This is a genomic window from Cellulomonas sp. (assembly GCF_015234515.1).
Classification (GTDB): Bacteria; Actinomycetota; Actinomycetes; order Actinomycetales; family Cellulomonadaceae; genus Cellulomonas.
Map to the genome: position 1 here is coordinate 1 of NZ_JADGMY010000026.1, position 112,722 is coordinate 112,722.

Annotated in this window: 111 protein-coding genes, 1 pseudogene and 1 riboswitch (1 of these 113 only partly in view); of the genes and pseudogenes, 58 read left to right on the forward strand and 54 right to left on the reverse strand. The window is 74.6% G+C overall.

What is annotated here, in order from left to right:
- From IR158_RS12955 to IR158_RS12965, 3 genes and pseudogenes are all read right to left on the reverse strand, one after another.
- Nucleotides 1–422: pseudogene (locus IR158_RS12955) on the reverse strand (thiolase family protein); the annotation flags it as partial.
- Nucleotides 419–2,122: an AMP-binding protein gene (locus tag IR158_RS12960; RefSeq protein ID WP_291813667.1), complete on the reverse strand. Its 1,704-nt coding sequence runs from the start codon at nt 2,120–2,122 to the stop codon at nt 419–421. The pseudogene IR158_RS12955 and the gene IR158_RS12960, both read right to left, overlap by 4 nt.
- A gap of 165 nt (nt 2,123–2,287) precedes the next feature.
- Nucleotides 2,288–3,151, reverse strand: a complete 864-nt coding sequence (locus IR158_RS12965; protein WP_291813669.1) for a PaaX family transcriptional regulator C-terminal domain-containing protein — start codon at nt 3,149–3,151, stop codon at nt 2,288–2,290.
- A 187-nt stretch (nt 3,152–3,338) separates the two neighbouring features.
- On the opposite strand from IR158_RS12965, the gene IR158_RS12970 reads away from it, so the two are divergent.
- From IR158_RS12970 to IR158_RS12985, 4 genes are read left to right on the forward strand one after another with little or no spacing between them, the layout of a single operon-like run.
- Nucleotides 3,339–4,331 carry an ABC transporter substrate-binding protein gene (locus IR158_RS12970; protein ID WP_291813671.1) on the forward strand — a complete coding sequence of 331 codons (993 nt, stop codon included), beginning with the start codon at nt 3,339–3,341 and terminating at the stop codon, nt 4,329–4,331.
- Nucleotides 4,331–5,209, forward strand: coding sequence for an ABC transporter permease (locus IR158_RS12975; RefSeq protein ID WP_291813673.1), 879 nt, complete (start codon nt 4,331–4,333; stop codon nt 5,207–5,209). Before IR158_RS12970 ends, IR158_RS12975 begins: the two co-directional genes overlap by 1 nt.
- A complete protein-coding gene (locus tag IR158_RS12980) occupies nt 5,209–6,039 on the forward strand; it encodes an ABC transporter permease (RefSeq protein ID WP_291813674.1) in 831 nt (276 codons plus the stop codon). Before IR158_RS12975 ends, IR158_RS12980 begins: the two co-directional genes overlap by 1 nt.
- Nucleotides 6,032–6,838 carry an ABC transporter ATP-binding protein gene (locus IR158_RS12985; RefSeq protein WP_291813676.1) on the forward strand — a complete coding sequence of 269 codons (807 nt, stop codon included), beginning with the start codon at nt 6,032–6,034 and terminating at the stop codon, nt 6,836–6,838. The genes IR158_RS12980 and IR158_RS12985 overlap by 8 nt, the downstream gene beginning before the upstream one ends.
- An 18-nt stretch (nt 6,839–6,856) precedes the next feature.
- Here the strand turns inward: IR158_RS12985 and IR158_RS12990 are convergent, their stop codons facing one another.
- The 7 genes from IR158_RS12990 to IR158_RS13020 all read right to left on the reverse strand — a co-directional run bounded on the left by IR158_RS12990 (nt 6,857) and on the right by IR158_RS13020 (nt 13,022).
- A complete protein-coding gene (locus IR158_RS12990; protein WP_291813678.1) occupies nt 6,857–7,639 on the reverse strand; it encodes a phosphatase PAP2 family protein in 783 nt (260 codons plus the stop codon).
- A gap of 56 nt (nt 7,640–7,695) precedes the next feature.
- Nucleotides 7,696–8,436, reverse strand: a complete 741-nt coding sequence (locus IR158_RS12995) for a methyltransferase domain-containing protein (protein ID WP_291813680.1) — start codon at nt 8,434–8,436, stop codon at nt 7,696–7,698.
- A 113-nt stretch (nt 8,437–8,549) separates the two neighbouring features.
- Nucleotides 8,550–8,996, reverse strand: a complete 447-nt coding sequence (locus IR158_RS13000) for a MarR family winged helix-turn-helix transcriptional regulator (RefSeq protein ID WP_291813682.1) — start codon at nt 8,994–8,996, stop codon at nt 8,550–8,552.
- A 171-nt stretch (nt 8,997–9,167) separates the two neighbouring features.
- Complete coding sequence (locus IR158_RS13005; RefSeq protein ID WP_291813683.1) at nt 9,168–9,908, reverse strand: maleylpyruvate isomerase family mycothiol-dependent enzyme; 741 nt, start codon at nt 9,906–9,908, stop codon at nt 9,168–9,170.
- A gap of 1 nt (nt 9,909) precedes the next feature.
- Nucleotides 9,910–10,764 carry a fumarylacetoacetate hydrolase family protein gene (locus IR158_RS13010; RefSeq protein WP_291813685.1) on the reverse strand — a complete coding sequence of 285 codons (855 nt, stop codon included), beginning with the start codon at nt 10,762–10,764 and terminating at the stop codon, nt 9,910–9,912.
- Nucleotides 10,761–11,843, reverse strand: a complete 1,083-nt coding sequence (locus IR158_RS13015) for a cupin domain-containing protein (protein ID WP_291813903.1) — start codon at nt 11,841–11,843, stop codon at nt 10,761–10,763. The genes IR158_RS13010 and IR158_RS13015 overlap by 4 nt, the downstream gene beginning before the upstream one ends.
- A 318-nt stretch (nt 11,844–12,161) precedes the next feature.
- Nucleotides 12,162–13,022, reverse strand: coding sequence for a carbon-nitrogen hydrolase family protein (locus tag IR158_RS13020; protein WP_291813686.1), 861 nt, complete (start codon nt 13,020–13,022; stop codon nt 12,162–12,164).
- Between the two features lie 116 nt (nt 13,023–13,138).
- Here IR158_RS13020 and IR158_RS13025 point away from each other — a divergent pair, with 116 nt between their 5' ends.
- From IR158_RS13025 to IR158_RS13050, 6 genes are all read left to right on the forward strand, one after another.
- Entirely contained in the window at nt 13,139–13,471 is a 333-nt protein-coding gene (locus IR158_RS13025; protein WP_291813688.1) for a hypothetical protein, read from the forward strand.
- Nucleotides 13,465–13,689 (forward strand): hypothetical protein, encoded by a 225-nt coding sequence (locus IR158_RS13030; RefSeq protein ID WP_291813690.1) that lies wholly within the window; start codon nt 13,465–13,467, stop codon nt 13,687–13,689. The genes IR158_RS13025 and IR158_RS13030 overlap by 7 nt, the downstream gene beginning before the upstream one ends.
- 83 nt (nt 13,690–13,772) lie before the next feature.
- Complete coding sequence (locus IR158_RS13035) at nt 13,773–15,194, forward strand: ATP-binding protein (protein ID WP_291813692.1); 1,422 nt, start codon at nt 13,773–13,775, stop codon at nt 15,192–15,194.
- Nucleotides 15,195–15,317: 123 nt separating this feature from the next.
- Complete coding sequence (locus IR158_RS13040) at nt 15,318–15,758, forward strand: DUF3237 domain-containing protein (protein ID WP_291813694.1); 441 nt, start codon at nt 15,318–15,320, stop codon at nt 15,756–15,758.
- 11 nt (nt 15,759–15,769) lie between these two features.
- Nucleotides 15,770–17,068 (forward strand): flavin-dependent oxidoreductase, encoded by a 1,299-nt coding sequence (locus IR158_RS13045; protein WP_291813696.1) that lies wholly within the window; start codon nt 15,770–15,772, stop codon nt 17,066–17,068.
- A 30-nt stretch (nt 17,069–17,098) separates the two neighbouring features.
- Nucleotides 17,099–17,677 (forward strand): pyridoxamine 5'-phosphate oxidase family protein, encoded by a 579-nt coding sequence (locus IR158_RS13050; protein ID WP_291813698.1) that lies wholly within the window; start codon nt 17,099–17,101, stop codon nt 17,675–17,677.
- Nucleotides 17,678–17,744: 67 nt separating this feature from the next.
- Here IR158_RS13050 and IR158_RS13055 read toward each other — a convergent pair whose 3' ends face one another.
- Nucleotides 17,745–19,631: an ABC transporter permease gene (locus IR158_RS13055; RefSeq protein WP_291813905.1), complete on the reverse strand. Its 1,887-nt coding sequence runs from the start codon at nt 19,629–19,631 to the stop codon at nt 17,745–17,747.
- 5 nt (nt 19,632–19,636) lie between these two features.
- A complete protein-coding gene (locus IR158_RS13060; protein ID WP_291813700.1) occupies nt 19,637–20,386 on the reverse strand; it encodes an ABC transporter ATP-binding protein in 750 nt (249 codons plus the stop codon).
- 371 nt (nt 20,387–20,757) lie between these two features.
- Between IR158_RS13060 and IR158_RS13065 the strand changes: the two genes are divergently transcribed.
- The 4 genes from IR158_RS13065 (at nt 20,758) to IR158_RS13080 (ending at nt 30,339) form a co-directional block, all read left to right on the forward strand.
- A complete protein-coding gene (locus IR158_RS13065; RefSeq protein WP_291813702.1) occupies nt 20,758–24,816 on the forward strand; it encodes an amino acid adenylation domain-containing protein in 4,059 nt (1,352 codons plus the stop codon).
- 17 nt (nt 24,817–24,833) lie between these two features.
- Entirely contained in the window at nt 24,834–27,092 is a 2,259-nt protein-coding gene (pabB, locus tag IR158_RS13070; RefSeq protein ID WP_291813704.1) for an aminodeoxychorismate synthase component I, read from the forward strand.
- Nucleotides 27,093–27,202: 110 nt separating this feature from the next.
- Complete coding sequence (locus tag IR158_RS13075) at nt 27,203–29,131, forward strand: heavy metal translocating P-type ATPase (RefSeq protein ID WP_291813705.1); 1,929 nt, start codon at nt 27,203–27,205, stop codon at nt 29,129–29,131.
- A gap of 215 nt (nt 29,132–29,346) precedes the next feature.
- A complete protein-coding gene (locus IR158_RS13080) occupies nt 29,347–30,339 on the forward strand; it encodes an SMP-30/gluconolactonase/LRE family protein (protein ID WP_291813707.1) in 993 nt (330 codons plus the stop codon).
- A 42-nt stretch (nt 30,340–30,381) separates the two neighbouring features.
- On the opposite strand, the gene IR158_RS13085 is transcribed toward IR158_RS13080, so the two are convergent.
- Nucleotides 30,382–31,926, reverse strand: a complete 1,545-nt coding sequence (locus IR158_RS13085) for a CYTH and CHAD domain-containing protein (RefSeq protein ID WP_291813709.1) — start codon at nt 31,924–31,926, stop codon at nt 30,382–30,384.
- Between the two features lie 256 nt (nt 31,927–32,182).
- Between IR158_RS13085 and IR158_RS13090 the strand changes: the two genes are divergently transcribed.
- Entirely contained in the window at nt 32,183–33,181 is a 999-nt protein-coding gene (locus IR158_RS13090; RefSeq protein ID WP_291813711.1) for a hypothetical protein, read from the forward strand.
- Nucleotides 33,182–33,230: 49 nt separating this feature from the next.
- Here the strand turns inward: IR158_RS13090 and IR158_RS13095 are convergent, their stop codons facing one another.
- Complete coding sequence (locus tag IR158_RS13095) at nt 33,231–33,920, reverse strand: response regulator transcription factor (protein WP_291813713.1); 690 nt, start codon at nt 33,918–33,920, stop codon at nt 33,231–33,233.
- Nucleotides 33,917–35,209: a histidine kinase gene (locus tag IR158_RS13100; RefSeq protein WP_291813715.1), complete on the reverse strand. Its 1,293-nt coding sequence runs from the start codon at nt 35,207–35,209 to the stop codon at nt 33,917–33,919. The genes IR158_RS13095 and IR158_RS13100 overlap by 4 nt, the downstream gene beginning before the upstream one ends.
- 333 nt (nt 35,210–35,542) lie before the next feature.
- On the opposite strand from IR158_RS13100, the gene IR158_RS13105 reads away from it, so the two are divergent.
- Nucleotides 35,543–36,691, forward strand: coding sequence for a glutathione-independent formaldehyde dehydrogenase (locus IR158_RS13105; protein ID WP_291813717.1), 1,149 nt, complete (start codon nt 35,543–35,545; stop codon nt 36,689–36,691).
- Nucleotides 36,692–36,801: 110 nt separating this feature from the next.
- On the opposite strand, the gene IR158_RS13110 is transcribed toward IR158_RS13105, so the two are convergent.
- The 4 genes from IR158_RS13110 to IR158_RS13125 all read right to left on the reverse strand — a co-directional run bounded on the left by IR158_RS13110 (nt 36,802) and on the right by IR158_RS13125 (nt 39,897).
- Nucleotides 36,802–37,764, reverse strand: coding sequence for a type II CAAX endopeptidase family protein (locus IR158_RS13110; protein ID WP_291813719.1), 963 nt, complete (start codon nt 37,762–37,764; stop codon nt 36,802–36,804).
- A 119-nt stretch (nt 37,765–37,883) separates the two neighbouring features.
- Nucleotides 37,884–38,831: a choloylglycine hydrolase gene (gene bsh / locus IR158_RS13115; RefSeq protein ID WP_291813721.1), complete on the reverse strand. Its 948-nt coding sequence runs from the start codon at nt 38,829–38,831 to the stop codon at nt 37,884–37,886.
- Between the two features lie 97 nt (nt 38,832–38,928).
- Nucleotides 38,929–39,375, reverse strand: coding sequence for a pyridoxamine 5'-phosphate oxidase family protein (locus tag IR158_RS13120; RefSeq protein ID WP_291813723.1), 447 nt, complete (start codon nt 39,373–39,375; stop codon nt 38,929–38,931).
- A gap of 81 nt (nt 39,376–39,456) precedes the next feature.
- Nucleotides 39,457–39,897, reverse strand: a complete 441-nt coding sequence (locus IR158_RS13125) for a hypothetical protein (RefSeq protein ID WP_291813725.1) — start codon at nt 39,895–39,897, stop codon at nt 39,457–39,459.
- A gap of 163 nt (nt 39,898–40,060) precedes the next feature.
- Here IR158_RS13125 and IR158_RS13130 point away from each other — a divergent pair, with 163 nt between their 5' ends.
- Nucleotides 40,061–40,468, forward strand: coding sequence for a DUF1905 domain-containing protein (locus tag IR158_RS13130; RefSeq protein ID WP_366928442.1), 408 nt, complete (start codon nt 40,061–40,063; stop codon nt 40,466–40,468).
- 19 nt (nt 40,469–40,487) lie between these two features.
- On the opposite strand, the gene IR158_RS13135 is transcribed toward IR158_RS13130, so the two are convergent.
- Both IR158_RS13135 and IR158_RS13140 read right to left on the reverse strand, forming a co-directional pair.
- On the reverse strand, nt 40,488–41,363 hold the full coding sequence (locus IR158_RS13135) for an alpha/beta hydrolase-fold protein (protein WP_291813727.1): 876 nt from the start codon (nt 41,361–41,363) through the stop codon (nt 40,488–40,490).
- On the reverse strand, nt 41,360–42,403 hold the full coding sequence (locus tag IR158_RS13140) for a S66 peptidase family protein (protein WP_291813729.1): 1,044 nt from the start codon (nt 42,401–42,403) through the stop codon (nt 41,360–41,362). Before IR158_RS13140 ends, IR158_RS13135 begins: the two co-directional genes overlap by 4 nt.
- A 520-nt stretch (nt 42,404–42,923) precedes the next feature.
- Here IR158_RS13140 and IR158_RS13145 point away from each other — a divergent pair.
- Nucleotides 42,924–43,487 (forward strand): GNAT family N-acetyltransferase, encoded by a 564-nt coding sequence (locus IR158_RS13145; protein ID WP_291813731.1) that lies wholly within the window; start codon nt 42,924–42,926, stop codon nt 43,485–43,487.
- 84 nt (nt 43,488–43,571) lie between these two features.
- Here IR158_RS13145 and IR158_RS13150 read toward each other — a convergent pair whose 3' ends face one another.
- The gene (locus tag IR158_RS13150) at nt 43,572–44,447 is read right to left on the reverse strand and encodes an alpha/beta hydrolase (RefSeq protein ID WP_291813733.1); all 876 of its coding nucleotides are present in this window, start codon (nt 44,445–44,447) and stop codon (nt 43,572–43,574) included.
- Nucleotides 44,448–44,593: 146 nt separating this feature from the next.
- Between IR158_RS13150 and IR158_RS13155 the strand changes: the two genes are divergently transcribed.
- Both IR158_RS13155 and IR158_RS13160 read left to right on the forward strand, forming a co-directional pair.
- Nucleotides 44,594–45,265, forward strand: coding sequence for a hypothetical protein (locus IR158_RS13155; RefSeq protein WP_291813735.1), 672 nt, complete (start codon nt 44,594–44,596; stop codon nt 45,263–45,265).
- 85 nt (nt 45,266–45,350) lie between these two features.
- On the forward strand, nt 45,351–45,932 hold the full coding sequence (locus IR158_RS13160; RefSeq protein ID WP_291813737.1) for a dihydrofolate reductase family protein: 582 nt from the start codon (nt 45,351–45,353) through the stop codon (nt 45,930–45,932).
- Nucleotides 45,933–45,951: 19 nt separating this feature from the next.
- Here the strand turns inward: IR158_RS13160 and IR158_RS13165 are convergent, their stop codons facing one another.
- A complete protein-coding gene (locus IR158_RS13165) occupies nt 45,952–46,563 on the reverse strand; it encodes an N-acetyltransferase (RefSeq protein ID WP_291813739.1) in 612 nt (203 codons plus the stop codon).
- A gap of 128 nt (nt 46,564–46,691) precedes the next feature.
- On the opposite strand from IR158_RS13165, the gene IR158_RS13170 reads away from it, so the two are divergent.
- Both IR158_RS13170 and IR158_RS13175 read left to right on the forward strand, forming a co-directional pair.
- Nucleotides 46,692–47,129, forward strand: a complete 438-nt coding sequence (locus IR158_RS13170; protein ID WP_291813741.1) for a hypothetical protein — start codon at nt 46,692–46,694, stop codon at nt 47,127–47,129.
- 148 nt (nt 47,130–47,277) lie between these two features.
- Nucleotides 47,278–48,801 (forward strand): SDR family NAD(P)-dependent oxidoreductase, encoded by a 1,524-nt coding sequence (locus IR158_RS13175; RefSeq protein ID WP_291813742.1) that lies wholly within the window; start codon nt 47,278–47,280, stop codon nt 48,799–48,801.
- Nucleotides 48,802–48,864: 63 nt separating this feature from the next.
- On the opposite strand, the gene IR158_RS13180 is transcribed toward IR158_RS13175, so the two are convergent.
- Entirely contained in the window at nt 48,865–49,545 is a 681-nt protein-coding gene (locus IR158_RS13180) for a GPP34 family phosphoprotein (RefSeq protein WP_291813744.1), read from the reverse strand.
- 36 nt (nt 49,546–49,581) lie between these two features.
- Between IR158_RS13180 and IR158_RS13185 the strand changes: the two genes are divergently transcribed.
- Both IR158_RS13185 and IR158_RS13190 read left to right on the forward strand, forming a co-directional pair.
- Nucleotides 49,582–50,286, forward strand: coding sequence for a DUF402 domain-containing protein (locus IR158_RS13185; protein WP_291813746.1), 705 nt, complete (start codon nt 49,582–49,584; stop codon nt 50,284–50,286).
- 194 nt (nt 50,287–50,480) lie between these two features.
- Nucleotides 50,481–51,236, forward strand: a complete 756-nt coding sequence (locus IR158_RS13190; RefSeq protein WP_291813748.1) for a GAF and ANTAR domain-containing protein — start codon at nt 50,481–50,483, stop codon at nt 51,234–51,236.
- Between the two features lie 99 nt (nt 51,237–51,335).
- Here IR158_RS13190 and IR158_RS13195 read toward each other — a convergent pair whose 3' ends face one another.
- Entirely contained in the window at nt 51,336–51,728 is a 393-nt protein-coding gene (locus tag IR158_RS13195) for a cupin domain-containing protein (protein WP_291813749.1), read from the reverse strand.
- A gap of 400 nt (nt 51,729–52,128) precedes the next feature.
- On the opposite strand from IR158_RS13195, the gene IR158_RS13200 reads away from it, so the two are divergent.
- The 5 genes from IR158_RS13200 (at nt 52,129) to IR158_RS13220 (ending at nt 56,827) form a co-directional block, all read left to right on the forward strand.
- The gene (locus IR158_RS13200; protein ID WP_291813750.1) at nt 52,129–53,022 is read left to right on the forward strand and encodes a fructosamine kinase family protein; all 894 of its coding nucleotides are present in this window, start codon (nt 52,129–52,131) and stop codon (nt 53,020–53,022) included.
- A gap of 195 nt (nt 53,023–53,217) precedes the next feature.
- Nucleotides 53,218–54,483 carry an MFS transporter gene (locus IR158_RS13205; RefSeq protein ID WP_291813751.1) on the forward strand — a complete coding sequence of 422 codons (1,266 nt, stop codon included), beginning with the start codon at nt 53,218–53,220 and terminating at the stop codon, nt 54,481–54,483.
- 77 nt (nt 54,484–54,560) lie between these two features.
- Nucleotides 54,561–55,364 (forward strand): alpha/beta hydrolase, encoded by an 804-nt coding sequence (locus IR158_RS13210; protein WP_291813753.1) that lies wholly within the window; start codon nt 54,561–54,563, stop codon nt 55,362–55,364.
- Between the two features lie 76 nt (nt 55,365–55,440).
- Nucleotides 55,441–56,268: a tryptophan-rich sensory protein gene (locus tag IR158_RS13215; RefSeq protein ID WP_291813755.1), complete on the forward strand. Its 828-nt coding sequence runs from the start codon at nt 55,441–55,443 to the stop codon at nt 56,266–56,268.
- 55 nt (nt 56,269–56,323) lie between these two features.
- A complete protein-coding gene (locus IR158_RS13220) occupies nt 56,324–56,827 on the forward strand; it encodes a hypothetical protein (protein ID WP_291813757.1) in 504 nt (167 codons plus the stop codon).
- A 15-nt stretch (nt 56,828–56,842) separates the two neighbouring features.
- Here the strand turns inward: IR158_RS13220 and yidD are convergent, their stop codons facing one another.
- Nucleotides 56,843–57,133: a membrane protein insertion efficiency factor YidD gene (gene yidD / locus IR158_RS13225; RefSeq protein WP_291813759.1), complete on the reverse strand. Its 291-nt coding sequence runs from the start codon at nt 57,131–57,133 to the stop codon at nt 56,843–56,845.
- A gap of 155 nt (nt 57,134–57,288) precedes the next feature.
- Between yidD and IR158_RS13230 the strand changes: the two genes are divergently transcribed.
- Entirely contained in the window at nt 57,289–58,695 is a 1,407-nt protein-coding gene (locus IR158_RS13230; RefSeq protein ID WP_291813760.1) for a calcium-binding protein, read from the forward strand.
- A gap of 124 nt (nt 58,696–58,819) precedes the next feature.
- On the opposite strand, the gene IR158_RS13235 is transcribed toward IR158_RS13230, so the two are convergent.
- On the reverse strand, nt 58,820–59,632 hold the full coding sequence (locus tag IR158_RS13235) for an alpha/beta hydrolase (protein WP_291813762.1): 813 nt from the start codon (nt 59,630–59,632) through the stop codon (nt 58,820–58,822).
- Nucleotides 59,633–59,763: 131 nt separating this feature from the next.
- Here IR158_RS13235 and IR158_RS13240 point away from each other — a divergent pair, with 131 nt between their 5' ends.
- The 5 genes from IR158_RS13240 (at nt 59,764) to IR158_RS13260 (ending at nt 63,153) form a co-directional block, all read left to right on the forward strand.
- Entirely contained in the window at nt 59,764–60,516 is a 753-nt protein-coding gene (locus IR158_RS13240; RefSeq protein ID WP_291813763.1) for a tyrosine-protein phosphatase, read from the forward strand.
- 202 nt (nt 60,517–60,718) lie between these two features.
- Nucleotides 60,719–61,708 carry a DUF2332 domain-containing protein gene (locus IR158_RS13245; RefSeq protein WP_291813765.1) on the forward strand — a complete coding sequence of 330 codons (990 nt, stop codon included), beginning with the start codon at nt 60,719–60,721 and terminating at the stop codon, nt 61,706–61,708.
- A 35-nt stretch (nt 61,709–61,743) separates the two neighbouring features.
- Nucleotides 61,744–62,241 (forward strand): DUF4274 domain-containing protein, encoded by a 498-nt coding sequence (locus tag IR158_RS13250; protein WP_291813766.1) that lies wholly within the window; start codon nt 61,744–61,746, stop codon nt 62,239–62,241.
- 5 nt (nt 62,242–62,246) lie between these two features.
- Nucleotides 62,247–62,645 (forward strand): VOC family protein, encoded by a 399-nt coding sequence (locus IR158_RS13255; RefSeq protein ID WP_291813768.1) that lies wholly within the window; start codon nt 62,247–62,249, stop codon nt 62,643–62,645.
- 40 nt (nt 62,646–62,685) lie between these two features.
- The gene (locus tag IR158_RS13260) at nt 62,686–63,153 is read left to right on the forward strand and encodes an SRPBCC family protein (RefSeq protein ID WP_291813770.1); all 468 of its coding nucleotides are present in this window, start codon (nt 62,686–62,688) and stop codon (nt 63,151–63,153) included.
- 93 nt (nt 63,154–63,246) lie between these two features.
- Here the strand turns inward: IR158_RS13260 and IR158_RS13265 are convergent, their stop codons facing one another.
- The gene (locus IR158_RS13265) at nt 63,247–63,939 is read right to left on the reverse strand and encodes a TetR/AcrR family transcriptional regulator (protein WP_291813771.1); all 693 of its coding nucleotides are present in this window, start codon (nt 63,937–63,939) and stop codon (nt 63,247–63,249) included.
- Between the two features lie 118 nt (nt 63,940–64,057).
- On the opposite strand from IR158_RS13265, the gene IR158_RS13270 reads away from it, so the two are divergent.
- Entirely contained in the window at nt 64,058–65,221 is a 1,164-nt protein-coding gene (locus tag IR158_RS13270) for a PQQ-dependent sugar dehydrogenase (RefSeq protein WP_291813773.1), read from the forward strand.
- Nucleotides 65,222–65,317: 96 nt separating this feature from the next.
- On the opposite strand, the gene IR158_RS13275 is transcribed toward IR158_RS13270, so the two are convergent.
- Nucleotides 65,318–66,151 (reverse strand): hypothetical protein, encoded by an 834-nt coding sequence (locus IR158_RS13275; protein ID WP_291813775.1) that lies wholly within the window; start codon nt 66,149–66,151, stop codon nt 65,318–65,320.
- A 381-nt stretch (nt 66,152–66,532) separates the two neighbouring features.
- Here IR158_RS13275 and IR158_RS13280 point away from each other — a divergent pair, with 381 nt between their 5' ends.
- The gene (locus tag IR158_RS13280) at nt 66,533–66,910 is read left to right on the forward strand and encodes a DUF2255 family protein (RefSeq protein ID WP_291813777.1); all 378 of its coding nucleotides are present in this window, start codon (nt 66,533–66,535) and stop codon (nt 66,908–66,910) included.
- A gap of 7 nt (nt 66,911–66,917) precedes the next feature.
- Here the strand turns inward: IR158_RS13280 and IR158_RS13285 are convergent, their stop codons facing one another.
- Entirely contained in the window at nt 66,918–67,289 is a 372-nt protein-coding gene (locus tag IR158_RS13285; RefSeq protein WP_291813780.1) for a metalloregulator ArsR/SmtB family transcription factor, read from the reverse strand.
- A 103-nt stretch (nt 67,290–67,392) separates the two neighbouring features.
- On the opposite strand from IR158_RS13285, the gene arsM reads away from it, so the two are divergent.
- A complete protein-coding gene (gene arsM / locus IR158_RS13290; RefSeq protein WP_291813781.1) occupies nt 67,393–68,151 on the forward strand; it encodes an arsenite methyltransferase in 759 nt (252 codons plus the stop codon).
- A gap of 47 nt (nt 68,152–68,198) precedes the next feature.
- Here arsM and IR158_RS13295 read toward each other — a convergent pair whose 3' ends face one another.
- Together IR158_RS13295 and IR158_RS13300 are read right to left on the reverse strand one after the other, a co-directional pair.
- Nucleotides 68,199–68,717, reverse strand: a complete 519-nt coding sequence (locus IR158_RS13295) for a CarD family transcriptional regulator (protein ID WP_291813783.1) — start codon at nt 68,715–68,717, stop codon at nt 68,199–68,201.
- A 210-nt stretch (nt 68,718–68,927) separates the two neighbouring features.
- Nucleotides 68,928–69,221 (reverse strand): sulfurtransferase TusA family protein, encoded by a 294-nt coding sequence (locus tag IR158_RS13300; RefSeq protein ID WP_291813784.1) that lies wholly within the window; start codon nt 69,219–69,221, stop codon nt 68,928–68,930.
- Between the two features lie 302 nt (nt 69,222–69,523).
- Between IR158_RS13300 and IR158_RS13305 the strand changes: the two genes are divergently transcribed.
- The 5 genes from IR158_RS13305 (at nt 69,524) to IR158_RS13325 (ending at nt 75,960) form a co-directional block, all read left to right on the forward strand.
- Complete coding sequence (locus tag IR158_RS13305) at nt 69,524–70,561, forward strand: glycoside hydrolase family 11 protein (RefSeq protein ID WP_291813786.1); 1,038 nt, start codon at nt 69,524–69,526, stop codon at nt 70,559–70,561.
- A gap of 341 nt (nt 70,562–70,902) precedes the next feature.
- Entirely contained in the window at nt 70,903–72,960 is a 2,058-nt protein-coding gene (locus IR158_RS13310; protein ID WP_291813788.1) for a glycoside hydrolase family 11 protein, read from the forward strand.
- A gap of 125 nt (nt 72,961–73,085) precedes the next feature.
- On the forward strand, nt 73,086–73,724 hold the full coding sequence (locus IR158_RS13315) for an FMN-binding negative transcriptional regulator (RefSeq protein WP_291813790.1): 639 nt from the start codon (nt 73,086–73,088) through the stop codon (nt 73,722–73,724).
- 128 nt (nt 73,725–73,852) lie between these two features.
- Nucleotides 73,853–74,449 (forward strand): bifunctional 2-polyprenyl-6-hydroxyphenol methylase/3-demethylubiquinol 3-O-methyltransferase UbiG, encoded by a 597-nt coding sequence (locus IR158_RS13320; protein ID WP_291813792.1) that lies wholly within the window; start codon nt 73,853–73,855, stop codon nt 74,447–74,449.
- Nucleotides 74,450–74,673: 224 nt separating this feature from the next.
- Nucleotides 74,674–75,960, forward strand: coding sequence for a cellulose binding domain-containing protein (locus tag IR158_RS13325; protein WP_291813793.1), 1,287 nt, complete (start codon nt 74,674–74,676; stop codon nt 75,958–75,960).
- Between the two features lie 199 nt (nt 75,961–76,159).
- Here the strand turns inward: IR158_RS13325 and IR158_RS13330 are convergent, their stop codons facing one another.
- The 3 genes from IR158_RS13330 to IR158_RS13340 are packed head-to-tail and all read right to left on the reverse strand — an operon-like array spanning nt 76,160 to nt 77,495.
- On the reverse strand, nt 76,160–76,519 hold the full coding sequence (locus tag IR158_RS13330; protein WP_291813794.1) for a CrcB family protein: 360 nt from the start codon (nt 76,517–76,519) through the stop codon (nt 76,160–76,162).
- Complete coding sequence (locus tag IR158_RS13335) at nt 76,516–76,968, reverse strand: CrcB family protein (RefSeq protein WP_291813796.1); 453 nt, start codon at nt 76,966–76,968, stop codon at nt 76,516–76,518. The genes IR158_RS13330 and IR158_RS13335 overlap by 4 nt, the downstream gene beginning before the upstream one ends.
- Complete coding sequence (locus IR158_RS13340) at nt 76,956–77,495, reverse strand: universal stress protein (RefSeq protein ID WP_291813798.1); 540 nt, start codon at nt 77,493–77,495, stop codon at nt 76,956–76,958. The genes IR158_RS13335 and IR158_RS13340 overlap by 13 nt, the downstream gene beginning before the upstream one ends.
- Nucleotides 77,496–77,692: 197 nt before the next feature.
- Between IR158_RS13340 and IR158_RS13345 the strand changes: the two genes are divergently transcribed.
- The 4 genes from IR158_RS13345 (at nt 77,693) to IR158_RS13360 (ending at nt 81,507) form a co-directional block, all read left to right on the forward strand.
- Nucleotides 77,693–78,550, forward strand: coding sequence for an SDR family oxidoreductase (locus tag IR158_RS13345; RefSeq protein ID WP_291813799.1), 858 nt, complete (start codon nt 77,693–77,695; stop codon nt 78,548–78,550).
- 112 nt (nt 78,551–78,662) lie between these two features.
- Complete coding sequence (locus IR158_RS13350) at nt 78,663–80,420, forward strand: bifunctional diguanylate cyclase/phosphodiesterase (protein WP_291813800.1); 1,758 nt, start codon at nt 78,663–78,665, stop codon at nt 80,418–80,420.
- A gap of 127 nt (nt 80,421–80,547) precedes the next feature.
- On the forward strand, nt 80,548–80,946 hold the full coding sequence (locus tag IR158_RS13355; RefSeq protein WP_291813802.1) for a PIN domain-containing protein: 399 nt from the start codon (nt 80,548–80,550) through the stop codon (nt 80,944–80,946).
- A gap of 69 nt (nt 80,947–81,015) precedes the next feature.
- Nucleotides 81,016–81,507 (forward strand): GNAT family N-acetyltransferase, encoded by a 492-nt coding sequence (locus IR158_RS13360; RefSeq protein WP_291813804.1) that lies wholly within the window; start codon nt 81,016–81,018, stop codon nt 81,505–81,507.
- 45 nt (nt 81,508–81,552) lie between these two features.
- Here IR158_RS13360 and IR158_RS13365 read toward each other — a convergent pair whose 3' ends face one another.
- The 3 genes from IR158_RS13365 to IR158_RS13375 all read right to left on the reverse strand — a co-directional run bounded on the left by IR158_RS13365 (nt 81,553) and on the right by IR158_RS13375 (nt 86,005).
- Complete coding sequence (locus tag IR158_RS13365; RefSeq protein ID WP_291813806.1) at nt 81,553–83,340, reverse strand: ABC transporter ATP-binding protein; 1,788 nt, start codon at nt 83,338–83,340, stop codon at nt 81,553–81,555.
- Nucleotides 83,337–85,052, reverse strand: coding sequence for an ABC transporter ATP-binding protein (locus IR158_RS13370; RefSeq protein ID WP_291813808.1), 1,716 nt, complete (start codon nt 85,050–85,052; stop codon nt 83,337–83,339). The genes IR158_RS13365 and IR158_RS13370 overlap by 4 nt, the downstream gene beginning before the upstream one ends.
- A 323-nt stretch (nt 85,053–85,375) precedes the next feature.
- Nucleotides 85,376–86,005, reverse strand: a complete 630-nt coding sequence (locus IR158_RS13375; RefSeq protein ID WP_291813809.1) for a maleylpyruvate isomerase N-terminal domain-containing protein — start codon at nt 86,003–86,005, stop codon at nt 85,376–85,378.
- A 76-nt stretch (nt 86,006–86,081) separates the two neighbouring features.
- Between IR158_RS13375 and IR158_RS13380 the strand changes: the two genes are divergently transcribed.
- Genes IR158_RS13380 through IR158_RS13395 form a run of 4 tightly spaced genes read left to right on the forward strand, consistent with a single transcriptional unit; the run spans nt 86,082 to nt 89,042 of the window.
- The gene (locus tag IR158_RS13380; protein WP_291813811.1) at nt 86,082–87,374 is read left to right on the forward strand and encodes an MFS transporter; all 1,293 of its coding nucleotides are present in this window, start codon (nt 86,082–86,084) and stop codon (nt 87,372–87,374) included.
- 31 nt (nt 87,375–87,405) lie between these two features.
- Entirely contained in the window at nt 87,406–87,975 is a 570-nt protein-coding gene (locus IR158_RS13385) for a DinB family protein (protein WP_291813813.1), read from the forward strand.
- 35 nt (nt 87,976–88,010) lie between these two features.
- A complete protein-coding gene (locus IR158_RS13390; protein ID WP_291813815.1) occupies nt 88,011–88,610 on the forward strand; it encodes a YdeI family protein in 600 nt (199 codons plus the stop codon).
- A gap of 54 nt (nt 88,611–88,664) precedes the next feature.
- Nucleotides 88,665–89,042, forward strand: a complete 378-nt coding sequence (locus tag IR158_RS13395; protein WP_291813817.1) for a hypothetical protein — start codon at nt 88,665–88,667, stop codon at nt 89,040–89,042.
- A gap of 39 nt (nt 89,043–89,081) precedes the next feature.
- Here the strand turns inward: IR158_RS13395 and IR158_RS13400 are convergent, their stop codons facing one another.
- From IR158_RS13400 to IR158_RS13410, 3 genes are all read right to left on the reverse strand, one after another.
- Entirely contained in the window at nt 89,082–89,711 is a 630-nt protein-coding gene (locus IR158_RS13400) for a hypothetical protein (RefSeq protein WP_291813819.1), read from the reverse strand.
- Between the two features lie 253 nt (nt 89,712–89,964).
- Nucleotides 89,965–90,465: an NUDIX domain-containing protein gene (locus IR158_RS13405; protein ID WP_291813821.1), complete on the reverse strand. Its 501-nt coding sequence runs from the start codon at nt 90,463–90,465 to the stop codon at nt 89,965–89,967.
- Nucleotides 90,466–90,611: 146 nt separating this feature from the next.
- On the reverse strand, nt 90,612–91,178 hold the full coding sequence (locus IR158_RS13410) for a DJ-1/PfpI/YhbO family deglycase/protease (RefSeq protein WP_291813823.1): 567 nt from the start codon (nt 91,176–91,178) through the stop codon (nt 90,612–90,614).
- 176 nt (nt 91,179–91,354) lie between these two features.
- On the opposite strand from IR158_RS13410, the gene IR158_RS13415 reads away from it, so the two are divergent.
- The 4 genes from IR158_RS13415 (at nt 91,355) to IR158_RS13430 (ending at nt 95,451) form a co-directional block, all read left to right on the forward strand.
- The gene (locus tag IR158_RS13415) at nt 91,355–92,968 is read left to right on the forward strand and encodes an MDR family MFS transporter (RefSeq protein ID WP_291813825.1); all 1,614 of its coding nucleotides are present in this window, start codon (nt 91,355–91,357) and stop codon (nt 92,966–92,968) included.
- Nucleotides 92,969–93,071: 103 nt separating this feature from the next.
- Nucleotides 93,072–93,851, forward strand: coding sequence for a YciI family protein (locus IR158_RS13420; protein WP_291813827.1), 780 nt, complete (start codon nt 93,072–93,074; stop codon nt 93,849–93,851).
- A complete protein-coding gene (locus IR158_RS13425) occupies nt 93,848–94,189 on the forward strand; it encodes a YciI family protein (RefSeq protein ID WP_291813829.1) in 342 nt (113 codons plus the stop codon). The genes IR158_RS13420 and IR158_RS13425 overlap by 4 nt, the downstream gene beginning before the upstream one ends.
- A 5-nt stretch (nt 94,190–94,194) precedes the next feature.
- A complete protein-coding gene (locus IR158_RS13430; protein ID WP_291813907.1) occupies nt 94,195–95,451 on the forward strand; it encodes a DUF6596 domain-containing protein in 1,257 nt (418 codons plus the stop codon).
- A gap of 21 nt (nt 95,452–95,472) precedes the next feature.
- Here the strand turns inward: IR158_RS13430 and IR158_RS13435 are convergent, their stop codons facing one another.
- The 6 genes from IR158_RS13435 to IR158_RS13460 form a co-directional block, all read right to left on the reverse strand.
- Nucleotides 95,473–96,054, reverse strand: coding sequence for a hypothetical protein (locus IR158_RS13435; RefSeq protein WP_291813830.1), 582 nt, complete (start codon nt 96,052–96,054; stop codon nt 95,473–95,475).
- Nucleotides 96,051–96,695, reverse strand: a complete 645-nt coding sequence (locus IR158_RS13440) for a DUF6286 domain-containing protein (protein ID WP_291813833.1) — start codon at nt 96,693–96,695, stop codon at nt 96,051–96,053. The genes IR158_RS13435 and IR158_RS13440 overlap by 4 nt, the downstream gene beginning before the upstream one ends.
- Complete coding sequence (locus IR158_RS13445; protein WP_291813835.1) at nt 96,692–97,054, reverse strand: Asp23/Gls24 family envelope stress response protein; 363 nt, start codon at nt 97,052–97,054, stop codon at nt 96,692–96,694. Before IR158_RS13445 ends, IR158_RS13440 begins: the two co-directional genes overlap by 4 nt.
- Nucleotides 97,047–97,226 carry a DUF2273 domain-containing protein gene (locus IR158_RS13450; protein WP_291813838.1) on the reverse strand — a complete coding sequence of 60 codons (180 nt, stop codon included), beginning with the start codon at nt 97,224–97,226 and terminating at the stop codon, nt 97,047–97,049. The genes IR158_RS13445 and IR158_RS13450 overlap by 8 nt, the downstream gene beginning before the upstream one ends.
- 87 nt (nt 97,227–97,313) lie before the next feature.
- The gene (locus IR158_RS13455) at nt 97,314–97,697 is read right to left on the reverse strand and encodes an Asp23/Gls24 family envelope stress response protein (protein WP_291813840.1); all 384 of its coding nucleotides are present in this window, start codon (nt 97,695–97,697) and stop codon (nt 97,314–97,316) included.
- Nucleotides 97,694–98,194: an Asp23/Gls24 family envelope stress response protein gene (locus IR158_RS13460; protein ID WP_291813842.1), complete on the reverse strand. Its 501-nt coding sequence runs from the start codon at nt 98,192–98,194 to the stop codon at nt 97,694–97,696. Before IR158_RS13460 ends, IR158_RS13455 begins: the two co-directional genes overlap by 4 nt.
- 178 nt (nt 98,195–98,372) lie before the next feature.
- On the opposite strand from IR158_RS13460, the gene IR158_RS13465 reads away from it, so the two are divergent.
- Entirely contained in the window at nt 98,373–98,948 is a 576-nt protein-coding gene (locus IR158_RS13465) for an RNA polymerase sigma factor (RefSeq protein ID WP_291813844.1), read from the forward strand.
- Nucleotides 98,939–99,391 (forward strand): hypothetical protein, encoded by a 453-nt coding sequence (locus tag IR158_RS13470; protein WP_291813846.1) that lies wholly within the window; start codon nt 98,939–98,941, stop codon nt 99,389–99,391. The genes IR158_RS13465 and IR158_RS13470 overlap by 10 nt, the downstream gene beginning before the upstream one ends.
- Before the next feature lie 3 nt (nt 99,392–99,394).
- Here the strand turns inward: IR158_RS13470 and IR158_RS13475 are convergent, their stop codons facing one another.
- Together IR158_RS13475 and IR158_RS13480 are read right to left on the reverse strand one after the other, a co-directional pair.
- A complete protein-coding gene (locus tag IR158_RS13475) occupies nt 99,395–100,615 on the reverse strand; it encodes an Nramp family divalent metal transporter (protein WP_291813848.1) in 1,221 nt (406 codons plus the stop codon).
- Between the two features lie 47 nt (nt 100,616–100,662).
- Nucleotides 100,663–101,301, reverse strand: coding sequence for a hypothetical protein (locus IR158_RS13480; RefSeq protein WP_291813850.1), 639 nt, complete (start codon nt 101,299–101,301; stop codon nt 100,663–100,665).
- Nucleotides 101,302–101,379: 78 nt separating this feature from the next.
- Here IR158_RS13480 and IR158_RS13485 point away from each other — a divergent pair, with 78 nt between their 5' ends.
- A complete protein-coding gene (locus IR158_RS13485) occupies nt 101,380–102,483 on the forward strand; it encodes a GNAT family N-acetyltransferase (RefSeq protein WP_291813852.1) in 1,104 nt (367 codons plus the stop codon).
- A 9-nt stretch (nt 102,484–102,492) separates the two neighbouring features.
- On the opposite strand, the gene IR158_RS13490 is transcribed toward IR158_RS13485, so the two are convergent.
- From IR158_RS13490 to IR158_RS13510, 5 genes are all read right to left on the reverse strand, one after another.
- Complete coding sequence (locus IR158_RS13490) at nt 102,493–103,254, reverse strand: hypothetical protein (RefSeq protein WP_291813854.1); 762 nt, start codon at nt 103,252–103,254, stop codon at nt 102,493–102,495.
- A gap of 55 nt (nt 103,255–103,309) precedes the next feature.
- A complete protein-coding gene (locus tag IR158_RS13495) occupies nt 103,310–104,386 on the reverse strand; it encodes an ABC transporter ATP-binding protein (RefSeq protein ID WP_291813856.1) in 1,077 nt (358 codons plus the stop codon).
- Complete coding sequence (locus tag IR158_RS13500) at nt 104,383–106,071, reverse strand: iron ABC transporter permease (RefSeq protein WP_291813909.1); 1,689 nt, start codon at nt 106,069–106,071, stop codon at nt 104,383–104,385. Before IR158_RS13500 ends, IR158_RS13495 begins: the two co-directional genes overlap by 4 nt.
- Nucleotides 106,072–106,127: 56 nt before the next feature.
- A complete protein-coding gene (locus tag IR158_RS13505) occupies nt 106,128–107,252 on the reverse strand; it encodes a thiamine ABC transporter substrate-binding protein (protein ID WP_291813858.1) in 1,125 nt (374 codons plus the stop codon).
- Between the two features lie 56 nt (nt 107,253–107,308).
- Nucleotides 107,309–107,432: riboswitch (TPP riboswitch) on the reverse strand.
- 24 nt (nt 107,433–107,456) lie between these two features.
- Nucleotides 107,457–112,722, reverse strand: partial view of a hypothetical protein gene (locus tag IR158_RS13510; protein ID WP_291813860.1) — the 3' portion only. It continues 4,160 nt past the right edge of the window; 5,266 of the gene's 9,426 nt are visible here — the last part of the coding sequence; the start codon falls outside the window, past its right edge; the stop codon is at nt 107,457–107,459.

Sequence of the window (112,722 nt, forward strand, 5' to 3'; positions counted from 1 at the left end):
CTGGTGGGCGCGCCACCGGGGCTCGCCCCGCTGCTCCAGAGCATGAGCGGGCCGTTGCTGGTGCGGTCGGTGACGACGCCGATCGTCGTCGTGTGCGCACCGAGCTGCACCTGCGTGGCGAGGTGCTCGATGACCGCCGCCGACGTCGCGCACGCCCGCGAGATCCACGGCCCGCCGTGCTCGCCGGCACCGAGGCGGCGTGACACGAGGGTGACGCCGTAGAAGGAGTGCTGCTGCGGGACCGTGCACCCCAGCGTCCACTCGGTGATCTCCTCGGGCGGCAGCCCGCGGTCGGCCAGGGCGCGGCCCGTGACGTCGACCGCGAGGTCCAGGCTGTTGACCTCCGCGAGCGGTCCCTGCCACTTGGCGAAGGGTGAGGTCCAGCTGAAGCCGAACGGGATGTGGGCGTCGGTGAACTTCATGGGGTCCTCTCGGCGGCGTCGGGTGCGGCGACCGGGTCCACGAGCGCGGGGACCTCGACCTCGGTGATGCGCCGACGCAGCCGGTGCATGTCGACCTTGCCGCTGGGGCTGCGCGCGAGCTCGTCGACCAGGTACAGGCGGCGCGGCTTCTTGTACCCGGCCAGGCGCCGGCCGACCTCGTCCTGGACCTGCTCGGGAGTGAGCGGCGCGCCGGGCGCGGTGACGACGACGGCCGTCACGACCTCGCCCCAGCGCGGGTCCGGCAGGCCCAGGACCACGGCGTCGAGGACGCCGGGCAGCGCGAGCAGCACCTTCTCGACCTCACCGGGGAAGACCTTCTCCCCGCCGGTGTTGACGACCCCGGACCCCCGGCCGAGCATCTCGACGTACCCGTCGCCCAGGACGCGCACCCAGTCGCCCGGCATGACGTGCCGCACCCCGTCGATCACGGGGTAGGTCTCGGCGGTGCGCGCCGGGTCGTCGTGGTAGCCCAGGGGCATCGCGCCGCGGTAGGCGAGCATCCCGGTCTCCCCGACCTCGTCGACCGGCGTGAGGTCCGGCGCGAGGACGACGGCACCGCGCGCGAGCCGCGGCCGGCACGGCAGGTCGTCCGGGCCGCGGACGACGCCGTAGGCGAACGGCCCGCCCTCGCTCGACCCGATGATGTCGATGAGGGTCGCGCCCGGCGCGTGGGCGATCAGCCGGGCCTTGAGGTCGTCGGACCACACCATGCCGGAGCTCAGGACCGTGTTGAGGCACGAGATGTCGCCGGCCCCCGCCTCCAGGGCGTCGACGAGCGGCCCGACGATCGCGTTGCCCGCCACGACGAGGCGCGTGACGCCGTGCTCCTCGACGGCCCGGACCGCCGCGCGGGGGTCGAACCGGGCGGTGGGCAGGAACACGACCGTGCCGCCGAGGACCATCGCGTTCATGACGTTGAACAGGGCCGTCGCGTGCATCATCGGCGGCAGCGGCAGGCACACCGTGCGCGGCAGGTCCTCGCGCGCGGCGACGCGCGTGACGTCGTCCAGCGACGTCGGGACGTCGACGGGCAGGGAGCCGTAGATCGAGAACAGCTGGCTGTCGAACAGGTTGCCGTGGGTCCACACGACCGCCTTGGGGCGGCCGGTCGTGCCCCCGGTGAACATGAAGATCCTTTGGTCCGGCCCGCGCGGGTGCGAGGGGAGCGGCGCGGCGTCGAGCGCGGACGCGAAGGGCACCCCGGGCGCCGGTGGCGCAGCGGCCGCCTGGTCGGCGTCGTCGTGCGCCGTGTCCGGGACGACGAGGACGAGGCCCGGCAGCGGCACGCGCTCGGCGGCGTCGACCACGGCGGCGGCGAGGCTGCTGGGGTAGACGAGCGCGGACGGCCGCGACATCTCCAGCAGCTCGGCGAGCTCGGCACCGTGGTAGCGGAAGTTGATGTTGACCGGGATCGCGCCGATCTTGTACGCGGCGTACAGCGTGGTCAGGTACTCGACGCGGTTGTACATGAAGATCGCGACGGTCGAGTCGGGGCCCAGGCCGTGCGCGACGAAGGTCGCGGCGAGGCGGGCGGCGAGCTCCTCGAAGGCGGTGTACGTGACGTCCGCACCGTCGGCGTGCACGGCGACGCGGTCCGGCACGGCGCGCGCCACGGCGTCCCAGATCGTCGCGTAGTTGGCGCGATCCAGGTCCCCGGACGACGGCGGGACGTCTGCCACTGCTCACATCCTCGTGGGCGGACCGCGCGCGGGTCGCGGCGGTGCGATGACGTGGCATCGTGCCCGTCCCGGGCGCCCGACGTCAACCGTTTCGGTGACGATCGTCAGAAGTCTGTCGAATGATGAGCCCGGCCGCAGGACGCGGCGCGGCGGTTCCGGGGCCCCTCAGGCCGTGAGCCGCCGGGCGAGGTCGGCCTGCGCCGGGCCCGCCAGAGCGGCGTGCAGGTGACGGAAGGTCGCCACCGAGCGCGCCGCCGGCCAGTCGGGCGAGAGGTGCTCGGCCGGGAGCCGCGGGACTGCCCGCAGCAGGTCCAGCCAGTCGGCGACCAGCGCCGTGACGTCGCGCAGCGCGTGGTCGACGTCGGGCGCGCGGTCCGCCCAGCGGTCCTGGAACTGCTCGTGCCGGGCCGCCATCGCCTCGAGCCGCCAGGCCGTCCGGACGCTGCGCGCAGCCGAGAACCCCGGCACCTCGTGGGCGCGGAACGCCAGCAGCTCCAGGTCGCCGTCGTCGGGGTCGACGCCGTCCGGCTCGTCGTCGTGGACGCCGCCGAGGGCCCGCGCGACGTCGACCTCCCCCGGCGCGATCCACAGCCCGTCGCGCAGCAGGCCGAATCCCGCCCACGCCAGCTGGGCGCGCACGCGGTGGCGCACGTCGCGCCGCCGTTCCGGCACGGAGAAGCTGACGAGCGTCCACCCGCTGCCGTGCGGCGCGAAGGGGTCGTCGTCGAAGACGCGTCCCCGCGCTTCCCCCAGCACCCGGACGCTCTCCGGAGTCAGCCCGTAGGAGACGGTGCGCCCGACGCGCACGGGGGCGAGCAGGTGGCGGGCCGCCATCCGGCTCAGCGCCGCCCGCGTCGCCGCCTCCCCGACCCCCAGCTCACCCAGCACGGCGATGAGCACGGACGCCGGCAGCGGACCGGCGCCGCCGGCCACCATGAGCTCGCCCATGAAGGCCAGCAGGAGCTGCTCCGGTCGCCGCCGGACCCCGGCGCGGTCCGGGTCGGGCGCATCCCCGGGCGGCGTCGACATGCGCGCGATTGTCGCACGCGGCCGCCTCACCGACCGGCGTCGGGCCGCTCCGGATCATTGACACATGTGACATTCGACTGCACGATTGCTGGACGAGTGTCATGCATGGTCCGAGCGCTGGTCGGTCTCGACGGCGCGCGGCGCTGACCGCCCGTCACCCGAGATTCAACGGAGAATTGAGGACCCCATGAACCGACGTCCCGCTCTCGTGGCGGCGCTCGTCGCGGCGCTGTCGCTCGGACTGGCCGCGTGCTCGTCGTCGGACCCCGCGCCCGGCGCCGAGCCCGAGGCGTCGGCCGCGCCGGACGCCGACAACCCCCGCGCCGTCACGATCGGGGCGCTCAGCATCAGCGAGACGGCCCCGCTGTGGGCCGCCGTGGAGGCCGGCATCTTCGCCGAGCACGGGCTCGACGTCACGGTCCAGCCGATCCAGGGCGGCGCGCAGGCCATGCCCGCTCTCGTCAACGGTGACATCGACTTCTCCGTCGGCCAGCCCTTCGGCGCGATGCGCGCGGGCCTGCAGGGCCTGGACGTCAAGATCGTCGCCAACTACGCGCAGAGCCTGACCGAGGGGGACGACATCAACTCGGTCGTCGTGGGCGCCGGCAGCGACATCACCTCGCCCGCCGACCTCGCGGGCAAGAAGGTCGCGGTGAACTCGCTCGGCGCGGCCGGTGACCTCACGATCATGGCGGCGGTCGAGGAGGACGGCGGCGACCCCGGCACCATCGAGTTCGTCGAGGTCGCGTTCCCCGACGCGCAGGCCCAGCTCGACGCGGGCAACATCGACGCCGCGTGGGTGCCCGAGCCGTTCGTGTCGATGATCGTCGGCGCGGGCGGCGCGCGGGTGGTCGACCCGTACCAGTCCGTGCTGCCCGGCCTGCCGACCCTCGTCCTGCAGACGACCGGCGCGACGGTCGCGGACGACCCCGCGCTGGTCGACGCCGTGCGCGAGGCCTTCACGGCGGCGTTCGCCTGGGCCGAGGACAACGACGAGGCCGTGCGGCAGTCGCTCGTCGACGAGATGTCGCTGCCCGAGCCCGCCGCGGCCAACCTCCGGCTCCCGCAGTTCTCCACCGAGCTCGACCGCGACGTGCTGCAGGGCCTGGCGGACCTCGCTGTCGAGCACGAGTTCTTCGACCAGGCCCCGGACCTCGACACGCTCATCGTCATCGACTGATGCAGCTGACCGACACGGTGACCGGTCCGGGCCCCGGGGACGTCGCCCCCGGGGCCCGGTCCGGGGCCGGCGCCCGCGCGGGTGGTCGGCGCGGCACCGCGGCGCGCGCCGGCGGCTCCGCCGTGCTCGGCACCCTCGGGGTCGCCGGCTTCGCGCTCACCTGGGAGCTCGTCGCCTGGGCCGAGGTCGTCAACCCGGCGTACCTGCCGCGGTTCTCGACGACGGCCGCGCGGCTGGTCACCGAGCTCGGCGAGCCCCGCTTCTGGTCGGCCCTCGGCGACACCGTGGTGACCTGGGCGCTCGGGCTCGGGATCGCGGTCGTCGCCGCGGTCGTCGCGGGCGCCGTCATCGGCCTCGTGCCGTTCCTGCGCCGGGCGACGCACAGCACCGTGGAGTTCCTGCGGCCCATCCCGTCGGTCGCGATCATCCCGCTCGCCGTCCTGGTGGCCGGGCTCTCGCGCGAGGCGGCGCTGGTGATCGTCGTCTACGCGCCGTTCTGGCAGGTGTTCATCCAGGTCCTGTACGGCGTCGGGGACGTCGACACCGTCGCCGACGACACCGCACGCAGCTTCGGCCTGGGACGGCTGCAGCGGCTGCGGCACGTCGTCCTGCCCACCGCGCTGCCCTACGTCATCACGGGGTTCCGGCTCGCCGCGTCCATCGCGCTCGTCCTGACCATCACGGCCGAGCTGGTGATCGGCAACCCCGGCATCGGCCGGCAGATCGACGTCTACCGCTCCGCGCCCGACGCACCGGGCCTGTACGCGCTGGTGCTGGTCACGGGCCTGCTCGGGCTGCTGGTCAACCTCGTCACGCGTCTCGTCGAGCGCCGCGTGCTGCACTGGCACCCGTCGGTGCGTCGGGAAGGCGTCGCCTGATGGCCGCCGGCCCGGCGCCCGCCCGCCCGACGTCCGCCCGCCCGATGTCCGCCGTGCGCCGCGCACTCGCGTCCCTCGGGTACGCCGTCGGCCTGCCCGTGCTCCTCGTCGTCGCCTGGGCGCTGGCGACCCGCGGGACGACGAACCTCTACTACCCGCCGCCGTCGCGCGTGCTCACGGCCTTCGTGAGCACGTGGCTGTCGCCCGACACGCTCGTGCGTGACGTGCTGCCGAGCCTCGGCCGGTTCGCCGTCGGGGTCCTGCTGTCGATCGTCATCGGCGTCGTCGTCGGCACCGCGATCGGCGCGACCCCGTGGCTGCGTGCGCTGCTCGAGCCGATGCTCGAGTTCTTCCGTGCCATCCCGCCCGTGGTCCTCGTGCCCGTCCTCATGCTGCTGCTCGGCATCGACGACACCATGAAGCTCGCGGTGATCGTGTCGGGCAGCGTGTGGCCCGTCCTGCTCAACACGATCGAGGGTGTCCGGGGGACCGACCCCGTGCTGGTCGACACCTCGCGGTCCTACCGCGTGCGCGGCCTGCTGGCGTACCGGTACGTCGTCCTGCCGGCGGCGAGCCCGCAGATCATGGCCGGCGTGCGGCTGGCCCTGTCGATCGGGCTCATCCTCATGGTGATCTCGGAGATGTTCGCCTCGTCGTCGGGGCTCGGCTACCAGATCGTCTACTTCCAGCGGCAGTACATGGTCGCCGAGATGTGGAGCGGCATCCTGCTGCTCGGCCTCGTCGGCGTGGCCGTCGCCGCCGTCTTCCAGCTCGTCGAACGCCGGGTCCTGCACTGGTACCACGGCTCGAGAGAGGTCGCCCGTGCCTGAGAACACGCCCCTGCTGTCCGTCCGGGACCTGAAGAAGACGTACCAGGGCTCCTCCGGGCCCGTCGAGGCCATCGGCAACATCACCTTCGACGTGCGCCCCGGTGAGCTGGTCTGCATCGTCGGTCCGTCCGGGTGCGGCAAGACGACGCTGCTCAAGTGCCTCGCCGGGCTGCTGCCCCCCACGGCCGGGTCGGTCACGCTCGACGGGGCCGCCGTCACCGCGCCGCCGAAGAAGATGGCGCTCGTCTTCCAGGAGTACGGGCGCTCCCTGTACCCGTGGCTCACCGTGCGCGACAACGTCGGCCTGCCGCTCAAGGCACGCGGCGTGCCGAAGGCGGAACGGCGGGCGGTGATCGAGCGGGCCGTCGAGGAGGTCGGGCTCGCGCACGCGCTCGACACGTACCCGTGGCAGCTCTCCGGCGGCATGCAGCAGCGCGTCGCGATCGCCCGCGCCGTGGCGTACTCACCGGAGATCCTCGTCATGGACGAGCCGTTCGCCGCCGTCGACGCCCAGACCCGCGCCGACCTGGAGGACCTGGTCCGGCGGGTGTGGCAGGACCTCGGGGTGACGGTCCTGTTCGTCACGCACGACATCGACGAGTCGGTGTACCTGGGCGAGCGGGTGCTGATGCTCTCGTCGTCGCCGACGTTCGTGCAGCAGGACCTCGCGATCGACCTGCCCGCCGAGCGCGACCAGCTCACGACCCGCGCGCTGCCCCGGTTCACCGAGCTGCGGACGCACGTGTACGAGCAGATCCAGCGGGCGAAGCGGGGGGAAGCGGTCCCGGCCGACGCGTGAGGGCCAGGTCGCCGTCCGTCAGCCGTCGTCCGTCAGGCGGCCGGCGGACTGCGTGAGCCCAGGTGGCGGCTGCGGGCTCCAGCCGGGCTCCGGCTCGCTCGGCGGCAGGCCGCGCATCACGTGGATCCGGTCCACGACGGTGACGACGCCCAGCACGACGACGGCCAGGCCGGCCGCCGCGACGACGTCCGTCAGGAAGTGGTAGCCGAGGTACAGGCGGCTCAGGGCGACCGCCGCGACACCGACGACACCGACGACCAGCCAGCCGACGACGACCCGGCGTGTGCGGTGCCGGCTCGCCACGAGGTACCCGGCGACCAGCAGGAAGGTCGCCGTCCCGATGGTGTGGCCGGACGGGAACGACCCGGTCGTCTCCGAGCCGGGGATGTACATCGTCTCCTCCGGCGGTCGGGGCCGGGCGACGAGGCCCTTGACCAGCAGCGAGAGCAGCGTGGAGGCGATCATGGCGCCGGCGAGCAGCAGCGGCCGCCACCACTCGCGCGCGCGCAGGCCCCAGGCCACGCACGCGACCAGGATGATGACCGGCAGCACGGTCGGACCGGTGACGAAGGTGAGCGCGGCGAGGACCGCGGTGAGGACGTCGCTGCGGGCGTCCACCAGGAACTCCAGGACCGGCCGGTCCCACAGGGAGAAGTCGTCGCGCTCCTGGACCGCGTCGAACATGCCCCCGAAGACGAGCAGGCCGAGCGCCACGAGCACGACGCCGGGCAGGACCGCCCGGAGCAGGGGCTGGTCGGCGTACCACGCGAGCAGACGGCGCGGCGGGTCTCCGGCTGGCATCCAGCCACGCTACCGGCGCTCGTCGCGGACGGCTCCCTGACCGCCCTCGGCTCCTTCTACAGGTCGAGCGTCACCAGACGGTAGCCGGCATCGAGCTCGTCGAGCGCCAGCAGGTCGGCGTACCGCTCGGCCCACGCGCCTGTCGCGATGTCGTTCTCGAGCCGCTCCAGACCGCGGTGGATCTCCGCGTCGCCGACCCGGCTCAGCACCGAGATCCCCGCCCGGACCACGGGGTCGAGGTAGGCGGCGGGCCGCCTCCACCAGGCGGCGGCGAATCCGTCGACGCAGTCGTGGGGCACGGGGACGGCCTCCACCGCGCACGGGCCGAGAGCCGCGACGAGGCGCTCCATCGGGACGGCGTGCGCCCGGTCGAGCTCGCGTGCGGCGGGCAGGTAATCGCGCAGCAGCCAGAAGTCACGGGTCACGGTCTCGTCGAACGTCAGCACCACCACGCGGCGACGTGCGACCCGCTTCATCTCAGCGATCCCGCGCTCCAGGTCGGTCCAGTGGTGCACCGTGAGGACGGCCATGGCCGCGTCCACGGCGTCGTCCTCCAGGGGGATCGACTCCGCGACCGCGCACAGGACCGGGGCGGCCCCGGCGGGGCGCTGGTCGATCATCGTCCTGCTCGGCTCGATGGCGACGACGGTGGTGGGCGGCTCGTAGGACCCGGTCCCGGCTCCGACGTTCACGACGGTCGACACGTCCCCGAGAGCCCTGACGACCTGAGCCGCGATGCGCGGGTCCGGCCGCCGGGTGGCCGCGTACGTCCGGCCGATGTCGTCGTAGGTGACCATGCGCCGACTCTGCCAGGCCGGGCTCCACCTCGTCGCCGCCTGGGCCGGGCGGCTACGACGTCTCCGCGCGCGTGCTCACCAGCGGGAACGTGCGCGGTCCTGGGCCGGCGCCGTCACGAGGGACGTTCCGCCTGACCCACCAGGATCTTCGTGAGCAGCCGCTGCAGCGTCTCGCGCTCCTGCCGGGTCAGGGCCGACGTCAGCACGTCGTCCACGCGCGCGGCCGCCGGGACCAGCTCCGCGAGCACCGCGAGCCCCTCGTCGGTGAGGCGCACGACGTTGCGTCGTCGGTCCGCCTCGGCCCGCACGCGCGCGACCAGCTCACGGGCCTCCAGCCGCGCGACGAGCCCGGCGATCGTCGACCTGTCCAGGTCGAGGTCGTCGCAGAGGTCGCGCTGGCTCGCCTCCCCGCGCGTGCGCAGGACGTTGAGCACGCCGAACTGCACGTTCGTCAGCCGCGGCCCGACCTCCTGCGCCCAGGCGGCGAGGTGCGCCTGCTGCGTCCGGCGGACGAGGTAGCCCGTGTGGTGCGCGAGGTCGATCGGCAGCGGGTCGGTCACGACGCCATCGTGGCAGCCACCGAGGGCCGGGCGGGTCAGGACGGCGCCGGTTCCGAGACGTGAGACGCCGCCGCCGCGACACCGGGCTGAGATGGCCCTGGCCGTCCGATGAGCCGACCAGGGCCGGTCTCGCGGCCCGGGCGTCTCATGGACCGGGCACGCGGCGCATGCTCAGAGCCAGGTGGGTGGTGGGGGGACCGGGGAGCCGTCGGACGTCGTCAGGAGACGCTCGCCGCCGCGGCCTGTCGCCCACCGCGCGAGGTCGGCCGCGCGGCCGCGCACGCGCACCGACCCGTCGTCCCCACCGGGCCCCACGGTCCGGTCGGTCGGCTCCAGCACGGGCACCACGACCTCGCCGCCGCGTGAGCGCCACATGCGCGTCACGTCCGCGAGCAGCGCGTCGACGAGCTCGGGCGGGAACTGCCGGTACGACGCACCGTTGTCGAGGTCGACGGCGTGCACCCAGACCTCGCGCGTGCGCATCCACACCGTCTCGCTCGCCGGCACCGTGCGCCCGAGCGCGGTGCGGACCGGGGCGGCCCAGGCCTCGGGCGCCAGGTCGCGCCACTCGACGTCGAGGTGCACCGCAGCGTGCGCGGACAGGTTGCGCAGCGCCCGGGCCGGCTGCGTCGCGCCGTACTCGATCTCGGCGTCCCGCTCCTCGCGCGACGCGTACATCGGGGTCTCGACGCCCGTCGCGGCCCACTCCGTCAGGCGCGTCAGGGCCCGCGCGTTGAGCCCGACGTGCGCGACGACGTGCCGCCGCGTCCACCCCGGCACGAGGGACGGTGCGTCGAGCTCGTCGTTGCCCAGCTCGTTGAGCTTGCGGGAGAAGTACGCCTGCCCGCGCCGGGCCAGCAGCAGGGCCGCCCGGAGCTGCGGATCCGTGGTGCGGTCGGTCCGCGCCGCCACGTCAGGCCTCCGCGACGACGTCGTTGCGGAGCTCGCCGAGCCCGGTGACCGACGTGCTCAGCACCTGCCCCGGCCGCAGGTACCGCGCGGGCGTGCGGGCGTGCCCGACGCCGCCGGGCGTGCCCGTCGCGATGACGTCGCCCGGGTGCAGCGTGAGGATCTGCGAGACGTACGCCACGAGCGCGGCGGGCCCGAAGACCATGTCGTCGACCGGCGTGTGCTGCACCTGCTCGTCGTCGACGACGGTCCGCAGGTCACCCGTCAGCGGCCCGGCCCCGGCCACCGTGAGCCAGGGGCCGAACGGCGTCGTGGCCTCGAACGTCTTGCCCTGCAGCCACTGCGCGGTGCGGTACTGGTAGTCGCGCATGGTGACGTCGTTGAGGACCGCGTACCCGGCGATCGCGGCGGCCGCGGCGGCCTCGTCGAGCCGCCGGGCGGTCGCGCCGACGACGACGGCGACCTCGCCCTCCCAGTCGACCGCGTCGGCGGCGTGCGCGGGCAGCACGATCGGGTCGTACGGGCCGACGAGCGCCTCGGGGTACTTGGCGAACAGCGTCGGGTACGTCGGCAGGTCGCGGCCCATCTCGAGGATGTGGTTGCGGTAGTTCAGCCCGACGCACACGATCTTCGACGGCCGCAGCACGGGCGGCGCCCAGGCCCGGGGCTCGAGGTCCGCGAGCGCGTGCCGTCGTCCGTCCGCCGCCGCGGCCCGCTCCCGCCAGTCGGCACCCGCCAGCAGCGCGCCGACGTCGGCCACCCCGGGCAGCTCGACGGCCTCGCGCTCGTCGACGCGCACGGCGACGGTCGCCATCGGCGCCTCGCCGGGGGCGGCGAGGCGCAGCGTGCCCAGCCTCACGCGAGGTCCTCGTTGCGCTGCCCCGGGACGTAGGTGCGCGTGAACTGCAGCCGGTCGATGATCGGCCCGTCCGTGAACCGGAACAGGTCGAACTGGCTGTCGGCGTGCAGCGACCAGGGCACCCAGCTGGGGACGGCGAACAGGTCGCCGGTCTCGACGCGCTGCTCGACACCACCGAGGACGACCGTGCCCTCACCCTCGAACACCTGCCACACCGACGACCCCACCTCGTGACGCGCGGGCGTCTCGGCCCCCGCGCGCAGGCGGTGGAACTCGCAGCGGATGGTCGGCATGACGTCGCCGCCGGTCGTGGGGTTGGTGTAGCGGATCGCGGCGTGCCCCTGCTCGACGGTCGCCGGGTGGCCCTCGTCCTCCAGCTTGAGCTGCTCGGTCAGCGCGCGGTCGGTGTGCTCCCAGCGGTACGCGGACAGCGGTGAGCTCGTCTGGTCCTGCAGCCCGGACAGCGGCCGCAGGCCGGGGTGCGCCCACAGCCGCTCGGAGCGCGAGACGTCCGGTGACGCCTCGTCGGTGACGCGCTCGGAGCCGTACTCGAAGAAGCCGACGTCGGCGTAGTGCGAGAACGGGACGTCGAGACCGTCGATCCAGGCCATGGGCTGGTCGGTGTCGTTGTGGTGGCCGTGGAAGTTCCAGCCGGGCGTCAGCAGCAGGTCGCCGCGGCGCATGGCGACCGGGTCGCCGTTGACGACGGTCCACACGCCCTCGCCCTCGACGACGAACCGGAAAGCGTTCTGGCTGTGCCGGTGCTCGGGGGCCGTCTCGTGGCCGCCGAGGTACTGGATCGCGCACCACAGCGTCGGGGTCGCGTACGCCGTGCCGGGCAGACCGGGGTTCGCCAGGCCCATCGCGCGACGCTCACCGCCGCGGCCGACGGGGACCAGACGGCCCGAGCGCTCGGCGATGTCGTAGAGCGACTTCCACCGCCAGACGTACGGGACGGCCTTCGGGGCCGGCGACATGGGCATGAGGTCGTCGCGCTGCGTCCACAGGGGGGCCAGGCTCTCGGCCGCGAAGTCCGCGTAGAGCTGCTGGAGCTCTGGGGTATCGGCGGTGCCGTCCATCTGGTGCACGGTGGCCTCCTCGGTGGCGTCGTCGCCAGTCGTTGGTGTGCCAACGATAGGCGCCGGGTGCGTCCGGAGGAAGGGGTCACACGGCGTCGTGCCACGCCGCCCGGACGACGGCGAGCGCGTCGGCAGCGGTGACCGCGTCTGGTGGCCGAGGGCGCGACGCCAGCCCACCTCGTCGGTCGGGGCTTTGACCTACGGTGGGACAGATCGGGTGAGGCGCTGCACCAACGGCAGGTCTCATTGGACCTGGCCCGGGAGACCGCTGTGACCCACAGTGGGGACAGGCTCGTTGCTGGTGGCGAGAGCGCCGCGTCAGAGTGCGGTCTTGACGCTGCTGCGAGGGTCGTCCACCAGGTACCCCCGGTAGAAGCTGCCGTCGTGAGCACTGCCTCGCCAGGGGCGAGCCAGGTCCAAGGCGATGTGGAACTGCGGGTCGTCGCGGTTCAGGTCGGCGAGGACGATCGCCTCGTCGCCGGCAGCCGCAGTCAGGGACGTGCCGTCGGGCCCGAACACCTCCGCGGGGACGAGCCGGCGCCTCTGTGCGACGGAGGAGACGGCGACCCAGTAGGTGTTGATGGCGGCCATTGCCTGCGCCTTGGTCCGGAAGATCGCATCGATCGGGTAGGCGGGGAGGAGCAGGCAGTCCACCCCGAGCGCGGCGTACTCGGTGAACACGTTCAGGAAGTTGATCTCCACGCACATCGCGATGCCGAAGCGGTACCCGTCCACCTCGAACATCGTCGGATCGGTGCCGGGGGTGTAGTGATGCAAGGTTTCGCGGGCGGAGCAGAAGCGCTTGTCGTAGCGGTCGATCACCCGACCGGTGTCGGAGATGACGTACACGCTGTTGTGGGGTCGGTGCGGTGGCGTCAACGGGTGGCTCGAGCCGAGGACCACCCACAGGCCGAGCTCGCCGGCGAGCTCGGCCACGGCCTCTGTCTCCTCGTGAACCACCGACCAGTCCACGTCGGCGAGGTCGCTGACCTGCTCCTTGGCGTAGCCGGAGAGGTGTCCTTCGGGGAAGAGCACCAGGCGCGCTCCCTGGGCGGCCGCGGTGCGCATCAGCTGGCGGGTCACCGCGCCGTTGCGGCGCGGGTCGGGGCTGGCGGTCGGCTGGGTGACAGCGACGCGGAGAGCGCTCATGGCGGTCAGCCTGTCGCGCGGGTCCGACATCGCCGGGGGCGCGTGGTGGCGAGAGGTCGCGCGAGGTGGTCACGTCGCACCTGCTCCACGGGAAGGCACGCAGAAAGCGGTCACACACTGCGGCGCCCGGGTGGCATCCTGCCGCGATGAGCAGCGACGACGTCGACCGTGCGCCGCCCGGCCGGGGCAGCGCCCCGACCACCCCGCCCGGCGCGACCTCCGAGCCGTGGCTGCGCATCGGCACGCCCGACCTGCACGAGCTGCGGCAGGCTCACGGCCGGAAGATCCCGCTCGACGCGGTCTCCGTCCAGCTGTACGTCGAGGCGGACCTCGCCCTCGGTGACGGCGACCGGGTCGTGTACGAGGAGCCCTCATTCGGCATCGCCGAGCTCGCAGGCCCTGCAGCGCTGGCGCCGGGACGGAGCCCGGCGAGGACTTCGCGCTGGACTCGATGGACTGGGCGGAGCTCGGCGTGGTGAGTGCGACCCGCACCCCGGACGGCTGGGCGTGGGGGTCGTGCCTCGTGGCAGGCGCGACGACCCCCGTGCCGTGGACGACCGCGCGCCGGGTGGTCGACACCTTCGTCGCCGAGGCTCGGGCGGTGACCGTCCGGATGGTGGTCGACGCCGGGTGGACGCCCGAGGAGGCGCGTGCCGCGTCCGCGAGGGTGCTGGGTGCGATGGGGCCGTCGGACTGACGCCGGCGACCGCCATTCGCCGCGACCCATACTATCGCCCATGATAGTGTCATTGCAGATACTGTCGCATCTGAGGAGTCAGGATGGCCGGTTTCGTCGGACGACGCAGGGAGCTCGACGAACTGCGAGCGCAGCTCGACGTGGTCGAGCACGGGTCCCGCGACGCCCGCGGGGTCGCGGTCCTCCTGCGCGGACGCCGCCGCGTCGGCAAGAGTCGCCTCGCGGAGGAGCTCGTCGCACGGGCGGACGTTCCGCACGTCACCTTCCAGGCCGCCCGGGGGGCACCGGTCGAGCACGAGCTCGTCGGGATCGCGCAGGCCGTCGCCGCGTCGGACCTGCCGAATGCCGGGGTCGCCGCCGACACCAGGCCCACGACGCTGACCGCCGCGCTGACGCTCCTCGCCGCTGCCGTACCCGACGAGCGACCGTCCGTCGTCGTCATCGACGAGGTGCCGTGGCTCCTGGAAGGCGTGCCCGGGGGCGCCGGCGAGCTGCAGCGGGTCTGGGACCGCGCGCTGTCCCGCAAGCCGGTGCTCCTGCTGCTGCTCGGCTCCGACCTCGCGATGATGGAGCAGCTCACTCGAGCTGACCAGCCGTTCCACGGACGCGCGGTCGAGATGGTCCTGCACGCGCTGTCGCCGCGGGACGTCGCACGCATGACCGGGACGAGCGGTGCCGAGGCGTTCGACGCCCACCTCGTGACCGGCGGACAGCCGCTGATCGCCCAGGAGTGGCGCCGCGGCGAGCAGCTCACCGAGTTCCTCGCGCGCTCGTTCACGTCCCCGCTGTCCGCCCTCGTCGCGACGGGGACGCGGGTGCTCGACAGCGAGTTCCCCGAGGGCGAGCTCACCCGCCGCGTCCTGACCGCCATCGGCGCCGGCGAGCGGACCTTCTCGCGGATCCGCGACGCCGCCGGCGGCCTGCAGCCCACATCGCTCACACGCGTGCTCGGCACCCTGACGACCAAACGGGTCGTCGCCGTCGACACCCCGCTGTCGACAGCCCCCTCCCGGGAGAGCCGCTACCGCATCGCCGACCCGGCCCTGCGGTTCTGGCTGCCGTTCGTCGCACCGGCGCTGCACGAGGTCGACCGGGACCGACCCGATCTGGCCATGGCGCGGGTCGAGCGCTCGTTCACGAGCTGGCGCGGCCGCGCCGTCGAACCGCTCGTCCGCGACGCGGTGTCACGAACCCTCCTCGACAGCCAGTGGCCGCAGGTCACCGACGTCGGCGGCTGGTGGCCGCGGACGAACACCCCGGAGATCGACCTCGTCGGGACGGACGGCCGCCCGGCCAGACATGTCGCGTTCGTCGGCACGACGAAGTGGCGCACGACCCGGCCGGTGACCCGCGCCGAGGTCGTGCGCCTGGCCACCGACGCACAGGTCGTGCCCGGCGTCGATCCCGGTACTCCGCTCGTCGCGGTGTGCCCGGCCGGGGTCGAGAAGGACGCACCCGTCGCCGCCTCCTGGACGGCGGACGACCTGCTCGCGACCTGGCCGTGACGTCGGCCGACGGTCGGCGTCGAACAGGGTCACCGACCCGCGCGCACCGGTTCCGCGCCGCGCCGGTAGGGTGCGTCCATTCGACGCCCGGGAGGACACTTGTTGGCACTGCAGCCACCCCAAGTGGAACCGTTCTGCACGCTCGAGGTCGAGCTGGCGCCGATCATGGACCTCGGCCTCGGCCGGTTCGGTCAGCGGCGCATCATCCCGATCGTCGGCGGGCGGGTCACCGGCAAGGTCAGCGGGACGATCCTGCACCTCGGCGCCGACTGGCAGTCGGTCACGCACGACGACGTGGCCGAGCTGCACGCGCGCTACGCGTTCGAGACACCCGACGGCGCGATCGTCGAGATCATCAACCAGGGGTACCGGCACGGCCCGCCCGACGTGATGCGGCAGCTCGCGTCCGGCGCACCGACACCGCCGGAGTCGTACTACATGCGCTCGACGGCACGGCTCGAGAGCGGGCACCCGGACTACCGGTGGCTCAACCGGATGGTGTTCGTCGGCACGGGCGCGCGCGACGCGAGCAGCGTGCAGATCGACCTCTACAGCGTGGGATGAGGACCTGGGACATGACGGAACCACGGGTGCTCGTCGCCGGTGGCGGGATCGGCGGGCTCGCCGTCGCGCTGACGCTCCACCAGATCGGCGTGCCGTTCACGGTGCTCGAGGGCGCGCGCGAGCTCGCGCCGCTCGGCGTGGGGATCAACCTGCAGCCCAACGCCGTGCGCGAGCTCGGCGACCTGGGCATCGGCCCCGACGTGCTCGACACGATCGGCGTGGCCGCGCGCGAGTGGGCGCTGGTCGGGCGCAACGGCAACGACATCTACAGCGAGCCGCGCGGGCTCGACGCCGGGTACCGCTGGCCGCAGTACGCGCTGCACCGCGGCCGGCTGCAGCTGCTGCTCGCGCAGACGCTCCAGGACCGCGCCGGCGCGGACGCGATCCGGCTCGGCCACCGCGTGACGGGCTACGAGACGCACGCCGACGGCACCGTCACGGCGACCGGGCAGCACCCCGACGGGACGCCCTGGCGCGAGGACGGCACCCTGCTGATCGGCGCCGACGGCATCCACTCGGCCGTCCGGGCGCAGATGCACCCCGACCAGCCGCCGATCCACTGGGGCGGCACCATGATGTGGCGCGGCACGACGCAGGCCGTGCCGGTCCGCACCGGCTCGTCGTTCGTCGGGCTCGGCTCCGCGCGGCACCGCGTCGTCGTCTACCCCATCTCCCCCGCCGACCCCGTCACCGGCCTGGCGACCGTCAACTGGATCGCCGAGCTCACGGTCGACGACACCGCCTGGCAGCGCAGCGGCTGGTTCCGGCAGGTCGGCGTCGAGGAGTTCGCGCACCACTTCGACGACTGGACGTACGACTGGCTGGACGTGCCGGACCTGCTGGCCCGCGCCGAGGTCGTCTACGAGAACCCGATGATCGACCGCGACCCGGTCCCCACCTGGCAGGACGGCCCGGTCCTGCTCGTCGGGGACGCGGCGCACGCGATGTACCCGACGGGCTCCAACGGCGCGAGTCAGGCGATCATGGACGCCCGCCACCTCGGTGCGGCGCTGCTGCGCCACGGCGTGAGCACCGACGCGCTCGCCGCGTTCGACGCGCAGCTCTGCGGGCCGATCTCGCAGCTGGTCCTGCGCAACCGGGGAGCCGGGCCGTTCGGTCTGCTCGACCTCGTCGACGAGCGGTGCGGCGGCGAGTTCGACGACATCGACGACGTCGTCCCGGAGCCCGAGCGGTCCGCGTTCATGGCCCGGTACAAGGCCGCCGCGGGCTTCGCGGTCGAGCAGCTGAACACCGCCGAGCCGACGATCCCCTCCGGAGCCCAGGTCCGCGCGCCCGTCACCGGCCGATGAGTCCGCGCCTCGGGCACGGTCCGTCTCGCCATGACGACGCCTGCCACGACACCCGCACCGACGCCCACCGAGCCCCCTGCCGAGCTGGATCCCCGGTACTCCTCCCCCGGCGCCGAGCCGCCTGCCTGGCCCACCGCGCGTGACCGGCTGCAGACGGCACCCACCCTGCTGCTGTGCACGGTGCGCCCGGACGGCCGGCCGCACGCGACGCCGCTGCTGAGCGTGTGGCTCGACGACGCGCTGTGGTTCTGCACCGGCCCGGACGAGCAGAAGGCCCGCAACCTCGCCCACGGCGCGGCCTGCCTGCTCACCGCGGCCGACTGCACGTCGGACCGGGCCCTCGACGTGGTCGTCGAGGGCGATGCCGAGCGTGTGCGGGACGACGCGCTGCTGCGCCGGGTCGCCGACGCGTACGTCGCGCGGCACGGCGAGGAGTGGCGCTTCGAGGTCCGCGACGGGGGTTTCCACCAGGGCGACCCCGACGCGACGCCGGCGCTCGTCTTCCGCGTCGCGCCCCGGACCGTCCGCGCCTTCGTGAAGGGCGAGCCCTACAGCCAGACGCGCTGGCGGTTCGCGGCGCCCGCGGCCGCGTCCGGCCAAGGCGGCTGAGACGTCGGCGCTGCAGGATGCCGGTCGTGGTCACGTCCGTGACCTCGACCGGCACCCTGCGGCCCTGCTACGCGACGGCTGTCGCCAGCCTCGTCGTGCGGCGGGCGGCCAGCGCGGTCGCGACGAGCGCGAACACGACCACGGCCCCACTGACGATGCCGTAGGACGGCAGGTCCACCACCGGGGGCCCGTCGAGCACACCGGCGCTGACGCCGATCACCGCCGGCACCACCGCCACGGTGCCGAGCACCCAGGCTGTGACCCCGGTGACCGCCGCCTCGACGGTGGTCATCCCCATGAGCTGACGGCGGGTGGTCCCGGTGCGGTGCAGCAGCGCGAGCTCGTCGCGACGCGCCACCGTGGTCATGGCCAGCGTGCTCGCCGCACCGACCGCCACGACGCCGAGCAGCAGCAGGAGCAGCGCGACCCCGATGTCGTTCTCGCCGCCGGCCGACTGCATGGCCGTGGCGATGTGGGTCTCGGGGTCGGCCGCGGTCGCACCCAGGGCGGTGAGGGCGGCGGTGGCACCCGCCGTGTCCGCGCCGTCGGCGAGGTCGACCAGCAGGGTGTCGGGCACCACGGGCAGGCCGTGGGCCTCGGCGGTCGCCGGGCCGGTGATGATCGCCCCGACGCCCATGCCCCGCGAGTACACCGCGACGACGGTCGCGTCGACGACGTCCTCGCCGAGGCGGAGCGTGAGCGTCTCGCCCACGCCGGCACCGGACGTGAACGCGGTGTCGCTGCTGACCGCCACGGTGTCCGGGGCGTCGATGCCGTCGAGCGAGCCCGTGACGACGTCGGGGTCGACCGCGGTGGTGCCGACGGGCAGGACGCGCAGCGCGGCCGCCTCCCAGGCCATGGCCCCGCCCTCGGCGTCGGTGCGGACCTCACCCGGGATGTACGCGAGCGGCACGGCCGACGCGACGCCGGGCACCGCGGCGACCTGCGCGGGCAGGTCCGGCGACGCACCCTCGGTGGGTGTCACGACGAGGTCCGCGTCGACCGCGGCGACGAACTCCTGCTGCGCGCCCTCCGAGATCGCCCGGTTGACGCTCGTCTGGACGGTCGCCGCGGCGACGACCAGGGCCAGCGGCACGACGACCGTGGTCAGCCGACGGGAGAAGCCGCGCACGTTGCGGACCGCGAGCATCGTGGCCGGACGGCCACCCGCCGGGTGCATCCGCGCCACCCGGTCGAAGATCCAGCCGACGAGCACGGGCCCGGCGAGCGCTGCCGCGCCCACCAGCATGAACGCCGACAGCGATGCCATCGCGGCCCCCATGGTGCCGGGGACGAACAGCGTCGAGAACGCCATGGCCAGACCACCGAGGGTCATCGCCAGGGCCGTCAGCCGGCGGCCGATCCCGACCTGCCGGGCCTCGACCGCGCTCTGCTGCAACGCCGCGGTGGGATCGGTGCGGGCGGCCTCCCGGGCCCCGAGCCGGCCCACGGGCACCGCGGTGACCACGATCAGCGCGACGGCGGCCAGGACCGGCAGCGGTGAGAGCGCCGACGTGAAGTCCGGTGCGACCATCCCGCTGCTCACGAGCACGGGGTCGAGCAGGCGGGCACCGAACAGGCCCGCGATCGCCCCGAGGGGAGCGGCGACGAGCGAGACCACGCCAACCTCGAGCGTGACGGTGCGCCGCACCTGCGACGGCGTCGCACCGACGGCGCGCAGCAGCGCGAACTCCCGCCGGCGGCTGCGCAGCGCGAGGCTCACGGTCGCCGCGACGACCATCACCACGACGACGATCAGCGTGCCGGCGTAGGAGGAGGCGAGGGAGACGAGCATGCTCCCGGAGGCCGGGTCACCGCCGGACTGCAGGCGCGTACCCGACTCGAAGAGGACACCGGTGATCGCGAGGACCGCCGCGGCGACGGCGAGGACGACGGCGGTGCCGGCGAAGTCACCGCGGTGGGCGCGGACGCCCGTGGACGCGAGCTGCCACATCGTGCTCACCGACCCTTCGTGAGGAGGCTGGCGGTGACCTGCTCGGCCGTGGGGCGCTCGAGCCGGTCGACGACCAGCCCGTCCGCGAGGACCACGACGCGCTCGGCGGCCGAGGCGACCTGCGCGTCGTGCGTCACGACGACGACCGTCTGCCGCAGCTCGCGGGCCGTGTCGCGCAGCACCTGGAGCACCGCGGCGCCGGTCTTGGAGTCCAGGGCGCCCGTCGGCTCGTCGGCGAAGACGACCGCGGGCCTCGTGATGAGGGCACGGGCGATCGCGACGCGCTGCGCCTGGCCGCCGGACAGCTCGCCCGGCAGCCGGTCCATGAGCTGCGGCACGCCGAGGAACTCCAGCAGCGCCGACTCCCACGCCGTGTCCACCTTCCGGCCCGCGAGCGCCAGCGGCAGCCGGACGTTCTCGCGCGCCGTCAGGTGCCCGATGAGGTTGTACGCCTGGAAGACGAAGCCCACGTGCTCGCGGCGGAACCGCGTGAGGTCGTCGGGCCGCAGCGTCGTGAGGTCGTGACCGCCGACGACGACCGAGCCACGGCTGGGCGTGTCGAGCCCCGCAGCGCAGTTCAGGAGCGTGGACTTGCCCGAGCCGGACTGACCGACGATCGCGGTCACGGACCCGGCGAGCAGGTCGAGGGACACCCCGCGCAGCGCGTGGACGGGCTCGCGTGCCGGGTAGGTCTTGTGGATGTCGACGAGGCGGACGGCTGTGCTCGTCGCCTCGGCCGTGGTCTGCGTGGTCATGATGTGCTCCGGAGGTCGAGTGGTCTTGTCGCTCTCGAACCTAGGAACCGGACGGGGTGCCCATCGAGCCTCCAAAGGACGGCCCGGCGGGGTTCCATCCTTCGATGGAGGGGTCGCCGGCGGCCGCACGGGCACGTCCCGAGGCCCCTCGTCCTGACCGCGTCGCGGACCTGGCCTATCGTCGACCAGTCCCGTGACACCGTCCGGTCCCCAACACGATCGGGGACGAATCGCCCCAAAGCGCTACAGTGACCGCCGCACCTCCGTGAACTGCGGGGTGTCACGCGCTCGCCGGCTCTGGCGGGCACCCAGGGGTGGGGGGGATCGCAGAGCGGCGCGGATCGCGCTACGGGGGTACAGGGGAGACACGCATGGCCGTTGACGAGAGCGTGCGCGCGGCGGTGTCGACGGCTGACGTCGAGGTGGTCCCCGGGCCGGGGGACAGCGGCAGTCCGCTGTCGTGGTTCCAGGAGCGCCTGTGGGTGCACCACCGGCGCAGCCCGCTCACCACCAGCTACAACCTGCCCCTGGTGCTGCTCGTGCGGGGCGACCTCGACGTGTCCGCGCTGGAGCGCAGCGTCGACGTCATCGTCGCGCGCCACGAGAGCCTGCGGACCACGTACGGCGAGACGGCCACGGGCGAGCCGCGGCAGCTGGTCACGCCGCCGGGACGCGTGCACCTGCCGGTCGTCGCCGTCGACCGCGCCGAGATGCTGAAGCACCTCGACGAGCTCCTCGAGCACCGCTTCGACCTCGAGCGCGGGCCGGTGCACATCGCGCGGCTGCTGCGGCTGGCGGACGACCGGCACCTGCTGCTGCTGAACGTGCATCACATCGCCGCGGACGCCTGGTCGCTCAAGGCGGTCCTGCTGGGTGAGCTCCAGAGCGCGTACGCGGCGTTCTGCCGCGGGCAGCAGCCGGACCTGCCGCCGCTGACGGTCCAGTACCAGGACTTCGCGCGTGAGCAGCGCACCGCCGACCTGACCGACGACGTCGAGTACTGGCGCGAGACGCTCGAGGGCTACGAGGACAGCCTGGAGCTGCCCACGGTGCACGCGCGGCAGCTGCGGTCCGGCACGACCAGCGGGACCTTCGTGCACCGCTACTCCCCGGAGCTGTCCCAGGCGCTCGAGCGCTTCTCGCGGACCCACGGCTGCACGATCTTCATGACCCTGCTCGCGGCGCTCGGCGTGACGCTCAGCCGCTACACGGACAAGGACGACCTGTGCGTCGGCACCACGACGTCCGACCGGCCGACCGTCGAGCTCGAGCCGCTGATCGGCTTCTTCGTCAACATCCTGCCGATGCGGCTGCGCATCGACGAGCAGAGCGCCGTCACCGCCCTGCTCGAGGCCGTACGGGCGCAGGTCCTGGGTGCGTTCGAGCACCCGGTGCCCTTCGAGCGGATCCTGCAGACGACCGACGTGGCGCGTCGCGGCAGCGAGAACCCGCTCGTCCCCATCGTCATGCGGCACCAGAACTTCCCCGAGACGTCGCTCGACACGCCCCTGCCCGGTGGCGTCACGTTCCGCCCGTTCCCCGAGCCGGACGAGACGGACGACGCCGTCCTGAGTCTGCTCGCGCAGGAGCACGTGCCCGCCCGCTGCGAGATCGAGCTGTCGTACACCGGCGGCGGGGACGGGCTCGCCGTCGAGGTGGTCTACGCCTCGGACCTCTACGACCGGGGTGCGGTCGAACGCCTCCTGGCCCACCACCAGTGCGTGCTGGAGGGCATGCTCGCCGACGCGGACCGCCGCGTCCTGGAGCTGCCGCTGCTGCGCGCCTCGGACGTGGCCGAGCTGCTGGCGCGCTCCGACCAGGCACCGGTGACCCCGGCGCCCGCCTGGACCTTCGTCGAGCGCTTCGACGCGCAGGCGGAGCGGACGCCGGACGCGGTGGCGTGCTGGGACGAGCACGGCGAGTGGAGCTACCGGGAGGTCGCCCGCCGCGCGGAGCGGGTGGCGCACGCGCTGGCCGCGCGCGGCACCGCGCCGGACGAGCTCGTGGCCGTGTGCCTGCCGCGCGGCGGCGACCTGGTCGGCACGCTGCTGGGCGTCTGGAAGGCGGGGGCGGCGTACGTGCCCCTGGACCCGGCGTACCCGGCGGCGTACCTGCAGCAGATCCTCGACGACGCGAGCCCGGGCGCCGTCGTGTGCGACACCGCACGCCAGGATCTGCTCGCGGTCGACGACGCCCGGTGCGTGCTGCTGGACCGGCTCGACGACGTCCCGCCGCACGTCCCGGGCACGTCGCCGGCCCGGCCCGTCCGGCCCGACGCGGTCGCCTACGTGATGTACACCTCGGGGTCCACCGGCACGCCCAAGGGCGTCCGCGTCCCGCACCGCCAGCTCGTCAACTGGCTGGGAGCGCTCGAGGCGAGCCTGCCGTTCGAGACCGGTGAGGTCGTGGGGCAGAAGACCACGTTCGCGTTCGCGGTCGGGGTCAAGGAGCTCTTCGCGGGCTTGCTCAACGGGTGCCCGCAGGTCGTGCTGCCCGACGCGACCGTCCGCGACACGGCCGCGTTCGTCGACGCGCTCGCGGAGCACCACGTCAGCCGCCTCAACATCGTCCCGTCGCACCTGGCGGCCGTGATCGAGCACCTGGTGTCCAGCGGCAAGCGGCTGCCGGCGCTCCGGGTCGTCGTCACCGCCGGTGAGCCGCTGCCCCGCGCGCAGGTGCTGGGCTTCCGTGAGGTCGTCCCCGGCGCGCGGCTGCTCAACAACTACGGGTGCACCGAGCTGAACGACGTGACGTACCACGACACGGCGGGCTTCGACGGGCAGTCCGAGTTCGTGCCCATCGGCACGCCGATCGCCAACACCAGGGTCTACGTGCTCGACCGGCACGGCCGCCTGGTGCCCGACGGCGTCCCCGGGGAGCTGCACGTCGCCACCGTCGGCCTGCCCGACGGCTACCACCGCCTCGACGCGCTGACCGCCGAGCGCTTCGTGCCGAACCCGTTCGGCACCGCGCCGAGCGACCGGCTCTACAACACCGGCGACGTCGTGCGGTACCTGCCCGACGGGACGCTGGACTTCATCGGCCGCTGGGACTTCCAGATCAAGGTCCGCGGCTCGCGCCTCGACGTCCGCCACGTCGAGGAGGTCATGAGCGGCTTCGACGGCATCCGGGCCCGTGCCGTGGTGGGCCGGGGCGACCGGCTGGTCGCGTTCTTCACGAGCCACCCGGGCCGTGCGGTGGACGTCGCGTCGCTGCGCGCGTACCTGCAGGACCGGCTCCCGGACTTCATGGTGCCCGACGCGTTCGTCCTGCTGGAGGCCATGCCGCAGCTGCCCAACGGCAAGCTGAACCGCCGCGCCCTGCGCGAGACGCAGGGCGAGCTGCAGCAGAGCGACGCGTACGAGGCCCCGGCCACGGCGACCGAGCGCACGCTGGCCGACATCTGGGGGCTCGTCGTCAACGTCCCGGCCGCACGCATCGGCCGGCGGACGCACTTCTTCGAGATCGGCGGGCACTCGCTCGCCGCGATGCGGGTCCTGGCCCGGACGAAGGACTCGTTCGGGGTCGCACTCGGGCTCTCCGAGCTCTTCGACGCGCCGCGCCTGGACTCCCTCGCGGCGGCGATCGACCGCGAGATCGCGCGCCTGCCCGCCGGTGAGCACGGGACGTCGTCCTCCCGCCGCGCCGCGCGCGCCCCGCAGCCCCGGGCGGAGGGGTCCGGCCTGCTCCACGACAAGGTGGTGCTGGTCACCGGCGGCAGCCGCGGCATCGGGCTCGCCACGGCCCTGCTGCTCGCCGAGCAGGGCGCGACCGTCGCCGTCAACTACCGGGACAGCGAGGCGCAGGCCCGGCACGTCAAGGACCTGATCGAGGCGGAGGGCGGCACGGCCGAGGTCTTCGGGGCGGACGTGACGCGCGCGGACGACGTCACCGAGATGGTCGCGGCCGTCCAGGAGCGCTTCGAGCGCATCGACGTCCTGGTGACGAACGCGCACATGCACTTCCGGCACGCGCCGTTCCTCGGGTACGACTGGGACGACCTCGAGCGGAAGGTCGGCGACGAGCTCAAGGCGGTGTTCCACCCGTGCCAGGCGGTGGCGCCCGAGATGATCCGGCGGGGCGAGGGCAGCATCATCGCCGTGTCCAGCACGCTGTCGAAGCGCAGCACCGAGGGGTTCCTCGCCCAGAGCACCGCCAAGGCCGCGGTCGACGCCTTCATCCGCTCGCTCGCCACCGAGCTCGGGCAGCACGGCGTCCGCGCGAACACGGTGGCGCCCGGGCTGACGCTGACGGACGCCGCCATGCCGATGGCACCGCACGTCAAGGAGTCGGTGGCCGCCCGGTCCCCGATGCGCCGCAACGGCCTGCCGGAGGACATGGCCGGTGCCGTCGTCTTCCTCGCGAGCGACCTGTCGCGCTTCATGACGGGCACGTACCTGCCCGTCGACGGCGGTTTCACCACCCTGTAGTGCCGAGGAGCGCGATCATGACTGCCGTGAGCGAACGCCCGCCGTCGACCCCGCTGCGGGGCGTGCGCACCGTGACGGACGTCCACCGCGAGCCGCTGCGGCTCGACGAGCCGTTCGAGGACGTCGTGCGGCGCTTCGCGCACCTGCCCGGCACCGTCGCGCTGCTCAGCGGCGGTGAGCAGGACAGCGCACGCCACCACGTCCTCGGCGTCGACCCGTGGCTGACGCTGCGCGGCCACCGCACCGGCACGACGATCACCGACGGTGACCGCGCCACCGAGCTGGCGGAGGACCCGTTCACCGCGCTGCAGCGCGTCCTCGAGCACGTGCGCGTCCCCGGCCACCCGGACCTGCCGCTGCCCGCCGGGCTGCTGGGGTACCTGGCCTACGACCTGAAGGACTGCCTCGAGGACCTGCCGCGGACCAGCGTCGACGACCTGGGGCTGCCGCTCCTGCACCTCGTCGCCCCGAGCGTCCTGGTCGTCCACGACCGCCATGCGGACGCCACGACGCTCCTCGTGACGGGCCTCGAGGGGGACGACGACGACGCGGTCGCACGCCGGGTCGCCCGGTTCACCGACACGCTGCGAGGCCCCGCCCGGCCGCCCGGCCCGGCCGGCACCAGCGGCCCGGCGACGTCCGGGCTGTCGCGCGCGGAGTACCTCGCCGCCGTCGAGGCGGTGCGGGCGTACATCGTCGAGGGCGACGTGTACCAGGTGAACATGTCGCAGCGCTTCGAGGCGCCGTTCACGGGCGACCCGTTCGAGACGTTCGCGACGATGTACCACGCCAACCCCGCGGCGTTCTTCGCCTACGTCGAGGCGGGCGACCACCAGGTGGTCTCGACGTCCCCCGAGCGCTTCCTGCGGCTGCGGGACGGGGTCGTGGAGACGCGGCCCATCAAGGGCACGCGACCGCGCGGCGCGACGCCCGCGCACGACGCCGACCTGCGCGCCGAGCTGCTGAGCAGCCCCAAGGAGGACGCCGAGCTGTCGATGATCGTCGACCTGCTCCGCAACGACATCAGCCGCGTGTGCCGCGCAGGGAGCGTGGACGTCACCGCGCACAAGCGGCTCGAGACGTACGCGAACGTCCACCACCTCGTGTCGAGGGTGCAGGGCGTGCTCGCCCCCGGCTGCGACGCGGTCGACCTGCTGCGGGCGACCTTCCCCGGCGGATCGGTCACCGGCTGCCCGAAGATCCGGGCGATGGGGGTCATCGACGAGCTCGAGCCGGTCCGCCGGCACGTGTACACGGGCAGCATCGGGTACCTCGGGTTCGACGGCTCGATGGACCTGTCGATCGCGATCCGGACCGCGACGTTCAGCGGCGGCCGGGCGGTGTTCTCGGTCGGCGGCGGCATCGTCATCGACTCCGACCCGGCGAGCGAGTTCGAGGAGACCCTGCACAAGGGCCTCACGCTCACGGCGGCGCTGCACACGTCCGACGCGCGGGCCGAGGTGCGCACGGTCTGGCAGGACGGCCGGTTCCTGCCCGCGACCGAGGCGTCCGTGCCGGTCGAGAGCGAGGGCCTGGGCTACGGGTACGGGTTCTTCGAGACGCTGCGCGTCGAGGCGGGACGACCGGTGCTGCTGCCGGCGCACGTCGCACGCTTCGAGCGGGCATGGCGCGAGCTGTTCGGCGGCACGCCCCCGGACGTGACGTGGGCGGACGTGATCGCCCGGCTCGTCGAGCGCAACGGGCTCACCGGCGTGACCGCCGTCGTCAAGATCGTCGCGGCCGCCCGCAACGCGCCCGGGACCCCGCTCGCCCCGACGCTGGTCGTCTCCGCGCGGCGGTACGTGCCGCGCACCGCGCTGAGCGCGCACGGCGGCCTGCGGCTGCGGACCTACCCGCACCCGCGGCACACGCCCCTCGCGGACCACAAGACGCTCAACCACCTCTACTACAAGCTCGCCGGTGACTGGGCGCGCCGGCAGGACGCCGACGAGGCGGTCGTCCTCAACACCGACGGCACGGTGTCGGAGACCAGCTCCGGGACGCTGTGCGTCGTCCGCGGCACGCGCGCGCTGTTCCCCACCTCGGACCACGCGCTGCCGGGCACGACCGCGGGCGCGGTGCGCCGGCTCCTGCTCGACCGCGGCCTGCGCGTCGAGGACCGCCGGACGACCGTCGACGACCTGCGCTCGGCGGACGAGGTGCTGGTGATGAACGCGCTGATGGGCGCCGTGCGGGCGGTCAGCCTCGACGGCGTGGCGCTCGGGGCGGACAGCGGACTGTCCGCCGCTCTCACCCGCGCGGTCCTCACCGGGTGAGACCCTGCGGCGGGCGTCAGCGCTCGCCGCGCCGCCACCAGCGCCGCGACGCCGGTCAGGCCTGCCTGTCCTTCGTGGCGGACCCTGTGCGAGGGGCGTACCACTGAGGTATGTCCGCTTTCCTTCGACGCCTGCTCGAGTACCCCGTCGTGCTCGCGACGCTCGGGGTGGCGACCGTGGGCGGCCTGCTCGAGGCGACCGGCAACGGCACGGCGGCCCGGTGGGTCGTCTCCCTGTACGCCGTCGGTGTCGCACTGCTCCAGGCCCGCGGCATGGTCGCGGACCTGCGGGCCGGGAACCACGGGATCGACCTGCTCGCGGTCACGGCGATCGCCTCGACCGTCGCGGTCGGCGAGTACTGGGCCGCGCTGGTCGTGTGCCTCATGCTGTCGGGCGGTGAGGCGCTGGAGGACTACGCGGCGGGCCGGGCCAAGCGCGAGCTGACCGGGCTGCTGCAGAACGCCCCTCGCACCGCGCACCGCCTGCGGCCGGACGGGCAGCCCGCCGACGTGCCGGTCGAGGACGTCGTGGTCGGGGACCGGGTGCTCGTGCGCCCGTTCGAGGTCGTCCCCGTCGACGGTGTGCTGGAGTCCACCGGCGCGACCCTCGACGAGTCGTCGCTGACCGGTGAGTCGCTGCCGGTCGAGCACGTGCGGGGCGACGGCCTGCTGTCCGGCGCGATCAACGGCGGCGACGTCATCGAGCTGCGGGCGACGGCCGCCGCGGCCGACTCGCAGTACCAGCGCATCATCGCGCTGGTGCGCGAGGCGCAGGACTCCAAGGCGCCCTTCGTTCGCCTGGCCGACCGGGTGGCGGTGCCCTTCACGCTCTTCGCGCTGGCGCTGGCCGTCACGGCCTGGCTCGTCTCCGGTGACCCGGTGCGCCTCGCCGAGGTGCTCGTCGTCGCCACGCCGTGCCCGCTGATCATCGCCGCCCCCGTGGCGTTCATGGCCGGCATGTCACGCTCCGCGCGCGCCGGGATCATCATCAAGGACAGCGGCACGCTCGAGCAGCTGGCCCGTGCCCGCACCGCCGCGTTCGACAAGACCGGCACGCTCACCTACGGGCAGCCGCAGGTCGCGCACGTCGAGGCCGAGGGCATGGCCCCCGAGGACCTGCTGCTGCTGGCCGCGGCTGTCGAGCAGTACTCGAGCCACCCGCTGGCCGCGGCCGTGGTCGCGCGCGCCCGCGACACCGGCCGGGCTCTGCCGCCCGCCGAGGACGTCGTCGAGACCCCCGCCCACGGGGTGCGCGGGACGGTCGACGGCCGGGTGGTCGTCGTCGGCAAGGCGGGCTACGTCGCGCAGGAGACGGGGGCCACGCCGGCGTCCACCGGTGACACCGGCATCCACGTCGCCGTCGACGGGCGGTTCGCCGGCAGCCTGACGCTCGCCGACGAGCTGCGCGCCGAGACGTCCGCGACCATGGCGGCGCTCCACCGTGCGGGGATCCGCACGACGATGATGCTCACGGGCGACGGCGAGCAGGTCGCCCGCCGGATCGCGACCGAGGCCGGGATCGACGACGTGCGCGCCGAGCTGCTGCCGCAGGACAAGGTCGACGCGGTCCGCTCCGCTCCCCAGCGCCCGGTGATGATGGTCGGCGACGGCGTGAACGACGCGCCCGTGCTGGCCGTGGCGGACGTCGGCATCGCGATGGGCGCCCGCGGCGCGAGCGCGGCCAGCGAGTCCGCGGACGTCGTCATCACGGTCGACGACCTGTCCCGCGCGGCGCGCGCCGTGCAGATCGGCCGGCGCACCGTGCGGGTCGCGTGGCAGTCGATCGGCATGGGAGTCGGCCTGTCCGTCGCGCTCATGCTCGTCGCCGCCACCGGCAGCCTGCCGGCGCTCGCCGGCGCATGGCTGCAGGAGGCGGTCGACCTCACCACGATCCTGTGGGCGCTGCTCGCGGTGCGCGCGAGCCGGGCCGAGCAGGCCGAGACGGCACGGATGACGGCCGACGTGGCGCGCTCGCGCGCCGACCTGGAGCGCGCGTCCTCGCACACGGGGCTGCCCGCCCCGGCCCCGCGGGGCGCCTGACCTCCGAGGGACGAGCCCCGGCGGGCGCCGGCGTGATGCACTCCCCCTCGCCGAGCGCCCGAGGCCCACGGGTCCACGAGGGTCTGGCACCCACGCCGAGGCGGTCCCTACAGTGGGCCGGGCGCCGGTTCGTCCCGATCGTCACGGTGCACCCAGGGGTGTCGGCGGGGGCCCGCGCCCGCTGGGACGGACGCCCCCGCCGAAGGGGTACACCCATGCGCCCAGTCCTCACCACCACACTTGCCACCGTCGTGGCCCTGACGCTCGTCACCGCCGGTCCGGCCGCCGCGCACGACGCACCGGCGCACGAGCGGCACCGTCCCGACCGGCCGACGACGTACCTGCTCGACCCCGTCGGCCCCGCCGCCGACGACATCTACCCCGAGGGCATCGCCACCCGGGGCGACGAGTTCTACGTCAGCAGCACGACCGACGGGACGATCTACCGCGGCGACCTCGACGAGCCGACCGCCACGCCGTTCCTGCCGGGCGGGCAGGACGGCCGCGTGGTGGCGGCCGGGCTGAAGGTCGACGGCCGGACGCTGTTCGTCGCGGGCGGCCCCACGGGGCTCGTCTGGGCGTACGACCTGCGGACGCGCGAGCTGACCGGGTCGTGGCAGGTCGTGCAGGACGGCACTCCGACGTTCGTCAACGACCTCGCCGTCAGCCCGCGCGGTGACGTGTACGTCACCGACTCCATGCGCCCGGTGCTCTACCGGATCGCCGCCCGCGAGCGCACGACGACGGGCACGGAGCTGCTGGAGCCGGTCGTGTCGTTCGAGGGCACCGACTTCACGTACGACCAGGACGTCAACGCCAACGGCCTCGTGGTCTCGCGCGACGGGCGGACCGCGGTCGTCGCGAAGACCCGCACCGGGCAGCTCTTCCGCGTCGGGCTGACCGACGGGAGCGTCGAGCTGATCGACCTGCGCGGCGGGTCCGTCGCCGGTGACGGGCTGCTGCTCGACGGCAACCGGCTGCTCGCGTCCGAGTGGACGGCCGACCCGCAGTCGGTCGTGACCGTGCGCCTCGACCGGGACCTGCGGTCCGGGACCGTCGTGTCGCGCACGACCGACCCGTCGTTCGACGACCCGACGACCATCGCCCGCGCCGGGCGCGACCTGCTCGTGGTGAACAGCCAGTTCGAGACGCGGTCGGCCGGCGGGACGCCGGAGCCGTTCACGGTGTCCCGCATCCCCGTCCCCTGAGCCGCGGGGCGGGCGGCCCGGGGCCGCCCGCCCGAGGGACGCTCAGCGCAGCCAGCGGCGCAGCCGCTTGCGGCTGGCCGCGGCCCAGACGGACGGCAACCGGCCCTCCGCCTCCCGCGCCCGGACCTCTTCCAGGGCGTGCAGCCGACCGTAGGTGAACGCGGCGGCCGGGTCGGTCGTCGCCTCGGCCCGCTCCCGCAGGTGGGCTCGCAGCACGACCGTGTCCTGGTACTCCCCCAGCGCCTCCTGCATGCTCTCCATCGCCGCGGCGAAGGCGACGGCCTCGGCACCGAGGACGTCCCCGGCGAGCTCGGCCGCGTACCGCGTGCGCTTCGCGGCCTTGCGGGCGTCGTGGAGCAGACGAGTGCGCTCCTGCGGCTCTGCCGTCGCCCTCGCGCGCTTCATGAGCCGACGCACGTCGGCGTACTCGGACGCGATCCCGCGCCGCAGCGCCTTGCCCGCCGGCCGGTGACCCCGCTCCGTCGTGGGTGGAGCGGCCACGAGCGCCCCGAGGGTGTCGAGCACGCGGTCGTACCGGTCGCCCTCGAGTGCCCCCAGCATCGCCGTCCGGGCTGCGGCATGGGCGGACCGCGCATCCGTCTCGGCCGGACCGGGCCCGATCGCGGTGTCCGCCGACCCCGCCACGAGGGCCTCGCTCACCCGGTCGCTCACGACCTCGGCATCGCGGACCTCGCCCAGGACCCCCGCCAGCCACCGCAGCTCGTCCCGCAACGGCTCGACGACGTCCGGGTCGAACCCCGCGCGGAACGTGGCCAGGGCGCTGCGCGACCTCCGGGTCGCCACGCGCATCCGGTGGACGCTCCCGGGCGCACCCAGCCGGACCAGGAGGTCCTGGGACCGGATCTGCTCGAGCTGGCCCGCCAGGTAGGCCACGACCACGTTGCTCGTCGAGGGCTTCCTGGCCGGGCTGCGGCGCGGGGGACGTCCGTCCTGCTCCGCGGGTGTCCCGAGATCCAGGACGCGGGCGAGCTCGGAGGTGGTCGACTCCTCGGTCGGACCACCCTCGCCCAGCGCACCGACGACGGCGGCCAGTCGCTCGTCAGCCCCGTCCGGCGCCCTGACCGTGACCTCGCGCCACGTCACCTCGGCGCCGGCGGCCTCACCGGAGCCGTCGACCGGCAGGATCCGACGGGCGCTGACGCGGTCGTCCACCAGCTCGAGGACCTCCCGGTCCGTCGGGTCGAACACCCGGTGGACGGTGCGTCCGGTCGTGACCCTGGCGACCGCGGCGAGTGGCCGGCCCCCGGTGCGGGCCCGCACCAGCCGCTGCATCTGGTCGGGCACGGCGCTCCCGGCCCGCCCGGGCGGCAGACGGACCTCGCCGGGCCCCGGCGCACCACCCGGGACCTGCAGGTACCAGCCGCCACCCTCTCCCCCGACGCGTCGACGCAGGGTGATCCCGTGCCGGGCGAGGACCAGGTCCGCCGTGTCGACGTACGTGGTGCGCAGCACGTGCTGCTCCGGCTCGCCGCTGATCAGCGGGAGGGAGTCGTCCGCAGACGCGGCGAGCACGGCGAGGCTCGGCAGGTCGTGGCCGTCATCGACGGAGAGCTTCACCTCGGGCACGTCCCCGTCATACCGGAGAACCGCCGCGGCGGCTCGGCGAACGCGCGCTCGACGCGGCATCGCCGGCGTGGTCCGACCGGCCGCACGGGCTGGGCGTCCCGCCTGATCGGCCCCTCGCCGAGCGGTGGCACGCGAACGGACGCCGTCCCTACAGTGGGCTCGGCGCCGATTCGTCCTGATCGTCACGGTGCACCCAGGGGTGTCGGCGGGGGCCCGCGCCCGCTGGGACGGACGCCCCCGCCGAAGGGGTACACCCATGCGCCCAGTCCTCACCACCACACTTGCCACCGTCGTGGCCCTGACGCTCGTCACCGCCGGTCCGGCCGCCGCGCACGACGCACCGGCGCACGAGCGGCACCGTCCCGACCGGCCGACGACGTACCTGCTCGACCCCGTCGGCCCCGCCGCCGACGACATCTACCCCGAGGGCATCGCCACCCGGGGCGACGAGTTCTACGTCAGCAGCACGACCGACGGGACGATCTACCGCGGCGACCTCGACGAGCCGACCGCCACGCCGTTCCTGCCGGGCGGGCAGGACGGCCGCGTGGTGGCGGCCGGGCTGAAGGTCGACGGCCGGACGCTGTTCGTCGCGGGCGGCCCCACGGGGCTCGTCTGGGCGTACGACCTGCGGACGCGCGAGCTGACCGGGTCGTGGCAGGTCGTGCAGGACGGCACCCCGGCCTTCCTCAACGACATCGCCGTCGGGCCCCGCGGCGACGTCTACGTCACCGACTCGTCGCGCCCGGTCCTCTACCGGATCGACGGCCGCGACCGCAGGACGACGGGCACCGAGCTGCTGGAGCCGGTCGTGTCGTTCGAGGGCACCGACTTCACCTACGACCAGGACATCAACGCCAACGGGATCGTCATCTCCCGCGACGGACGGTACGCCGTGGTCTCGAAGCCCCGGACGGGCGAGCTCTTCCGCGTCGGGCTGAAGGACGGCAGCGTCGTGCGGATCGACCTCGGCGGCGCGTCGGTGGCCGGCGACGGCCTGCTGCTGGACGGCCGCACGCTGCTCGCGGCCGAGTGGACCGCCGGGCCGCCGCAGTCCGTCGTCAAGGTGAGGCTGGACCGGGACCTCGCCTCCGGGACCGTCGTCTCCCGCACGACGGACCCCACCTTCGACGACCCGACGACGATCGCCCGCGCCGGGCGCAGCCTGCTCGCGGTCAACAGCCAGTTCGAGATCCGGTTCGGCGGTGGGGGGACGCCGGGGCCGTTCACGGTGACGCGGATCCCGGTCCCCTGAGCCGTCGGGCGGGCGGCTCACGGGCCGCCCGCCCGACGACGCGGCCGGGTCAGCCCCCGACCGTGTCCACGATCCCGTTCTGGTACGCCCACACCACGGCCTGCAGGCGCGACTTCACGCCGAGCTTCGGCATCGCGCGGGCCAGGTGCGACTTCACGGTCGACACCTCGAGGAACAGCTCGCGCGCGATGTCCTCGTTGGACATGCCCTGCGCGAGCAGCAGCAGGATGTCGAGCTCGCGCGGCGAGAGCAGCTCGCTGGCGCGGGCCGCGGTCACGGGCTGCGTCCGGCGGCGCGTGACGACCTCCCGCAGGACGCGCCGCGTCAGCTCGTTGGCGAGCATGCCGTGCCCGGCGGCGACGGTCCGCACGGCCTCCACGAGCGTCGCGGGCTCGGCGTCCTTCAGCAGGAACCCCGACGCACCGGCCTCGAGCGCACCGAACAGGTACTCGTCGACGTCGAAGGTCGTCAGCACCAGCACGGGGATCGGGTCCTCGACGTCCGGACCGCACAGCAGGCGCGTCGCGGTGATGCCGTCGGTGCCGGGCATGCGGATGTCCATGCACACCACGTCGGGCCGCAGCTCGCGGGCGAGCTCGACGGCGGTCGCGCCGTCCGCGGCCTGGCCGACGACCTCGATCCCGGGCTCCGTCGCGAGCATCGTGGACAGCCCCATGCGGACCAGCACCTGGTCGTCCGCGACGACCACCCGCAGGCTGCCACCGGTGTCCTGGCTCATCGGCCCTCCTCCTCGCTCGTCGTCGGCTCGTCGGGGAGGGCCTCGGGCACGGCCGTGGGGACCGCCAGCGTGACCTGCCACCCGCCCTCCAGGGTGGCCCCGTAGCGCAGCGTGGCACCCGTGAGCTCGGCACGCTCCTGCATCCCGACCAGACCGTAGCCCGGGTCGTGGTGCGCGGGCACGTGCCCTGCAGCGGGCCGGCCGTTGCGGACCACGACCTCGACGCGGCCCTCGTCGCTCGCGTCGAGCCGCACCTCGCACCGCGCCCCGGGCGCGTGGCGGGCGACGTTGGCGAGCGCCTCCTGCACGACGCGGTACGCCGCGAGCTGGGCCAGGGGACCGACCGCACCGGACGCGGCGAGCTCGCTGACGGGCCCCGTCGTCGTGAGCGACACCGGCAGGCCGGCCGCCTGCGCACCGGCGACGAGGTCGTCGATCCCCGCCAGGGTCTCCATCCGCACCGGACCCCCCGGCTCCACGGGTGCGTCGACGTCGCGCAGCAGCACGACCAGGTTGCGCAGGTCCCGCAGCATCGCGGTGCTCTGCTCGCGCACCTGCGCCACCGCGACCTTGGCGCCCTCCGGGTCCACGTCGATCTGCCGGCCGATCGCGCCCGTCATCACGGCGATCCCCGAGAGGTGGTGCGCCGCGATGTCGTGCAGCTCGCGCGCCATCGCCGTCCGCTCGCGCTCGACCGCCACCTGCACCAGGGCGTCCCGCTCGCGGTCCTGCGCGTCGGCCGTGGCGGCCAGGGCCGTCAGCGCGTCGTGCCTGGCGGCGACGACGCTGCCCAGGACGAACGGCAGGCCGACCGCCGCCACGCCCTGCAGCAGACCGGCGACGACCACGATCCAGCCCTCTCCCCCGCTGCGGACGGTGGCGGCGGCCACGCCTGCGGCGACCAGCGCCGCGGCGCCCAGCAGGGTCGGGAGCAGGCGCCGCGCCGGCCGGGCGAGCACCGCCCGGTACGTCGCGACCATCACCGTCACCAGCCCGACACCGATCGCGTCGCCGCCCACGACGAACATCGCGGGCACGCCGGCCGCGACGGCGAGGAGCGCGGCACGCGGGTGCCGGCCCAACCCCGCCAGCGCGACCGCCTGGAGCGAGAGCACGGCGGCCGCCCACCACCACACGGCGTCGCCGAGGCCGGGGACACCACGGGAGGTCTGGGGGTCGGCCTGGATGATGACCACGGAGGCCGCGAGCAGCGCGAGGGACAGCACCCAGCACACCACCGGCACCACGTCCGCCGGCCGGCGGCGGTGCGCAGCGGGAGCCTCGGTCACCGACGTCACGATAGACGCGCAGGCTCGGGCAGGGGGCCGAGATCGTGGACGGGCTGCCGCCGCGAGGGTGCCGGTGCGGCGACGTCACTCATCGGGCTCCTCCCCGTCGGAGTCGTGCTGGCATGACCCCAACCTAGGAACCGGAGGGGTGCGGTCGCGCCCGGCGCAGGGACGAACCGTCCGCGTTGCATCGAAGGATGCAGGCGGCGGGTCTCTCCCTCGAGGTGCGACCCCCGCGGCGGGTGCCCACCATGGACGGGCGCCCGCGACCCGGTGCGCGGTGGGAACAGCCGCCGCACGGGGCTGGCACGGGCCCGCACACCAGGGAGCACCATGCGAGCAGTCGTCTACCGAGGCCCCCACCAGGTCGAGGTCACCGAGGTGCCGGACGCGAGGATCCAGGAGCCGACGGACGCCGTCGTCCGCATCACCACCACCAACATCTGCGGGTCCGACCTGCACATGTACGAGGGCCGCACGAGCGTCGAGGAGGGCAAGGTCCTCGGCCACGAGAACATGGGCGTCGTCGAGGAGGTCGGCCCGGCAGTCACCCGCATCAGGGTCGGGGACCGGGTCAGCGTCCCCTTCAACATCGCCTGCGGCACGTGCCGCAACTGCCTGCAGGGCTGGACGTCGTACTGCACCCGCACCAATCCGACCGAGGGGATGGACGGTGCGGCGTACGGGTACGCGAACATGGGCCCGTACGACGGCGGCCAGGCGGAGTACCTGCGCGTGCCCTTCGCCGACGTGAACCTGCTCGAGCTCCCCCCGGGGACCGAGCACGAGAAGGACTTCACGATGCTGAGCGACATCTTCCCGACCGGCTGGCACGGCACCGTGCTCGCGGGCCTGCAGCCCGGGGACGACGTCGCCGTGTACGGCGCGGGACCGGTCGGCCTCATGGCGGCGCACAGCGCGCTCATCCGCGGGGCGGCGCGCGTCTTCGTCGTCGACAAGGAGCCCGACCGGCTCGCGCTCGCCGGCAAGATCGGGGCCGTGGGCGTCGACCTGGCGGCGGGCGACCCCGTCGAGCAGGTCCTCGACGCGACGCAGGGCAGGGGCACCGACTGCGGCGTCGAGGCCGTCGGCTACCAGGCGCACGACCCGTCGGGCGAGGAGCACCCCGAGCTCGTGCTCGACAACCTCGTCAAGACGGTCCGCTCGACGGGCGGCATCGGCGTCGTCGGGGTCTACGTGCCCCAGGACCCGGGCGCGCAGGACGAGGGCGCCCGCGAGGGCCGCATCGGGTTCGACTACGGCACGTTCTTCACCAAGGGCCAGCACATGGGCACCGGCCAGGCGCCCGTGATGCGCTACAACCGCCAGCTGCGCGACCTGATCGTCGCCGGGCGCGCGACGCCGTCGTTCATCGTCTCGCACGAGCTCGGGCTCGACGAGGCCGTGCGCGGCTACGACCAGTTCGACAAGCGCGTCGACGGCTGGACCAAGGTGCTGCTGCACCCGGGGCAGCGGACGTGAGCGCGGCGGCGAGCCGGGGGTAGGCGGCCGACGAGCCGGCAGCACGCAGCAGACCGCCGGGCGACGTGGTCGCCCGGCGGTCTGCTGTGAGCACGATGCTCGATCACTCGTCAGGACAGCCGCGCCGCCTCGAGGGGCTGCGGGGCCTCGACGGTGCCGATGGTCGGCTCCGCGGCCGGCTCCGGCTGGTAGCCCAGCTTTCCCCGGGTGGCCACGATCGTGACGATCGTTCCCACGCCCGCCATCAGCAGCAGCGTGCGCTGGATCATGTCGAAGTTCTCGCCGATGGCCGGGAACATGTCGCCGATGAGGACGCTGGCGAAGGTGTTGATGCTGACGTGCAGGAGCATCGCCATCGGCAGGCTCTGCCCGGTGCGGTTGAACACCCAGGTCATGACGACGTTGAACAGGACGCAGAAGAGGATGAAGCCCAGGGCACGGGACACGTGGAAGCTGTCCGAGTGACCCCACCCGGTCGCGAAGAGCGGCAGGTGCCAGACGCCCCACAGGACACCGATGCCCACGGCCGCGGGCAGTGCTCCGAAGCGGCGCTGCGCCCGGGGGAGGGCGAAGTCGCGCCAGCCCGGCTCCTCGGCGAGCCCGGTCGTCAGGACCTGCATCACGAGGTAGGGCAGGTACGCGACGAGGGCCGCCATCGGCGGTGCCTGCACGTCACCACCCGTGATGACCAGCGCCGACAGCAGCACGGCTGCGGGGGTGCCGACGAGGATGCCGACGTACCAGCGCCAGTTGACCTTCCACTTGGTCAGCCGCTTGACCCAGGCGCGCACACCGGCACGGCCCTCGGTGACCGCGGTGACGAAGAACGCGGCGCCGATCGGTCCGAGGAACGCGCCGGGCAGCATGAGGAAGAGCTGGTAGCCGCCGGTGCCGCCGGGCACCTGGATGTCCCAGATCCCGAGGCCGTAGGGCGACAGGACCAGCGGGATCCAAGCCAGCCAGCTGGCGGCGAGCGCCAGCACGACGAACGCCAGGAGCGGACGGCGCCGGACGGCGTCCAGCAGCCCTCCGCGCTTGGCTGGTGAAGCTACGTGTTCCGTGACGGTGCTCATCGGAGTGTCCTCTCGTCGAAGCCGGTGTGGCATGACTCGACGTTAGGAATCGGACACCCCGTGCCGCGCCGGGCGGACGGTGCAACGCCTGCTGTTGCATCGAAGGATGCAACAGCAGCTCAGACGACGACGAGCTGCGTCCCGTCGGGCGAGCGGTCCGCCAGCGCGACGCTCTTGACGGCCGGGTCGTCGTAGGTGTTCCAGTAGTAGGTCGCGGTCCTGGAGGAGAAGAGCCCGGTGTAGATGGTCTGCTCGAACTCCCCCGAGCCCATGGCGGCGCACCCGTCCACCATCGCGACCTGCTGCAGCGTGTGGAACGCGCGGCTGACGTTCTCCTCCTCGCTCGTCTTGGTCGGGTAGTGCTCGTTGACGTAGGCCGCACGGACGAACCGGGACGGCGAGTAGTAGTCGCCGGGGATCCCGCGCATGTGCGAGCCGGACCCGAAGGGGGCCAGGCGCGCCCTGCCGAGCTCGTACACCTCGGGGAAGTCCGGCGACGTGTTGAGGTAGTTGCGCAGGTTCTCGTGGTGCCACATGAACCCCGGCTGGTTGGCGAGCACGTCGACGTCGTCGTCGAAGACGTGCATGCCGTCGGGCGTGTACTCCACGACGATGGCGCGCTGCGCGTCACCGATGATCCAGTGCAGCAGCGAGCTGGGGTACTTGTCGTTGATCGGCCGGTCGACGATCGCGACGTCCGCCAGCGCCGCCTCGACCTCGTCGACGCTCGAGAACTGCGAGGCCACCCACAGCGGGAACTCGAACGCGGCGACGTTGGTCTTGCCGTCCACGGGCCCCGCGGCGTACGACGCGTACCCGGGGAAGTTCAGCCCGGCGACGGCCAGCCCGGCGTCGTTGCCGGCGTCGAAGTACAGCGGCGTGTCCTCCTCGACGATGCCCATGCCGATGACGGCGTGCCGGATGCTCGGCACCGCCCCGAACGGCGACCGCGTGCTGTACCCCGTGGGAGTCACCACCACGCGTTCCCCGTACCCGCTGGTCCAGTCGAGGTTCCGTGCGAGGTAGAGGTTGCCGTTACCGTCCGTGAACCTGATGCCCGTGCACATGGTGCCCCCCTGTGGTCGGCCGGACGCCCGTCGTCCTGAGCGCCCGCTACAGAGCCATGCTGCATCCGACCGTGGCATCCGGCACGGCGAGGCCGTCTCAGTACGCGTAGCGGCCGACGTGCTCCGGGTGCAGGACGAGGCGGACCTGGTCCTCGGCCAGGATCCCGTCGAGGTCCCGTGCGCGGGCCGGGTCGGACAGGTCCCAGTAGCGGGCCGCGAGGCGCGCGGCGAGCTCATGGGCGCCGTCCTGCTCGACCGTCACCCGGCCCGACACCGACACCCAGTGCTCACGCTCCCCCACGGGCGCGGCCACGACGACCGACGCGCGCGGGTCGCGGCGCAGCCGGCGCACCTTCAGGGTGTCCGGACCGGTGAAGAGCTGGACGGTGCCGTCGCCCGCGAGCTCGAACCACACGGGACGCGGCTGCGGCGGCACGGGCCCCGACGCGACGGTGAGGAACCCGTGCAGCGGACGACGCAGGAGCTCGACGTCGGCGGGGGTCAGGAGCGTGCCGGGGCTCGGGGAGCGGGTCTCGTCGCGCATCGTCGGTCCTCCACGGTCGGTCGTGCGGGTCGGTCGTCCGGGGTCGGTCGTGCGGGTCGGTCGTGCGGGGCGCGCGGTCCGTCAGGCGCGCACCGCGAGCAGGAACTGCCCGCCGCCCGGCTCCACCTGCGTCGTCACGGCCAGGTCGGGGGCGAACCGCGACAGCCGGTCGACCAGCCACTCGGCGGCCTGGTCGGCGTCCGCACGGCTCGGGCAGCGCGCCACCACCTCGCGCCCGCCCTTGCGGCGCAGCCGCTCGACGGTCTCCGCGATGGGCGCGGGGTCGACGACGAACAGGTCCGGCGACCACGCGACGACCGGCTTGACCGCTCCCTTGCGGGTGTTGCAGGCGCGGTGGGCGAGCCGCTCGGTGCCCGCGGCCGCCTTCTTGGACTTCGCCACGGCGCCCGCGTCGACGCTCGGGCCGAGGTCGGAGTTCACCGACGCGTCGGGGTCCACGGGCTCGTCGCACAGCCAGCAGCGCCAGGAGTCCCGGTCACCGACGTCGCTCAAGTTGCTCATGCGCGCACGGTAGCCTCCCGGCCGCGTCCGGCGGGGGCGGGCACCCGGCCCACCCCCGCACGGTTCACGTCAGGACCGCGGCCGGTGCGGCACCCACAGGACGCCGCGCGGGTTCTGGACGTCCCCGGTCCCGCGTGTCAGCGGGCGCTGCCATGCTCGACGGGTGGAGCTGCGGTTCGGTGGTGAGGTGATCTGGTGGCGCGGCCCGGCGCCGTACCACTTCGTCGCGCTCCCCGACCCGGAGGCGGCACGCCTGCGCGTCGTCGCGTCACGCGTGACCTACGGGTGGGGCTGCGTGCCCGCGACGGTGACGCTGGGCGGGACCACGTTCACGACGTCGATCTTCCCCAGGGACGGCGGCTTCATGGTCCCGCTCAAGGTCGCGGCGCGACGCGCGGAGGGGGTCGAGCTCGGGGACGACGTCCGGCTCCTCGTCGTCGTGGGCGACCCGGACGACGTGCCGCAGGACGTCCCGGACGACCGGGCCGCGACGGCCCCACGGCCGCCCGGGACCGTGCGCCACGACCCCGCGGACGACGACGACTACTTCGACCCGGCGGCCGGGCGCTGACGCCCCGGCTCGCGCGAGCTCACGGCGCGGTCGGCGCCCCCGGTTGCAGCACCCACCGCAGCGCGTCGGGCAGCAGGACCCCGCCGTGGTTGACGCTGTGCCCGCCGTCCCCGACGACGAGGCGGACGTCGTACCCGGCCTCCGCGAGCGCGGCGGTGGTCCGCAGGTTCTCGGCGAACCAGTTGCGGGTCGGCGCGTCCCAGTTCAGGTCGCGGTGCGCGGCCTGCAGGAAGACCCGCAGCGGCTTCCTGGCGGCGCGCGGGATCAGGTCGGGGTACGGGTTGCCGCCGGGCATCTGCGCGAAGCTCGACAGGAAGCCCACGACCCGGCGGAACCGGTCCGGGCGCAGCCACGCCGCGGTGAAGGCGGCGTCGCCCCCGCTGCTGCCACCGCAGACGCCCCACAGCTCGGGGTCGTCCGTGACGGAGTACCGCGCGGTGACCAGCGGGACGATCTCGTCGAGCAGGAACGTGGCGTACCGGTCGTCGAACGCGTCGTACTCGACGTTGCGGTTCTTCGGCTGCGCGCCGCCCACGACGACGCCCGGGTCGACGAAGACGCCGATCGTGCACGGGATCTCACCGCGGTGGGTGAGGTTGTCGAGGACGACACCGCCGCGGACCTCGCCGTCCGGGTCGAGGTACCACCAGCCGTCGTTGAAGACCATGAGCGCCGCCGGGCGCGCGGCGTCGTAGCAGGCGGGGACGTGGATCCACACCTTGCGCGACGTCCCCGGGTAGCCGGTGCTGGACGACCAGTCCAGCTCCACCGTGGTGCCCGCCGGCACGTGGGGGTGCGGCTCGGAGTCCGGGCCGTGCGCGTAGCGCACGTCGGACAGGTCGACGGGCAGCGGGCGGTACGGCACCGGCGCGGGCACGGCCTCGGACGGCCTCACGCGTACGACGCCGTCACGGTCCGGGTGGCCCCGTCGAGCGTCATCCGGCCGCCGTACGGCACGATCCACTGCGGCCGGGTGTGGCCGAACGGCAGGCCGACGCACACGACGGCGTCCGGGTTGTACCGCGTGACCTCCGCCACGACGGCGTCGCGCTGCGCCACGCGTCGGGCCGCCCGCTGCTCGGCGTCGAGCCGCACCTCGAAGCCGGTCACCGGCGGGCGCGCGACGCACACGCCCGCGACCGCCGCGAGCAGGCCGCGCTCGCCGAGCGACCGCACCCAGCGCTGCACCGTCGCCGCCGGCGGCAGCTCCTCGCTGGTCTCGAGCAGCAGGATCGCGCCCTCCAGCGCGGGGGTCGGCGGGAACCGGTCGGCCAGCGCGAGCCAGTCGAGCACCTCGAGGCAGCCGCCCCACGTGCGTCCGGTCACGGACCGGGCCGGGCCTGCCCACGTCCACGGCTCGGTCGGCTCGCGCTCACCGTGCTCGGTCAGGGCACGCGGGTCGAGCCAGTCGTGGCCGAGGTCCTCCGACTCGCCCGGCTCCGTGATCGTGAGCGTCTCGCCCGTGAGCAGCGCCGCCCGCAGCGACGCGAGGTGGACGTCGTCGACCGCCGGCCCGGGGCCGAGGTGCACCTGGGTCGAGCCGCCGTAGAAGCCGGCGACGCCCTGCTGCCACAGCCAGCTCAGCAGGTTCGTGTTGTCGCTGTAGCCGAGGAACGGTTTGGGGTCCGCGCGCACGGCGTCGGCGTCGAGGTGGGGCACCACGAGGATCTGGTCGTCCCCGCCGATCGTGGCCAGCACGGCACGGACGCTCGGGTCCGCGAACGCGGCGTCGAGGTCCCGCGCCCGCGCCTCGGGTGAGGCGCCGAGCTGCCTGGTCGTCGGGTACTCGACGGGCACGAGGCCGGTCGCCTCGACCAGGCGTCGCATGGCCTGCTCGTGCACGGCCGGGGCGAACCCGGGCGCGGCGAACGAGGGCGAGACCACGGCGACACGGTCACCGGGGACGAGCTTGGGCGGCGCGACGAGGGACGGCACCGGCCCACCCAACCAGCCCCGGCCGCGCCGGGGCGAGGTGAATCGGTCGCGAGCGGGCCGCACCGTCGCAGGTGGACCAGGTGGCGGTGCTCGCACGACGTCCTGGTGAGTCAGCGCACCAGCCGCACCGACGCACGGAGAGAGTCAGTCGGTGGTGTCCGGGCCGGACGACGCGTCCCTGCCCGCGTTCAGCTCCTCGTCGGTATGAGGGCGAGGCTGGCCCGGCCGACGAACAGGCCCGGACGCTTCCCGACCCAGGCAAGCGCCTCCCGCTCGCTCAGCGCCGACGACAGCGGCCGGTAGGACTGCGGCCGCTCCGGCCACAGGGCACCGGCGTCAGCCCGCGTACACGCCGGGCACGCCCGCGGCGAGCTCCACTCGAACAGCGCGCGGTAGACCTCGTAGCGTGACGCGTCGATCCCGCACAGCGTCGTGCCGTCGGCCGCGGCGTGCTCGACCTCGGCACATCCTGCCCGTGCACACCTGGCGTGTCACCGCCGGGCCCGGCAGCATCAGCGCGATGGCGATCACCACCGCACCCGTCCTGCTCCCCGGCACCTTCGGACGCCTGCCGCAGCCCGTCCTGCAGGCGGGCGACCTCGTGATGCGCGCGTGGCGGCCCGACGACGTCGACGCCGTCGTCTCCGCCTACCGCGACCCCGCCATCCAGCACTGGCACGCCCGGACCATGTCCACCGCGGAGGCCACGGCCTGGGTGGCGCACTGGCAGGACCGGTGGGCGCACGACACCGGCGCGGGCTGGGCCGTCACGGCGGGCGGCGACGTGGTCGGGCAGGTGAGCATCCGGCAGGTGCACCTGCACGAGGCGGCCGTGGGGTTCTCCTACTGGGTGCTGCCCCACGCCCGGGGCCGCGGCGTGGCCGTCGACGCGCTGCGCGCCGTGACCGCGTGGGCCTTCGAGCTCGGCGTGCACCGCGCCGACCTGGACCACTCCACCCGCAACCCGGCGTCGTGCCGGGTCGCCACCAAGGCGGGCTTCGCGGCGGAGGGCACGATGGTCAGCCGGGGCCTGCACACGGACGGGTGGCACGACATGCACCTGCACTCGCGGATCGCCCTCTGAGGGCAAGCACGACGTGCGTGCACCGGGTCGAGCACCGCCCGGGACGCTCGTGCCATCCGCCCCGGGCACGGCGTCCGCCGGTCGTCAGCCCGCCGCGAGGACCTCCCGCAGCCGCGCCGCGAACGCCTCCGGCTGGCCCGGCATGCCGTACTCGTCGCCGAGGAACCCGCCGTGGTTGCTCGGGAACACCGCGACCTGGGTCCCCAGCAGATCGGCCAGCGCGTGGGTCGTGCGCCACGTGATGATGCCCTCGCTCTCGATCCCGGCGGCGGGGACGACGCGCGTCGAGGCCGCGCGCAGCGCCGCGACGTCGGGGGTGAACGCCGTGACAGGGGCGGAGGCGCCCGACAGCAGCGGGTCATCGCGCGAGCCGTCGTCCTCCGCCGGCAGACCGAACTGCGCCGGGTCGGGCAGCTCGGTGAGGAAGTCCGTGGGGAACGGCCCCTGCCACGACGTCAGCGCGATGAACGCGGCCATCCCGGCGCCCCACCCGTGCGCCTGGTAGGCGGCGTCGACGCGGGCGAACGCGGCACGCGCCTCCTCCGCGTCCGGCAGCACGGCGAGCATCGGCGGCTCGTGCGCGACGACGGTGCGGACGTCCTGCGGGAACGCGGTGACCCACGCGAGTGCCGTGACCGCACCGCCGCTGCTGCCGAACAGGTCGACCGGCCCGGCGCCGAGCGCGCCGACGAGCGCGTGCAGGTCCTCCGCCTGCACGCGCGGGTCGTGCACCGTCTGCCCGTCGTCGCGCGTGCTGCGGCCCAGCCCGCGCGGGTCGTACGTGACCACCGTGCGGTCACCGAAGTGCGACGCGAGGGTCCCGAAGCCCGTCGCGTCCATGGGCTGGCCGATGAGCACGAGCGGCGGCTGCCCGTCGGCGGTCGGCAGCGGCCCCCGCACGTCGTACGCGATGGTCGCGCCGGGCACGTCGAGCGTGCGGTGGGTCGTGGTGTCGGTCATCTGGTCCTCCCGGTCGTCCGGACGTCTGTGTGCGATCACCCGGTACGACCGGCCGTGTCGCCGGAACTCATCGGGGACGACGGCCCGGCACCCGAGGAGCGGTGGTCCGGGGTGACAGCGGCGTCGACCACGGCTGGGATGGGGTGGTGGACGACGTCGGGGCAGGGCCGGGCTGCGAGCGGTCCGCCGCGGGTCCGCTCGTCGAGCCGGTGTCCGCCGTCACGTCACTGGCGTTCGTGGTGGCCGCGGTGCTCGTCGTGGTGCTCCGGCGACGTGCCGGACTGCCCGTGCCCGTGGCGTACGTGGCGCTGGTGGCCGGTGTCGGCGTCGGGTCGGTCGTGCAGCACGGACCCGACCCGGCCTGGTCCGACCCCGCCCACGACCTGCCGCTCGTGGGGGTGCTGTGCTTCCTGGCGGCGGACGCCGTGGCGGCACGCCGCCGCACACCGCGTCGATGGTGGTGGTGGGCCCTGCCGACGGCCGTCCTCATGGTCGCCGTGATCGCGTGGCCGCGGGCCGGGGACCTCGCGCAGGTCGGTGTCGCAGTGGTCGCCGGGGTGCTGCTCGTGCTGCGGGCGTACCGCGAACCCGCCGTCCGGGCGCGGGTCGCCGTCGTGCTGGGGCTGCTGGGCGCCGGCGCGCTGGTCGGCTCGCTGTCCCGCACCGGCGGACCGCTGTGCGACCCGTCGTCGCTCCTGCAGGGGCACGCCGTGTGGCACCTGGCGGCGGCGTGCGCGCTGGCGGTGCTCGCGCCGCTCGTCACCCCGGCGGGCGGGCCACCGCCGACGCAGACCTCGCACCGTGGCCAGCGACCATGACCGTCCCGTGGCCGGCCGTCGTCACCCGATGAGTACCGTCCGTGCGGACGGTCGGTACGCGACGACGGCAACGGAGAGGCACCACATGACCGCGACCTATACCTTCGACGTCTTCGCCAGCCTCGACGGGTACGGCTCCTACGGACCGCCCGGCGACTGGGGCGGCTACTGGGGCAAGCAGGGACCCGAGCTGCTGCAGCGGCGGCACGAGCTGTACAGCGGTGACCAGCGCATGGTGTTCGGCGCCACGACCCTGCGGGAGTTCGTCGCGATGCGGGCCGGGAGCAGCGAGGACTCCGAGGTGCGTGACACGTGGGTCGAGGTGATGCGTCGGCTGCCGGCGACCGTCGTGTCGTCGACGCTCACCCACCCGATCGACTGGCCGGACGTGACGATCGCGCACGGCGACGCCGTCGACGTCGTCACCCGGCTGAAGGCGGAGTCCGACGTGCCGCTGCGCTCGCACGGCAGCCTGTCCCTCAACTGGGCGCTGCTGGCGGCGGGCCTGGTGGACCGCGTGCAGGTGACGATCTTCCCGGTGATCACCGGCCGCACGGGAACGACGCCGGTGTTCGGGGGTGCGGGCGACTTCGACCTGGAGCTGCTGGACAGCCGGGTGCTGGACGGCCGCACGCAGGAGCTCACCTACCGGCCCACCGTGCACTGACGGCGGTCCACCGCTGCGGTCAGCCGTCGCCTGCGGACCGCACCATCGCCGTCGCGGTCGCGCCCCGCAGCTCGATCGCCGCCGTCGCACGGAACCCGAACCGCTCGTAGAGGCGGCGGCTGCCGTCGGTGGTGGCCTCGAGGTACACGGGCGACCCGGTGCGGTCCACCGTCGCGAGCCGGTGCGCCAGCAGCGTCGACCCGACCCCCCTGCCACGCGCGGCGGGGTCGGTCGCGAGGTCGGCGAGGAACCAGTGCGGGTACCGCGGCCGGTGGGCGGCGAAGGCGCGCAGGCCGCGCACGGCGGCGGGGAGGTGCCTGACGCCGACGGCGCGGACGAGCGTCGGCAGCTCGCGGAGCTGCGCCCACGTGCCGAACGCGAAGCCGGGGCGCTCCCAGACGGCGACCCCGACGACGGGCCCGGCCGCGCCGTCCCGTGCGAGGTCCACGACACCGCCGCTGGCGAGCGTCAGGCGGACGACTGCCGCGTAGACGCTGGTCAGACGCGCCAGCCGGTCGCGCTCCTCCGGCAGCATCGCGCGGATCACGGCGTCGTCCCGCAGCGCGGCGGCGAGGACACGGCCCGCGCCCGCCGCGTCCGCCGGTCCTGCGACGTCCACGTGGACGTCCATGGCACCTCCCTGGTGAGTGGTCGTGGTCCCTCCATCTTGCGCCTCGCGTCGTCGTGGTCCGGGCCGCCCTCCTCCTCGTCGGTGGGCACGTGCCGCGCGCCGTCGGTGGGTGGCGGTACGTTGCCGCGATGGGGGACGACACCGGGGCCACCGTCTACGACAAGGCGAAGTGGCACTACGAGGGCGAGTTCCCGCGGTGGACACGTCGACGTCAGGCGTTCGTGCACACGGGGTTCTTCCTCGCCTGGGTCGTCCAGCGGGGCATGGCCGGCGAGATGCTGGTGCGCGAGAGCCCCGACGGCATCGCGGCGGTCCGCGAGCGCCGCGGGCGTCCCGACGACCTGTACGCCGCGTGGGACGGCGTCCTGACGTCCGAGATGCTGGACGACGAGGCGAACGCGTTCGCCCGCACGTACTACGAGGGGGACGTCTACGTGGCGGACTTCATCGCCGCCTTCCCGCACACCGGCGCGTACAAGGTCCGCAGCTCCTGGGAGAACTACGACCGCGTCGCCGCCGTGCTGGACGAGCGCCTCGCGGCGTGGCGTGCGCAGCGGGACGGGTGAGCGCGCAGCGCGTCGGCGCACCGGCCACGCCCCGGCCCGCTGACGTGACGGTGGTCGCACCCCCGCCGGTGGCGCGCGCGTCGCGCGTACCCTCTTCCCGGGGCGGCGACACCGTGCCGCCCTTCTCCCCATGCAGGACGGACGGCGCATGAGCGCGCACACGACCACCCCGGTACCCCCCACCGACCAGACCCCCGACGCCACGGCAGCCGAGCAGCCGGGCGTGTCGCCCGCCGACTTCGCGACGTTCCTGCGTGTCATGGACCAGGTCGCCGTCCTGCCGCAGGAGCACCCGCAGCACTCGGCCGCGCGCCGGGCGTCGTCCGCGCTGTTCAAGGCCGCGAAGAAGCACCGGCGGACCGAGAAGCGCCGCATGCTCGCGGACGCCGACGCGGCCGTCATCGCCGCCACCGCGACGGGCAGCCCCGGGCGGATCGACGACGAGACGCAGGGCATCGCGCTGACGTCGTCGGCCACGGGCGCGATCGCCGGGACCCTGCTGCGCGCGCGCCCCTGCTACGTCTGCAAGCAGGACTACACGGTCGTCGACGCCTTCTACCACCAGCTCTGCCCCCCGTGCGCGGCCCTGCACCACGCCAAGCGCGACGCGCGCACGGACCTCACCGGCCGCCGCGCGCTGCTCACGGGCGGCCGCGCCAAGATCGGCATGTACATCGCGCTGCGGCTGCTGCGCGACGGTGCCGACCTGACGATCACGACGCGGTTCCCGCGCGACGCCGTCCGGCGGTTCAGCGCGATGGAGGACTCCGCCGACTGGCTGGACCGCCTGCACGTCGTCGGGATCGACCTGCGCGACCCGGCCCAGGTGGTGTCGCTGGCCGACCACGTGGCCGCGGGGGGCCCGCTGGACGTGCTCATCAACAACGCCGCGCAGACGGTGCGCCGGTCCCCCGGCGCGTACTCCCGGATCGCCGACGCCGAGTCGGCGCCGCTGCCGGCCGAGGCCGCCCGGATGATCACCACGTTCGGGCACACCAGCGACGCGCACCCGCGCGCGCTGGCCGGGTCCGTCAGCGAGCTGACCAGCCCGGCGCTGGCCATCGAGCGCGCGGCGCGGGTCGCCGCCGAGGAGCTCGTCGCGCAGTCCCTGACGGCCGAGGCTGCGAGCCTGGAACGGCTCGTCGCGGGCACGTCGATCGACGCCGGCGGGCTGATCCCCGACGTCGCGGAGTCCAACAGCTGGGTCGCGACCGTCGAGCAGGTCGACCCCATGGAGCTGCTCGAGGTCCAGCTCTGCAACCAGACGGCGCCGTTCATCCTCATCAGCCGCCTGCGCCCCGCGCTGGCCGCGTCGCCGGCGCGGCGCACGTACATCGTCAACGTCTCGGCGATGGAGGGCGTGTTCTCCCGCGGCTACAAGGGCCCGGGCCACCCGCACACCAACATGAGCAAGGCCGCGCTGAACATGCTGACGCGCACCAGCGCCGCGGAGATGCTCGACGACGGCATCCTCATGACCGCCGTCGACACCGGCTGGATCACGGACGAGCGCCCCCACTTCACGAAGGTCCGGCTCGCGGAGGAGGGCTTCCACGCCCCCCTCGACCTGGTCGACGGGGCCGCGCGCGTGTACGACCCGATCGTGCGCGGCGAGGCGGGCGAGGACCTGTACGGCTGCTTCCTCAAGGACTACGCGCGCTCGCAGTGGTGAGCTGAGGGCGCCCCGGCTCAGCCGTCCGGCACCGTAGGAGCCCTGCCACGAGGGCCGACGGCGTCAGCCCGACATGGTCGCGGCGACGGTGGTGGCGCTGATCCCGGCCATCACGGCGGCCTGCGCGGCCGCCACCGCCTTGCGCGCGGCCTCGCCGCCGACGTCGCCCGCCGCCACCTGCTTCGCGCGCGCCTTGAGCTCGCGGTTCGGGACGCCGGTCCCGGGCAGGACCTTCGGGACCGCGTCGACCGCCGAGAGCAGCGCGACCAGCGACGCCTCGTGCGGGGTCGGCTCACGCCCGACGACCAGCACCTCGTGCAGCCCGCGGCGCACCTCGGACTCGTGCGCGGAGTCGACCGCGGGCCAGGCCGTCGTCGGGAAGATGCCCAGGACCCTGCCCTGCTCGTGACGCAGCACGCCCCGCTCGACGAGCCGCGCGTAGAGGCGCTCCCGCAGGCCCTTGCGGATGCGGTCGAGGACGGCCGTGGGCGACCCGCTGCCGGGTCCCGCGGCGCGGACGAGCGCCTCGTCGAGCACCTCGTCACCCAGCGGTGCCGGGTCGACGACCTGCAGCGTCGTCCGCGTGAGCACGCCCGTCGACACGGCGACCTCGAGCCGACCGGCGGTGGCGAGCTCGGCGACCACGCCGCCCGCGACGGCGATGTCGCGCATGCTCCCGTCCACCAGCGACCTGCCGGTGGTGTCGTCCGTCAGCAGCAGCAGCACGTCCTCGGCCAGGATCATGCGTCGACGCTACAGGGCCGCCGCTAGCGTGGGCCGATGCTCCACGACGACGAGGTGCCGCTGCCCCCGACGGCCGAACCGCCCGCGTTCGAGCGCGGCTCGCCGGTCGTCCTGCGCAGCGTGCGGGACTTCGGGCACCCGCACGGCGTCGCCGTGGGCTTCGCCGTGGCGGGGACGGTGGTGCTCGACAGCGACGGCATCGTGGTCGTCTCGACGCGTCCCGGCTCCGGCGTACGGACCCGCGCCGGCGAGGGCGGCGGGCCGAACAGCCGGACGGTCCTGCCCGCCGCGTGGGACGGCACGTACCTGGAGCGCACCTGGCAGGGGCACACCGTGGTGCGTGTGCACCGACGCGGCGACCGGTGGTCCGTGTGGCGGTGGCACGACGGCGAGCGGTGGACGGACGTCTGGTACGGCAACCTCGAGTCGCCGTGGCGCCGGTCGGCGATCGGCTTCGACTCGCAGGACTGGGCCCTCGACGTCGTCGGCGTCGGCGACCCGTCGGACGGCCCGTGGACCGTGGGGTTCAAGGACGAGGACGAGCTCGCGTGGATGGTGGACCGCGCCTACGTCAGCGAGAGGCACGCCGCCCACGTCCGGACGGTCGGCGAGCGGCTGCTGGAGCGTGCGCGGGACGCAGGTTGGCCCTTCGCCGCCGACTGGGACGCCTGGCTGCCGGACGCCCGCTGGGCCGCGGTCCCCCTGCCGGACGGCTGGGAGCGGATGCCCGTCGGACGCTGACCGCACCGGCCTCGCCACGGTCGAGCGCGATCCGGACGTCCGCCCGAGTTGCCGGTGTACGCCTGGTACGTCCGGGTTATCGTGGAGCACCGAGGACCCCTCGAGCGGCAGACGCGTCGCCGTCCGCGGAAGAACGTCATCCCGTGACGCGGCCGCCGGTGCGCCGGTCGGCCACGTCGCCGAGAGTGAGCGCCATGTCCCTCGACCTCGACACGGGCGACGCACGTGAGCCGCAGGCCGTGGGAGACACCACGGCCGTCCTCCTGGACCTGGTGCTGCGCGCCGACTCGGTCGAGGAGCAGCTGCAGCGCGTCGCGGACGCGGCCGCCGGGCTCAGCCCCGACGTGGCCGCGTGCGGCGTCACCGTGCAGCTGGGCCGCCGCCCGATCAGCGTCGCCGCGAGCGACCCCTTGTCCGCCGCCGTCGACGAGCTGCAGTACGAGGCGCAGGCCGGGCCGTGCCTGGACTCGCTCCACACGGGCGACGTCGTGGTCGTCGCCGACTACACGCAGGAGAGCCGCTGGGGTGAGTACCCCGGCCACGCCGTCACGCACGGTCTGCGGTCCAGCCTGTCGCTGCCGCTGTCCGCGGGCGGCACCGTCGTGGGCGCGCTCAACGTGTACGGGACCTCGCCGAACCTGTTCACGGGCGACCTGCGTGCGACGCTCGAGGAGTTCGCGTCACGGGCCGACGCGGTGGTGGCGCTCGCGCTGCGCCATGCCGAGCAGAACACCCTGATGGACCAGCTGCGCTCGGCGATGGAGTCACGCAGCGTCATCGACCAGGCGATCGGCGTGCTCATGGCGCAGCAGCGCTGCACGGCCGACGAGGCTTTCGCGCTGCTGCGCCGGGCGAGCCAGGGCCGCAACCGCAAGGTGGCGGACATCGCGACGGACATCATCACCTCGCTCACGGGCGCACCGCCGCGGGTGGGCAGGTTCCAGGGCTGACGTCAGGGCGGCCCGCGGCTGACCGGGCCTGCGACGGCGCGCGGGTCGTCCCCCGCCGCGCCGCCGCAGGGCCTCACGCTGCGCCGGTCGGTGCGCCGCTCACTCCGTGGGCGGCTCGTCCTTGCCCGACTCCTCGGCGGCGTCGGCCTCCTCCTTGGTGGCGTGGACGGCGCCGTCGGCGTGCTCCGGCGGGCCGTAGACCGTGTAGAGGATCAGCGGGTTCTCGCCCGTGTTGACGAAGTTGTGCGTCCGGCCCGCCGGGACGACGACGAGGTCACCCTGCGCGACCTTGCGCTCCTGGCCCGAGACGATCGCCTTGCCCGTGCCGGACACGAACGTGAGGATCTGGTCGATGTCCTCGTGAACCTCCTCGCCGATCTCCCCGCCCGGCGGGATCGTCATGATGACGAGCTGCGTGTGCTTGCCGGTCCACAGCACGCGCCGGAAGTCCGGGCTCTGCTCGGCGATGGTCGCGATCGTCCAGTGCTCCACGGGTACCTCACCTCAGTCAGGGGCGGTGTCGTGGTCGATCCTGCAGGTCGCGCGCGGATCCCGCCTGCGGAACGCGGCGGACGAGGAGCTCACGGCGCACCCGCCACGGCGGACGACTGCCGGCACGCGCCGCCGGCACGCTTCGTCCACCTGGTGGGAACGGCCGTCCGCGAGACCGGCCTGGGGTGGCTCATCCGTGCCCGCCCGACGACTCAGCCCGGTCTCGCGGAGTGCGCGTCTCACGGTTCGGATGAACCGGGTGGTCAACCCGCCGGGGAGGGGAGTCGTGCGACGATCCCCCGGTGATGACGCCGAGGGAGCGGAACGGTGAGCAGGAGGTGCTGCACGACGTCCTCGCCGGCGGGCGCCGGCACGATGCCGCGGGAGCTCTGAGGCACCCGTGAGCACCACGACCGACCCGGCCCTGCTGCTGCTCGAGCGGCTGCACGGGGCGGGCATGACCGACGTCGTCGAGGTCGCGCAGGCCTCCGGCGGGCAGGCCGCGGTCGCGGGCCTCGCGCGCCGGGCGGACGGGTCCTCGGTGTTCGTCAAGGGGTTCGTCGAGCCGCCGTCGGACGACGCGTTCGCCGCGGAGGCCGAGGGGCTGACGGCGCTGCGGACGCTCGGCGGGGCGACGACGCCCGACGTGCTGCTCGTCAGCGCGGACCTCCTCGTGCTCGAGACGCTGCAGCCGCGCCCGTCCGACGAGGCGTTCTGGGAGCGGCTCGCGCACGCGCTCGCGCGCCTGCACACCACGACGACCCACGACCGGTTCGGGTGGCACCGCGACAACTGGCTCGGGCGTCGCCGGCAGGTCAACACGTGGTGCGACGACGGCTTCGAGTTCTTCGCGCAGCACCGCCTGCTGCGGTGGCTGGACGAGCCGCGTGTGCACGCCACCCTCGACGCGGGCGACCGCACCGCCCTGGAACGGCTGTGCGCACGGCTCCCCGAGCTGCTGCCGACGCGACCGGCCTGCCTGGTGCACGGCGACCTGTGGGCGGGGAACGTCCTGGCGGCGGCCGACGGCGCGCCCGCACTCATCGACCCGGCCGTGTCGTACACGTGGGCCGACATCGACCTGGCCCACGTCTGGACGACCGCGCCGCCGCCCGAGGCCTCCCGGTTCTTCGACGTCTACGCCGAGCTCACCGGCCTCGACGACGGCTGGCGCGAGCGCATGCCGATCGTGCAGCTGCGCCAGCACCTGGCGGTGATCGCGCAGTTCGACGACCTCTGGGGTGCCGCCGACGACCTGCGCGCGACGCTCGCACCGTTCCGACCGCGGTCCTGACTCGAGGTCGGGCCGAATCCAGGTCGGGGAACTGCACGTCGGGGGACCGCACGCGCCCTCTCGGCCGGACCCGCGTCCGTCCACAGCCACGCCGCGCACGGCTGCCGGCTGACCTGCGACGGGGTACCCGGTGAGCGACGCTGAGGGTCGAGCCGTGCCCCGTCGGCACGTCCGTCCCACCCCGTCCGGAGCACCATGCCCGCGCCCTCCGCCGTCCCGCACGCGGCCCGCCGCGCGCGCGGCGCCGTGTCCGCGGTCTTCTTCGTCAACGCGGTGCTGTACGCCAACCTCGTGCCGCGCCTGCCGGAGGTGAAGGACCGCCTCGACCTGACCAACGCCGAGCTCGGCACGGCGATCGCCGCGATGCCGCTCGGTGCGCTCGCCGCCGGCCTGCTCGCCCCGGCGCTCATCCAGCGCCTCGGGTCGGGCCGCGTCGCCTCGTTCGGCCTCGTGCTGCTGGCCGCGACCGTGGCGTGCCTGCCGTTGGCCCCGGCCTGGGTGGTGCTCGCCGGGCTGATGCTGGTGGCCGGCGCGCTCGACTCCGTCATCGACGTCGCGCAGAACGCCCACGGGTTCCGCGTCCAGCGGTCGTACGGGCGCTCGATCGTCAACGCCTTCCACGGGCTGTGGAGCGTCGGTGCGGTCGTCGGCGGCCTGCTCGGCACCGCGGCCGCGGGCCTCGGCGTGCCGCTGCCACTGCACCTGGCCGTCTCGGGCAGCGTGTTCGCCGCCGTGGCCGTCGTCGCGTACCGGTTCATGCTGCCGGGCCCGGAGGACGCCGAGCGGGACGCACCGACCGAGCCGACCGCTGACGCGCCCACGACCCCCCGCCGCGCGTCGGGTCGCGCGCTCCTGCCGCTCGCCGCGCTCGGCGGCCTGGCGGCGTGCGGGGCCTTCGTCGAGGACGCCGGATCCTCGTGGGGTGCGCTCTTCCTGCGCGGCGAGGTCGGCACGGACGCCGCGACGGCGGGTCTCGCGTTCGTCGCGCTGTCCGTCGCGATGACCGTCGGCCGCCTCACGGGCGACCGCGCCGTCGACCGGTTCGGTCAGCGTGGCGTCGCGCTCGTCGGGGGCGCCGGCATCGCCGCGGGCATGGGCCTCGCGCTGGCGGTGCCCTCGGTCGCCACGACGCTCGTCGGGTTCGCGGCGGCCGGTCTCGGGGTCGCCACGCTCGTCCCGGCCGTCATGCACGCGGCCGACGAGCTGCCCGGCCTGCCGCACGGCGTGGGTCTCACGGTCGTCAGCTGGCTGCTGCGCGTCGGGTTCCTCGTGTCCCCGACCGTCGTGGGGCTCGTCGCGGACGCCACGAGCCTGCGCGTCGGGCTGCTGGGCGTGGTCCTCGCGGGCCTGACCGTGCTGGCGCTGGGCCGGTTCCTCGTCGACGTGCGCGGCACGGGCGACGCCCCGTCCGACCCGCACGCACCACCGACGACCGCCGGACCAGCCACGGCGCCGTTCTGACCCGATCGCTCGGGGTGACGGCCGCACGACGCGCGACGGTTCCGTCGTGGGCGCTGCCCATCCCTACCCTGGGCGCCATGCACACGGTGGAGCGCGGCGCCGGGACGCCGCTCGTCATGGTCCACGGCTTCGGCGTCGACCACCGGATCCTGCTGTCGCTCGACCCCGTGCTCGACGCGGTGGGCGGCTGGCGGCGGATCTACGTCGACCTGCCCGGCACGGCCGGGACGCCCGTCGGGGAGGTGGCGGGCACGCGCGACGTCGTCGACGCCGTGGAGCGGGAGATCGAGAGGCGGCTCGGTGACGAGCCGTTCGCGATCCTGGGCAACTCCTTCGGCGGGATGGTCGCACGGCAGGTCGCGCACGACGCGCGCGCGCGGGTGCTGGGTCTCGCGACCCTGGCCGGGGTGTTCGTCGCCGAGGACGAGCGCCGCACCCTGCCGCCGCGGACGGTGCTGCGGGAGGACCCGGAGGCGGTGCGGACGGCCGGGGACGCGGCCGACGACTACGTCGAGATGGCGGTCGAGCAGCACGTCGACGGCGTCCGGGCGTTCCTCGCGCACGTGCACCCGGGGCTGCGCTCGGTCGACCAGGCCGCGCTCGAGCGCATCGCGCAGCGCTACACCCTCGACGTCGAGCCGGAGGACGCCTCGCCCGAGCCGTTCACCGCCCCCGCGCTGTTCGTCACCGGCCGGCAGGACCACGTCGTCGGGTGGGAGGACGCGCTGCCGCGGCTCGCCCACTACCCGCGCGCGACGTTCGCGGTGCTCGACGCCGCGGGCCACAACGTGCACCTCGAGCGCCCCGCCCCGGCGGCCGCGCTCGTCGTCGACTGGCTGGAGCGCGTGCGAGCGGCGCGCGTCGGCTCCGGGCCCGCCTGACCTTCCCAGGAGCGGGAGCGCACGCAGACGCCCGTTTCAAGATGCTCAGCCTGCTGAGTGTTGCCACTCTGTACCCATGGAGACCATCACCAGCACGGCAGTCAGGGGCCGCGTGACGTCCCAGGACCGGGTCCGCCAGGTCACGGTGCTGATCGGCGCGGTCGTGGCCATCGTCGGCGCCACCGTCGGGTCCGGGGCCTTCGGTGGGCAGCCGATCGCCGAGGCCGCGGGCGGCGCGCTGTCCGCCACCGCCACGCCGATCGCGCCCGACAGCCCGGCGTTCACCATCTGGTCGGTGATCTACACCGGCCTGGCGGTGTTCGCGATCGTCCAGGCCCTGCCCCGCAACGGCGCCGACCCGCGACTGCGGGCGATCTCGTGGTGGGTGCTCGCCTCGATGCTGCTCAACGCCCTGTGGATCGGGGCCGTGCAGCTCGGGACCGTCCTGGGCAGCGTCGTCGTCATCGTCGTGCTGCTCGCCGTGCTGGCGACCATGTACGTCAAGCTCCTGCGGCTGCCGCACACGGGCACGGCGACGTCCGTCATCACCGACGTGACGGTCGGTCTGTACACCGGGTGGGTCAGCGTCGCGACCCTCGCGAACACCGCGGCGTTCCTCGCCGACGCCGAGGTCGGCGAGCTCGGCCTCGGCGCGACCGGGTGGTCCGTCGTCCTGGTCTCGGCTGCCGCCCTGCTGGCCGTCGCCTACGGCGCGTACGGTCGCCGTCGCCCGACCCTCGTGATCCCGATCGGGCTCGCGATGGGGTGGGGCCTGATGTGGATCGGGCTCGGCCGCACCAACGGGCCGCTGTTCGACGACACGGTGGCGACGGTCGCGTTCGTCGCGGCCGGCGTCGCGCTGCTCGCGCCGATCGTGGCGACCCTGGCGGCCCGCCGCCGCTGACACCCCCTGGTGTGCGACCTCCCGCCCCGGGGTGGTCGCCTCCTATCCTCGGGCCATGACGACCGGTGACGACATCCTGCCCGTCCGCACCGTCGGCGGGTTCGACCGCTCCGGCCGCCTGTGGGTGACAGGCATGTTCGCGGTCGGCGGCGCGGCCCTCGGGGCGCTCCTGCCGCTGCTCGCGCGGTGGGCGGCCGAGCTGCCCTGGGTGCCGTTCCAGGGCCCGCTCCGGCTGCTCGGGTCGTTCGACCAGACGTGGCTGACCTGGGGCCGGCCGGTGCTCGGGCTCGTCGCCGGCCTGGCCCTCGCCGCGTGGGTCGTCTTCGACTCCCCCGTCCTCGACGTCGGCCCGGACCGCGTCCAGGTCCGCCGACGCGGCGAGGTCGAGAGGGTCGTCGAGCGCGCCAAGGTCGCCGCGGTGCACCCGCGCGGCTCGAAGCTCCGGATCGAGACGGAGTCCGGGCGGACGCTGTTCGAGGGTGACGTCGAACGCGACAAGGCGCAGATCCGCCGGGCGTTCGTCGACCACGGCTACCCCTGGGAGGGGCCGGCCGACTGACGCGAGGCGGCCGCGTCAGCGGCGCCCGGGGAACCGGAACGGGATCGGGATGCCCCCGCAGCAGCAGACGCCGCTCACGTCCGTCTGCGCGAGCAGCAGCGCCGCCCGGTAGCACGCGACGAACCGCGCGACCGTCGGGACGACGGACCGCACCACCCCCCGCTGCCGGACGAGTCCGCGCACCGCGGCGGAGCACGACGCGTCGCCGTGCGCGACCCGGTGGGCGCAGCTCCAGCCCTTCCGGGGCGAGATGGTCCTCTGGTACGTGGCGATGAGGCGATCCACGACGGATGCGGCGCGAGTCATCGCCTCAAAGTAGGGGCGGTCGGCTCCTCCCGCACGGCGGACCGGCGCCGGCCGCGCAACGTCGCCGGCGCGTCGAGGTCTGCCTCTTCGGGCGACCCTCGCCCCGCGCCACCGGCGGCCCTACCGTGTGACGTACACGCACGAGGGAGCCCACCATGCTGCGAACCCGGTCCGTCCTGACGGTCGTCACGGCCCTGGCCGCCGTCCTGCTGCTGCCGGCGCCCGCCTGGGCGGGAGACGTGCAGCGCGAGGAATTCGACGACGCGGTGGTCGAGCCGTGGCAGGTGATCGGCTGGGGCGAGGGCGGCGCCGCGGTGACCGTGCGGCGCGGTGCGCTCACGATCGGCAAGGAGACGCTGGTGATGCTGCGGGAGGAGGCGACCCCGTCCGAGTGGACCGGGTCGGCCAACCGCCTGACGGGCTTCACCGTCGACTTCCGCATGCGCATCGGCGCCGACGCGACCGGCTCGTGCCTCGACCCGTCCGGGACCCCACCGACGCTGCTGTGGGTGGGCGACACGATGGACCTGCTGCAGATCGGGTTCTCCACCACGGAGGTCTGCCTGCTGTACCCGTACGGCGAGGGCGAGCCGGTGCCGCTCGACACGCAGCGCTGGCACACGTACCGCCTGGAGGTGGCCGGGCAGCACGTGCGGCTCCTCGTCGACGGCCGCGCCGTCGTCGACCGGACGCTGACGCAGGTCGGCGGCGGGACGCTCGGCCTCGGGCTCGAGACGTTCCGCGGGACCTCCACCTGGGACTACGTCCGCTACGACACCGCGCCGGGGCACCGGTGCACGATCCGCGGGACCGACGGCCCGGACCGCCTGGTCGGCACACGGCGCGCGGACGTCATCTGCGCGGGTGCCGGGGACGACCACGTGTCGGGCCTCGCCGGCGACGACGTCCTCATCGGCGGCGACGGGGACGACACCCTGCTCGGCGGCGACGGGCACGACCTGCTGCAGGGCGGCTGGGGTGACGACACCCTGGACAACGGCGTCGGCAGCGGCCGCGCGGAGGGCGGCCAGGGGGCCGACGTCCTCGTGACCGGTGCGGAGCCCGACGGCGCCCACCAGCTCGTCGGCGGGCCGGGGCACGACGTCGCCGACTACGGCGTGCGGCGCGGCCCGGTCACGGTCTCGCTCGACGGCGTCGGCGGTGACGGCGCGGTCGGCGAGGGCGACGCGGTGGGCATCCCCGCGCCGTGGGCGGCGTGGTCGAACGACGTCGAGGAGGTCCGCGGCGGGCTCGGCGACGACGTCCTGACGGGCAGCCGGTGGCCGGACGTCCTCACGGGCGGGCCGGGAGCCGACCGGCTGAGCGGCGGCGACTCGCCGGACACGCTCGACGGCGTCGACGGGGTCGAGGGCAACGACGCCCTGGACGGCGGCGAGGCGCAGGACGACTGCCGGGCGGACCCGCTCGACACGATGACCTCGTGCAACGACCCGGACCCGTGGCCGTCGCCGCTGCCGCCGGCACCGACGACCACGCCGGTGCCCGTCGCGCCGTCAGGGCTGCAACCGACGGTGGCCGCCCGGGCCCCAGGATCCCGGTAGCCGGCCGCTCACGGCCCGACGACCACACGTCCCGAGAGGTGGGACGCGCCGGCGGCGAGACCGGCCTGAGTCCTCGCATCACCGCCCGGACGACGACTCAGCCCGGTCTCGAGCGACGTCGGTCTCAGGATGCGGTCAGACCCGCGAACCAGTGCCGCAGCAGCGCCGCCACGACGTCCGGGTGCTCGTGCAGCAGAGCGTGCCCGGCGCCCTCGAGCACCGTGAGCGTCGCGTGCGGGTACACCGCGAGCAGCGCGGCCGCGTCCGACCAGCCGACCGACGCGTCCTGACGACCGGCCACGACGAGCGCGGGGTACGGATGCGGATCGTCGGGGCCGGGTGCGTCGCGCAGCTCCCACCCCGCCAGGATGCGCCGGAGGGCAGGCTCGTCCGCCAGCCGCGTCCCGGGCAGCACGCGGTCCCGGTAGCGGCGGGCCGTCTGCGACGTGCGGACGACGAGGTACTCCTCAAACCCGGCCACGTCGGCGGGATCCAGGACATCCGCGACGCCCGGGGCCGTGCGCACGGCCGCGTGCGGCGGGACGTCACCGGCCGACGGGGCCGCCGGGCAGACCAGCACCAGCCCCGCGACCTGCTCGCGCCGCCGGGCGGCGACGGCCCGGGCCAGGTACCCGCCGAGCGAGTGCCCGCCGACGACGAACGGCCCACCCCCGACGACCTGGTCGACGAACCCCAGCAGCACGTCGACGACGTCGTCGTTGCTCCGCAGCCGTGGCGGCGCGCCGGTGCGGCCCATGCCCGGCAGGTCCGGGTACACCCGCCGCACCCCGCTGATCCCGGGCCCGTCGGTGAACGCCGGCTCGAGCGCGCCCGCGACCTCGCGGTGGTCCACGCCGACACCGTGCAGCACGACGAACGGCAGCCCGTCACCGTGCTCGACGTGGTGGACGCGCACGTCCCCGACCTGCTGGTGCACGCCCTCGACGGTAGGCGCACCGCCCGTGGACCGGAAGGCCGTGCCGGCGCCGCTGCACGCGGACGTCGCCGGTCCCGGGCGCTGCCGCGCCCCGCGGACGGCGACGCCGGAGCCCCGCTAGCCTGCCGCGGGTGAGAGCGCTGACCTGGGACGGGTACCGCAACGTGCGCGACCTCGGTGGGCTGCCGACCCCGCTGTCGCCGACCGGGGTGACGGTGCCCGGCCGCGTCGCCCGCGGCCCCCGACGCGAGTGGCTGACCGCGACGGGTCGCGCCGACGCGCGCGCGTGGGGTGTGCGGACGGTCGTCGACCTGCGCAACGCGGACGAGCACGCCCCGTGGCCGGGCGACCCGGAGGTCGCCGGCACCGCCTGGGTCGGGGTGACGATCGTGCACGCCCCCACGGAGGACCCGGACCACGCCGAGTTCCGGGAGGTCTGCGGACCGATCCTCGACTCCCCGCTGTACTGGCGGCACAACGCCCGCCTGCTGCCCGCGCTGCTGCGGCGCACGCTGGACGGGATCGGCCGCGCCGAGCCGGGCGTGCTGGTGCACTGCAGCGCCGGCCGCGACCGCACGGGCCTGGTCGTCGCGCTGCTGCTCGCCCACGCGGGGGTCGCTCCCGAGCACGTCGCGGCGGACTGGGCCGAGTCCGTGCGGGCGATGGCCGGCGGGCACCACCGCCCGGAGGACCGTCAGTCGGCGTGGGGCGACGCGGAGGTCGAGCAGTTCCTCGCGGAGTCCGTCCCCGTCGTCGAGGACGTCGCGGGCGACGTCCAGCGGGTCCTGGACGTCATCGGGCTGGACGCCGACGCACGGGCTCGCCTCCGCGACCTGCTGACCAGGTCCGCAGGGTGGGACGCGGCTCCCGCGAGACCAGCCTGAGGCAGCTCACCGAGGGCGGTGCGCCACCTCAGGCCGGTCTCGTGAGCACGACGTCTCAGGGTCTGGTCACGGCCCTGGCTGGAGGCGCCGGTGCGCGGCCCAGCGTCGGGTCATGGACGGCGAACGGCCGTGCAGCCGGGTCGTGGCCGCCAGCGCACCGAGGTCGACGAGCGGCCGTGGCGAACCTGGCACGCTGAGGCCCGTGGACCCTGCGACGCACCTCGGCACGTCCCCCGTGGCCCGCGCCTACGGCGCCTTCGCGGAGCGGGAGGCACGCGGGACCTCACCCACGTACGAGGAGTGGGCCGCCGGCGTCAGCGCGGACCGGCAGGTCACGGCCCTGCTGGACACGTTGCCGCCCGGCAAGCGGCAGCCGAACCTCGTGTTCGCCGCGGCGCGGTGGCACGGGGCGTCGGGCGGCTACGACGACCTGCGCCGCACGCTGCTCACGCGGTGGAACGAGGTCGCGGCCACCATTCGCGCCCGCGCGACGCAGACCAACGAGGCGGGCCGCTGCGCGACGCTCCTGCCGTTCCTCGCGGAGCTCCCCCAGCCGCTGGCGCTGCTCGAGGTCGGGGCCTCCGCGGGCCTGTGCCTGCTGCCCGACCGGTACTCGTACCGCTACGACGACGCCGACGGCGGCTCGCGCGCGCTCGACCCCGCGGACGGACCGTCGCCCGTCGTGCTGCCCTGCACCCTCGGTCCGGGGATCGCGGCACCGGAGCGGCTGCCGGAGGTCGTGTGGCGCGCGGGCGTCGACCTGTCCCCCGTCGACGTCACCGACGACGACGCGTGCGCGTGGCTGGAGACGCTGGTCTGGCCCGAGCACGACGACCGCCGCGCCCGGCTGCGCGCCGCCCTCGCGGTCGCGCGCCTCGACCCGCCGCGCGTCGTCGCCGGTGACCTGCTCGACGTGCTGCCGGCACTCGCGTCGCAGGCGCCGCGCGACGCGACGCTCGTCGTGCTGCACAGCGCGGTCCTCGCGTACCTGACCCCGCAGGCCCGTGAGTCCTTCGTGGAACTGGTCGGGACGTTGCCCGGGCACTGGCTCGGCAACGAGGGCGCCCGGGTCCTGCCGACCACGGCCGACCTCGTCTCGGACCGCGTCGACCGCGGCTTCGTCGTCAGCCTGGACGGCACGCCGCGCGCGTACGCCGACCCGCACGGCAGGAGCCTGTCGCCGTTGCCCTGAACCGTCGCGCGGAGCCTGCGGGTTACGCTCGCGACGTGAGCACCGAGACCCCGGAACCGGATGAGGCCGAGCAGTTCCTGCGGGACTTCCTGCGCGCGGCGACCCCGCAGCAGCGGCACACCTTCGTCCGGCGGACGAACTACGACGGCGGCGACGCGACGATCCGGTTCGTGCTCGACGACCCGACGACGGACCGCGCCACGGCCCTGGCTGCCTACTGGATCCTCGGCGCCTGCTACTACTCGCGCTACGCGACGGCCGAGGAGACCGCCGACTACGAGCGCCCCACGTGGGAGCTGCTGCGGAGCATCGAGGAGCGGTACGCCGCCGGCTTCTGGGCCGACCACGGCATCGCGTTCGACCCGACCGACGACGACGAGATCGACTGGACCGACGACTACGGCGCGCCCGTGGCCCGGCCCGTGCCCGAGGTGATGCGCCGGGCCGTGCCCGGTGAGCTCGTCGACGACGCCGGCACCGAGGACGGGCTGCCGCTGGACGTGCACCTGCGGTGGACGGCGCTGGCGGGCTGACGCGGGTGCCCACGCGCGGGCGCCTGCACCACCTCGAGCTCTGGGTGCCGGACCTCGACCGTGCCGCCGCGACGCTCGGCTGGCTCCTCGAGCAGCTCGGGCACACGCGGACCGACGCGTGGGCCACGGGAGCGAGCTGGCGCCTCGGCGACACCTACGTGGTCCTCGAGTCGGGCCCGGACGTCGTCGCCGCACCCCACGAGCGTCGCCGGCCCGGGCTCAACCACGTCGCGTTCCACGCCGGGACCCGGCAGGACGTCGACGCGCTGACCGCCGCCGCGCAGCAGCAGGGCTGGACCCTGCTGTTCCCCGACCGGCACCCGCACGCGGGCGGGCCCGACCACTACGCGGCCTACCTCGAGGACGGCGACGGTTTCGAGGTCGAGCTGGTGGCATCCGGCTGACGAGCGGGCGCCGGACCCGCACGCCCCCTAGGGTCGGCGGATGATCGTCGAGTCCAGCGTCGACGTCCCGGTCGCCCCGGACGTCGCCTTCGCGGTGTCGCAGACCACCGGCGCGGTCCGCCTGCGCTGGGACCCCTTCATCCGTCGCCAGGCGTTCCTCGACGGCGCGACCGCGCCCGCCAAGGGCGTCCGGACGCTGACGCGCCACCGCTCCGGGCTGCGGATGGTCAGCGAGTACGTCTCGTACAAGCCCCCGACGAACGTCGGGATGAAGATGGTCACCGGGCCGTGGTTCTTCGCGGTCATGGCCGGGGGCTGGCGGTTCACGGCGCTGCCGGACGGCGGCACGCGCGCGGTCTGGCGGTACAGCTTCACGTGCCGGCCGGCGTGGCTGGCACCGGTCGCCGAGCGCATCGGACGCGTCGTGCTGCAGCGGGACGTCGACCGGCGGATCGCAGGGTTCGCGCGCGGGTGCGCCGACCCGCAGGTGGTGGCCGCGGTCGGCTGAGACGTCCCCGCCCGTGGACTGCGGCCGTGCCGGGCCCGACACGGCTCTGGGCCGGCTGCACGGCGCGGCCCCTGCGCCGGGGCCCGCCGCGCGTCAGCGCCCCGGGGCCGCCAACCGGTCGAGCCACTCGGCGAGGAGCCCGCGCTCGGCCCGGGTGAGCGCGTCGGCCTCGGGCAGCGCGGCGCGGATGGTGCGTGCCGCGACGCCGAGGGGGTCCTGTGCACCCGTGGCCGGGGCGTCGGTGGTGAGCGCGGCGATCATCGCCTCCCGCGCGAGCAGCGGCACCTGCGGGTCGCGCTCGGCCTCGGGGGTGGCGATGAGCAGCAGCGTCGTGCCGCGACCCGCCGCGTGGAACACCTGGGCGGCGGTGCTCTCGTCGACGCGCAGGCGTCCGGCGGCGGCGACCCGGCGCATCATCGCCACGAGGATCTCCTCGGAACGCCGCACGGCGGCCGCGGGGCCGCCCGGGCGGGGGGCGCCGTAGAGCGCGACGTACACCGCGGGGTTCGCGAGCCCGAACCCGATGTGCAGGTCCCAGCCGCGGCGCAGGTCCTGCACGGGGTCCTCGTCGTGGTCGCGCTGCGTCTTCGCGGCGAGGTACTCCTCGAACCGGCGTTCCGTGACCGCGTCGAGCAGGCCGTCCTTGTCGCGGAACAGCCGGTAGATCGTCGGGGCCTGGACGCCGGCCGCCGCACCCACCGCACGTGTCGACATCGCCTCCGGCCCGCCCGCGTCCAGCAGGTGCAGAGCCGCGTCGATGATCCGGTCCCGGGCGGTGTCGCTCACGTAGCGACGCTAACAGCCCACACCCGCTCTCGGTAATACCGGTGCTAACAATTGCGGCGTATCGGTGATACGTTAGCGGTGCTCATCACAGTGATCCGCACGCGACGAAGGAGCGACGATGCCCACCTCCCGACGCACGAGACACCGCACCCGCCCGCACCGCTCGGCCGCAGCCGCAGGCGCCCTCGCCCTCCTGCTCGCCGCGTGCACGCCTGGCGCCGAGACGCCCGCCGCCACCACGGTGGCTCCCTCCGCACCCGGCACGCCCGCATCGTCGGACGGCCCCCGACTCGTCCCGGGCGACGTCACCGAGGTCGCCACCGACCTCGTCATGCCGTGGGGCCTGACGTTCCTCCCGGACGGCGCCGCCCTGGTCTCCAGCCGCTCGACGGGCCAGATCGTGCGCCTGCCGCCCGGCGGCGGGTCCCCCGACGTGGTGGGGGTCGTCCCCGACGTCGAGGTCGGGTCGGAGGGCGGGCTGCTGGGCATCGCCGCCTCACCGTCCTTCGCGGACGACCGGACCGTCTACGCGTACGTGTCGTCCTCACCCACCAACCGGGTCGTCGCGCTCACCCTCGCTGACGACCTGCGCTCCCTGCGCGTCGACCGCGTCCTGCTGGACGGGATCGAGACCGCCGACCGGCACCACGGCGGGCGCATCGTGGTCGGGCCCGACGGGCACCTCTGGATCGGCACCGGCGACGCCTTCGACCCCGAGAACGCCGCCGACGCGGACTCGCTGAACGGCAAGGTCCTGCGCATCGCGACGGACGGCACGGTGCCCGACGGCAACCCGTCCGGCTCGCCCGTGTACTCCAGCGGCCACCGCAACGTCCAGGGCATCGCCTTCGGCCCGGACGGCACCGCGTACGCCTCGGAGCTCGGGCACCGCACCTGGGACGAGCTCAACGTCCTGCAGCCCGGTCTGGACTACGGCTGGCCGGCGTCCGAGGGCACCACCGGGGACCACGGCGAACCGCCGGTCTTCACCCTCCACCCCGACGACGCGTCACCGTCGGGCATCGCCTACGCGGGCGGCTCGATCTGGATGGGCGCGCTCGGCGGGCAGCGCCTGTGGCAGCTCCCGGTCGACGGCCCGCGACCCGCGGGCGACCCGGTCGAGTGGTTCACGGGCGAGCACGGCCGCATCCGCACCGTCGAGGTCGCACCGGACGGCGCCCTGTGGATCGTCACCTCCAACACCGACCGCGCGACCTGGGGCGGCACCGACCCGCGGCCCGGGGACGACCGCGTCCTGCGGGTCGAGCTGGTCGCCGGGTAGCGCCGACCCCGGCGCGTGTGGACGGCGGACGAACGCGGACTCCTGCCACCTCTCAGCGATGGGTGCGGCAGGAGCCCGCGTTCGCCACAGTCTGTCCTAACCCCCGCAGCCGACGCGCTCGGAATCGAGGGTGATGTCGTCGACCCAGAGGTCGAAGTGGTCGGGCGTCGCGCCGCCCTGGTACAGCTGCCAGCCGATCTTCACGGTGTCGGCCGTCGGCAGGACGAACGGCACGTCCGCGCCGCCGTGCTCGTCCCCGGTCACCGTGAGGTCCGGCTGCGGGACACCGTCGAACCACACCGAGACCCGGTTCTCCGGGGCGAACCACTCGAACTCGACGCACTGCCACCGGTCCTCGACGGTGGGCGCCGACTCGCGCCAGTTGGTCCAGTCCCCCGTCGGGCCGCCGTCGGCGCCGACGCCCCAGAACGTCGCGTCGGGGCCGACCGTCGGGGCGAACTGACCACCGAGCGGGCGCACGACCTCGTCGCTGCCGGACCCCGTGACCTCGACGAGCGTGAAGTGCGCCCAGTCCGGAGCCGTCGGGAAGTCGTCGACCTTGATGCGCAGCCGCCCGTAGAACGTGTTCTCCGGCGCCGCGAAGTCGACCACCTTGAGGAACGCGTACCCGTTGTCCTCCGTGTGCACGCGCAGCACCTTGCCCGCGCGCCCGGCCCGCTCGACCTTGAGCGTCCCGTGCCGGGTGTCGACGCCCCAGTCGAGGCTGGCGGCACCGCCCGTGGGCTCGGACTCGAAGTCCTCGCAGAACAGCGCCTCGACGCGCTCGCAGCCGCCGCGCGGTCCGTGACCGGGCCCGGGCCCCTTGCCCGGGCCGGGTCCGTGACCGCCCCCGGCGGCCGCGACGGGAGCGAGGGCGAGCGTGGCCGCGGCGAGCGCCGCGACGGTGACCAGGGTGGGGATCGTCCTCATGCGCGCACCAACCATTCGTTCGGGTGACGGAACCCCTCGGATGCTAGGCAGGGCGCGGGCCCCAGGTCCCGACCCGAAACGATTGATCGACGAGACCGCTCCACCTCCCCCACCCCACACCCACCCACTCCACCCACCCCACCCCCACCCCACACCCACCCCCCACCCGCCGAACTCGTCCTTCGGCGGCTTCCGACGGCTCGGTGGCCGCCGAAGGTCGAGATCGTCGGGCGATCGTCTCGTCAGGTGAGCCGGGGCCTCGAGGTTCAGTGCGGGGGCGTCGTCGAGGGTTCCAGTGGCGACCGACGCAGTGCTGGCCCCGACTGGCGGCCGTCCGGGTGTGCGACGACGATCGAGGTCCGTCGTCGGACCGGAGGACTCATGGGGACCTGGGGACCTGAGGCGCTCGCCCGCATCGGCGGCGCGGACGAGCTGGAGCTCGCGTCGTACCGACCGGACGGCACGCTGCGGCCGTACGTGACGATCTGGGGCGTGCGGGTCGGCGACGACCTCTACGTCCGGTCGGCGCACGGGCCGGAGAACGGCTGGTTCCGCCGTGCGCGGGCCTCCGGCAGGGCTCGGGTGCGCGCGGGTGGCGTCGAGGAGGACGTCGTCCTCGAGGCGCCACCGCCGGACGTGCACGCCGACGTGGACGCCGCGTACCACGCCAAGTACGACCGCTACGGGCCGACGTACGTCGGCGCGGTGGTCGGGCCGCAGGTCGTCGACGTGACCCTGCGGCTCGTCCCGCGCGACTGACGCCCGCTCAGGCCTGCGGCGCCTGGCCGAGGTGCGCCCCCAGGTGCCCGACGAGCTGCTCGACGGCGCCGGGGACCAGCGCGTAGTAGGCCCACACGCCACGCTTCTCGCGGGTGACCAGGCCGGCGTCGGCCAGGACCTTGAGGTGGTGGGAGACGGTGGGCTGCGAGAGGCCGACCGGCTCGGTCAGGTCGCACACGCACGCCTCGGCCCCGTCGTGCGAGGCGATGATCGACAGCAGGCGCAGCCGCGTCGGGTCGGCGAGCGCCTTGAGCGGACGCGCCAGGTCCTCGGCGGCCTCGGCGTCCAGCGGGTCGCAGGTGACCGGCGCGCAGCAGGCCCGTCCGGTGGTCGCGGTGAGCCCCAGGTCGACGGTCATGCGACCAGTGTCACCCAGACATCGGCGCCTGTCGATATTGACAGTCATCGATGGCTAGGTCCATGGTTCAGGCATCGACATACTTCGATGCACGGAGGCAGAGATGACCGACATCCGGGACCAGGTCCGCGAGCGCTACGCCCTCGCCGCGACGCAGGCGAGCACGGCAGGCTGCTGCGGCAGCGACACCGCCGCGAGCTGCGGCGGGCCGAACGCCCCCGACATCGACGAGCGGTTCGGGGCCGGCCTCTACGCCGCCGCGGACACCGACACCCTCCCGGTCGAGGCCGTGGCCGCCTCCCTCGGCTGCGGCAACCCCCTGATGGTCGCCGAGCTGCGCGAGGGCGAGCGCGTGCTCGACCTCGGCTCCGGCGGCGGCATCGACGTCCTGCTGTCCGCCCGCCGCGTCGGTCCCACGGGCTTCGCGCACGGCGTCGACATGACCGACGAGATGCTCGACCTGGCACGCGCCAACGCCGAGAAGGCGGGCGCGACGAACGTCGCGTTCCACCGGGGCACGATCGAGGACCTCCCGCTGCCCGACGCCAGCGTCGACGTGGTCATCTCGAACTGCGTCGTCAACCTCTCCCCCGACAAGCCTGCCGTGCTCGCCGAGGCCTTCCGCGTGCTCGCCCCCGGCGGCCGGTTCGGCATCTCCGACGTCGTCGCCGAGGACCACCTCACCCCCGACCAGCGCGCCGAGCGCGGCTCCTACGTCGGGTGCATCGCCGGCGCGCTGTCGCGCAGCGAGTACCTCGACGGCCTGGCCGCGGCCGGCTTCGTCGACGCGACCGTGACGTTCACGCACCAGGTGGCCGACGGCATGCACGGTGCGATCGTGCAGGCCCGCCGGCCGGCCTGACCGTCCGCGGGAGGCCCGCCGCGCTCGCGCCCGTGCCGTGCCGGAGGTCAGGACACGACGTGCAGCTCCGGTGACGAGCCCTTGTCGTCCAGGATGGCGGCGTCGATCATCTCCTGGGCACGCTCGCGCTCGACCCCCAGGGCGAGCGCCATCTCCGTGAGCAGCGGCTGCGTCGCCGACCAGAGCTGGTCCTTCTCCCCCGTCGACAGGCCCCGCTCCACGCTGCGACGCGTGAGGTCGCGCACGACCTCCGCCTGCACGAGGTGGTCCTGGCTGCGCATCCGCTCCTGGTTCTCCTTGAACCGGCGGGTCCACGCCTCGTGGACGTGCGCGGTCGGGGCCGCGAGGACGGCGAGGAGCGCCGCGATGCCGTCGGCGTCGTAGAGCGGCCGCAGGCCGATCTCGTCGGCCTTGTCCAGCGGGACGGACACGACCATCCCGCTCCCGACGACCTCGAGCTGCAGGTACTGGTGCGTCTCGCCGCGGAACGTCCGCTCGAGCGTGTCGACGACGCGGGTGGGGCCGTGGTGGGGGTGGACGACGATCTCACCGATGGCGGGCTGCATGGGTCACACCTCTTGCTTGGCGCGGCACCGCGCTCGGCCCCGTACGCGACGAGGACCGCCTCCCTACGACGGCGTGCCGTCGTGGGGAACGCGCGGACCGGTCCACCACCCGGGATGGGGACGGGGAGCCGCGCGAGCCGGTAAGACCATTGTCCCACGCGACGCCAAGCACAGGACAGAGCGGTCACGCAGCGCCCTGGCGACGACCTGTCAGGCGGTCCCGGGAGCTCGGTGCCAGGGGTTGCGCGCGTCGGTCGGCGCCGGGCGTGCGGCGACCGCCACCGCGTACGTGGGGCGGGCGGTCCCGCCGACGGCACCCAGGTAGTCGTGCCCGGTCATGTGGCACCACACCGGCAGGTCGATGGGGGCGACGGGGTCGGCCGTCACGAGGTGGACGACGGTACCCGGTGCCATCGTCGCGACCCGGTCGCGCAGCAGGACGAGCAGGCGGGCGCATCCCAGGTCCCCACCGTCGATCGTCACGACGTCCCCCGTACCGGCCACGGCGTGAGGGTAGCCCGGGGGTGCTGTGGCACGTCGTCGTCGACGGCGCGCGGGACCGTCGAAACCTTGCGATCGAGGCAGATAAACGCGCAGACGACCACGATGCGGAAGTTAAAGGATTAGATCCACAAACTGCCGGGGAGCGGCCACGCTCCCACGCTGCACACTGCTGCCGTCACGGCGCAGGAGAACGATCACAGCCGATCACGCTCCCGTCGCGACATCCGCCGGCACGCAGGTGGGAGCGCGGGTCGGCCGAACCGTCACGTCCCCCGCTCGACTGCCCTAGGGAGTGCCATCAGATGACCGACACTTTCGCGCGACGCCCCCGCCGTCGCCACTCGCTGCGCGCCACGGTGGGCGCGCTCGCCACCGGCGCGCTCGTCGCCGGCACCGTCGCCCTGGCCGGACCGGCCTCGGCGCAGAACGTCAACAGCAACCAGACCGGCACCCACAGCGGCTACTGGTTCTCCTTCTGGACCGACAGCCCCGGCACCGTCTCCGCGGTCCTCGGCAACGGCGGCAACTACTCGACGTCGTGGCGCAACACCGGCAACTTCGTCATCGGCAAGGGCTGGTCCACGGGCAGCGACCGCGCGGTCAGCTACTCCGGCCAGTTCAACCCGTCGGGCAACGCCTACCTGACGCTGTACGGGTGGACCAACGGCCCGCTCGTCGAGTACTACATCGTCGACAACTGGGGCACCTACCGTCCGACCGGCACGTTCAAGGGCACGGTCACCTCGGACGGCGGCACGTACGACATCTACGAGACGACGCGCTACAACGCCCCGTCGATCGAGGGGAACTCCTCGACGTTCAAGCAGTTCTGGTCGGTCCGCCAGCAGAAGCGCACCGGCGGCACCATCACCGCCGGCAACCACTTCTCCGCCTGGTCGCGTGCGGGCATGCAGATGGGCCGCCACAACTACATGATCATGGCCACCGAGGGCTACCAGTCCTCCGGCTCGTCGAACATCACGGTCGGCACGGGCAGCGCCGACAACGGTGGCGGCGGCAACAACGGCGGCGGTGGGAACACCGGCGGCGGCGGCAGCACCGGCGGCAACGACAGCGGCAGCAACACCACCAACGGCTGCACCGTCAGCTGGACGCGGGGCGAGGAGTGGGGCGACCGCTTCAACGTCAACTACACCGTGTCCGGCCGGTCGAGCTGGTCCGTGACCGTCTACCCGAACAGCGGCCAGTCGGTCCAGAACTCGTGGGGCGCCACCCGCAGCGGCAACACGTTCCGCTCCAGCGGTTCGAACAGCTTCGGCGTGACGTACTACAAGGGGTCGCAGAACATCAACTACATCCCCTGGGGCATCTGCTCCTGACAGCACGATGACGGGGTGCCGGGGTCGTCCTCGGCACCCCGTCGCACGTCCGCCACCGCCCGCCCTCGGCGCCGATCACTTTCGGTGCCGACGGCGGGCGGTGTCGGTCCTGGGGCGCACGAGCGCTCGCAGAGCCACCCCGGGGTGGTCGTGACGCCCTTAAACGGTTTGGGCAGCCTGTGGCCTGTTCACCTGCGGATTCGCCTCGGCCACACTGACGAAGTCCGGTGTCCGAGGTGCCACCCGCGCCTGGCTCACCCCACGTACGAGCCGGTGAGCGCCACCTGACCCGCCGGCTCGGACTCCTGTCCCACCGATGTGCTCGCACAGAGGAGCCTTTGATGCTCGATACTTTCGACACGGCCCGACCGGCCCGGAGAGGGCAGCGCACCCTGCGCGCCCTCCTGGGCACGGTCGCCGCCGCGACGCTGGCCGCCGGCGGCGTCGCCGTGGCCGCGCCCGCGACCGCGGCCACCATCACGACCAACCAGACCGGCACGGACGGCCTGTGGTACTCGTTCTGGACCGACAGCCAGGGCACCGTCTCCTCCGAGATGAACGGGGGCGGCAAGTACACGACGCGGTGGCAGAACACCGGCAACTTCGTCATCGGCAAGGGCTGGTCCAAGGGCGACAGCTCCAAGGTCGTGAGCTACTCCGGTCAGTTCAATCCCTCGGGCAACGCCTACCTGACGCTGTACGGGTGGACCAACGGCCCGCTGATCGAGTACTACATCGTCGACTCGTGGGGCACCTACCGCCCGACCGGCACCCACAAGGGCACCGTCACCACCGACGGCGGCACGTACGACATCTACGAGACGACCCGCGTCAACGCCCCGTCGATCGAGGGCGACTCCTCGACGTTCAAGCAGTTCTGGTCGGTGCGGCAGTCCAAGCGCGTGGGCGGCACCATCACCGCCGGCAACCACTTCTCCGCGTGGGCGTCAAAGGGCATGCAGCTGGGCAACCACAACTACATGATCATGGCGACCGAGGGCTACCAGTCCTCCGGCTCGTCGGACATCACGGTCACCGAGGGCTCCGGCGGGGGCGGCAACACGGGCGGCGGCAACACCGGTGGCGGCAACACCGGTGGCGGCAACACCGGTGGTGGCACGTCGAACGGCTGCACCGTCACGGCCTCGGCCGTCGCGGGCGAGTCGTGGGGCGACCGCTTCAACGTGAACTACACCGTCTCCGGCGCGACCAGCTGGAGCGTCACGGTCAACCCCGGCTCGGGCCAGTCGATCCAGAACTCCTGGAACGCCACCCGCTCGGGCAACACCTTCACGTCGGCCGGCAACCAGACCTTCGGCGTGACGTACTACTCCGGCGGCAACAACACCGTCCCGTCCGCGAGCTGCACGGCGGCCGGTGGGAGCACGGGCGGCAACACCGGCGGCAACACGGGTGGGAACACCGGCGGCAACACCGGCGGGAACACGGGTGGGAACACCGGCGGCAACACCGGTGGTGGCACCACGCAGAACTGCTCGGCCGGCTACGTCGGCCTGACGTTCGACGACGGCCCGAACTCCGGGACGACGAACCAGATCATCAGCGCGCTCAAGGCCGCGAACGCCACGGCCACGGTCTTCCCGACCGGCCAGAACGCGCAGAACAACGCCTCGCTCATGCAGGCCTACAAGAACGCCGGCCTGCAGATCGGCAACCACAGCTGGGACCACCCGCACCTGGTGAACATGAGCCAGAGCGACGTCCAGTCGCAGCTCTCGCGCACGCAGCAGGCGATCCAGAGCACCGCGGGCGTCACGCCCACGGTCTTCCGCCCGCCGTACGGTGAGGTCAACGGCACGGTCAACAACGTCGCCGCCGGTCTCGGCCTGCGCGTCGTCACGTGGGACGTCGACTCGAACGACTGGAACAACGCGTCGTCGTCGAGCATCCGCTCGGCCGCGCAGCGACTGACCAACGGCCAGACGATCCTCATGCACGACTGGCCCGCGGCCACCGTGCAGGCGCTGCCCGGCATCCTGCAGGACCTGCAGTCGCGCAACCTGTGCACCGGCCACATCTCGGCCTCCACCGGTCGCGCGGTCGCGCCGGCCGGCGGGAGCACGGGTGGGAACACCGGCGGGAACACCGGTGGGAACACCGGTGGGAACACGGGCGGCAGCACCGGCTCCTGCACCGTCACGGGAACGGCCGTCGCGGGCGAGTCGTGGGGCGACCGCTTCAACGTCACCTACACCGTCTCCGGCGCCTCGAACTGGTCGGTCACGGTCAGCCCCGGCTCGGGCCAGTCGGTCCAGAACTCCTGGAACGCGACGCGCTCGGGCAACACCTTCACGTCGGCGGGCAACAACAGCTTCGGCGTGACGTTCTACTCGGGCGGGAACAACACGGTCCCGTCCGCCACCTGCACCGCACGCTGACGCAGGTCAGCACAGCACGACCAGCACGACCCGCGGGGCCGTCCGCCGGAGCACCCCTCCGGTGGGCGGCCCCGAGCCGTCCCGTCGCACGGTCGGGCCGACGCACCCGCCGCTACGCTCGCCGGGTGTACGTGCCCGTCTTCAACGCCCTCGACGACGCCGACGAGATCCGCGCGCTCGTCGCGGCCGCCGGCTCGGCCGAGCTCGTGACGGTCGGTACCGACGGCTACCCGGTCTCGACGCTGCTGCCCGTCGTGTGGGACGGGGACCGGCTCGTGCTGCACATGGCCCGCGCCAACCCGCAGTGGCGGACCATCGGCGACGACGCCCCCGCACTGGCCGTCGTCACGGGCCCGCAGGCGTACGTCTCCCCCACCTGGTACCCGAGCAAGGCGGAGCACGGGCGCATGGTGCCGACGTGGAACTACTCGGCCGTGCACCTCACCGGCCGGGCCCGTGTGCACACGGATCCGGCGTGGCTGCGCGACGCGGTCACGGCGCTCACGGACCGCCACGAGGCCGGCCGGCCGGACCGCTGGCAGGTCACGGACGCCCCCGAGGTCTTCGTCGAGAAGCAGCTGCGGGCGATCGTCGGCATCGAGCTGCTGGTCGAGCGCGTCGAGGCCAAGGCGAAGCTGAGCCAGAACCGCTCGGCCGCGGACCACGCGGGCGTCGTCACCGGCCTGGACGCGCAGGACGACACCCAGTCGTCCGCCGTCGCGCACGCCATGCGCACCCACACCCCCCACACCCCCCGCCCCTGACCCCGCACTCCCCCCCACCCCCCCCAGACCGTGAGAGGTCGATCCAGTCACGCCGCAGTTCGTGCACCCGCTGCTGGCAGCGGCCGGAAGGCCGGACGTCGACCGTCCCCTCTCGGTAGGTTCCCGGCATGAACGCACCCTCGGAGCGGTGGAACCACAACCTCCACTACCACCCGCTCGTCCTCGACGCGGTGCCGGCGCACGCGCGCACGGCGCTCGACGTGGGCACGGGTGACGGGCTGCTCGCCGCCGACCTGCGCCGACGCGTGCCGCACGTGGTCGGCATCGACCTGGACGCGGACGTGCTGACCCGCGCGCGGGCGGCGGGGGACGACATCGCGTGGATGCACGGCGACGCCCTGGAATCGCCGTTCCCGGCCGGCGCGTTCGACGTCGTCGCGTCCGTCGCGGTCCTGCACCACCTGCCCGACCTGGCCGACGGCCTGCGACGCCTGTCGACGCTGGTCGCACCCGGCGGCGTGCTCGTCGACGTCGGGATGGCCCGGTCGGTCGGCTGGCGGGACGCCCCCTGGGAGCTCGCCGGGGTCGCACAGCACCAGGTGCTCGGCCGCACCCGCACCTACTGGGAGCACACGGCACCGACGCTCTGGCCGCCCCCGCACACCTATGCGGAGGTCCGGGACATCATGCGGGAGGTGCTGCCCGGCGCGCGCTGGCGGCGGCTGCCGCTGTGGCGGTACGCGCTGGTGTGGCAGCGCCCCTGAGCCTGCGACGCGGCGTGGCGCCGTCGGTCCCGCGCGGACCGCCGGATCCGTTGGCGTACGAACCGTTTCGGCCCCTACGCCGGGCGGGTGGTGTATCGCTACATTCGCCGGACCGTGAACGTTCGCCACCCCACGGTCGACCTGCGTCCGGCATCGCGGCCGACGCACCGCCAGGGAGGAACCCCACCGTGCGACCCAGAAACGCCCCTACCCGCCTGCGGGCGGTGATCGCGGCATCCGCCGCGGCCCTCGTCCTCGGAGCCCTCGTCACGCCCGCCTCCGCCTCGCCCGTCGCGGCGCTGGCGGGCGGCGTCGCCCCCACCGCCGTCACCGCCGGCTGCGGCAGCGCGCCGCGCCTGGCGACCGGCAACCACACGATCACCAGCAGCGGCCAGCAGCGTCAGTTCCGGCTCGACGTGCCCGCCAACTACGACCCGAACAAGGCGTACCGCCTGGTGCTCGGGATCCACTGGTGGCACGGCACGTCCCAGGACGTCGTCAACGAGAACTTCTACGGCCTGAAGCCGCTGGCCAACAACAGCACGATCTTCATCGCGCCCCAGGGCATCGACAACGCGTGGCCCAACTCCGGCGGGCGTGACGTCACGTTCATCGACGACATCCTGCGGACCGTCGAGGCCGCGCTGTGCGTCGACACCTCGCAGCGGTTCTCCACCGGCTTCAGCTACGGCGGCGGCATGAGCAACGCGCTGGCCTGCGCCCGCGCGAACGTCTTCCGCGGCGTCGCGGTCCTCAACGGCGCGCAGCTGTCCGGCTGCGAGGGCGGCACGCAGCCCATCGCGTACCTCGGGTCGCACGGCGTCGTCGACAGCGTCCTCAACATCTCGCAGGGCCGGGCCCTGCGGGACCGCGCGCTGCGCAACAACGGCTGCCAGGCGCAGAACGCACCGGAGCCGGCAGGCAACAGCGGCCAGGCCCACACCAAGACGACCTACCAGTGCCGTGACGGCTTCCCGGTCGTCTGGATCGCCAACGACAGCGACCACCAGTGGGCCGCCGTCGACCGCGGCAAGCAGCAGTCGCACGTGCCCGGCGAGATCTGGCAGTTCTTCACGGCGCTGCGCTCGACGACGGACACGTCGACCCCCACCCCGACGCCCACGCCCACGGTGACGCCGACGCAGACCCCCACCCCGACGCCGTCCGTCACGCCGACGTCCACACCGACGCCGACGCCGACGACCACCACGCCGCCGCCCTCGGGTGGCTGCACCGCGACGTACACCACGACCAACTCCTGGCCCGGTGGGTTCCAGGGCGAGGTGACGGTGCGCGCCGGCGCGGCGATCTCCGGCTGGACGGTCAGCTGGAGCGGTTCCGGCAGCCAGATCCAGCAGCTCTGGAACGGCACGCTCGCGCCGCAGGGTGACCAGGTCGTCGTGAGCAACGTGTCGTGGAACGGCTCGATCCCGGCCAACGGGAGCGCGTCGTTCGGGTTCCTCGGCAGCGGTACGCCGTCGACCCCGACGCTGACCTGCAGCGCCCGCTGACGACACCCACCGGCTGACGGCACCGCCGTCCGCCGCACCGTCCGGCAGCCCCCGCTGCCGGACAGCACCACCGCCTCCCGACCCGGACAGGTCCGCGCCTTCCGGGACGGGTCCCTCCCCGGTGTCCGGGGGGTCGAGCGGGTCGCGCCGTCCTGGTGACACGGCGCGGCCCGCTCTCGGCCGTCGGCACCCGGGTGCGTCAGGGAGACGTGAGCCAGAGACCCGCGACCGCGGCCGCCACGCACGCGACCAGCATGCCGATCGCGTGCAGCACCCCGGCGGCGCCGCGACCCGCGAGCAGCAGACGCGCGGCCTCGACGCTCGCGGTGCTGAACGTCGAGTACCCGCCCAGGAACCCGACGCCGACCACCCCGCGCACGCCGTCGTGCCCCGGGTGCGCCAGCAGCCACCCGGTCAGCGCACCCAGCAGCAGGCACGCGGTCACGTTGACGACGAGCGTGCCCGCCGGGAACCGGGCGCGACCGCGCGACACCCCCGTGTCGACGACGAACCGCGCCGCCGCGCCCAGCCCGCCCGCGAGCGCGACCACGACGATCACGACGCGCCTGCCGCGGCGTCGTCGCCCGGCGAGCGACCGGCGAGGGCACGGCCCACGAGCAGGAGCCCGGCGCCCGCGGCCACGACGCCGAGCACGATGCTGCCCAGCGCGTACGCCACACCGGTCACGACGTGGCCGGTCGCCACCAGCTGCTCGACCTCGAGCGCGAACGTGCTGTACGTCGTGAAGCCCCCGAGGACCCCCGTGCCGACGCCGAGGCGCACCGCCCGCCGCCGGCCGACGTCCGGGCCGCGCTGCAGCACGGCCAGCAGCGCACCGAGCAGGAGCGATCCGACGACGTTGACCACGAAGGTGCGCCACGGCCAGGCGCCCGGGGCGACGGGCTGCGTCAGCAGCGCGCGGGCAAGCACGCCGACGGTGCCGCCTGCGGCGACGAGCAGCGCCGCGACGGGCAGGGGCAGCGGGTCGGGCGAGGTCACCGCTGCCACGGCGCCCGCGGGTCCTGCCAGTCGACGACGCTCAACGGCACGGTCAGCACGGGCCGGTGCTGGTGGTACCCGAGGTGCAGGGCGATCGAGCCCTCCAGCAGCTCCCGCAGCCGCCCGGACCGGCTGCCGACGACGATCGCGGACGCGTCGACGGCCCGCGCGAGGTGCGTGAGCGCCCGGTCCGGACGCCCCGCGAGGTAGTGCACGCGCCACACGACCTGCTGCCCGGCGAGGTGCTCGGCGGCCTGCGCGCGCAGCTCGTCCCGGACGCGCTGCCAGGTGTCGTCCAGGCCGTCGGGGTCCAGCGACATGTGGGCCACGGAGCCGTCGGCGCGCTCGTGCACCACGTAGCGCGACGGGTCGACGTAGGCGAGGTGCAGATGCGGGGCGCCGACCGCCCGCCCCCACGCCGCGGCGGTACGCACGACGAGCGGGTCCTGCCCGGGGACGACGCCCACGACCAGGGGGTGCCCGGCAGGGTCGACCATGCGGTCGAGCGCGGGCTGGGGGACCGGGCGGGCGTCCATGGCCATCCTTCCGCGGGGAGCAGGAGGGACCGTCGCAGGTCACGGGCGACACGGTTCGCCCCCCGACGTCCGTGCCGGTCCACACCCTACGGGGCAGGTGAGGGCCCGGGTGCCCGTTTCACGGCCTGCGCTCCCGCAGGGGCGCCGGCGCGAATCGGCGTGCGCCCGGGCGGACCGACCGTCTAGCGTCGCCGCTCATGAGCGAGGACGCGCGAGTGGGCGAGGACCGGCGAGTGCGCGAGGACCGGCGAGTGCGCGAGGACCTGCGAGGACGGACCGCCGTGGTGACCGGCGTGAGCCGACGGCGCGGCATCGGGTTCGCGGTCGCCTCCCGGCTGGCCCGTGCGGGGGCGAGCGTGTTCGTCCAGCACTGGGCCCCGCACGACGCGGAGCAGCCGTGGGGCGCCGACGACGTGCCGGCGGTGCTCGCGGCGCTCGAGGCCGAGCTCGTCCCGGGCGCGCACCTCGCCGCGACGAGCCTGGACCTCGCGGCGCCCACGGGCGGCGAGGAGCTCGTCGCACGCGCCGTCGACGCCCTCGGGCACCTCGACGTGCTCGTCGCCAACCACGCCCGCAGCGGCGGTGACGGCACGCTGGCCGAGCAGACCGCCGAGACCCTCGACGCCCACTGGGCGGTCAACACGCGCTCGACGCTCCTGGCGACCAAGGCGTTCGCGGCGCAGCACGACGGACGCCCCGGCGGACGCGTCGTGTGGATGACGTCGGGGCAGGTGCACGGCGCGATGCCCCACGAGATCGCGTACGCGGCGTCGAAGGCGGCGCTCGCGGGCGTCACCGCCTCGGTCGCGCACGACCTCGCCGACCGCGGCATCCTGCTCAACACCGTCAACCCCGGGCCCGTGAACACCGGCTACCTCGACGTCGACGCGGGGGCGCGCTCCCCCGAGGAGCTGGCCGCGATCGTCGCGCACTTCCCCGGCGGCCGGTTCGGCGAGCCCGACGACCCCGCGCGCCTCATCGAGTGGCTCGTCTCCGACGCCGGTCGCTGGGTCGTCGGCCAGGTCCTGTCCACCGAGGGCGGCTTCCGCCGCTGACCCGACGCTCGTCGCCCGGCAGGGTGACGAGCGGGTGATCCTCCCCCCGTCGGAGGCTGACGGAGCACCGCACACCTGGACGAACGGCGCGCCGCCCCCGAAGGTGGGCAAGGTGGCAACGTCGACGCGCACCGGCACGTCCGACGTCCTCGTGCGCACCACCGCTGTCCTGTTCACCGTCGGCGGGGTCGCCGCGACCCTGCTCTCGCTCGACGTCATACGCGTCATGGGCACCGACGGCGTCCCGTTCCTGGTGCTCGCGCTCGCCGCCGTGGCGACCGGTCCGGTGCTGCTCGCCGTCGCGCCACGGATCCCGCCGCGGGGCATCGCGGTCACCGTGCTCGTCGGTGCCGCCGTGCTGGGCGTCGGGACAGCGAGGTCCCCGACCCTCGCGCTCGCGATGGCGTCCGCGGCGATGGCCATGCTCGTCACCATCGAGTCCATGCTCTTCCTGCGGCGGGGTGACGCATGGGTGCTGGTCGCGGTCGCCGGTGCGTGCCAGGTCGTCCCGCTGCTGGCGGTGCACCGCGTGCCGGCTCTCGTCTGCGCGGCGCTGGTGGTGCTGTGGGTGGGGGTCGCCTGGGTGGTCGGCGTGCTCGCGCGCCACGCGTCGACGGCCGGCGTCGACGCCCTCACGGGCCTGGCCGACCGGCGGGCGTGGGACGCCGCGCTCGAGCACGCCGTCGAGCGTCGCGAGCGCCGCGCCCAGCCGCTGTCCCTCGCGCTCGTCGACATCGACCACTTCAAGCTCGTCAACGACGAGCGCGGGCACGCGGCGGGTGACGAGCTGCTGCGGGAGACCGCGGACGCGTGGCGTGCGCTCGACGTGCCCGGCATGGTGCTGGGACGGCGGGGCGGCGACGAGTTCGCGGTGCTGCTGCCGGGGGCGACCGGGCCGCAGGCGCTCGCCGTGGCGGACCAGCTGTGCGCGTCCGCGCCGGCGGCCGTCTCGTGCGGGGTCGCCGAGCACGTCGAGGGCGAGACGGTGGCCCAGGTGCTGCGCCGCACCGACGCCGCCCTGTACGCCGCCAAGGCGGCCGGGCGCGGTCGCACGGTGCTGGCCGAGCGGCGCCGCAGCCGGCTCGTCGACGACCTCGCGCGCGCCCTGGCGGCCGACGAGGTGCGCGTCGAGCTGCAGCCGATCGTGTCGCTCACGGAGCGCAGGGTGGTCGCCGTCGAGGCGCTGGCGCGCTGGGACCACCCGCGCCTCGGCCCCGTGGAGCCGCTGGAGTTCGTGGCCGCCGCGGAGGACGGCGGCGTGATCGACCTGCTCGGCGCCACGGTCCTGCGGCACGCGTGCGCGGACGCCCACGTGCTGCAGGAGGCGTGGGGGCGGCCGGTGACCCTGGGCGTCAACGTCTCGGGTCGCGAGCTGGTGGGGCAGCGCTACGCCGACCGCGTGCTGGCGGCACTGGATGCGGCCGGCTGGCCGCGGACGCAGTTCGTCCTGGAGGTCACCGAGAGCGTGGTCGAGGCGTCCGGGCCGGCGGCGCTACGCGCACTGGGCGCCCTGCGGGAGGACGGCGTGCGCGTCGCGATCGACGACTTCGGCACCGGGTTCTCGTCCCTCAGCCGTCTCGACGAGCTGCCGGCCGACTTCCTCAAGCTCGACCGGCAGTTCCTGACGTCGCTGACGACGTCGGCCCGGCGCACCGGGATGGTCCGTGCGCTGCTCGACCTGTGCGCGGAGCTCGACATGCTCGTGATCGCCGAGGGCGTCGAGACCGCCGAGCAGGCGCGGCTGCTCGCGGACCTCGGCTGCCCCGCGGCGCAGGGCTACCACTACGGCGGCCCGATGCCCGTGGCGCAGCTCGCGGCGACGTCGTGGCGGACGGACGACGCCGTCCCGCCGGTGGCGTCGGGCGGGTGACGTAGCGACGCCTCCGAGTCTGGGGGCGCCGCCTGCGGGACGCCCTGGCGAGCATCCCTCCGCTCGACGACGACCTCGAGGCCGACATCGCCGCGGCCACGACGCTGCTGACCGACGACGGAGGACCGTGGGACGGCGCCTGATCCTCGACACCGGCGCCCTGATCGCGTTCGAGCGCGGCACGCTCGACCGGGACGCGCTCGACGAGGACGACCTCGCGATCGCCGCCGTCACGGTCGCCGAGTTCCGCACGGGCATCGAGCTCGCCGACACCCCGGAGCTGGCGGCCGCCCGCGCGCGGACCCTCGCGGCGATCCTCGACGCGATCGTCGTCCTGGACTACACGGCGCGCACCGCGGCCGAGCACGCGCGGCTCCTGCCACACGTCCGCCGCACGGGCACCCCCCGCGCAGCGCACGACGTGATCATCGCGGCGCACGCCGCCGAGCACGGACGCGCCGTGGTCTCGCTCGACGCGCGAGCGAGGTTCGACGACCTGCCCGGCGTGCTCACCGCCACGCCGTGACGTCCACGGCTGCCGGCGCGCTCCCGCCACCCCTCGACCGGTGCCGGGGCCGACGGTAACCTCGCGCCCGTGACGGCGGACGAGACGGCGCGGGGCTCCACGCAGCCCCCCGGCCTGGACGTCGCCCGCTACCGGTTCACGGCCGATCGCGCCGACGTCGACCGGCCGACCGTGCACCGCTGGCTGTCCGAGCGCTCCTACTGGGCCCGCGGCCGCGCGGCCGACGTCCAGGACGCCGCGATCGACGCGTCCCTGTGCTTCGGCGTCCTCGAGCGCGCGTCCGGTCGGCAGGCGGCGTTCGCGCGCGTCGTCACCGACGGCGCGACGTTCGCGTGGCTGTGCGACGTGTTCGTCGACGAGACCGAGCGCGGCAACGGCGTCGGGACGGCACTCGTGGCGGGCGTCCTCGCGCACCTCGACGCGATGGGCCTGCCGCGCGTGGCGCTGGCCACGGCCGACGCGCACGGGCTGTACGAGCGGTTCGGGTTCTCGGCCACGACGCCCGGGATGTACATGGCGCGGCTGCGCGAGCCGCGCGGCGCGAGACCCGACGCCACCTGACGTCGCGCCGCGTCCCGCCACCTCACGTCACGCCCGCGGACCGCCTCACCCCTCCGCGGCGTACGCGCGCGACTGCATCGCCCACAGCTCCGCGTACCGGCCGCCCGCGGCGACGAGCTCGTCGTGGGTGCCCTGCTCCACGACGCGGCCCTGGTCGAGCACGACGATGCGGTCGGCGAGGCGCACGGTCGACATGCGGTGCGTGACGAACAGGGTGACGCCGCCGACCGTCGCGGCGACGTCCGCGGCGACCTCGCGGTACGCGTCGACGAGCCGCTGCTCGGCCATCGCGTCGAGTGCGGACGCGGGCTCGTCGAGCACGAGCAGCAGCGGGTCGGCGCGCATGAGGGTGCGCGCGAACCCGATGCCCTGCCACTGCCCGCCCGACAGGTCGCGCCCGTCGGCGTAGGCGGTGCCGAGCACGCCGTCGGGCCCGACCTCGGCCACGAGGGCACCGACGTCCGCGCGCGCGGCGGCGGCGGCCACGGCCTGCGGCGAGTCGACGTCCGCGAGGCGTCCGACGCCCACGCTGTGCTGCAGCGACAGCTCGACCCGCGCCAGGTCCTGGAACAGCGCGGCGGTGCGGGCACGCCACGCGGCGGGCTCGACGTCCGCGAGGTCCACGCCCTCGACGACCACGCGTCCCGCCGTCGGCCGGTACAGCCCCGTGAGGAGCTTGAGCAGCGTGCTCTTGCCGGCGCCGTTCTCCCCGACCAGCGCGACCGACGTGCCGGCGGGCAGGTGCAGGTCGACCTCGCTCAGGGCCGCGCGGTCCGTGTCGGGGTAGCGGAACGTCACGCCGTGCAGGTGGATGCCGTCGCCCGTGCGGGCCGGCACGGGCGCCCCGCCCGCGGGTGCGACGCCGGCGGCGACCTCGGCCTCGAACGCGAGGAACCGGCGCAGCCCGACCGCCGCGCGGTGGACCGAGCCGAGCAGCGCGATGCCGGTGGCCATCTGGACGCTGAGCTGCGTCGCGAGCGTGACGGTCAGGACGACGTCACCAGCGCTCGCCCGGCCCTGACCGGCCAGCACGAACACCCCGACGACCGCGGCGATGTACCCGAGCCCGAACACCAGCTGCCCGACGGTCCGCAGCAGCGCGTACCGCACGTCGGCCCGGGTCATGGCGTCGTCGTACCGCCCGAGCAGCGCGCGCTGGCGCGCGAGCAGGAAGTCGGCGCCGCCGCTGAGGCGGATCTCCTTCTGCGACGCCGGGCTCGTCGCGAGCCGGCGCAGGTGCCGGATGCCGCGCGTCGTCGGGGACTGCGCCTCGCGGACCTGCTCGAGGTGCGTCTCGGCGCGTCGGCCCAGCAGCACGGGGACCACCGCGACCCCGGCGAGCAGCAGCGGCCACGGCGAGACGGTGCTCAGGACCAGGGCCGTGAGCAGCACCTGCACCGCGGTCGCGCCCAGCTGCAGCCCCGACTGCACGGCCGTGCGGACCTGCATGACATCCTGGCGCAGCAGGTCGACGCGGTCGGCGAACGCGGGGTCGTCGGTGCGGTCCAGGTGGTCCGTGCCGTTCACCAGCCGCACGAGGTCGCGGTTGAAGCGCTCCTCGAGCAGCTCGGCGAGCGCGAAGTACGACAGGTGCGCGAAGTGCCCGAGCATGAGCTCACCGGTCAGCGCGAGGCCGGCGACCACGGCCCACACGACGGCCGTGGTGCCCGCGCCGTCGAGCACCGCGTCGACGAGGCGTCCCGCCGCCACCGCCATGAGCGGCGTCGCCACCGAGCCGGCGACGAGCAGCCCGCCGCCGACCAGCAGGCGGCGACGGTCGAGCCGCCACGCGATGGCCAGCAGCCGGCCCAGGGCGAACAGGACCTCGTTCACGGTGCCACCTCCACGACGTCGTCGGCGTGCCCGGCGGCCGGGCCCGCCGGTGGCGACCCGTCCGTGAACCGGCGCGCCTGCACCTCGAACATCCGCGCGTACTCGCCGCCCAGGGCGACGAGCTCGTCGTGCGTCCCGGCCTCGGTGACGCGCCCGCCGTCCAGCACGACGATCCGGTCGGCCCGCCGCACCGTGGAGAACCGGTGCGAGATCACCAGGCTGGTGACGCCGCGCGTGAGGTCGAGGAACGTGTCGTAGAACTCCGCCTCGCCGCGCGCGTCGAGCTGCGCCGTCGGCTCGTCGAGCACCAGGACACCCGCGCCGTGCCGGACCGCGAACAGCGAGCGCGCCAGGGCGACCCGCTGCCACTGCCCGCCCGAGAGGTCGCGCCCGCCGGGGACCGCGCGCGTCAGGGGCGTGTCCAGCCCCTGCGGCAGACCGTCGAGCCAGTCACCGAGGCCGACGCGCCGCAGCTCGGCCGCCACGCCCGCGTCGTCGTCGACGTGCGCGATCGCGCCCATCGCGACGTTCTCGCGCAGCGTCAGCTCGTACCGCAGGAAGTCCTGGAACGTGGCGGCGAAGGTGCGCTGCCACGCGTCGGGGTCGAGCCCGCGCAGGTCCGTGCCGTCGACGAGCACCGACCCCGCGCCGGGGGTGTACATGCCGGTGAGGACCTTGACGAGCGTCGTCTTGCCGGCGCCGTTGACGCCGACCAGTGCGGTCGACGTGCCGACGCGCAGCTCGAGGTCGAGCCCGTCGAGCACCGGCCGGTCGGGGGTGTAGCCGAACCGCACGTCCCGCAGCGCGATCTCGCGCGCCGGGCGCAGGACCGCACCCCCGGCCCCGGCGGTCGCCCCCGTGCGTCGGGCGGCGTCCTCGAGCTCGAGCATGGCCTCCCACGCGCCGCGTCCGTAGACGAGCTTGACGTCGGACTCCGGGAAGATCACGCCGAACCGCCCGCACAGCGCGACGGCCTGCACCGCGATGCTCACGGCCGCCACGTCGGCCCCGGACCGCGCCACCAGCAGCAGCGCGACCACCGACCCCACGGCCGCCACCAGCGCGTAGACGACGAACGGCGCCCCGTAGACCTCCCGACGCCACCGCCACGTCGGCTCCAGCACGGCACGGTTCTCCGCGACGTACCGGTCCTCCAGCCACCCGACGAGCCCCAGCGAGCGGATCTCCTTGGCCGCCCGCGTGCCCGTCGCCAGCTCGCGCACGTACGCCACGCGGCGGCGCAGCGGACCGAACGAGCGGATGAGCCGCCCCCAGCGGAAGAACCCCTCGGTCTGCCCCACGCGCGCCACGAGCGCCACCGCCAGCGCGGCGGCAGCCGCACCCGGCCCGACGACCACGGCGAGCAGCACGACCGCCCCGACGAGCTGCGTGTACCGGGCGGTCAGCGCGAGCGCCCCCTCCAGGGCGGCGCCCGGCGTGAGCGTCCACTGCTCGAACGCCTCCTCCGCCTGCGCGAGCCGGTCCGCGACGTCCGGGCGCTCGAGGCCCGCGAGGGTCGCGCCGTGGAACGCGAAGGACGTGAGGCGCTCGATGCAGGCGGCGTCGACGCGGCGCTGCACCTTGCGCGACAGCACGAGCTGCACCGGCGCCAGCAGCTGCTGCACGACGAACGCCACCAGCGCCACCGCGAGCCACCCCGTCGCCGGCTCACCGGTCACCACACGCTGCAGCGCGAAGCCGGTCCCGGCCATGAACGCGACCGGTGCCGCCCGCGACGACGTGCACCACCAGCGTGACCGCCACGAGCCCTGGCCGGGCGTACGGCAGCAGGCGGCGCAGGTGCGCGGCGGCCTCGCGACGTTGCCGCCACCGCCGCCCGAGCCCCCGCAGCGTGGGACGCACCGCGTCCGCGTCCGTGCCGGCACCAATGTCCGTCGTGCTCGTCACCGTGCTCGCCCCTGCCTGCCGCCCGACGTCCCCCGCCGCAGGCGCGAACCTAGGGCCGCCGGGGCGCGCGGGACAAGACCAATCGGCGCATCCCGGGCCTGCCCGGCCAGGTCCGGGCGCTCACCGCTCAGAACGCGTGGATCGGCTCGGCGCGCTCGCGTCGCGTCAGGGCGGCGACGACCCGCGACTGCCCGTGCCGGGCGACCGCGAGGCGCACGAGCAGGTCGCGCACGGGGTCGAAGACCTCGTCGGGGAACGTGGGGGTGTCGAGCCCGACGCTGGCCGCGAGGTCGTCGGCGTGCACGACGACCTCGACCATGCGCGTGAGCAGGAAGTCCTCGCGGCGCAGCGCCCAGCCCGCCCAGGACACGGGCACGACGTCCCGCGCGGTGCCGCCGGCCACGGCGTCCCGGAACGCGTCGCGGTGCGCGGTGATCCGCTCGTGCAGCGCCCCCGGGCCGTCGAGCGCGGCCGTCTCGTCGCCGCTGCGGTCGTTGACGGGATCCTCGGGCGCGGCCGTCGGCCACGCCGACCGGGCGTAGTGCTCGTCGGCGTCGGCCAGGACGGGCAGGTCCCCGGGGTCGCGGGTGACGGCCTGGGCGGCACGCAGCACCTGGTTGCCCAGGTGGACGGCCAGCCCGCCGACGCCCAGGCGGGGCAGCGCGCTCGGCCCGGACCACCGCGCGGCCACGTCGGGCTGCTCGACGAGGGCGAGGACCGCGTCGGCGGCCAGCAGGAAGGCGTCGTCACGGTTCATGCGGGGAGTCTGGCAGGGACGCCCGGGGGCCGGAAAGGCTGCTGGGCCGACGCACCGGGCGACCTACCCTGTCGGGGTGCCGGCACGTGTGCTCGAGACCCTCCTGCCCGAGCGCCTCGGACGTCCGTTCCGCTGGCTGCTCGCGTCGTCGTGGTCCTCGAACCTCGGCGACGGGATCGTGCTGGCCGCCGGTCCCCTGCTCGTCGCGTCGCGCACCGACGACGCGTTCGTCGTGGCGCTGGCCGCGCTGCTGGGGTGGCTGCCGCCGCTGCTGTTCGGCCTGTTCGCGGGGGTCGTCACGGACCGCGTCGACCGGCGACGGCTGGTCATGGCGATGGACGGTGCGCGCGTCGTGGTGCTCGCCGCGCTCGCGGCCTGCGTCACCGTCGAGGCGGCGCCGATCTGGCTGATCCTGGGGGCGCTCTTCCTGCTCGGGACCGCCGAGACGTTCGCGGACAACGTGAGCGGCACGCTCGTGCCCATGGTCGTGCGTCGTGACGACCTCACGGTGGCCAACGCGCGCACCCAGGCCGGGCTCATCGGACTCAACCAGCTGGCAGGCCCGCCGGTGGGAGCGGCGCTGTTCGTCGCGGGCCAGTGGTCGCCGTTCGCCGGCGCGGCAGTGCTCATGGCGGCGGGCGTCGTGCTCGTCTCGCGCGTCGTCCTGCCCGCCCACGGCCGCGCCACGCAGGAGCGGTCCACCGTCCGCGCCGACATCGCCGAGGGCCTGCGGTGGACGTGGCACCACCCGGCCGTGCGCACGCTCGTCCTGACGATCCTCATCTTCAACGTGACGTTCGGCGCCGCGTGGTCGGTGCTGGTGCTGTACGCGCAGCAGCGGATCGGGCTCGGCGACGTGGGGTTCGGCCTGGTCACGACGACGCAGGCGCTCGGCGGGCTCGTCGGTGTGGCCGCGTACGGGTGGCTGACGGTGCGCGTCAGCCTCACCGCGATCATGCGCGTGGGCCTGGTCGTGGAGACGCTCACGCACCTGGCGCTGGCCCTGACCACGAGCCCCTGGGTGGCCATGCCGGTGTTCTTCGTGTTCGGCGCCCACGCGTTCGTGTGGGGGACCACGTCGATCACCATCCGGCAGCGGGCCGTGCCGCACGCGCTGCAGGGACGCGTGAACAGCGTCAACCTCATCGGGACGTTCGGCGGCCTGGTGGTGGGCGCCGCGATCGGCGGGTGGCTCGCGCAGCAGTGGGGCGTGACGGCGCCGTTCTGGTTCGCGGGCGTCGGGTCCGCGGTGTTCGTCGTGCTGATCTGGCGGCAGCTGCGGCACGTCGCGCACACGGACGCGCAGCCGGCGCCCGGCGTGCCGTCGACGGACCCGCAGCACCCGGCGGGCGCCCCGCCGGCTCGGTGACAGGCCGACCTGCCTCTGCCATGCTCGCCGCATGGACGGCACCGGCACGACACCCGCCCCGGCCCTCGACCGCCTGACGCCCCAGCGCACCGAGCCCCCGCACCGCGCCGACGAGGCGGGCACGCTGCTCGGGTTCCTCGACTTCCACCGCCGCACGCTGCTGCTCAAGACCGACGGGCTCGACGCGGACGCCCTGCGCCACCGGCTGTCGCCGACGACCATGACGCTCGGAGGGCTGCTCAAGCACCTGGCGATGGTCGAGGACAACTGGTTCACCGAGGTGTGGCTCGACGAGCGCGTCGAGCCCTGGGCGTCGGCCGACTGGGCCGCGGACCGCGACTGGGAGTGGACGAGCGCTGCCGACGACACCCCCGACGAGCTCCGCGCCCTGTGGGACGCGTCGGTCGCGCGCTCGCAGCGCACGCTGGCGGAAGCGCTGGCCGCGGGCGGGCTCGACCAGGAGTCCCGTCGACGCCACCACGGGACGGGTGAGCCCGTGACGCTGCGCTGGATCCTCGTCCACATGATCGAGGAGTACGCGCGCCACAACGGCCACGCGGACCTGCTGCGGGAGGCGGTCGACGGCGCGACGGGCGAGTAGGGGCGCGTGTCGGTGGTGCGCGGCAGGATGGCGCCGTGGCCGACGACCTGCCCGAGCTGCTGCTCCCCGACGCGTCCGCGTGGCGCGCCTGGCTGACCGAGCACCACGCCCAGCCGACGGGCGTGTGGCTCGTCCTGCACAAGAAGGGCGGCGACGTCACGACGCTGACGTACGTCCAGGCGGTCGAGGAGGCCCTGTGCTTCGGGTGGATCGACGGCCAGGGCCGGCGGCGCGACGCGCACAGCAGCTACCAGCGGATGACGCCGCGACGTGCCCGCAGCGCGTGGTCGGCCGTCAACGTGGAGCGCGTGGAGCGCCTGGAGCGTGAGGGCCGCATGCAGGACGCGGGCCGCGCCCAGGTCACCGCGGCGCAGGCCGACGGCCGGTGGGAGGCCGCCTACCGTGGCCCGGCGACCATCGAGGTCCCCGACGACCTGACGGCGGCGCTCGACGCGGTGCCCGCGGCCCGTGCCTGGTTCGACGCGTTGACCTCCGGCAACCGCTTCGCGGTCATCCTCCGCATCGGGCAGGCCAAGCGCCCCGAGACGCGAGCGCGTCGCATCGCCGGCTTCGTCGCCGACCTCGCGGAGGGCCGCACGCCCTACCCGCAGAAGCGCCGGCCCGACGGTCTCTGACACACGTCCAGGAGAACGCTTGCCACGCCCGGTTCCTCCCGTATCCTCCGGGCCATGGCCGTCCTGCTGCACTACCGCGCGACACGTCCGCAGGCCCTGAGCCCCGACGAGGTGGCCACGGCCCGCGGTCTCGTCGCCGCGCACAACGCCACCTTCCCGTTCGAGGCCGAGCTGCTCACGCTCACCGACCCCGGGGACGCCGCGCTGCTCGGCACGACGACCCTGCCCGAGCAGGACCCGTTCGCCACGTTCCTCGGCCTGGCCCACTGGTGCCGCGCCCTCACCGACCTGCGGCGCGCCCTGCCGGGCAGCACGTGGCAGGTCAGCGTCGACGACGAGCCCGTGCCGTGGGACGACGAGGCCGGCTTCGGCTGGCCCGAGCAGCGCGACCCCGCGACGCTGCAGCTGATGGAGCAGCTGCGCGGGAGCTGAGGGAACAGGTGCGCACCCCGTGGTACTGGACGCGCGCTCCTAGAAGTGTCGAACCGGGTTGGCGGTTCCCGGCCTGGCCCGGGCCACGGCTGTCAGACGCGATCTGTCGTCGACCCAGATCGCGACCGGGCGGCTCACGAACCCGATGAAGCGAGCGATCTCAGCCAGGTCCGCGACCGGGTCTCGCGAGTGGATCGGCTCATGGTGGGTGATCCGGTTGCGCAGCCGTCGCAGCGCATCCAGATCAGTCTTCAGCTGATGCCGAGGCCGCCGATTGTTCCTGAACGCATGTCGCAGGACCGGCTGCCAGAGCATTCGCTCGTACCGACTGTGAAGGAGCGCGGTCCAGAAGCCGAAGTCGAGCGCTGCCACGACGTCGTCGGGGCACGCGGGCCGACCTGCCGGCCCGCGGGACTCCGTCACCTTCCCGCGCGCTTCGGCCACCTTGCGCGTCCCCCACGAGTCGAGGGTGATCTGTGGGGCCTCCCACCAGTCCCGCCGAGCAGCGTGTGTCACCAATGCCTCGTGCATCGCGTTGCGCGTGGTGATCTCGAGGATGTGGAGAGGCCCCAGCATGGCGCCCGCGAGCGCCATGTTGAAGACGTAGACGTCAAGGGCGTCGTAGCCGGTGTCGTGCGCGAGATCCACAGCAGCCTGGTAGCTGTTCATTCGCCCTCCGCTGAGCAGGCGGTCGAGCTCGCGGCGCTGCTCCTCCGAGGTCGTCAGGTCCTCTGGTCGTCTCACTGCACCTCGCCAAGTCTGTGGATGGATCGCGCGCCGGCGCAACGCTATAGTGATCGGGTTCGTCGCGAGTTGTTCACCCAGCCATCCGGGTCCAGCTCGCCTAATGCGGATGGCCATGCGAGGAGTCCAACACTGTTGGGCTCCTTTCGTGCATCCGGTGCCGATGCCGGCTATCCGCTCAGGTCGTGGCGGCGACCAGCGCGTCGAGCACCGGCTGCTGCCCGACGACCAGGAGCGGACGCGCCTGCTCGAGGGGGAACCACGCGGCGCGGTCGACCTCGGGGACGGCGACGCGTCGGCCGGAGCGCGGCGGCCACTCGACCTGCGCTGTGCTGATCCCCGGACGCGTCGTCAGGTCGGGGCACGCGGGGTCGTCAGGGGACCCGACGAGCGTGGCCGGGACCTCGACGGCCAGGACGTGCACGACCTTGCCGGAGGTGTACCGGAACGTGCCGAGGTCCACCGCCGGACCGTCCGGCGGCGGCACGCCGAGCTCCTCGGCGAACTCGCGCCGGGCCGCCGTCCCGACGTCCTCGCCCGGTTCGACCAGCCCCTTGGGCAGCGACCACGCACGCTCGTCCTTGCGCGCCCAGAACGGACCGCCCATGTGCGCGACGAGCACGTGGGCGTCGGTGCCGCGACCGTGGTGCAGGAGCAGGGCGGCGCTCACCAGGGGCATGACGCCATCCTGCGGCCGGCGAGCGCGCTGCGGAAGTCGTCCGCCTCCTCGCCGCCCCACACCGTCGACCAGCGGGGCCGGGCCACCCGCCGGAACGCGACCCTGGCGCGCTGGCGGCCGGGGTCACGTCGGCGGGTGGCCGACCCTCAGACGGTGACGGAGAGCGCCGCGTCGATCTCGCGCAGGAACGCGTCCAGGTCGTCCGGGGTGCGCGACGTGACGAGCCGGAACCCGCCCTCGTCGTCCACGACGACCTCCTCGTCGACCCACGTGCCGCCCGCGTTGCGGACGTCCGTGGTCAGCGACGGGTACGACGTCAGGCGCTTGCCCTGCACCAGGCCCGCCTCGACCAGCAGCCACGGGCCGTGGCAGATCGCGGCGACCGGGCGTCCCGACGACGCGAACGCCTTGACCAGGGACAGTGCCTCGTCCTGCAGGCGCAGGCTGTCGGCGTTGAGGGTGCCGCCGGGGACCAGCAGCAGGTCGTACGCGCCGGGGTCGACGGCGCCGAGCGTCGTCGTGGGCTGCACGGTACGGCCGGGGTCCTTGTCGCCGACGAGCGTCTCGATCGGGGCGTCGTCGACCGCCGCGACGTCGACGGTCGCACCGTCGGCGCGCAGCCGCTCCACCGGGACGACGAGCTCGTCCTGCTCGACGCCGTAGTTGGTGACGACGGCCAGCACGCGGCGGCCGTCGAGGTCCGTGTCGGACATGTGTGCCTCCTCGTTCGTTGGGGGAACCCGGGGTGGCCGGGCGTCCGCCACCGTAGGCACGGGGTGCCGCGACCCGCACCCGGAACCCCGCGCCCGGTTTGTTGCGGGACCCCGGGGCCGGGCGGACACTCGACAGGAGGCGAGCCCCGGGGGGAGTGCTCGGCCCTGCGCCTCGCGTGCTGGGCTCGCGAGAGGACCCGTCGATGAGCAGCACCACGCGATCCACGGCAGCGGCGGGCGAGCCGGAGCTCGTCCTGTCACCCCGCACGGTCTACGTGATCTTCAGCGCGCTCCTGGCGGCGATGTTCCTGTCGGCCCTCGACCAGTCGGTCGTGAGCACCGCGCTGCCCACCATCGTCGGGGACCTGCGGGCGGCCCAGCACGAGGGCTGGATCATCACCGCGTACCTGCTCGCGATCGCGATCGTCATGCCGATCTACGGCAAGGTCGGTGACCTGCGCGGGCGGCGGCAGCCGTTCCTCCTCGCCGTGACGATCTTCGTCATCGGGTCGACCGGCTCGGCGCTGTCGCAGAGCTTCGTCGACCTCGTCGTGTGGCGGTCCGTCCAGGGCCTCGGGGCCGGCGGGCTGGTGATCCTCAGCCAGGCGATCATCGCGGACATCGTCTCGGCGCGGGACCGCGGCAAGTACATGGGGCCGATGGGCGCGGTCTTCGGCGTCGCGACGGTCGCCGGCCCGCTGCTCGGCGGCTGGTTCACCGACGGCCCCGGGTGGCGGTGGTGCTTCTGGCTGAACGTGCCGATCGGGCTCGTGGCCCTCACGGTCGCGTGGTTCCGGCTGCGGCTGCCCTCGCGCACGCCCAGCGCACGCTTCGACCTCGGTGGGGCCGTCCTCATGGCGGCCACGACCGCCGGCATCGTCCTGCTCACCAGCTGGAGCTCCATCACGCCGGAAGGCCGGTACGACTGGGGCGACCCGCTGCTCCCTGGCCTGGTGGTGCTGACCGTCGTGGCCCTGGCCGCGTTCCTCGTCGTCGAGACGAAGGTGGCGGACCCGCTGATCCCGCTGCGGCTGTTCCGCAGCCGCACGTTCTCCGTGTCCGTCACGATCGCCCTGCTCTTCGGCATGACGATGTTCGCGGCCCTGTCGTTCCTGCCGACGTTCCTGCAGATGGCGCGCGGGTACGACGCCACCGATGCGGGGCTGCTGATGCTGCCGATGACGGTCGGCCTGATGATCACCTCGCTCGGGTCCGGCGTGCTCATCTCCGCACGCGGGCGCTACAAGATCTACCCGATCGTCGGCATGGGCATCGCGACCGTCGGGCTCGCGCTGCTGACCCGGCTGACGCCCGACATCTCGATGGTGACGTTCGGCGCCATGATCTTCGTCCTCGGCCTCGGCCTGGGCTTCGTGATGCAGACCATCGTCATCGCCGTGCAGAACGCCGTGGCCCCGGACCTGGTCGGAGTCGCGACGTCCACCAACAACTTCCTGCGCGAGATCGGCGCGGCGGTCGGCACGAGCGTGTTCTCCACCGTCTTCACCACGAACCTCACGACCCGGCTGGCCGACGCCGTGAAGGACGCGCCCCCGGGTGACGTCCCGCAGGGCTTCGGCGCCGAGTCCCTGACGCCCGAGCTCGTCCAGCGGCTGCCGGAGTCGCTGCGCGAGATCGTCGTCGACGCGTACACCGACGCGCTCGCGCCCGCGTTCTGGTACCTGGTGCCGCTGGGCGTCATCGGCTTCGCGATCGCCTTCCTCATGAAGGAGGTCGCCCTGTCCGACAAGGCCGGGCTGGTCGCGCGGGGTGCCGCCGTCACGCGCTGAGGCCGTCACCCGCTGAGGCCGCCACGCCGTCGAAATCACGGGTCGTCGCGCGTCATGGGGGTGGACGGGCACAGTGGGTGCCCCGGGACGCGCTGGAGGCGAGATGACGACGACCACCTACCTGCTGCTGCTGTGGGGCGACCCCGACGCCGACTTCGACGTGGACGCCGCGTACGCCGCGCACGGGCGGTTCGCGGACGGCTGCGCCGAGCACGGGCACGAGCTCCTCGGGGGCGAGGAGCTCGCGAGCCCGTCGACGGCGCGCCTGCTGCGCGTCGGCGACGGCGGGACGGCGGCCACCGAGGGCCCCTACGCGGAGACGACCGAGCACCTCGGCGGGTTCTACCGGGTCCGCACGTCCGACCCCGACGGCCTGCTGCGCCTGGCGGCGCCGCTGGTCGCGGACGACGGCGGGACGCTCGAGCTGCGACCCGAGGTGCTGCACGACGACGGCAGCGCCGAGGACCTGGTCGAGCCGGGTGCCGGCGCGAGCGGCACGGCCACGTACCTCCTGCTGCTGCGTGGCGACCTGGACGCCACGCTCGACCTCGACGCGGTGTTCGCCGACCACGACCGGTTCGCCGAGCAGTGCCCGGCGCAGGGGCACGCGATCGTCGGCGGCGAGGAGCTGGGGTCGCCCAGGGCGTCCCGGCTGCTGCGGGCGACGCCGACCGGGGACGTGACGCTCAGCGACGGCCCGTACGCCGAGACCACCGAGCAGCTCGGCGGGTACTACCTGGTCCGCACCGCGGACCCCGACGCGCTGCTGCACCTCGCGGCGGGCCTGCTGGAGCACGACCCCGGGACCATCGAGCTGCGGCGCGTGCAGGACCAGCACGTGCAGCACGACGTGGCCGGGACGACTGCCGCCGAGGCGTCGTGAGGCTCGTCGTCCTCGCCCACGAGGACGAGGAGACGTACCGCAGCGCGGACGCCGCGGGCCGCGCGCGGTACGTCCGCGGCCACGAGGAGTTCGCGCGCCGGGCACCGGCCGCCGGCGTGACGATCCTGGCGTGCGAGGCCCTCGCCGGGGCGGCGTCGGCCCGCACCCTCCGACGCACCGCGGACACCACGGAGGTCACTGACGGGCCGTGCACGCGGACCACCGAGCAGCTCGGCGGCTTCTACCTCGTCGAGGCCGCGGACGTGCAGACGGTGGTCGACCTCGCGCGGCTGCTGCCCGAGACGACCCACGAGGTCCGCGAGTGCGTCGAGCCGTGACCGCCGTGCCGCCCGAGGACGTCGCCGCCGCGCTCGGGGACGCGTGGCGTGCGCACTGGTCCCACGTCGTCGCGCTGCTCGTCGCGCAGTTCGCCAGCCCGGACCTCGCCGAGGACGCGGCGGGCGACGCGTTCGAGGCCGCCGCGCGCACGTGGCCGCGCGACGGCGTGCCCGCCAACCCCGGGGCGTGGCTGCTGACGGCCGCGCGCCGCCGGGTGCTGGACCGGCTGCGCTCGCAGGCGGTCCACCGGCGCAAGGAGCCGCTCATGGTCGTCGACGACGAGATGCGCGCGCTGGCCGCCGCGGCGCAGGACCCCGGCGCGCACGTCGCCGACGAGCAGCTGCGCCTCGTCCTGACGTGCTGCCACCCGGCGCTCGCCCCGGCGGACCGGGTCGCGATGACGCTGCGGTTCGTCGTCGGGCTGGGGACCGCGGACATCGCGCGCCTGCAGCTGGTCCAGCACACCGCGATGTCGGCGCGGCTCACGCGGGCCAAGAAGCGGCTGGCGGCCACGGGCGTGCCGTTCGTCGTGCCGCCGCCCGGGCAGCTCGCCGAGCGGCTCGACGCCGTGACGACCGTGCTGTACCTGCTGTTCACGGCCGGGTACCAGCCCGCCGACGTCCCGGGCGGCCTGCGCGTGGACCTGGGCGACGAGGCCGTGCGCCTCACGCGCGAGCTCGACGTCCTGCTGGGCGGGTCGCCGCGCGTGCGGGCGTTGCTCGCGCTGATGCTGCTGCAGCACTCGCGGCGGGACGCGCGCCTGGACGACGACGGCCGCCTGGTGCTGCTGCCCGACCAGGACCGCGCGCGCTGGCACAGCGACGACATCCGGGAGGGCGTCGCGCTGCTGGCCGCCGTCCCACCGCTCGACGGGCTCGCGGAGGAGCACCGGCTGCAGGCTCTCGCGGCGGCCGAGCACGCGACGGCCCCGACCGCGGCCGACACCCGGTGGGACGTCGTCGCGCGGCTCTACGCGCAGCTGGAGACCCGCACGGGCTCGCCGGTGGTGCGGCTCGCCCGGGCCGTCGCGGTCGCGGAGGCCGACGGGCCGGACGCGGGCCTGGCGGTCCTCGACGGCCTCGACGACGCCCTCGCCCACCACCACCGGCTCCCGGCCGTCCGCGGGGAGCTGCTGCTGCGCGCGGGCCGCGCGGCCGAGGCCGTCGCCGAGCTCGAGCGGGCTCTCGGGCTGGTCCCCGACACCGCCGAGCGGCACCACCTGGAGGGTCGGCTGGCGCACGCACGGTCGCTGACGCCCTGACGGCCGGGCCGTCGCGGGACGTCAGCGCACGCGCGGGAGCCCGCGAGCGCGCCGCTGCACGGCCAGACGGGTGCGCGCCGCCATGCCGGGCAGCTCCGCGACGTCCCGTGCGCGGGCCACCAGCGTGGCCACCTCGTCGGACAGGACCGGCAGGTTCGCCTCGGGGTCGACCTGCAGCGTGGAGACGAGCACGTGGCGCCCACCCTCGCGGTCGATCACGCTGCGTGCCCCCACGACGCCGGGCAGCCGGCGGGCCTGCTCCGCGACGTGCCCCGCGAGCGCGGACCCGTCGAGCGTGAGCCGCCCGTCCGCACCCGACCCGGGCAGCCGCAGGGTGCCGACGCGCGGCGACGCGAGGTGCGCCGCCAGCCACCACAGCGCGAGGAGCGCGAGCACGACGCCGCCGGCCGTGGCGACCCCACCGAACCACCCCGTGTCGACGACCTCCTGGACGCGCCGCGGGTCGAGCGCACCGGACGTCTGCGGCCACGCGTCGCTCAGGGTCCCGGTCCACCACAGCACGGCGGCGACGCCGGCGACCACCAGCGGGAGCCCGACGACGAACGCGACGATGCGGTTCACCGCCCGCAGGCCGCGGTTCACCGCGCACCTCCGTCGGCCGCGTCGCCGCGCGCGCGGCGACTGCGCACGACGACGCGCGGGGCGTCGGCGAGCGCGGCGAGCCGCTCGGTGACGACGGTGCGGATGCGCTCGTCGGTCCCGGGGTCGCCGTCGGTGGTCGCGTCGACCCGCACGGTGCCCCGTTCCCAGGTGCTGCGCGCGTCGAGCACGCCGTCGACCTGCGAGGCCGCACCGGACGCGAGCCGCGCGGCGTCGACCCCGAGCAGGTACTCGCCCCCGCCGGCGGCCAACGGGATCGCCGGACGCCGCCGGCGCGCCAGCGCGATGACGAGGAGCCGCAGCCCGACGAGCGCGAGGACCGCCCCGATGAGCGCCAGCTGCCACGTGGGGGTGATCAGGCCGACCGCGTCGGCGGCGGCCACGACCCACGGCTCACCGTCGAGCACCCCGAGGGTGACGAGCCCGTCGTGCACCAGCACGACGGCGACGGCCAGCACGATCACGGCCAGGACGATGCCGACCCACCCGACGGGCCCGGCCGGCCGCGGCTGCGCGAAGGGCACGGGCTCGTGCGCAGCGGCAGGGGCCTCGACGGGTGGGTCGCCGACGGACGCGTCGGCGTGCCGTGCCCGGGTGCGGCGCGACTCGGTGGCCGCGCTCACCGCACACGCTCCGCGAGCAGCGGCGCGGGGTCCGTGACCGCGACGACGCGCACGTCGACCCTGTCGGCCTGGACCCCGGCGAACCGCTCGACGGCGTCCTCGACCGCGTCCCGCACGCGCCGTGCGGTGCCCGCCGCGGGCGCGGGCCACGCGAGCGCGACGTCCACCTCGACGTGCGCCCGCGTGCCGTGGGTGCGCGCCGACGCGTGCGGCAGGTCGCGCCCCAGCAGGCCGGCGGGCGCCTCGACGACGCCGGGGACCAGGGAGGCGGCGGCACGGGCGACCTTCTGCACGACCCGGTCGCTGACCGTCAGGGTGCCACGCGCCCCGGGTGCCGTCGCGGGTGCGACGTCAGCCACGGCGACCACCGCCCGTGAGGGCGGGCAGGTCGACCCTGCCCTCCACGACGGCGCCCACGACCCACCCGACCGCGCCCAGCACGAGAGCCAGCAGGAAGCCGTTGAAGCCACCGACGATCGCCGCGAGGGCGAGCAGCAGCCCGGTCAGCAGACCGGCAAGGGACAGGGACATGGGGTGCTCCTCGGTTCGGGACGTACGCGGTACGTGGTGCGTGGTGCGTGGTGCGTGCGGACGCTCGTCCGCGATGCGGTGGTGCGGCTAGGGCAGGAGGTCGTCGACGTAGACGTGGACGTCCCCGCCCACGGCGGCGCGCACGGCGCGGTGCACGGCGGCGGCGAGCTCGCGCAGGTCGCCGCCCAGCAGGGCCACGACGTGCACGTCGATCGACGTGCCGTCCCCGGTGCTGCGTCTGCGCACCCCCGCCACACGCCGCCCGGGCAGGTGCGTGGCGATCTCACCGAAGGCGCCCGGGTACAGGCCCGCGACTCCGGGGACCGCCAGCGCCGCGGCGGCCGCGAGCTCGGCGAGGTCCGGCACGTCGAGGTCCGGCACGCCGGGGTCCGCCTCGAGGACCTGCGTCTCGAGGACCTGCGGCCCCGGGTCCGGGACGCCGACGGCCGGCGGCACCGGGTCCGTCGTCATGCGACGCGCGGCTGCGGCGCGGGCTCGGGCTGCGGGTCGTCCTGCGGCAGGTGCACGTCGTTGACGGCGATGTTCACCTCGATGACGCGCAGCCCGGTCATGCGCTCGACGGACGTGATGATGTTGCGTCGCACGCCCTCGGCCAGGTCGACGACGGACACGCCGTACTCGGCGACGAGGTCCACGTCGACGGCGGCCTCCTGCTCGCCCACCTCGACGCTGATGCCCTGCGCGTGGTTGGTCGTGCCGCCCGGGATGCGCTCGCGGATCGCGCTGAACGCGCGTGCGGCGCCGCCACCGAGCGAGTGGACGCCCGCGACGTCGGAGGCGGCGATGCCGGCGATCTTGGCGACGACGCCGTCGGCGATGGTCGTCGTGCCGAACTTGGTCTGCAGGGGTGTCGCGCCGGACTGGGGCGCGCCGGCGGTGCCGCTGTTGCCCACGCGCGGTGCGCGGTTCTCGGTGACGGTGGCCGGGGTGGTCGTCTGCTCGCTCATCGGTGCTCCTGGTGCGGTGGTCCGGGGTGGTGCGGAGGTGGTCGGCGTCCCGGGTGCCGTCCGGCCGGGGGACGCCGACACTGGGTGAGTGCCCTCCCGCGCGGCAACGTCACGGCAGACGCTGTGTGATCTAGGTCACACTGCGCCGCCGGGTGCGCCGCACCGACCCGGCCCGTCCGTGCCGCCGGCGCCCGGCACGGCCCCGGACGACCGCCCCGACCACACGCTCGTCGAGCGCGCCGGGCTGGGCGACCACGCGGCGTTCGCCACGCTCGTCGCACGCCACGGCGCCGCGCTGTACCGCTACGCCCGGCGCCTGGCGCCGTCCCCGCAGGACGCGGAGGACGCGGTCCAGGACGCGCTGACGGCCGCGTGGCTCGGCGCCGAGCGCTACCGCGGTGACTCCAGCGTGCGCACCTGGCTGTTCGGCATCCAGACCAACTGCGTGCGCCGCGCGGCACGCCGCCGCGCGCACACCGCCGTCCCCGTCGCGGACGACGTCCGTCCCCCGCCAAAGGCACCCACCGGTGACGAGCCCGTGGAGCACCTGCTCGCGACCGACCTGCGGGCGGCGCTGGACCGTGCGCTCGCGGAGCTGCCCGGACCGCAGCGCGCGGTGTGGCTGCTCGTGGAGGTCGAGGGCATGTCCTACGGCGACGCGGCCCACGTGCTGCAGACCACCCACGCGGCGGTACGCGGCTCGCTGGAGCGCGCCCGCCACACGCTGAGCAGGAGGTTCGCCGCATGGCGCTGACCGAGCGACCCGGAGCGGACGACCTGCTCGACCTCGCGACCGCGCGCCTGCGTCAGCACACCGACGAGGGCTGGGTGGCCGTCGGCCCGCGCGTGCTGGCCGCCGCGCTCGGGGCGCTGCGCCCGTCGCAGCCCGTGCGGGGCCGGCACGCCGAGGGTGCGTTCACCGTCACGGCCGACGTGCTGCGGACGTCGCTGCGCACGGTGCTGGACCCCGACCCGCGCGTGCGCGTGCGTCGCCTGGCGTTCCGCACCGGCGCCGACGACGCGCTCGACGAGGCGGTCGTCGAGCTGTCGGTCGGCTACCTGCAGCCGATCGCGCCGCTCGCCGCGGACGTGCGCCGCACGGTCGCGGACCACCTGCGCGCCGTGCTGGGCGATCCGGACCTGCCGGAGGCGGCCGTCACCGTGGACCTCCTGGTCACGGACGTGCACCGCACGTGAGGTTCACACGAGCAGGAGCACCAGCAGCGCCACGTTGAGCACGACCACCAGGCCGACGACGACGCACAGCACGGCGTGCAGCCACGGCCCGTTGCGGTCGGCACCCATGAGCCCGCGGTCGCGGCCGTACCGCACGAGCGGGACCAGGGCGAACGGGATGCCGAAGCTGAGGACGACCTGGCTGAGCACCAGCGTCCACGTGGGGTCCGCGCCGACGGCGAGCAGCACGATCGCGGGCACCAGCGTGACGACCCGGCGCAGCAGCAGCGGGAACTGCCGGTGCAGCAGGCCCGCCATGATGGTCGCGCCCGCGTAGGCGCCGACCGACGTCGACGCGAGCCCCGACGCGAGCAGGCCGACCGCGAACGCCAGCCCGACGGCCGGGCCGAGGGCGTCGACGATCGCGGCGTGCGCGCCCTCGATCGTGTCGGTGCCCTCGGCGCCCTGCAGCCCGGACGCGGCGAGCAGCAGCAGGCCGATGTTGACGGCGCCGGCCACGACGAGCGCGACGGCGACGTCCCAGCGCGTGGCGCGCAGCAGGCGACGGCGCGCCGACCCCTCGGGCGCGTGCCCGTGCCGGTCCCGTGCGAGCGCCGAGTGCACGTAGATGGCGTGCGGCATGACGGTCGCCCCGAGCATGCTCGCCGCGAGCAGCACCGAGTCGGTACCGGCGAACCGCGGGACCAGCCCGCCGAGCACGCCGCCCGCGTCGGGCGGGGAGGCGAGCAGCCCGGCCAGGAACCCCACCGTGATGACGGCGAGCAGCGCCACGACCACGGCCTCGAACCGCCGCTGGCCGTACCGGTCCTGCGTCGCGAGGAGCACGATCGACGCGGCACCGACGATCAGCCCGCCGAGCGGCAGCGGGACGCCGAACAGCAGGTGCAGCGCGATCGCCCCGCCCACCACCTCGGCGACGTCGGTGGCCGCGGCGACGACCTCCGCCTGCACCCAGAACGCGAGCCGCGGCCCGCGGCGCAGCCGGCCACCCAGCACGCCGGGCAGCGTCCGGCCCGTGACCAGGCCGAGCTTCGCGGACTGGTACTGGACCAGGACGGCCATCGCGTTGGCCGCGACGAGCACCCACAGCAGCAGGTAGCCGTAGCGGGCGCCGGCGGTGAGGTTCGCGGCGACGTTGCCGGGGTCGACGTAGGCGACGGCCGCGACGAACGCGGGGCCGAGCAGCGCGGCACCGCGTGCCCGCACCGGCGCCGGAGTTCGCATGGCCGAACGTTAGGCATCAGGGCGCCGCAACGCCACGCGGGCGCCGGTCAGGCGACGGCGCGCTCCCACGCGTCGTCCTCGGCCCGCCGGAAGCCGACGCGCTCCAGGTACGGCACCGCTCCGGGCGGCGCGGTCGGCACGACGAGCCGGTGCAGGCCGTGCGCGGCGAACACGTCGGAGTCCCGGTAGACGAACTCCCCCGGCGTGAAGTCGCGGAACCGCGGGGTCACCCAGTCCAGGACGACGACCCCCGAGCCGTCGCCGCGGTCGCGCACCAGCACCACGCCGACGGTCTCGTCCCCGCGCACCACGAGGAACGCGAGCTCCGCGCCCGTCGCGTCCCGGCCGGCGACGTCGTCCCCGGGCACCGTCCGGTGCCGTGCGACGTCGTCGGCGTGCACCGCCAGGACGTGCCGCAGGTAGGCGTCGTCGGGGGCGACCTCGACCACCGCGTAGACGTTCGCGTCGGACCGCTCGCGTCGCAGCCGCCAGAGCCAGTAGAGGTCGATGACGGCGATGGCGCCGTTCATCGCGGCGAACGCCCAGATGCCGAACACCGCGTTGTACGCCGTCGCCAGCACGGCACCGACGAGGTTCATGACCCGGAACCGCCACACGCGTGCCTGCATCAGCGACACGACGACCAGCACGGACCCGGTCCACCCGATGACTTCCCACCACGGCATGCCCGCAGGCTAGGCCCTGGCCGGCGGACGTCCGTAAAGACGTCGACGCGCCGGCGCGGGGCGTGGATCGTAGGAGTCATGACGACGTGGTCGATCCGTGAGCTCCCCGTGCCGACGTCCCTCGACTCCCCCGGCGCGTGGCTGCTGCACGGCATGGTGGACGCCCAGAACGAGGCGATCCGCGAGGCGTGGGGCAGCGACGACTTCGCGACCACGGCGCGCCGCGCGCTGTCGCAGCTGGAGCACCAGGTCGACACCCGGCGCGTGCGGCTCGTCGCCGTCGACGAGGCCACGGACGGCGCCGACCCCGGCCGCGTCCTGGGCTTCGCGCGGCTGGACCTGCCGCTCGCGGACAACACCCACACGGGCTGGCTGGACCTGGGCGTGCGGCCCGGGCACCGAGGGCGTGGCATCGGCGACGCGCTGCACACCGCGGCGTGCGACGCGGCCCGCGCCGAGGGGCGCACGCGCCTGATGACGGAGACCGAGCAGGCCGTCGAGCCGCCCCCGGGGCCCCAGACGCTGGCCGCGCCCACCGGCGAGGGGCTCGTGTCCGGCACCGACGTTCCGGTGCGGTTCGCGCTCGCGCGCGGGTGGACCCTCGAGCAGGTCGCGCGCCACTCGCGCCTCACGCTGCCGCTCGACCTCGCCGACCTCGAGGAGCACCGCGCCCGCGCCGCCGCGGCCGCGGGCCCCGACTACCGCCCGGTGACGTGGGTCGACGCGACGCCCGAGCACTGGGCCGAGCAGATGGCCCTGCTGCACGTCAGCATGAGCACCGACGAGCCGTCCGGGGCGCTCGACGTCGAGCAGGAGGTGTGGGACGCGGCCCGCGTGCTGCGGGACGATGCGCAGACGCTCAGCCGCGACGAGCACCTGCTGACCACGGCGGTCGAGCACGTGTCGTCGGGCCGGCTCGTCGCGTACTCGCAGCTGATGATCCCGCCGCACACCGACGAGTTCGTCTGGCAGGAGGACACGCTGGTCGCCCGTGAGCACCGCGGCCACCGGCTCGGCATGCTCGTCAAGGCGGTCCAGCTGCAGCGGCTCGTGGACGAGCGGCCGTCGGTGCGCCGCATCAGCACGTGGAACGCCGAGGAGAACCGCTGGATGCTCGCCATCAACATCGCCCTGGGCTTCCGGCCCGCGGGCGGCAGCGGGGTGTGGCAGCGCAGCCTGTGAGCCGGGGGGTCAGTGCGTGGACGCCGTCGGGTGCCCCAGCGCCCACCAGCCCGACCAGCGCCGCCGCGCCTCGCTGAGCACCTCGTCGTCCAGGCCGTACGTGGACAGCGTCGCGTCGACGGTGCCGTGCGGCGGCCGCTCGACCGCGGGGCGGATCACGAGGACGAGCAGCGACTGCGCGATGCCGTGCAGGTGGATCCCCACCTGGTGATCGCCCTTGTAGAACACCGTGCCGCCGACGCGGGACCCGTCGGGGCGCGTCGCCTCGACGTGACCGCGGACCGGCAGGCCCCGCACGCCGTGCAGGCCCGCGCGGAACAGCAGCGGGTCGCTGCGCGTGCCGGCGTCCATGCCGTGCGACACGAGCGTCACGCGGTCCTGGCCCGGGTGGACGCCGAGCGCGAACGCGAGCTGGTGGACGAACTGGATCCAGCCCTCGTCCATCTCGTCGAAGACCCCGTCGAACGTCGACAGCCCGTCGTGGCTGGGCCGCGTCACCACGACGTGCGTGCGGGCGGGCTCGTCGTCGCGGGCCGTGACGGTCAGCCGGTCGTGGTTGCGCCACACCAGCGAGCGCGTCGTGCGGCCGTCGGTGTGGTCGTGCACCTCGCGCACGTCGTCGACGAAGATCTCGCGGATCTCCGCGTCCAGCCCGTCGTAGTCCCAGCCGAACCACCTGCGGACGAGGCGCGGGTCACGCAGGTGCTCCCACACGGTGGCGACGGGGGACTTGATGTCGACGGAGACGACCTCACGACGCTCGAGGGTCATGCCGTTCACCTCGCTGCTCTCGGTGGGCGGGACTGCCCTGTCCCGTGCCACGACGTTAGCCGGGCAGCCCCGCGACCGCAGCGGGATCGACGCGCAGCGCCACGCGCGCACCGGGCGCGCACGTCCACCCGGCGGGCGCGAGGGCGCTCACGCGTCCGACCCCGTCGACGTCGACGACGACCTCGGTGCGCCCGCGCCGCGAGCGCTGCACCTCGACGACCCCTGTGACGCCCCCGCCGACGCCCCCGGGCAGGGCGTCCGGGGGCAGGCCCGGCGTGACGACGAACGCGCCCGCCGCGAGCGCGAGCACCCCGCCGGCCGGCAGCAGCGCGACGCCGGCGTCACGCGCCGCGTCGACCAGAGCGCGCACGGCCGTCGGCACGTCCGCGCCGGCCGCCGGCACGTCGACGAACGCCTCGTACCCGAGGAACTCCGCGACGCGCCGGGACGCCGGCCGCGCCCACAGCGCACCGGGCGCGGCGACCTGCAGCAGCCGGCCCGCGTCCATCACGGCGACGCGGTCGGCGACGGCGAACGCCTCGTCCTGGTCGTGCGTGACGAACAGCGCGGTCGTGCCCGTGGCCACCAGGACGTCCCGCAGGTCGAGCGCGAGCCGCTCGCGCAGGGCGCGGTCGAGCGCGGACAGCGGCTCGTCGAGCAGCAGCAGGCGGGGCCGGGGTGCCAGCGCGCGCGCCAGGGCGACGCGCTGCCGCTCGCCGCCGGACAGCGTCGCGACGTCCCGGCGCTGGGTGCCGGGCAGCCCGACGAGGTCGAGCAGCTCGGCGACGCGGGCCTCGCGCGCCGCGCGGTCACGCCGCTCGGGCAGGCCGTACGCGACGTTGCCGGCGACGTCCCGGTGCGCGAAGAGCTGCCCGTCCTGGAACAGCAGGCCGAACCCGCGGCGGTGCACGGGCACGTCGACGACCGACACGCCGTCCCACGCGACGTCGCCGCCGCCCAGCGGCTCGAGCCCCGCGACGGCACGCAGCAGCGAGGACTTGCCGCACCCCGACGGCCCGAGCAGGGCCACGACCTCCCCGGTCGGCACGGTGAGGTCCACGCCGTCGACGGCCGCCCCCGCCGCACCCGCGTACCGCACGACGACGTCGGCGACCTGCAAACCGTCGCTCACCACGCACCTCCGATCCCCGGGCGGCGCAGCCGCTCGCACACGGCCACGACACCCGCGGTCAGGGCGGCCAGCAGCACGGACGCCGCGAGCGCGGCCCCGTAGTTCTCGGCGCCGGGGCGGCCCAGCAGCCGGAAGATGACGACCGGCAGCGTCGGCTCCTGCGGGCGCGCGAGGAACGACGTGGCACCGAACTCCCCCAGCGACACCGCGAAGGCGAACCCGAGCGCGAGGCCCACGGCCCGCACGGCGACCGCGAGGTCCACGGTGCGCAGCACCCGGCCGGGCGCGGCGCCGAGCGTCGCGGCGACCTCCCGCTGGCGCGGGTCGATGGCGCGCAGCACGGGCAGCACGGTGCGCACGACGAGCGGCACGGCGACGACCGCCTGCGCGACCGCGACCAGCACGGGTGAGGCGCGCAGGTCCACCGGCAGGCCCAGCGGCGCGTCCATGGACACGAGGAACCCGAACCCGACGGTCACGGCCGACACCCCGAGCGGCAGCATGAACAGCGCGTCGAGCCCGGCGACGGCGCGGCGGGCCGACGCGCGGCGGGGGCGCCGCGACACGACGAGCGCGACGAGCCCGCCGACGACCAGGGCGATGAGCGTCGCGTCGACGGCGGTGCGCACCGACGTGCCGGCGGCCTGCCACGCGGACACCGCCAGCGTGTCCTGCGGCACGCCCAGCGCGGCGTAGTTGTCGAGCCCCCAGCCGCGCGGCGTGCGCAGGGAGCGGACCACGAGGTTGAGCAGCGGCAGCGCGAGCAGGCCGCCCACGGTCACGACGGTCACGACGACGGCCACGACGTCGAGCGGCTCGCGCAGGTGGACCGGGCGGGTGGTCACGGTCGGCGCGCCGAGCGTCAGCGCGCGCTCCGTGCGGGCACGCGCACGGCCGGCGAGCGCGAGGGCACCGACCACGACGACGACCTGCACGACCGACAGCACGGCCGCGGCCCGCAGGTCGAGGAACTGGGTGGTCTGGATCCAGATCTCCGTCTCGACCGTGCCGTACCGGCGCCCGCCGAGCACCAGGACGGTCCCGAACGCCGTCGCGCAGAACAGGAAGACGAGCGACGCGGCCGACGCGATCGCGGGGCCCAGCGCGGGCAGGGTGACGGTCCGCAGCACGCGCCACGGGGACGCCCCGAGCGCCCGGGCCGCCTGCTCGGCGCGGGGGTCGAGGCGCTCCCACATGCCGCCGACCGTGCGCACCACGACCGCGTAGTTGAAGAACACGAGCGCCAGGACGATCGCGGCGAACGTGCCGTCCAGGCCCAGCCCGCCGAGCAGCCCGCCGTCGACCAGCAGCGAGCGGAACGCGACACCGACCACGACCGTGGGCAGCACGAACGGCACGGTGACGAACGCGCGCAGCGCGCCGCGCCCGCGGAACCGGCAGCGGTACAGCAGGTACGCGCCCGGGACACCGAGCAGCACGGCACCGGCCGTGCCGAGCGCGGCCTGCGCGAGCGTCTGGCCGACGACGCGCCACGTGCGCGGGCGCGCGAACACGTCGCCGAACCCGCCCAGGTCGAGGCGGCCGTCGGTGAGGAACCCCCGCCCGACGATCTCCAGGACGGGCCAGACGAAGAACGCCGTGAGGAACAGCAGCGGCACCCCGGCCGCGAGCGCCCACCCCGTCCGGCCCGGCCAGCGCCGCGGCCGGCGCGCCGACGGCCCCACCGCGGGCTGAGCGGCAGGGTGCGCGGCGGGCCGGTCGGCGAGCGCGGTCGGCACGGTCAGCCGATCACCGTGTCGGACCACTGCGTGAGCCAGCGCTCCCGGTGGGTGGCGACGTCCGCGGGTGCGACGTCGAACGGCGCGTCCGCGAGCGGCGCCCAGCGCGTCCACTCGTCGGGCAGCTCGACGGCCGAGCTCACGGGGTACATGTACATCGACACCGGGATGTCGGCCTGGACCTCGTCGGACAGCAGGAAGTCGAGGAGCTGCGCGGCGCCGTCGGGGTTGGCCGCCCCGGACAGCACCCCGGCGTACTCGACCTGCCGGAAGCACGTGTCGAGCAGCGCGCGCGTCGTGGGCTCGTCGCCGCCCTCGGGGACCGTGAACGGCGGGGACGACGCGTACGACACGACCACGGGACGCGGCCCGTCGCCGCCGCCGGCGGTGAAGTCCGTGTAGTACGCCTCGGTCCAGCCGTCGGCGACCTGCACGCCGTTGTCGCGCAGGCCGGCCCAGTAGTCGACCCAGCCCTCCTCCCCGAACGCGCCGACGGTCGCGAGCAGGAAGCCCAGGCCCGGGGAGGACGTCACGGGGTCCGGCACGACCACGAGGTCGCGGTACGCCGGGTCGAGCAGCGAGTCCAGGGTCGTCGGCTCGGGCACGCCGCGCTCCGCGAACCACGCGGTGTCGACGTTGAGGCACACGTCGCCCAGGTCGATCGCGGTCAGCGCGCCGGCGTCGTCGCCCGGCACGGCGTGCGCGGCCGCGTCGGACGCCGCGGGCGCGGTGAGGTCGGACGCGACCACGACGCCCTCGTCGAGCGCGCGCGACGCGAACGCGTTGTCGATGCCGTAGACGAGGTCGCCCAGCGGCGCGTCCTTGGTGAGGACGAGCTGGTTGACCAGCGCGCCGGAGTCGGCCTGCTGCACGACCTGCACGTCCAGCCCGCTCTCCTCCTCGAACTGCTCGAGCAGGCCCTCGGAGAGGGCGAACGACTCGTGGGTCACGAGCGTCACGGTCCCGGCGCCGCCGCCGGTCGCCTCGGGCGTCCCACCGCCGGTGGCGGAGCACGCGGTCAGCGTCACGAGCGCCGCGCACGTCGCCGCACCGAGCGCGGTGCGGCGGGCGTGCGGGGACCTACGGGGGCTCTGGGTGGCCATGTGGTCGTCGTCCTCCGTCGTCATCGGAGGGGTCCCGTGCTCCTCGCCCCGTGGCGCAGCCACGGGGCGAGGAGCACGGGAGGAGAGAAAGCCCGACTCCCTACGCCGGTATCACCCGGATCAGGTTCGAGGGTCTGCGGTGGTCCGCACTCTCAGCGTCCGTCCCACCGTCACCGGCGGGACGACGCTCCCCTGTCGTTCGCGACGATCCTAGCCTCCGCTCCGCCCTCAGACGCTGTGCCGTCCGCGGCCACGCCGCGCCGTGAGCACGGCACCCGCACCGCCGGCCAGCAGGAACGCCGCGAGCAGCGCGAGCGCGGCGGACTCCGCACCCGTGACCGCCAGCGGCACCGCCCGCACGTCGGCGCGCGCCGACGCCGTGCCGGCGCCGTCGGGTGCCACGTCCTCGGCCGCACTGGCGACGGTCGCCGTGTTCGTCACCTGGGCGGGAGCGTCCCGATCGACGAGGACGTGCACGCGCACGGTCGCCTGCTCACCGACGTCGAGCCCGTCGACGGTGCACGTGACGGTCCGCCCGTCGGCGGTGCACGGGGCACCGTCGGTGGACGCCAGGCGCAGCCCGGCGGGCAGCACGTCGGTGATCGTGACCGGCCCGGGGTCGGCCGTGGGGCCCTCGTTGCTGACCGTCAGCAGGTACGTCGCCGCGGCGCCGGCCTGCAGGTGCGTCCCGTCGAGCGCCTTGCTCAGGTGCAGCGCGACCTGCGCCGGGACGTCGAGCGTGTCGTCGTCCGTGGCGCGGGCGCCCGTCGGGTCGTCGACGGACGGCGTCGCCGAGACGACCGTCGCGGTGTTGGTGACGCCCGGGTAGGCGGCGGCGGTGACGACGACGTCGACGTGCACCGGCGGGGCGGTCGTGCGCGCGTCGAGCTCGGCACGCACGCACAGCACGGGGGTGCCGCTCGCGCCGGGCGTTCCGGTCGAGCAGACCCACGCCGGGTCGGCCGACCGCACGCCCGTCACGTCGAGCGCCGCGGGGACCAGGTCCTCGAGCGTGACGCCGCGCGCCTGCGACGGGCCGCGGTTGCCGACGACCAGGTCGAACGTGAGCGGGTCGCCGACGCGGACCGTTCCGGTGTGCGACTTGTCCAGCGTGAGGGCCGCGAGGGTCCCCGTGCCGGTCACCACGGACGACCCGTCGTTGGTCGGGTCGGGGTCGGGCGTGCCCGACGTGACGTGCGCGGTGTTGGTGACGTCACCGGTGAGCGCCTGGTCGGCGGCCACCTCGAGGTCGAGCCACACCGACGTCGCGGCCGGGAGCGTCCCGTCGAGCGCGCACTCGACGACGACCGTGCCGGTGCACGTCCACGTCGTCCCGCCGGACGACGTGACGACACCGGTCGCGGTCAGTCCCGCGGGCAGCGTGTCGTGGAGCACCACGTCGACGGCGTCCGACGGCCCGAGGTTGGTCACGCGCAGCCGGAACGTGCCCGTCGCACCCGCGACCGGCTCGGCCGTCACGGACTTGTCGAGCCGCAGGTCCGCCCGCGTCGTCGGCGTCACGGTGACGTCGTCGGTGTCGGGCTCCCCCGGGCCGATCGGGGCGGGGTCCTGCTGCGGGGTGCTGCCGGGCGTCACCGTGGCGGTGTTGGGCAGCGCGGCGGTGGTGCCCGACGCGACCACGGCGTCGACCGTGATCGCGGGCGCCGCCCCGACCGGCAGGTCGGTCGTCCGCTCGCACGTGACCTCGGCCGCGTCGACCGTGCAGGCCCAGCCCGCACCGCTCGCCGTCACGTCCCGCACACCGGCGGGCAGCGTGTCGACGACCACCAGCGGGGTCGTCGCGTCCGCGCGGCTCGTCGACGGGCCGTGGTTGGTGACGTCGAGCCGCCACTGCACGGGCAGCCCCGCGACCACGTCGACGGTCGGCGTCACCAGGGACTTCACGAGCCCCAGGTCCGCGATGCCGGTGACGTCGATCGTGTCGGTCGCCGTGTCCGGCAGCACGGCGTCCGCGGGCTGCGGCGTCAGGCCGGGCGTGACGGTGACCGTGTTGGTCACGTCGCCGAGCAGGTGGGGGTCGAGCAGCACGGGCACCTGGAACGTCGCCTCGGCGCCGGCGGGCAGCGTGGTGGGCCGCTCGCAGCGCACGGTGGCGTGCAGGGTGCCGCCGACGTCGACCGGTGCTCCGGCGGCGCACGTGAACCCGTCGTGGGTCAGACCGGTGGCCGCGAAGGTCACGCCGAACGGCAGGCGGTCGACGACGACGATCGGGTCGTCGGCGTCCGCGCGCGAGTCGGACGGGCCGCCGTTGCGGACCGTGACGGCCCACTGGAAGGACCGCCCCGCGACCGGGGTGGCGACGTGCGACTTGGTGACGCCGAGGTCGGCGAATGTCGTGACCACGACGTCCGCGGTCGCCGGGTCGGAGTCACCGCTGAGCGGCGACGACGCGACGGCCGAGTTGGTGAGCGTCACCGGGTCGAGGTCGGGCGCGACGCGCGTGACCAGGACCAGGCCCGGTGCGGACGCACCGGCCGTGAGCCCTGCCGTGCCGTCGCCCAGGGTGCAGGTGACGACCTGCCCCACGGGCGCGGCGCACTCCCAGGCCGGCGCGCCGGTCGGCGTCGTGGTCGCGACCAGGCTCGTGCCGGCGGGCAGGGTGTCCGTGATCGTCACGGGCCCGGCCACGTCCGACGGCCCGTCGTTGGTGGCGACGAGCGTGAACGTCGCGTCCGCGCCGGCCCGCAGCTGCTGGCTCGCGGGCGACTTGGTGAGCGAGAGCTCGGCCGCCGTGGTCGTCGCGATGCTCGCGTCGTCCTCGTCGCTGCTCGGCCCGGTGCCGTCGACGTCGGTCGTGGTGGACGCGACGGTCGCGGTGTTGACGACCGTCGAGCCGTCCGCGACGCCCGAGCGCACGGTGGCGACCACGGTGACGGTCGGGGTCGCGCCCGGCGCGACGTCACCGAGCTCGCACCGCACCGTCTGACCCGTCACGGTGCACGCGTCCGGGTCACCCGGCACCGCCGCGCTCACCGGGGCCAGCGTGGCGGGCAGGACGTCGCGCACCACGGTCGCGGCGGCGACGGACGGACCGGCGTTGCCCACGGCGAGCGTGTACGTGACGTCGGTGCCCGCGACGACGCTGGTGGCGCCCGCGGTCTTGACGACCGCGACGTCCGCGCGGCGCACGACGTCGAGCGTGTCGGTGGCCGTGTTCGGCTGCACGTCGTCGCCCTCGTCGAGGTCCGTCGGGCCGCTCACGACCGCGGTGTTGGTGTGCGTCGCCTCCGGCGCGTCGGCGGGGACCGCGACGGGCACGTCGATCGCCCAGCTGTCACCGGCGTCCAGGCCGGCGGGCAGCGTGCACGTCACGGGCTGTGCGCCCCACGGCAGGGCCGCCCCGACGCTGCACGTGCCCGCGTCGGCGGTCACCGCGCCGTCGACCGGCAGACCGGCCGGGACCTCGTCGGTCACCGTGATCGGCCCCGGCGCGTCGGACGGGCCGTGGTTGGTCACCGTGATCCGGAACGTGGTGCCCTCGCCGGCGCGCAGCACCGTGCCCGTGTGGGTCTTGGTGATGCCCAGGTCGGCCAGCACCCGCGGACCGCTGGTGACGGTGTCGTCGTCCTGGTCCGCCTGCCACGTCGACCCGACGACGGCCGTGTTCTCGACGTCGCCGACGACCGAGGACGCGACCGTCACGTCGAACGTGAAGGACGCCGTCGCGCCGACCCCGAGGTCGGTGTCGAGCTCACAGGTCACCGACGTGGTGCCCGTGCAGTCCCACGCGGCGGCCGGGGTGACCCCGCCCGCGAACCTCAGGCCGGTCGGCAGGTCGTCCGTCACGACGACGCCGCGCGCGACGGACGGGCCGTCGTTGCGGACCGTCACCCGGTAGGTCGCCGGCTGTCCGGGGACGAGCTCCCCGACCAGCGCCTTGGTGACCCCGAGCTGCTCGGCGTGCGTGATCGCCGTCGACGTCGTGTGCACGTCGCGCCGCGTGTTGGGGCCCTGCGACGTCACGGGGGTGACCTCGGCGGTGTTGACGAGCGGGCCGTCGGCGGCGACGAGCGCCGCGTCGACGCGGGCCGTCACCTGGACCGTGAACGTCCCGTCGACCGGGAGGTCGCTGGTGCGCAGGCACGTCAGCACACCGTCGGGAGCCTCGTCGCACGTCGCGCCCGTCGGGGTGATGCTCGTGACGCTCACGCCGGCGGGCAGGGTGTCGGTCAGCACGACCGGTGCGCCGGCACTGCCTCGCGACACCGACGGTCCGGCGTTGCGGACGGTGACGTCCCACGTCGCGAGCGCACCGGCGGCCACGGAGGCCGGGCCCGTCTTCGTGACCAGGAGGTCCGCCTGCGTCGTGACGGTCGCGGTGTCCGTGGTCGTGTCGTTCGAGGGGAGCGGGTCGTACGTCCGCGTCGAGACGGACGCGGTGTTCGCCACCTCCGTGCCGGACGCGACGTCGGCGGCCAGGGCGACGGTCACCGTGACGGACGCCGAGGCGCCGCTCGCGAGAGACGCGGTGCGGGTGCAGTCGGCGCCCGTCTGCAGGTCGCCACCGCGTGCCACGCAGGTCCAGCCCGTGCCCGCGACGGACACGACCGAGACCCCCGTCGGCAGGGTGCCGATGACGTCGGACACGCGCACCCCGACCGCGGGGTCGGGGCCGGCGTTGGTCACGGTGACGGTCCACGTGTTGGTGGACGTGCCGGCGACCCACGTCGAGTGCGTCTTCGCGATCCGCAGGTCCGCGGCGTGCAGGCGTGCCGTGGCCGTGCCGGTGGTGCCGACGTACGAGCCGTCACCGCCGTCGTAGGACGTGCCGCCCGCGAGGTCGGTGACGTCGGTGACCACGGCCGTGTTGCGGTGCGCGACGGCCGAGCCCGTGGCGTGCAGCGCCGCGGCGGTCGGGGTCGCGCGGTAGGTGACGACGACCGTGGCGCCGGGCGCGAGGTCGAGCGCCGGCCCACCGACCAGCGACCAGGTCAGCACCTGGCCCGACACCGCCGGGTCGCCGAGCGCCACGGCCGCGGCGGACGGCACCTGCACGGTCGCGCTGCCCGCGACGTACTCCCAGGCGTCCGGCAGCAGGTCGCGCAGGCCCAGCGTCGCGGCCGTCGCGCCGCCCGCGTTGCGCAAGCGCACCTCGAAGGCGACCTCGTCGCCGACGTACACCGGGTTGGCGCCCACCTGCGTCTTGGTGGTGTTCACCAGCGGCAGCTGCGGCGTCACGGCGGCCGTGGCCGGCGCGCTCGGGTTGTACGTCCGGCCGCCGGGCGTGGCGGGGTCGAGCGACGCCCACTCCTGGGCACGGACGGAGTTGGTCAGCCGGGCGCCCGTGAGCTCGTCCGCGTCGGCCAGGCGCGCGTCGTACGTGCGCACCACCGGCGTGCCGGGCGTGATGGCCGCGTGCGTCCACGTGATGGTGCGAGCGGTCGCGTCCCACGTGCCGCCGCCGACCACGTCACCCGTGGCCGCGGGCGCGTCGTCGTCGTCCGCGAGCGGGACGACGCCCGCCGGGACTGTG

What these genes read in the sequence shown, in the direction of transcription:
- IR158_RS12975 (WP_291813673.1), top strand. Translation starts at nt 4,331, where the DNA reads ATGCAGCTGACCGACACGGTGACCGGTCCGGGCCCCGGGGACGTCGCC.
- IR158_RS13055 (WP_291813905.1), bottom strand. Translation starts at nt 19,631, where the DNA reads ATGTGGCAGCTCGCGTCCACGGGCGTCCGCGCCCACCGCGGTGACTTC.
- IR158_RS13180 (WP_291813744.1), bottom strand. Translation starts at nt 49,545, where the DNA reads ATGATCCTGGCCGAGGACGTGCTGCTGCTGCTGACGGACGACACCACC.
- IR158_RS13150 (WP_291813733.1), bottom strand. Translation starts at nt 44,447, where the DNA reads ATGACCGACACCACGACCCACCGCACGCTCGACGTGCCCGGCGCGACC.
- yidD (WP_291813759.1), bottom strand. Translation starts at nt 57,133, where the DNA reads ATGACTCGCGCCGCATCCGTCGTGGATCGCCTCATCGCCACGTACCAG.
- IR158_RS13370 (WP_291813808.1), bottom strand. Translation starts at nt 85,052, where the DNA reads ATGGCCGGGACCGGCTTCGCGCTGCAGCGTGTGGTGACCGGTGAGCCG.
- IR158_RS13475 (WP_291813848.1), bottom strand. Translation starts at nt 100,615, where the DNA reads ATGCGAACTCCGGCGCCGGTGCGGGCACGCGGTGCCGCGCTGCTCGGC.
- IR158_RS12965 (WP_291813669.1), bottom strand. Translation starts at nt 3,151, where the DNA reads ATGTCGACGCCGCCCGGGGATGCGCCCGACCCGGACCGCGCCGGGGTC.
- IR158_RS13395 (WP_291813817.1), top strand. Translation starts at nt 88,665, where the DNA reads ATGGCCGTCCTGCTGCACTACCGCGCGACACGTCCGCAGGCCCTGAGC.
- IR158_RS13035 (WP_291813692.1), top strand. Translation starts at nt 13,773, where the DNA reads ATGGCCGGTTTCGTCGGACGACGCAGGGAGCTCGACGAACTGCGAGCG.
- IR158_RS13215 (WP_291813755.1), top strand. Translation starts at nt 55,441, where the DNA reads ATGGAGACCATCACCAGCACGGCAGTCAGGGGCCGCGTGACGTCCCAG.
- IR158_RS13340 (WP_291813798.1), bottom strand. Translation starts at nt 77,495, where the DNA reads ATGGACGCCCGCCCGGTCCCCCAGCCCGCGCTCGACCGCATGGTCGAC.
- IR158_RS13385 (WP_291813813.1), top strand. Translation starts at nt 87,406, where the DNA reads ATGGACGGCACCGGCACGACACCCGCCCCGGCCCTCGACCGCCTGACG.
- IR158_RS13065 (WP_291813702.1), top strand. Translation starts at nt 20,758, where the DNA reads ATGGCCGTTGACGAGAGCGTGCGCGCGGCGGTGTCGACGGCTGACGTC.
- IR158_RS13260 (WP_291813770.1), top strand. Translation starts at nt 62,686, where the DNA reads ATGATCGTCGAGTCCAGCGTCGACGTCCCGGTCGCCCCGGACGTCGCC.
- IR158_RS13485 (WP_291813852.1), top strand. Translation starts at nt 101,380, where the DNA reads ATGACGACGTGGTCGATCCGTGAGCTCCCCGTGCCGACGTCCCTCGAC.
- IR158_RS13275 (WP_291813775.1), bottom strand. Translation starts at nt 66,151, where the DNA reads ATGAGGACGATCCCCACCCTGGTCACCGTCGCGGCGCTCGCCGCGGCC.
- IR158_RS13025 (WP_291813688.1), top strand. Translation starts at nt 13,139, where the DNA reads ATGAGCAGCGACGACGTCGACCGTGCGCCGCCCGGCCGGGGCAGCGCC.
- IR158_RS13320 (WP_291813792.1), top strand. Translation starts at nt 73,853, where the DNA reads ATGAACGCACCCTCGGAGCGGTGGAACCACAACCTCCACTACCACCCG.
- IR158_RS13095 (WP_291813713.1), bottom strand. Translation starts at nt 33,920, where the DNA reads ATGAGCCAGGACACCGGTGGCAGCCTGCGGGTGGTCGTCGCGGACGAC.
- IR158_RS13375 (WP_291813809.1), bottom strand. Translation starts at nt 86,005, where the DNA reads ATGAACCGTGACGACGCCTTCCTGCTGGCCGCCGACGCGGTCCTCGCC.
- IR158_RS13125 (WP_291813725.1), bottom strand. Translation starts at nt 39,897, where the DNA reads ATGAGCAACTTGAGCGACGTCGGTGACCGGGACTCCTGGCGCTGCTGG.
- IR158_RS13110 (WP_291813719.1), bottom strand. Translation starts at nt 37,764, where the DNA reads ATGAGCACCGTCACGGAACACGTAGCTTCACCAGCCAAGCGCGGAGGG.
- IR158_RS12980 (WP_291813674.1), top strand. Translation starts at nt 5,209, where the DNA reads ATGGCCGCCGGCCCGGCGCCCGCCCGCCCGACGTCCGCCCGCCCGATG.
- IR158_RS13310 (WP_291813788.1), top strand. Translation starts at nt 70,903, where the DNA reads ATGCTCGATACTTTCGACACGGCCCGACCGGCCCGGAGAGGGCAGCGC.
- IR158_RS13270 (WP_291813773.1), top strand. Translation starts at nt 64,058, where the DNA reads ATGCCCACCTCCCGACGCACGAGACACCGCACCCGCCCGCACCGCTCG.
- IR158_RS13280 (WP_291813777.1), top strand. Translation starts at nt 66,533, where the DNA reads ATGGGGACCTGGGGACCTGAGGCGCTCGCCCGCATCGGCGGCGCGGAC.
- IR158_RS13165 (WP_291813739.1), bottom strand. Translation starts at nt 46,563, where the DNA reads ATGGACGTCCACGTGGACGTCGCAGGACCGGCGGACGCGGCGGGCGCG.
- IR158_RS13105 (WP_291813717.1), top strand. Translation starts at nt 35,543, where the DNA reads ATGCGAGCAGTCGTCTACCGAGGCCCCCACCAGGTCGAGGTCACCGAG.
- IR158_RS13480 (WP_291813850.1), bottom strand. Translation starts at nt 101,301, where the DNA reads ATGCCGTGGTGGGAAGTCATCGGGTGGACCGGGTCCGTGCTGGTCGTC.
- IR158_RS13405 (WP_291813821.1), bottom strand. Translation starts at nt 90,465, where the DNA reads ATGCCCCTGGTGAGCGCCGCCCTGCTCCTGCACCACGGTCGCGGCACC.
- IR158_RS13170 (WP_291813741.1), top strand. Translation starts at nt 46,692, where the DNA reads ATGGGGGACGACACCGGGGCCACCGTCTACGACAAGGCGAAGTGGCAC.
- IR158_RS13075 (WP_291813705.1), top strand. Translation starts at nt 27,203, where the DNA reads ATGTCCGCTTTCCTTCGACGCCTGCTCGAGTACCCCGTCGTGCTCGCG.
- IR158_RS13060 (WP_291813700.1), bottom strand. Translation starts at nt 20,386, where the DNA reads ATGACCACGCAGACCACGGCCGAGGCGACGAGCACAGCCGTCCGCCTC.
- IR158_RS13220 (WP_291813757.1), top strand. Translation starts at nt 56,324, where the DNA reads ATGACGACCGGTGACGACATCCTGCCCGTCCGCACCGTCGGCGGGTTC.
- IR158_RS13015 (WP_291813903.1), bottom strand. Translation starts at nt 11,843, where the DNA reads ATGGACGGCACCGCCGATACCCCAGAGCTCCAGCAGCTCTACGCGGAC.
- IR158_RS12995 (WP_291813680.1), bottom strand. Translation starts at nt 8,436, where the DNA reads ATGGTCACCTACGACGACATCGGCCGGACGTACGCGGCCACCCGGCGG.
- IR158_RS13145 (WP_291813731.1), top strand. Translation starts at nt 42,924, where the DNA reads ATGGCGATCACCACCGCACCCGTCCTGCTCCCCGGCACCTTCGGACGC.
- IR158_RS13455 (WP_291813840.1), bottom strand. Translation starts at nt 97,697, where the DNA reads ATGACGACGGACCCGGTGCCGCCGGCCGTCGGCGTCCCGGACCCGGGG.
- IR158_RS13045 (WP_291813696.1), top strand. Translation starts at nt 15,770, where the DNA reads ATGACGGAACCACGGGTGCTCGTCGCCGGTGGCGGGATCGGCGGGCTC.
- IR158_RS13120 (WP_291813723.1), bottom strand. Translation starts at nt 39,375, where the DNA reads ATGCGCGACGAGACCCGCTCCCCGAGCCCCGGCACGCTCCTGACCCCC.
- IR158_RS13410 (WP_291813823.1), bottom strand. Translation starts at nt 91,178, where the DNA reads ATGTCCGACACGGACCTCGACGGCCGCCGCGTGCTGGCCGTCGTCACC.
- IR158_RS13470 (WP_291813846.1), top strand. Translation starts at nt 98,939, where the DNA reads ATGGCGCTGACCGAGCGACCCGGAGCGGACGACCTGCTCGACCTCGCG.
- IR158_RS13190 (WP_291813748.1), top strand. Translation starts at nt 50,481, where the DNA reads ATGTCCCTCGACCTCGACACGGGCGACGCACGTGAGCCGCAGGCCGTG.
- IR158_RS13400 (WP_291813819.1), bottom strand. Translation starts at nt 89,711, where the DNA reads ATGAACAGCTACCAGGCTGCTGTGGATCTCGCGCACGACACCGGCTAC.
- IR158_RS13160 (WP_291813737.1), top strand. Translation starts at nt 45,351, where the DNA reads ATGACCGCGACCTATACCTTCGACGTCTTCGCCAGCCTCGACGGGTAC.
- IR158_RS13050 (WP_291813698.1), top strand. Translation starts at nt 17,099, where the DNA reads ATGACGACGCCTGCCACGACACCCGCACCGACGCCCACCGAGCCCCCT.
- IR158_RS12990 (WP_291813678.1), bottom strand. Translation starts at nt 7,639, where the DNA reads ATGCCAGCCGGAGACCCGCCGCGCCGTCTGCTCGCGTGGTACGCCGAC.
- IR158_RS13345 (WP_291813799.1), top strand. Translation starts at nt 77,693, where the DNA reads ATGAGCGAGGACGCGCGAGTGGGCGAGGACCGGCGAGTGCGCGAGGAC.
- IR158_RS13090 (WP_291813711.1), top strand. Translation starts at nt 32,183, where the DNA reads ATGCGCCCAGTCCTCACCACCACACTTGCCACCGTCGTGGCCCTGACG.
- IR158_RS13020 (WP_291813686.1), bottom strand. Translation starts at nt 13,022, where the DNA reads ATGTCGGACCCGCGCGACAGGCTGACCGCCATGAGCGCTCTCCGCGTC.
- IR158_RS13230 (WP_291813760.1), top strand. Translation starts at nt 57,289, where the DNA reads ATGCTGCGAACCCGGTCCGTCCTGACGGTCGTCACGGCCCTGGCCGCC.
- IR158_RS13420 (WP_291813827.1), top strand. Translation starts at nt 93,072, where the DNA reads ATGACGACGACCACCTACCTGCTGCTGCTGTGGGGCGACCCCGACGCC.
- IR158_RS13460 (WP_291813842.1), bottom strand. Translation starts at nt 98,194, where the DNA reads ATGAGCGAGCAGACGACCACCCCGGCCACCGTCACCGAGAACCGCGCA.
- IR158_RS13450 (WP_291813838.1), bottom strand. Translation starts at nt 97,226, where the DNA reads ATGTCCCTGTCCCTTGCCGGTCTGCTGACCGGGCTGCTGCTCGCCCTC.
- IR158_RS13505 (WP_291813858.1), bottom strand. Translation starts at nt 107,252, where the DNA reads ATGACGACGGAGGACGACGACCACATGGCCACCCAGAGCCCCCGTAGG.
- pabB (WP_291813704.1), top strand. Translation starts at nt 24,834, where the DNA reads ATGACTGCCGTGAGCGAACGCCCGCCGTCGACCCCGCTGCGGGGCGTG.
- IR158_RS13175 (WP_291813742.1), top strand. Translation starts at nt 47,278, where the DNA reads ATGAGCGCGCACACGACCACCCCGGTACCCCCCACCGACCAGACCCCC.
- IR158_RS12970 (WP_291813671.1), top strand. Translation starts at nt 3,339, where the DNA reads ATGAACCGACGTCCCGCTCTCGTGGCGGCGCTCGTCGCGGCGCTGTCG.
- IR158_RS13295 (WP_291813783.1), bottom strand. Translation starts at nt 68,717, where the DNA reads ATGCAGCCCGCCATCGGTGAGATCGTCGTCCACCCCCACCACGGCCCC.
- IR158_RS13080 (WP_291813707.1), top strand. Translation starts at nt 29,347, where the DNA reads ATGCGCCCAGTCCTCACCACCACACTTGCCACCGTCGTGGCCCTGACG.
- IR158_RS13205 (WP_291813751.1), top strand. Translation starts at nt 53,218, where the DNA reads ATGCCCGCGCCCTCCGCCGTCCCGCACGCGGCCCGCCGCGCGCGCGGC.
- IR158_RS13210 (WP_291813753.1), top strand. Translation starts at nt 54,561, where the DNA reads ATGCACACGGTGGAGCGCGGCGCCGGGACGCCGCTCGTCATGGTCCAC.
- IR158_RS13305 (WP_291813786.1), top strand. Translation starts at nt 69,524, where the DNA reads ATGACCGACACTTTCGCGCGACGCCCCCGCCGTCGCCACTCGCTGCGC.
- IR158_RS13185 (WP_291813746.1), top strand. Translation starts at nt 49,582, where the DNA reads ATGCTCCACGACGACGAGGTGCCGCTGCCCCCGACGGCCGAACCGCCC.
- IR158_RS13285 (WP_291813780.1), bottom strand. Translation starts at nt 67,289, where the DNA reads ATGACCGTCGACCTGGGGCTCACCGCGACCACCGGACGGGCCTGCTGC.
- arsM (WP_291813781.1), top strand. Translation starts at nt 67,393, where the DNA reads ATGACCGACATCCGGGACCAGGTCCGCGAGCGCTACGCCCTCGCCGCG.
- bsh (WP_291813721.1), bottom strand. Translation starts at nt 38,831, where the DNA reads ATGTGCACGGGCATCAGGTTCACGGACGGTAACGGCAACCTCTACCTC.
- IR158_RS13490 (WP_291813854.1), bottom strand. Translation starts at nt 103,254, where the DNA reads ATGACCCTCGAGCGTCGTGAGGTCGTCTCCGTCGACATCAAGTCCCCC.